Origin of the sequence: Bradyrhizobium sp. Ai1a-2, assembly GCF_000426245.1 — a bacterium.
GTDB lineage: Bacteria > Pseudomonadota > Alphaproteobacteria > Rhizobiales > Xanthobacteraceae > Bradyrhizobium.
In genome coordinates this window covers 57,672-143,638 of sequence record NZ_AUEZ01000011.1, presented here as the reverse complement: position 1 = coordinate 143,638, position 85,967 = coordinate 57,672, and the positions used below count along the sequence as shown (strand labels likewise).

At 63.4% G+C, this 85,967-nt stretch carries 76 protein-coding genes and 2 pseudogenes (1 of these 78 only partly in view); 29 read left to right on the top strand and 49 right to left on the bottom strand.

The window, feature by feature from the left end; genetic code table 11:
- The 3 genes from K288_RS54675 to K288_RS0110755 form a co-directional block, all read left to right on the top strand.
- On the top strand, nt 1-277 hold a 277-nt coding region (locus K288_RS54675), incomplete at its 5' end, for a transposase (RefSeq protein WP_027579559.1).
- 117 nt (nt 278-394) lie between these two features.
- Nucleotides 395-655 carry a hypothetical protein gene (locus tag K288_RS0110760; RefSeq protein ID WP_027579558.1) on the top strand — a complete coding sequence of 87 codons (261 nt, stop codon included), beginning with the start codon at nt 395-397 and terminating at the stop codon, nt 653-655.
- Between the two features lie 165 nt (nt 656-820).
- Nucleotides 821-1,006 carry a hypothetical protein gene (locus K288_RS0110755; RefSeq protein WP_027579557.1) on the top strand — a complete coding sequence of 62 codons (186 nt, stop codon included), beginning with the start codon at nt 821-823 and terminating at the stop codon, nt 1,004-1,006.
- Between the two features lie 129 nt (nt 1,007-1,135).
- Here K288_RS0110755 and K288_RS0110750 read toward each other — a convergent pair whose 3' ends face one another.
- From K288_RS0110750 to K288_RS0110740, 3 genes are all read right to left on the bottom strand, one after another.
- Complete coding sequence (locus K288_RS0110750) at nt 1,136-1,339, bottom strand: hypothetical protein (RefSeq protein ID WP_027579556.1); 204 nt, start codon at nt 1,337-1,339, stop codon at nt 1,136-1,138.
- Nucleotides 1,340-1,456: 117 nt separating this feature from the next.
- Nucleotides 1,457-2,584 carry an alpha-hydroxy acid oxidase gene (locus tag K288_RS0110745; RefSeq protein ID WP_027579555.1) on the bottom strand — a complete coding sequence of 376 codons (1,128 nt, stop codon included), beginning with the start codon at nt 2,582-2,584 and terminating at the stop codon, nt 1,457-1,459.
- Nucleotides 2,585-2,702: 118 nt separating this feature from the next.
- Nucleotides 2,703-3,722 (bottom strand): GlxA family transcriptional regulator, encoded by a 1,020-nt coding sequence (locus tag K288_RS0110740; RefSeq protein WP_027579554.1) that lies wholly within the window; start codon nt 3,720-3,722, stop codon nt 2,703-2,705.
- A gap of 62 nt (nt 3,723-3,784) precedes the next feature.
- Between K288_RS0110740 and K288_RS0110735 the strand changes: the two genes are divergently transcribed.
- From K288_RS0110735 to K288_RS0110715, 5 genes are all read left to right on the top strand, one after another.
- Nucleotides 3,785-4,498 (top strand): hypothetical protein, encoded by a 714-nt coding sequence (locus tag K288_RS0110735; protein ID WP_027579553.1) that lies wholly within the window; start codon nt 3,785-3,787, stop codon nt 4,496-4,498.
- A complete protein-coding gene (locus K288_RS0110730) occupies nt 4,498-5,790 on the top strand; it encodes an MFS transporter (protein WP_027579552.1) in 1,293 nt (430 codons plus the stop codon). The genes K288_RS0110735 and K288_RS0110730 overlap by 1 nt, the downstream gene beginning before the upstream one ends.
- A 73-nt stretch (nt 5,791-5,863) precedes the next feature.
- Entirely contained in the window at nt 5,864-6,571 is a 708-nt protein-coding gene (locus K288_RS0110725; protein WP_244443119.1) for a YqcI/YcgG family protein, read from the top strand.
- Complete coding sequence (locus K288_RS45205; RefSeq protein WP_027579550.1) at nt 6,568-6,888, top strand: cupin domain-containing protein; 321 nt, start codon at nt 6,568-6,570, stop codon at nt 6,886-6,888. The genes K288_RS0110725 and K288_RS45205 overlap by 4 nt, the downstream gene beginning before the upstream one ends.
- Before the next feature lie 87 nt (nt 6,889-6,975).
- Nucleotides 6,976-7,161, top strand: a complete 186-nt coding sequence (locus K288_RS0110715; RefSeq protein WP_027579549.1) for a hypothetical protein — start codon at nt 6,976-6,978, stop codon at nt 7,159-7,161.
- A gap of 193 nt (nt 7,162-7,354) precedes the next feature.
- Here the strand turns inward: K288_RS0110715 and K288_RS0110710 are convergent, their stop codons facing one another.
- Both K288_RS0110710 and K288_RS0110705 read right to left on the bottom strand, forming a co-directional pair.
- Nucleotides 7,355-8,617 carry a CoA transferase gene (locus K288_RS0110710; protein WP_027579548.1) on the bottom strand — a complete coding sequence of 421 codons (1,263 nt, stop codon included), beginning with the start codon at nt 8,615-8,617 and terminating at the stop codon, nt 7,355-7,357.
- A gap of 187 nt (nt 8,618-8,804) precedes the next feature.
- A complete protein-coding gene (locus tag K288_RS0110705) occupies nt 8,805-9,857 on the bottom strand; it encodes a hypothetical protein (RefSeq protein WP_027579547.1) in 1,053 nt (350 codons plus the stop codon).
- A 227-nt stretch (nt 9,858-10,084) separates the two neighbouring features.
- Between K288_RS0110705 and bamA the strand changes: the two genes are divergently transcribed.
- The gene (gene bamA / locus K288_RS0110700) at nt 10,085-12,445 is read left to right on the top strand and encodes an outer membrane protein assembly factor BamA (RefSeq protein WP_343207778.1); all 2,361 of its coding nucleotides are present in this window, start codon (nt 10,085-10,087) and stop codon (nt 12,443-12,445) included.
- On the opposite strand, the gene K288_RS0110695 is transcribed toward bamA, so the two are convergent.
- Both K288_RS0110695 and K288_RS0110690 read right to left on the bottom strand, forming a co-directional pair.
- Nucleotides 12,426-13,001: a DUF6456 domain-containing protein gene (locus K288_RS0110695; RefSeq protein ID WP_027579545.1), complete on the bottom strand. Its 576-nt coding sequence runs from the start codon at nt 12,999-13,001 to the stop codon at nt 12,426-12,428. The two genes, bamA and K288_RS0110695, sit on opposite strands and share 20 nt — an antisense overlap.
- Nucleotides 13,002-13,098: 97 nt before the next feature.
- Nucleotides 13,099-13,632, bottom strand: a complete 534-nt coding sequence (locus tag K288_RS0110690; RefSeq protein ID WP_027579544.1) for a GcrA family cell cycle regulator — start codon at nt 13,630-13,632, stop codon at nt 13,099-13,101.
- 127 nt (nt 13,633-13,759) lie between these two features.
- Here K288_RS0110690 and K288_RS0110685 point away from each other — a divergent pair, with 127 nt between their 5' ends.
- The 3 genes from K288_RS0110685 (at nt 13,760) to K288_RS0110675 (ending at nt 16,110) form a co-directional block, all read left to right on the top strand.
- Complete coding sequence (locus tag K288_RS0110685) at nt 13,760-14,398, top strand: XRE family transcriptional regulator (protein ID WP_027579543.1); 639 nt, start codon at nt 13,760-13,762, stop codon at nt 14,396-14,398.
- 107 nt (nt 14,399-14,505) lie between these two features.
- Nucleotides 14,506-14,781, top strand: a complete 276-nt coding sequence (locus K288_RS0110680) for a hypothetical protein (RefSeq protein WP_027579542.1) — start codon at nt 14,506-14,508, stop codon at nt 14,779-14,781.
- A 174-nt stretch (nt 14,782-14,955) separates the two neighbouring features.
- Entirely contained in the window at nt 14,956-16,110 is a 1,155-nt protein-coding gene (locus K288_RS0110675) for an OpgC domain-containing protein (RefSeq protein ID WP_027579541.1), read from the top strand.
- Between the two features lie 23 nt (nt 16,111-16,133).
- Here K288_RS0110675 and cyoD read toward each other — a convergent pair whose 3' ends face one another.
- The 6 genes and pseudogenes from cyoD to K288_RS0110645 all read right to left on the bottom strand — a co-directional run bounded on the left by cyoD (nt 16,134) and on the right by K288_RS0110645 (nt 21,799).
- Entirely contained in the window at nt 16,134-16,523 is a 390-nt protein-coding gene (cyoD, locus tag K288_RS0110670) for a cytochrome o ubiquinol oxidase subunit IV (RefSeq protein ID WP_027579540.1), read from the bottom strand.
- Nucleotides 16,520-17,170 carry a cytochrome o ubiquinol oxidase subunit III gene (gene cyoC / locus K288_RS0110665; protein WP_027579539.1) on the bottom strand — a complete coding sequence of 217 codons (651 nt, stop codon included), beginning with the start codon at nt 17,168-17,170 and terminating at the stop codon, nt 16,520-16,522. Before cyoC ends, cyoD begins: the two co-directional genes overlap by 4 nt.
- Before the next feature lie 3 nt (nt 17,171-17,173).
- Nucleotides 17,174-19,171, bottom strand: coding sequence for a cytochrome o ubiquinol oxidase subunit I (gene cyoB / locus K288_RS0110660; protein ID WP_027579538.1), 1,998 nt, complete (start codon nt 19,169-19,171; stop codon nt 17,174-17,176).
- Nucleotides 19,161-19,994 (bottom strand): ubiquinol oxidase subunit II, encoded by an 834-nt coding sequence (locus tag K288_RS0110655; protein ID WP_027579537.1) that lies wholly within the window; start codon nt 19,992-19,994, stop codon nt 19,161-19,163. Before K288_RS0110655 ends, cyoB begins: the two co-directional genes overlap by 11 nt.
- 255 nt (nt 19,995-20,249) lie before the next feature.
- Nucleotides 20,250-20,483 (bottom strand): annotated as a pseudogene (locus K288_RS50480) (glycoside hydrolase family 3 protein); the annotation flags it as partial.
- 83 nt (nt 20,484-20,566) lie between these two features.
- The gene (locus K288_RS0110645) at nt 20,567-21,799 is read right to left on the bottom strand and encodes an acetyl-CoA C-acetyltransferase (RefSeq protein ID WP_027579536.1); all 1,233 of its coding nucleotides are present in this window, start codon (nt 21,797-21,799) and stop codon (nt 20,567-20,569) included.
- 186 nt (nt 21,800-21,985) lie between these two features.
- Here K288_RS0110645 and dctP (K288_RS0110640) point away from each other — a divergent pair, with 186 nt between their 5' ends.
- From dctP (K288_RS0110640) to K288_RS0110620, 5 genes are read left to right on the top strand one after another with little or no spacing between them, the layout of a single operon-like run.
- A complete protein-coding gene (gene dctP / locus K288_RS0110640) occupies nt 21,986-23,017 on the top strand; it encodes a TRAP transporter substrate-binding protein DctP (protein ID WP_043159597.1) in 1,032 nt (343 codons plus the stop codon).
- Nucleotides 23,018-23,034: 17 nt separating this feature from the next.
- Complete coding sequence (locus K288_RS0110635) at nt 23,035-23,583, top strand: TRAP transporter small permease (protein ID WP_027579534.1); 549 nt, start codon at nt 23,035-23,037, stop codon at nt 23,581-23,583.
- The gene (locus K288_RS0110630) at nt 23,580-24,869 is read left to right on the top strand and encodes a TRAP transporter large permease (RefSeq protein WP_027579533.1); all 1,290 of its coding nucleotides are present in this window, start codon (nt 23,580-23,582) and stop codon (nt 24,867-24,869) included. The genes K288_RS0110635 and K288_RS0110630 overlap by 4 nt, the downstream gene beginning before the upstream one ends.
- A gap of 26 nt (nt 24,870-24,895) precedes the next feature.
- The gene (gene dctP / locus K288_RS0110625; RefSeq protein ID WP_043159596.1) at nt 24,896-25,933 is read left to right on the top strand and encodes a TRAP transporter substrate-binding protein DctP; all 1,038 of its coding nucleotides are present in this window, start codon (nt 24,896-24,898) and stop codon (nt 25,931-25,933) included.
- Complete coding sequence (locus tag K288_RS0110620) at nt 25,930-27,165, top strand: CoA transferase (protein WP_084799545.1); 1,236 nt, start codon at nt 25,930-25,932, stop codon at nt 27,163-27,165. The genes dctP (K288_RS0110625) and K288_RS0110620 overlap by 4 nt, the downstream gene beginning before the upstream one ends.
- A gap of 83 nt (nt 27,166-27,248) precedes the next feature.
- Here the strand turns inward: K288_RS0110620 and K288_RS0110615 are convergent, their stop codons facing one another.
- From K288_RS0110615 to K288_RS0110575, 9 genes are all read right to left on the bottom strand, one after another.
- The gene (locus tag K288_RS0110615; RefSeq protein WP_027579530.1) at nt 27,249-28,103 is read right to left on the bottom strand and encodes a CoA ester lyase; all 855 of its coding nucleotides are present in this window, start codon (nt 28,101-28,103) and stop codon (nt 27,249-27,251) included.
- 4 nt (nt 28,104-28,107) lie between these two features.
- A complete protein-coding gene (locus K288_RS0110610) occupies nt 28,108-28,563 on the bottom strand; it encodes a MaoC family dehydratase (RefSeq protein ID WP_027579529.1) in 456 nt (151 codons plus the stop codon).
- Nucleotides 28,563-29,339: an enoyl-CoA hydratase/isomerase family protein gene (locus K288_RS0110605; protein ID WP_027579528.1), complete on the bottom strand. Its 777-nt coding sequence runs from the start codon at nt 29,337-29,339 to the stop codon at nt 28,563-28,565. Before K288_RS0110605 ends, K288_RS0110610 begins: the two co-directional genes overlap by 1 nt.
- A complete protein-coding gene (locus tag K288_RS45200) occupies nt 29,336-30,559 on the bottom strand; it encodes a CoA transferase (RefSeq protein WP_043159593.1) in 1,224 nt (407 codons plus the stop codon). The genes K288_RS0110605 and K288_RS45200 overlap by 4 nt, the downstream gene beginning before the upstream one ends.
- Before the next feature lie 24 nt (nt 30,560-30,583).
- Nucleotides 30,584-31,300 carry an ABC transporter ATP-binding protein gene (locus K288_RS0110595; protein ID WP_027579527.1) on the bottom strand — a complete coding sequence of 239 codons (717 nt, stop codon included), beginning with the start codon at nt 31,298-31,300 and terminating at the stop codon, nt 30,584-30,586.
- Entirely contained in the window at nt 31,297-32,055 is a 759-nt protein-coding gene (locus K288_RS0110590) for an ABC transporter ATP-binding protein (protein WP_027579526.1), read from the bottom strand. Before K288_RS0110590 ends, K288_RS0110595 begins: the two co-directional genes overlap by 4 nt.
- Before the next feature lie 2 nt (nt 32,056-32,057).
- Nucleotides 32,058-33,089, bottom strand: coding sequence for a branched-chain amino acid ABC transporter permease (locus K288_RS0110585; RefSeq protein ID WP_027579525.1), 1,032 nt, complete (start codon nt 33,087-33,089; stop codon nt 32,058-32,060).
- On the bottom strand, nt 33,086-33,988 hold the full coding sequence (locus tag K288_RS0110580) for a branched-chain amino acid ABC transporter permease (protein ID WP_027579524.1): 903 nt from the start codon (nt 33,986-33,988) through the stop codon (nt 33,086-33,088). The genes K288_RS0110585 and K288_RS0110580 overlap by 4 nt, the downstream gene beginning before the upstream one ends.
- Nucleotides 33,989-34,081: 93 nt before the next feature.
- On the bottom strand, nt 34,082-35,341 hold the full coding sequence (locus K288_RS0110575) for an ABC transporter substrate-binding protein (RefSeq protein WP_027579523.1): 1,260 nt from the start codon (nt 35,339-35,341) through the stop codon (nt 34,082-34,084).
- Nucleotides 35,342-35,510: 169 nt separating this feature from the next.
- Between K288_RS0110575 and K288_RS0110570 the strand changes: the two genes are divergently transcribed.
- The 6 genes from K288_RS0110570 (at nt 35,511) to K288_RS0110545 (ending at nt 41,802) form a co-directional block, all read left to right on the top strand.
- Nucleotides 35,511-37,007 carry an AMP-binding protein gene (locus K288_RS0110570; RefSeq protein ID WP_027579522.1) on the top strand — a complete coding sequence of 499 codons (1,497 nt, stop codon included), beginning with the start codon at nt 35,511-35,513 and terminating at the stop codon, nt 37,005-37,007.
- The gene (locus K288_RS0110565; RefSeq protein ID WP_027579521.1) at nt 37,004-37,663 is read left to right on the top strand and encodes a TetR/AcrR family transcriptional regulator; all 660 of its coding nucleotides are present in this window, start codon (nt 37,004-37,006) and stop codon (nt 37,661-37,663) included. Before K288_RS0110570 ends, K288_RS0110565 begins: the two co-directional genes overlap by 4 nt.
- Nucleotides 37,653-38,426, top strand: coding sequence for an SDR family oxidoreductase (locus K288_RS0110560; protein WP_027579520.1), 774 nt, complete (start codon nt 37,653-37,655; stop codon nt 38,424-38,426). Before K288_RS0110565 ends, K288_RS0110560 begins: the two co-directional genes overlap by 11 nt.
- Nucleotides 38,427-38,436: 10 nt before the next feature.
- Nucleotides 38,437-40,356, top strand: a complete 1,920-nt coding sequence (locus tag K288_RS0110555) for an NAD(P)/FAD-dependent oxidoreductase (protein ID WP_027579519.1) — start codon at nt 38,437-38,439, stop codon at nt 40,354-40,356.
- A gap of 27 nt (nt 40,357-40,383) precedes the next feature.
- Complete coding sequence (locus tag K288_RS0110550) at nt 40,384-41,013, top strand: DsbA family protein (protein ID WP_027579518.1); 630 nt, start codon at nt 40,384-40,386, stop codon at nt 41,011-41,013.
- Nucleotides 41,014-41,547: 534 nt separating this feature from the next.
- Entirely contained in the window at nt 41,548-41,802 is a 255-nt protein-coding gene (locus K288_RS0110545) for a hypothetical protein (protein WP_027579517.1), read from the top strand.
- Nucleotides 41,803-41,831: 29 nt separating this feature from the next.
- Here K288_RS0110545 and K288_RS0110540 read toward each other — a convergent pair whose 3' ends face one another.
- From K288_RS0110540 to K288_RS0110510, 7 genes and pseudogenes are all read right to left on the bottom strand, one after another.
- Nucleotides 41,832-42,842, bottom strand: coding sequence for a glutathione S-transferase N-terminal domain-containing protein (locus K288_RS0110540; protein WP_027579516.1), 1,011 nt, complete (start codon nt 42,840-42,842; stop codon nt 41,832-41,834).
- Nucleotides 42,839-43,999, bottom strand: a complete 1,161-nt coding sequence (locus K288_RS0110535; protein ID WP_043159590.1) for an epoxide hydrolase family protein — start codon at nt 43,997-43,999, stop codon at nt 42,839-42,841. Before K288_RS0110535 ends, K288_RS0110540 begins: the two co-directional genes overlap by 4 nt.
- A gap of 46 nt (nt 44,000-44,045) precedes the next feature.
- Nucleotides 44,046-45,488, bottom strand: a complete 1,443-nt coding sequence (locus K288_RS45195; protein ID WP_343207777.1) for an ATP-binding protein — start codon at nt 45,486-45,488, stop codon at nt 44,046-44,048.
- Between the two features lie 22 nt (nt 45,489-45,510).
- Nucleotides 45,511-46,188 (bottom strand): response regulator transcription factor, encoded by a 678-nt coding sequence (locus tag K288_RS0110525; protein WP_051334468.1) that lies wholly within the window; start codon nt 46,186-46,188, stop codon nt 45,511-45,513.
- 249 nt (nt 46,189-46,437) lie between these two features.
- Nucleotides 46,438-47,700 carry an efflux RND transporter periplasmic adaptor subunit gene (locus K288_RS0110520; RefSeq protein ID WP_027579513.1) on the bottom strand — a complete coding sequence of 421 codons (1,263 nt, stop codon included), beginning with the start codon at nt 47,698-47,700 and terminating at the stop codon, nt 46,438-46,440.
- Nucleotides 47,697-50,885 (bottom strand): efflux RND transporter permease subunit, encoded by a 3,189-nt coding sequence (locus K288_RS0110515; protein ID WP_027579512.1) that lies wholly within the window; start codon nt 50,883-50,885, stop codon nt 47,697-47,699. Before K288_RS0110515 ends, K288_RS0110520 begins: the two co-directional genes overlap by 4 nt.
- A 198-nt stretch (nt 50,886-51,083) precedes the next feature.
- Nucleotides 51,084-51,452, bottom strand: a pseudogene (locus K288_RS0110510) (DUF305 domain-containing protein); the annotation flags it as partial.
- 1,477 nt (nt 51,453-52,929) lie between these two features.
- On the opposite strand from K288_RS0110510, the gene K288_RS0110500 reads away from it, so the two are divergent.
- The gene (locus K288_RS0110500) at nt 52,930-54,126 is read left to right on the top strand and encodes an amidohydrolase family protein (RefSeq protein ID WP_027579509.1); all 1,197 of its coding nucleotides are present in this window, start codon (nt 52,930-52,932) and stop codon (nt 54,124-54,126) included.
- 224 nt (nt 54,127-54,350) lie between these two features.
- On the opposite strand, the gene K288_RS45190 is transcribed toward K288_RS0110500, so the two are convergent.
- The 9 genes from K288_RS45190 to K288_RS0110455 form a co-directional block, all read right to left on the bottom strand.
- Nucleotides 54,351-55,001: a DUF1236 domain-containing protein gene (locus tag K288_RS45190; RefSeq protein WP_027579508.1), complete on the bottom strand. Its 651-nt coding sequence runs from the start codon at nt 54,999-55,001 to the stop codon at nt 54,351-54,353.
- 84 nt (nt 55,002-55,085) lie between these two features.
- Nucleotides 55,086-55,541 (bottom strand): MarR family winged helix-turn-helix transcriptional regulator, encoded by a 456-nt coding sequence (locus tag K288_RS0110490; RefSeq protein WP_027579507.1) that lies wholly within the window; start codon nt 55,539-55,541, stop codon nt 55,086-55,088.
- Between the two features lie 22 nt (nt 55,542-55,563).
- Nucleotides 55,564-56,268, bottom strand: a complete 705-nt coding sequence (locus K288_RS0110485; RefSeq protein ID WP_027579506.1) for an ABC transporter ATP-binding protein — start codon at nt 56,266-56,268, stop codon at nt 55,564-55,566.
- On the bottom strand, nt 56,265-57,056 hold the full coding sequence (locus K288_RS0110480) for an ABC transporter ATP-binding protein (protein ID WP_027579505.1): 792 nt from the start codon (nt 57,054-57,056) through the stop codon (nt 56,265-56,267). The genes K288_RS0110485 and K288_RS0110480 overlap by 4 nt, the downstream gene beginning before the upstream one ends.
- Nucleotides 57,053-58,942 carry an ABC transporter permease gene (locus tag K288_RS0110475; RefSeq protein WP_027579504.1) on the bottom strand — a complete coding sequence of 630 codons (1,890 nt, stop codon included), beginning with the start codon at nt 58,940-58,942 and terminating at the stop codon, nt 57,053-57,055. Before K288_RS0110475 ends, K288_RS0110480 begins: the two co-directional genes overlap by 4 nt.
- A 283-nt stretch (nt 58,943-59,225) precedes the next feature.
- On the bottom strand, nt 59,226-60,425 hold the full coding sequence (locus K288_RS0110470; protein ID WP_027579503.1) for an ABC transporter substrate-binding protein: 1,200 nt from the start codon (nt 60,423-60,425) through the stop codon (nt 59,226-59,228).
- 25 nt (nt 60,426-60,450) lie between these two features.
- On the bottom strand, nt 60,451-61,035 hold the full coding sequence (locus K288_RS0110465; RefSeq protein WP_027579502.1) for an amino acid synthesis family protein: 585 nt from the start codon (nt 61,033-61,035) through the stop codon (nt 60,451-60,453).
- 36 nt (nt 61,036-61,071) lie between these two features.
- Nucleotides 61,072-61,977 carry a UPF0280 family protein gene (locus K288_RS45185; RefSeq protein WP_043159589.1) on the bottom strand — a complete coding sequence of 302 codons (906 nt, stop codon included), beginning with the start codon at nt 61,975-61,977 and terminating at the stop codon, nt 61,072-61,074.
- Nucleotides 61,974-63,413, bottom strand: coding sequence for a 6-hydroxynicotinate reductase (locus K288_RS0110455; RefSeq protein WP_027579501.1), 1,440 nt, complete (start codon nt 63,411-63,413; stop codon nt 61,974-61,976). Before K288_RS0110455 ends, K288_RS45185 begins: the two co-directional genes overlap by 4 nt.
- A gap of 326 nt (nt 63,414-63,739) precedes the next feature.
- Between K288_RS0110455 and K288_RS0110450 the strand changes: the two genes are divergently transcribed.
- The 5 genes from K288_RS0110450 (at nt 63,740) to K288_RS0110430 (ending at nt 71,380) form a co-directional block, all read left to right on the top strand.
- A complete protein-coding gene (locus tag K288_RS0110450) occupies nt 63,740-64,207 on the top strand; it encodes a (2Fe-2S)-binding protein (protein WP_027579500.1) in 468 nt (155 codons plus the stop codon).
- Nucleotides 64,207-67,740, top strand: coding sequence for a molybdopterin cofactor-binding domain-containing protein (locus K288_RS0110445; protein ID WP_027579499.1), 3,534 nt, complete (start codon nt 64,207-64,209; stop codon nt 67,738-67,740). Before K288_RS0110450 ends, K288_RS0110445 begins: the two co-directional genes overlap by 1 nt.
- Nucleotides 67,741-67,899: 159 nt before the next feature.
- Nucleotides 67,900-69,204: a nicotinate phosphoribosyltransferase gene (gene pncB / locus K288_RS0110440; RefSeq protein WP_027579498.1), complete on the top strand. Its 1,305-nt coding sequence runs from the start codon at nt 67,900-67,902 to the stop codon at nt 69,202-69,204.
- A gap of 94 nt (nt 69,205-69,298) precedes the next feature.
- Nucleotides 69,299-70,594, top strand: a complete 1,296-nt coding sequence (locus K288_RS0110435) for an O-acetylhomoserine aminocarboxypropyltransferase (protein ID WP_027579497.1) — start codon at nt 69,299-69,301, stop codon at nt 70,592-70,594.
- Between the two features lie 3 nt (nt 70,595-70,597).
- A complete protein-coding gene (locus K288_RS0110430; RefSeq protein WP_027579496.1) occupies nt 70,598-71,380 on the top strand; it encodes an alpha/beta hydrolase in 783 nt (260 codons plus the stop codon).
- A 180-nt stretch (nt 71,381-71,560) separates the two neighbouring features.
- On the opposite strand, the gene K288_RS0110425 is transcribed toward K288_RS0110430, so the two are convergent.
- The 11 genes from K288_RS0110425 to K288_RS0110375 all read right to left on the bottom strand — a co-directional run.
- Nucleotides 71,561-72,580, bottom strand: coding sequence for a trypsin-like peptidase domain-containing protein (locus K288_RS0110425; RefSeq protein WP_027579495.1), 1,020 nt, complete (start codon nt 72,578-72,580; stop codon nt 71,561-71,563).
- Nucleotides 72,581-72,851: 271 nt separating this feature from the next.
- Nucleotides 72,852-73,295, bottom strand: a complete 444-nt coding sequence (locus K288_RS0110420) for a hypothetical protein (protein WP_027579494.1) — start codon at nt 73,293-73,295, stop codon at nt 72,852-72,854.
- Between the two features lie 7 nt (nt 73,296-73,302).
- Entirely contained in the window at nt 73,303-74,901 is a 1,599-nt protein-coding gene (locus tag K288_RS0110415; protein WP_027579493.1) for a GMC family oxidoreductase, read from the bottom strand.
- A gap of 166 nt (nt 74,902-75,067) precedes the next feature.
- The gene (locus K288_RS45180; RefSeq protein ID WP_152535471.1) at nt 75,068-75,385 is read right to left on the bottom strand and encodes a hypothetical protein; all 318 of its coding nucleotides are present in this window, start codon (nt 75,383-75,385) and stop codon (nt 75,068-75,070) included.
- 191 nt (nt 75,386-75,576) lie between these two features.
- Nucleotides 75,577-78,885 (bottom strand): carboxyl transferase domain-containing protein, encoded by a 3,309-nt coding sequence (locus K288_RS0110405; protein ID WP_027579492.1) that lies wholly within the window; start codon nt 78,883-78,885, stop codon nt 75,577-75,579.
- A 212-nt stretch (nt 78,886-79,097) separates the two neighbouring features.
- A complete protein-coding gene (locus K288_RS0110400; protein ID WP_027579491.1) occupies nt 79,098-79,982 on the bottom strand; it encodes an ABC transporter permease in 885 nt (294 codons plus the stop codon).
- Nucleotides 79,979-80,935 carry an ABC transporter permease gene (locus tag K288_RS0110395; protein WP_027579490.1) on the bottom strand — a complete coding sequence of 319 codons (957 nt, stop codon included), beginning with the start codon at nt 80,933-80,935 and terminating at the stop codon, nt 79,979-79,981. Before K288_RS0110395 ends, K288_RS0110400 begins: the two co-directional genes overlap by 4 nt.
- Before the next feature lie 210 nt (nt 80,936-81,145).
- On the bottom strand, nt 81,146-82,693 hold the full coding sequence (locus K288_RS0110390; protein ID WP_027579489.1) for an ABC transporter substrate-binding protein: 1,548 nt from the start codon (nt 82,691-82,693) through the stop codon (nt 81,146-81,148).
- A gap of 24 nt (nt 82,694-82,717) precedes the next feature.
- On the bottom strand, nt 82,718-83,719 hold the full coding sequence (locus K288_RS0110385; protein WP_152535469.1) for an ABC transporter ATP-binding protein: 1,002 nt from the start codon (nt 83,717-83,719) through the stop codon (nt 82,718-82,720).
- Nucleotides 83,719-84,798: an ABC transporter ATP-binding protein gene (locus tag K288_RS45175; RefSeq protein ID WP_043159587.1), complete on the bottom strand. Its 1,080-nt coding sequence runs from the start codon at nt 84,796-84,798 to the stop codon at nt 83,719-83,721. The genes K288_RS0110385 and K288_RS45175 overlap by 1 nt, the downstream gene beginning before the upstream one ends.
- Nucleotides 84,798-85,967 carry the 3' portion of a CoA transferase gene (locus tag K288_RS0110375; RefSeq protein ID WP_027579487.1) on the bottom strand. 1,257 nt of this gene lie beyond the right edge of the window, so only the last 1,170 of its 2,427 coding nucleotides appear in the window; its start codon lies off the right edge, out of view; it ends in the stop codon at nt 84,798-84,800. Before K288_RS0110375 ends, K288_RS45175 begins: the two co-directional genes overlap by 1 nt.

Below are 85,967 nucleotides of genomic sequence, written 5' to 3'. Positions count from 1 at the left end.
CATCGCCACCGGACGCGCCAAGCGCCCCACCGCCGACAACGGCAAGGTCGGCGGACCGCTGACACAGGCGATGAGAAAAAAGATTGCCGATGGCGGCTTCGACACCCCCTACCGGCTAAGAAAGCAGATCGTGGAGGCGGTGTTCGGACAGATCAAGCAGGCGCGCGGCTTCCGCCAGTTCCTGTTGCGGGGCCTGGCAAACGTGCGTGCCGAATGGGCGATAATCTGCACCGCCCACAACCTCGTGAAGCTCGCTAACCTCGCAAGGCCCCCATGAGCGGGATTTCGTGTCGAAATGCGCCAACCAGAAAGCTATCTGGACGGGCTCCTAGCCGCCCAAGATGATCTTCGGCGCAGCGTGCGCTGTCAGACCAGATTTCGTGAGGTTCGAGCCGTGAACTTCGAAACACCCGAATCCCCGCTGCAGCCCAGCCTCGGCGAACGCGCAATCGACACCGCAACCGATGTATCGCGCACGATCACGGAAGTTTCCGATGGACTTCGGGCCGCAATCGACCGGCTCAGCGACGCGATCAAGACCTCGCGTCAACCGGGCGGCACACTATCCACGATCAGCGCAATCACCCGCGAAGCGCCGCTAGCGAGCCTGTTCGTCGCATTCCTGTTCGGCGTCGCGGTAGCACGGCGACGTTGAGTGCGCCGGTCAGGCACGACCTGTCGGCACTTTCCTCGATAAACATTTTCTCACGGCATCCACCGGCCCGGATTCCAATGGTGGCGGGAATATGGCACAGTGATTCGGCGGGCTCCTTGCCCACAGGTCAGTGGCTTTGCGTCTCTAGGGGACATGGGGGATCCAATGCTGCGTACGTTTCGGCCGACGCCGACCTGCACGCGTTTCAAGACCAGCATCGAAATGCCATGCATCAAATGCGGCGCCGAGATGAGCCTCGCTTTGATCGAGCCGCGCGATCGGGTTTACGATGTGCTGACCTATCGCTGTACGCCCTGCGACTCCGGCGAGAGCTTCTTGCGGGCTCGCTAGAGCGTTTTCGAGCGAAGTGGACACCGGTTCGCGTGCAGAAAACGCGTCAAACAAAAATCTAGGGCTTCGGTTCTGATCTAATCAGAACTGAAGCCCTGGACGGGGGCAGCTTTCCGGCGAAAGCTTGCGTCAGCCGTTCAGCACCGCCATGCCGGCGTGGGTGAGAACGGGACGCTCGTCCTGCAACTCGACCAGACCGAGTTCGCTCAGGACATGCAAGTCCTCGTGGCTGACAGGCGACATCTTCAGACGGCCCGCCTGGATGTCGCGCAACGTCCAGCGGAGCGCAATGGCTCTTTCGAGAGAGAAATCTGCGAACGGGTTATCTGCCATTCGCCTCGACTATTCCGGCATTCTCGTGTCCCGCTTCGCGGATGCGGCGGCGACAGCGACAACGCGACAGCCGCCGTTGCGTTCCCTCGCCCCTTCGTCGATGGGAAGCCGCGGCCGCTAATAGCGATACGGCTCAATGTCCAACAGCGGAAACGCGCTGAACACGCCCGGCGGGTTGGTCGCCGTCGCCGGATGCAGGTACGACTTGTCGAGTTCCGCGAAGCTGGTCACGCCGAGCAGGCCGAGGCAGCGGATCACCTCGTCTTCGAGCAATTCCAGCATGCGGGTGACGCCCCTCTCGCCATCGGCGGCGAGCGCCCAGCATTGCAGGCGACCGATGCCGACAAGATCGGCGCCCGAGGCAATCGCCTTCACGATATCAGCGCCCCTGCAGAACGAGCCGTCCACCATGATCTTGGCGCGGCCCCTCACCGCCTCGACAATTTCCGGCAGGACGTGCATGGCACCACGGCCGTGATCAAGTTGACGGCCTCCATGGTTGGACACGTAGATCCAGTCGACGCCGTGATCGAACGCGATGATTGCGTCCTCGGCGGTGGCGATCCCCTTGATGACCAGCGGTATCCTGAACTTGTCCTTGATCAACTTCACCGTCCGCCATTCCAGCCCCTTCTGGAAGTCGCCGCCCGTGGCGCGAATACGGCTCTCCCGCACGTAGCGCTTGGCAATGTCGCGCTCGCGGCGGCTGTAATGGGCGGTGTCGACAGTCAGACAGAACGCGGAATAGCCGTTGGCAACACTGCGGTTGACGACGTCCTCGACAAAGGCATCATCCCCGCGGACATAGAGCTGGAAAATGCGCAGCGCGTCGGGCGCTGCCTTTGCGGTATTCTCAAGCCCTGGCTCGGACACCGAACTCAGCATATGCGCCGCGCCAAATGTGCCGGCGCCGCGGGCGACTGCCGCTCCCGCCCCAGGGTCGAAGATCTCGAGCGCGCCGACCGGTGCGAGCATGACCGGCAATCGCAACTTGCGCCCGAACACTTCCGTGGAAGGATCGACGTGAGCGACGTTGCGCAGCACGCGCGGCCGGAACGCGATCTCATCCAGCGCCATCCGGTTGCGCCGCAGCGTGGTCTCGGTCTCGGCGGCGCCGACGATGTAGTCCCAGGCGTTCTGGTTCAGCCTTGCCCGGGCCTTGCGGACAAATTCGTGCAGGTTCTGGTATTCTTCCCCGCTGGCCCCGAGTTCGACATTGCGCCGGATGGACGTCCCGTCATTCATGGTGGTTTCTCTCCCGTTTTGACCGGCACATTAGCCGCAGATAAGCGGCAAAAGCGACCGCCGTGAAGGGGGAAATCCCGGGCACGAACGAAAGGCTGCCATTCGCTTACGACGGCGCTCAACCGCCCGAAAAGCGGTTTCTGTATTCGGTCGGCGATACGCCGAGATGCCTCAGGAAGGCCCGCCGCATCCGCTCGTCGTCGCCGAATCCGGCACGTTTAGCGACCTCCACGACGCCGCGTATCTGCTGGCTCTCAAGCAGCAGCCGAGCGGTTTCGACCCGGAGGGCCTCGACGCCGCTTGCCGGCGTCATGCCGGTGCGGTTGGCATAGGTGCGGGCGAAGGTGCGCGGCGTCATCCCGGCCTTTGCGGCCAACGTCTCCACCCGCAGATCGCTGGCGATGTTTTCGATAATCCAGGCGTGCAGCGCACTGAAGCGACCTTCGACGTCGGAAGCCTGCGCCGCAAGCACGGTCGAGAACTGGCTCTGACCACCCGGCCGTTTCAGGAACACCACCAGTCGCCGGGCGACATCGAGCGCAATCGTATGGCCGAAATCCTCTTCGATCATGGCAAGCGCCAGGTCGATGCCCGCGCTGACGCCGGCCGATGACCACACATGCCCATCCTTGACGAAGATGGCATTGGGCTCGACGCGGACATTTGGAAAGCTGTCCTGCAACCGCGGGCAATAGCGCCAGTGCGTCGCAGCGCGCTTGCCGTCCAGCACACCGGTCCAGGCAAGCGCGAACGCCCCGAGACAGACCGAGGCGATCCGGCGTGCCTGCGGCAGCGTCTGCGAAATCCATTTCATCAAGCGAGCGTCTTTGGGAATCTCCCAAATGCCGGGGCCACCCGGGATCACCAGCGTGTCGATCTGGTGCGGTCGCATACTGCTGATCGGAGCCGTGTCGATCATCATCCCCACATCCGTCGAAACCAGTCCGCCCGAGGTGGACAGATAGGAAAGCGAATAGCCGGGCCCCGGCAATTCGATCGCTTCCAATTCGGCAAACACCTGCGCCGGGCCGGAGATGTCGAGCAGCGTCACGCCGGGGAAAGCGACAATCGCAATCCGACGCGGCGCAGCCTGCTGGCGCGGAGGGGGCCGTCGGGGTTTGGCAGATTTCGAGGGCATATTGTCCTTTAAGCCATTCGAGCCGCGCCTGTATAGCTCTCTATGGAAAGTGGAGTTCTGCCATGGTGCGAAAGCTGGGCAGCCAATACCAGGCGATCAACTCGCCCTGGGCCGGTTACGCAGTCTACAGTTTTCCTGATGCGTCCAGCGTCGCGGCTTCCGACCGCCAGCCGCTGATGGATGCCATGAATGGCATTATCGCCGTAAACTGGAAGGCGACCGAGCCGCACTGGACGGCAAGCTCCTCCCCGTTCGACGGCAAGTACAGCCTCATCCTTGTGTTCGACAGCCTGGGACTGGCGGCCTTTTCCGTCTATCGCCTCCTGCAGATGTCGTGCGGGCCTGCGGTCTATCGCAGCGGCACCGAGGTGCTTCCCGACCATCAGGGGCGCGGTCTGTACGGCTTCTTCACCCAGGAAGTGCTGAAGCGCGCGAGCTCCGCAGCAAGGGGAATTGGCGGCCTGTTCTACGGGTGGCGGACACGCAATCCGATCGTATGGGCTGCCAATGCCAAGATCTGCGAAAAAGTGACACCTTCGCTGCTCGACGAAATCAGCGATTCCGCCCTGCAGGCAGCCTGCGTCGAGATGTGCGCAACGCTCTATCCCGGCAAACCGCTCGAGGTGCCGGAAATGATCATGCGTGGCGCCTACGGCCACATTAAGCACCATCGCCAAGCCTACCGTGGCACTGCTTCACTGGTCGATGCGGCGATGTCCCGCATGATTCCAGATTCAGCGGACGCCTTATTCTCGGTTGGATATGCGAGGGTGTGATGTCGATGCTGGGTCAGCAAACAGCGTACGCCCCGACGGCCTCGCGGCTCGGTGACCGCGCCTATTGGGCCTGGGCGACGGTAGCTGTCGCCTATGCCATCGCCTTCCTGCAGCGCGTGTCGCCGCAATCGGTCAATCTGAGCCTGATGCACGATTTCGGCACCGACGCCGCCGGCATCGCGATGCTCGCCTCCGGCTACTTCTGGGGCTACACGCTGATGCAGATTCCGGCCGGCCTTCTGGTCGACCGTTACGGCGTCAAGCGCGTGGTGCTGGCCAGCATGGTCGCTTCGTCGCTGGGCAGTGCAGCATTTGCACTGGCGCCGAACCTGCTTGATGTCTTCGCCGCGCGCCTGATCGTCGCCTGCGGCGATGCGCTGGTGTTCACCGCGCTCTTGAAGCTGGTCGCGCAGAACTTCTCGGACGAGCGGTTCGGTATCATGTCGGGCATCTCACAGGTGTCGGGCTATGTCGGAGGCGTGATCGCCACGACGCCGCTTGCGGCCGCCGTGACGGGCTTCGGGTGGCGCGCCTGCTTTCTGTTTATCGCTGCTATCGGCCTCGCCAACCTCGTTGCCGCCAAGTTTGCACTGAAGCCAACTCCGGCGTCATCCAGCAACAAGACGCTGAAGAGCGTCATCGGCGCCGCGCGGCAATCGTTGTCGCATGTGGCCAATTGGGGCTGCGCCATGACCTTTGCGTCCCACTTCGCGGTGGTGACGACGCTGTCGGGCGTGTGGGGCATTCCGATGGTGGAGCACTTTTTCAACATCTCGCCGACCGCCGCCGGAACGCCGCTGCTTGCCTTCATGATCGGCAACGCCATCGGCTCCGTCTTCCTCGGTCACGCGGCTGACCGCGTGGCGGCACTCGACACAGCACTGATCCGGATTTGCGTGCTGCGGATGATCCTCATCGCGTTGTTGCTGCCGCCGATCGCCAAGGCATTCGGCCTTGTTTACGTTGCCGTGGTCTTCACCACGCTCGGCCTGGTCGCTGGCGGGACCGTCCCGCTCGTGCTCAAATGCACCAAGCGGCTCTACACCGCCGATCTCATCGGCGTCGGCGCATCCGTGAACACGACGGCAGCCGGGATCTTCGCCGGCATCGCGCAACCTATCATCGGGTTTTCCATGCTTGTCGCGAGCCAGTTCGCCGGCACCGATATCGCACATGGCGCAGCCGCGATCGGTGACGCCGGCTACGGCACCCTGATCGCAATTCTGCTGCTCATGTCACTGCCCGGGATTGCGGGCCCGCTGTTGATGAAAAGCAAACTGATAGTTCAATAGTCGCGTTAACCTATAGAGGGGCGTTATGGAGCGTTTGTTCTTGAGAAGAGGAGAGGTCGCGTCGAAATTTACGGTGAGCAGCTGGCAAAGCGTGATGTTCGCCGAGTTCGAAGCGCAAATGAGCAGCGAAGCGAGACCGTTCCCGTGCGTATTCGGCGTAGCCGGTTATCGCCAGGATCAACTCCGCTACCTGTTCCTCGATCCCTACGACGTCGACGTGCTCGGAGAACAGCTTGGGCATTATGTCTCGCAGGCCCGCTCGTTCGGCCCGAATACTTCCTTGATCTTGTTTACGCGGCCTCGCCCGGTACAAACGCTTGACGCCTATTATCGCAAGATGTGGTCGACGCTCGACCAGCTTGCGCGGCTGGACAAATCTCCCTGGCCAGCCGACATCCCCGAACAGTTGGACGACCCGATGTGGGAGTTCTCGTTCGCCGGCGAACCGATCTTCGTGGTGTGCACCACGCCCGCGCATGTGATGCGCCAAAGCCGCCGCTCCAGCGCGTTCATGCTGACCTTCCAGCCGCGATGGGTGTTCGAGAAGATCCTGGGAACGGAAAAGGCGGCCAATGCGGCGTTTGCGGAAGTGCGCAAGCGGCTCATCCCCTTCGACAGCACCAGTCCCTCGCCGCTGCTCGGACGCTATGGGGCGACCGACGGGCGCGAGTACCAGCAATACTTCCTGCACGACGACAACCAGTCCGTGGCGCGCTGCCCCTTCGCCAAGCTCGCACAGAACCAGTCGGCTCACACCAGCAACACGGAGCAAGCGGCATGACCAGGATTGTTACAGGTCAGAAGACCGAATTCGCGCTCGATCCGGCGATCCTCAACCTGCTTCCGGAGCAGGGCTCGATCGAATTGCAGCATGATGCTGCGGGCAAGGTGCACAGCTTCCACACCCACCCGGTCGACGAGATCCTGATGATCATCAGCGGCAGGCTGAATTTCACCTGGGATGGCGGCCAGCGCATCGTCAGCGCCGGCGACACCATCTTCCTGCCGGCCGGCACAGTCCACCAATCGGAAGCGCTGGAAGGCGGTGCGGTCTATGCAATCGCGACCCAGCCGCCAGCCAACCTGGCAAGGAACTGATCGTTCGCTCGATGGAGCTCCGGGCCATCTACTGCAGCTCCGCAACCCAACTTGGATCGTTGATCCACCTATCAAGAGGGAAGAATTATGGCGTATCCAGGCAAACGCGACGGCTTGGCGAAGAAGGTTGAAACCGCAGCCCAGGAGGCTGAACGCCTCGGCCTGACCACGGCTACATTGATACTCCGCATGGCACGCCTCGAGATCGATCGGGCCGAGCACAAGGAAGCGGAGGAGATTGCAAACAGCAATCTCCGCAGCAAGCCGAACTGAAGATCTGGCGCGGCTGGTTTGCGAAGCAAGATCAGCCCGGGAATAGAAATCGCTAGAGCATGATCCGAAAAAGTGGAGACCGCTTTTTCGAAAAAGATCATGCTCAAACAAAGAGCTAGAGCGGGATGACGAAAGAAAAGTCATCGCGCTCCAGCGGACCGTGCCGAGGCCGATCCGCCAGACGATGGACCGCTCAGTCCGTATTCTCCGCCTTTCCGAACGCGCCAGCCTTCGCGAGTGCCGCGATGCGGCCGTCGTCGTAGCCGAGCGTATCGCGCAGCACGTCCCTGGTGTGCTGGCCAAGCAGCGGCGCGGCAACTGGATCGACGGTCGGCGTAACGCTCATTCCAATCGGCGTCTCGATATTGGGAACGAATCCTGCGGTCGGGTGCGGTATCTTGCTGAGACGATCACGGTCGCGCACTTCCGACGCGTTGAACCCCTGTTCGACCGTGCGCAGATAGCCGACGGGAATATTGGCCTTCTTCATCTTCGCCATCCAGTTTTCGAGCCGGTCGGTGGCAAAGATACCGGCAATGATCGCGCGCAGCTTCTCTTTGTTTGCGGTCCGGTTCTTGCGGTGCGCAAAATCCGGATGGGTGATGAGATCCGGCCGGTCGAACACTTCGGTGACGAGACGGCGGTACAGCCTATCGTTGGCGCAGGCCATGTAGAGCGGACCATCGGCGGCCTGGTAGAGACCAACCGTCGGCGAGCCGTTCGGCGAATTGCCGAAGCGTCCGGGATTCTGGCCGCTGATCAGATAGGCCATGCCGTAAAATCCGGTCATGGCAACCGCCATGTCGATCAGTGCGACTTCGACATGCTGGCCGCGCCCGACCCGGTCGCGTGCCAGCAACGCAAGCAGGATCGCATTGCAGGCCGACATGCCGGTTGCCATGTCGACAATCGGCGGCCCGGTCCTTACCGGCTCGCCGTCGGGAAAACCGTTCAGCGACATGAAGCCGCTTTCAGCCTGCGTGATCGGATCGAAGCCCGGCCGCAAGGCAAATTCGCCTTTGCGGCCATAGGCCGAGATCGAGCAATAGATCAGCCGCGGATTGCTCGGCGCCACCGAGGCATAGTCGAGGCCGAACTTCTTCATCACGCCGCCGGAGAAATTCTCCACCACGACGTCCGCTTTCGCGATGAGTTCGCGTACCACATCGAGGGCGGCGGAATTGGTGAAGTCGAGCGCGATCCCTCGCTTGTTGCGGTTGAGACTGAGATAGGCTGCGCTCTCGCCGCCGATTTCCGCATGTTCATAGGCGCGCGTGTCGTCGCCGCCATCAGGATTTTCGATCTTGATGACCTCGGCGCCGAAATCGGCAAGCGTCTGCGTGCAGGCCGGACCGGCGACCACCCGGGTGAAATCAATAACCAGCAGACCATCGAGAGCGGTCGGTTCACCCTTCGCGCGCGCCGCACGCTCGGGCAGTTGTGGTCCAGCGGTCATGTTGGTCGCTTCCTCTTATCGTCAGTTAATGGGCAAACGCCCACCGTTGCCAAGGCGACGGCAACACTTTCTAGCGGAAGCACCAAGGTGAGGCCAAACCCGGATTTTGCAGGGCGGGATATCAGGCTGACATGGCTACCGGCTCAGATATTCCGCAGCAAGAAAGAGCACGACGCCCAATCGAGCCTCACTGCTGCTTTTCCCAGAACTGCAACAGTCCCTGCGAGGCCGAGCCGCCGATCACGCAGGGGATGCCGACCGCGACCTGCCCGAGCGCTGCGGCCGAGACGCATCCGAGTGAAAGCGCACCAACGCCAACCTGGCCCCAGAAGTCCAGATCGCGCCGGCTATCGGAACCTTTGGCCTTGAGCTCATCGACGGCGGCAACGGCATCCTTGCGCAGCGCCGCGATCTCTACCGTATCGGCGGCATCGACGACCTCCGAGAGCGGCGCCTTGATCGGCGGCTTCTGCCGCGCCAGTTCGCTACGGAGGAATTCACGTAGGCTGGCGTCACGGATCGCATAACTCGCCAGCGTATAGCGCGCCATGCTGCCGACGCTGAGCTTGTCGACGGTATCGCGACTCCGGCTCCATGGCAGCATCTCGATGATGCGCTGAATCGGAACATGGGAGCCGGTCGCGAAATAATATCCCCACAGCGTGTCCAGGAGATCCTGATTGGTGGCAAAGGTAAGCTTCGTGTTCAGCTTCTTCTCCTCCTTTGCGAACGGATTGCGCGTGAACGCGACGCGCAGCTTGTCCATCATCCCGGGCGTCGCCTCCTCGAGCGGAATATCGTTGAGTGTCGGCAGCCTGCCGGAAAGGTAGCTGTCGATCATCACCCTGCGCCCGGGCATTCGCGGCGCGAGCCTGCGCAGAATGTTGCGCCAGTCAGCCAGCCCGGAATAGGCGACCGCGCGCACGATCACCCATTCATCCTCCGGCGCGACGGGGAAGAAGCTCGCAATCAGCTGGTCGGCCTTTTCCGGATTGGAGCCGATCGCTCCGGCAATGAAGCCGAGATAGATGCCGGCATTTTCCGGCTCCTTGAAGCTTTGCGAATGGAAGAGAATGCGCACCGCCGCCGGCACATGGGCGTAATCCGGCTTGGCGCGATAATTGTAGATCCACTGCTGGACCACGGCCAGCGAGGCGCGCGGGTCGATGTCCGGCGTCTTCTCCGCATGCGCCGATTGCATCAGCAGCAGGGAGCTTACGACGAGAACTGCGTAACGCATCCAGCACTCCTGGCGAGCGTTGATGCATCACCGCACCAACATCTCGGACGTTTTGCTGCAAAGCATGATGCGGCCATTGCGACAATTCTGAGAACGCGCAGGTTAAATAAGCGCGCTCAAATTATGGCGCTCGGCCGACTCCGGCCTGCAACTCACCCCAGATGCGACATCGTTTTGCCCGGCGCCGGCAATTCGATATCGCCGGTCAATGGGAGACCGTAAGGGACGTGAAGCTCGAGCGCATCACGCTGCATCGGCGGCCGTCGAGGCCGCGCCTGATCGGCCCGTTACTTGTCGCCGCCGCAGCCCTGTTGAACGCGGCCGCACCGCTTGCCGCCGAAAGCGTACCGCCGCCACCTGCGACGATTAGCATCGTCGGCAATCGCAGGGTTGAGGCCGATACCGTGCGCTCCTACTTCCATCCGGGGCCGGACGGCCGGCTTGATGAAGCCGCACGCGATGAAGCCCTGAAGGCGCTGGTCGCAACGGGTCTGTTCGAAAAGGTCTCGATCGAGCGCACCGGCGATCGCCTGACCGTACATGTGACGGAAGCGCCAATCCTCGACCGTGTCGCCTTCGAAGGTAACAGGAAGATAAAAGACGCCGATCTGGCCGCCGCGATTGGATCCAAGTCGCGCGGGAGCCTGCAGCGTTCAATGGTACAGGCGGACGTCGGCCGTATCATCGAGGCCTACCGCCATGTCGGACGCGACGACGTTCGCGTGGTGCCCGACATCATCGACCGCGGCGATGGCCGCGTCGATCTCGTTTACGTGATCACGGAGGGCGCGAAAACGCCCGTACGCCAGATCAATTTTGTCGGCAATCGGGCCTTCGGCGCACGCCAGCTCAACGCCGTGATCAAGACGTCGGCAACCAATATGCTGAGTTTCCTGACCGGTAGCGACGTCTACGATCCCGACCGGATCGCGCAGGATCAGGAGCAGTTGCGTCTCTACTATCGCAGCAAGGGCTATGCCGACGCCACCGTTCGCTCGGCAACGGCCGAATACGATCCAGCAACCAAGGGATTCGCAGTCACTTTCATGATTGATGAAGGCCCACTCTATCACTTCGGAGATATCAGCGTCGCCTGCAATATTCCCAGGCTCGATCCGCAAAAGCTGCGCGGCGTCGCACTCGCCCACGCCGGCGCGGTGTTTGATGGCAATGCGCTTGACAAGAGCACCGAACTCCTCGCGGTCGAAATGGCCAAGCTCGGTTATCCCTTTGCGCAGGCTGAGCCGCGCATCGCCCGCGATGCCGCGGCACAGCGCATCGACGTCGCATTCTTGATCGACCAAGGCCCGCGCACCTATGTCGAACGCATCGAGATCCATGGCAACACCCACACCCGCGACTACGTGATCCGGCGCGAGTTCGACATCGCCGAGGGCGATCCCTACAACAAGACGCTGATCGATCGCGCGGAGCGGCGGCTGAAGAACTTGAACTACTTCAAGACCGTCAAGATCACCAATCGGCCCGGCGCGACGCCCGATCGCGTCGTGCTCGATGTCGAGACCGTGGACCAGGCGACCGGCGAGTTCAACATCTCCGGCGGCTACTCGAGCACTGACGGCGCGCTGGTCGAGGTCAAGGTCGGCGACCGCAATTTCTATGGGACCGGAAAGAACGTTCAGGCCTCCGTGAGTTATGGCCAATATGCCCGCGGCATCGACCTCGCGGCGTCGGAGCCCTATTTCCTTGGTACCAAAGTATCAGCGGGAATCGAGCTGTTCGGCCGGCAGAGCGAGGTGAACAGCTACCAGTCCTACAACAGCACGACCTACGGCTCGACGCTGCAATTGGGCACGCCGATCACCGAGCAGCTCGGTGTGCAATGGCGCTACTCGATCTACAACCAGGACATCTCGCTGGGCCCGACCAACTCCGGCTTGCCCCCTTCCCTTGCAGTCCAGCAGGCTGCTGCTAACGGACCGGCCTGGGTCTCCGCCGTTGGCTCCACCTCGACCTACAGCACGCTCGACAACAGCAAAAGCCCCACCAGCGGATTGAGGTCGCAGCTGAGCCAGGATCTGGCCGGCCTCGGCGGTGACGTGAAGTTCCTGCGCACCAGCGAAGACGCGCGCTACTATCAATCACTCACGGGCGACCTCGTCGGCATGGTGCGCGCTCAGGGCGGCTACGTCACCGGCTGGGGCGGTCAGCAGGTGCCGCTGATGAACAGCTTTTTCGGCGGCCCGACCATGGTCCGGGGGTTTGCCACCAACGGCTTCGGCCCGCGCGATCTGACGCCCGGCACCACCATGGACAATGTCGGCGGCAGCGCCTATTGGGCGACGACGGCGGAACTGCAGAGCGGAATTCCCGGCGTTCCGGACGAGTACGGTCTCAAGGCATCGGCCTTCGTCGATGCCGGAAGTGTGTTCCGTTATACTGGTCCGACCAGCGTGGGCGGCACCGCGCTGCAGGTGGCTAACAAAAACGTCGTGCGCTCATCGGTCGGCATGGGCCTCACTTGGGCCTCCCCGTTCGGCGCCCTCACCATCGACTATGCCGTGCCGTTGACCAAAGCCGCCTACGACGTGGTGCAGCCGCTCAACTTCAGCGCTGGAGGCTTTTGACCGGTACCGGATGCGGCGTCGCAAAGCCGTAAATCAGCGCCAGCCGGTCGAGACATTCCTTCAGGCGCCGCGCAAAGTAATCGTTCCAGCGCTGGGTCCGCAGTCCCCGTCGCTCGCCGACCTGTTCCATGGTCATGCCGAGGATCAGTACCTCGTGCACCAGTGCCGAACCGTCGGCGCCGAGCTCGCGCTCGACCCGGTTGAGCCGCGATACCGCGCTGCGCTGGGCCTCCGTGATCGGCTCGCGCCGCGCGCCGCCATCGACATATTCCCTTGTGGTGTCGACCGCGCGCGGCCCGCGCTCGGCCTTCTCCCAATCACTCTGGAACGCGCGGCCGCCCTGAAGCTGGGCGTCATCGATCTGACGATGCGAATGCAGCCGCCCGAGGGGATCGTTGCGGATCGAGCGTAGCGTAACGACTTTGTCGCCAGGCTCGAGCGCAAGGGGATCGTCGACCTCAACGGTGGCGACTTCGGCGTTGTACGGCAGATCCTGCGCGCGGCGGTCATGCGCTCTGGCGGGATGATATGGTTTCTTGCGTTTGGCGCGCGGCATGGCTTGGCTCCTTCAGGGCAGAATTCGACCGGGGACCATCTCGCCGGCGGCAAGATGCGTCGTTTGCAAGTGGATGCGGTGGGAGGCGCGTATGTGGCTATGCCGGCTCGCCCAGCCCCAGCGGTGCGATGCTCGGTGACGGCTCCGTCTCGAGCTCTGGATTGCGGCTCAAGTCGAAATGGGGCGTGCAGTAGCTTGAGCCAGGCCGCCTCCGATGACCGCAGAAGGTAATCGGTTCGCCATCGCTGTCGCCGCCATAGGGATACCGGCAATCTCCATATTCAAGCTCCACCAGCGAAAGGTGGCGCGGCTCGATCTCGACACAGCGGAGCTGTACCTGCGGCGCCTTCTCGAACACGGGCATCGGCCGATTGAATTCGATCGATCTTGGCTCGCGCGGCTCGCTTGACCGGTTCAACTGCGGTACTGGCGTCAGCCGCAGTGGTGCCGGCGGGGAGCTATCTGACATCATCAGACCGAGCCGCCTGGCACGGCCGATCGCAGCGCTTCTCGTATAATCAGTGTTGAATCTGACGTTGATCGCCTTGGCGATCTTCGCAAAGCTCATGCCTTGGGCAAAATATTCCCGCAGCGCGTCCGAATGTTCGGGCGCCCAGCCTATCACTTCCATCGTTTATTCTTGTCCCCCTTGGCCCGCCGCCTCACCATCAATTTCTGATATTCCGAAATGAAAGTCAAGCTTGATTTCTGATTATCAGAATTGATATACTGCCTCCAGATTCGAAGAGGGATGCGCCATGCTGGACGCCAGACTGATCGAGCGGGCCCTGCAGAAGCCAGGCAAGACCAAGGGTGGGCTAGCGGAGGCGATGGGCGTGCGCCCCGGCGCCGTTTCCGAAATCCTGTCCGGGATACGCCAGATCAAGGCATCCGAGATCGCACCAATCATGGAATATCTCGAGCTCAACTCGGTGCCGATCATGGGCCGGGTCGGCGCCGGCGCCTCGATCGAGCCGGAATACGAGCAGGTGCCGCCGGAAGGGCTCGGCGAGGTCGAGCTACCCTTCCCGATCGCGGAGGAAACCATCGCATTCGAGGTATCCGGCGATTCGATGCTGCCGAAATACGAGAATGGCGACATCATCGTCGTCTATCGGGAGCAGCGACATCCCCTCACGAGCTTCTATGGCGAGGAGGCGGCCGTTCGCTTGAAGACGGGCGAGCGCTATCTGAAGACGATCGAGCGCGGAAAGTCGCCGACGCTGGTCAACCTCACGAGCTTCAACGCCAAGCCGATCAACGGAGTGAAGCTCGAATGGATCGGCGAGATCTGCGTGACCTTGCCGCGGGGCCAGATCGAGCGCCTGCGCAGCAAGGCAGCCGCACGGTCCCGCAAAGCCGCCAAGGCGCAGGGTCCTCGGCCGTCAGAGAAATAGGCAAAGCGCACTTCTGATTTTCCGAAATCACACTTGACTAATTTCCGATTTTCGGAAATTATGCGACTGTCTCAGTCCTGTCGAGAGAGGTGGCCAGTTTGGCCGGAATGCAGTACTTCGTCGTGATGATCGATTACGGCCGGCGCGGCCGCGAGGCCGTCGTTGATCCCGAAATCACAAGGCGCGGGGTCATCGCGCGGGTTGCATCGGGTGAATACAGGAACATCAGCTTCATCCACGAAGTCTCTGATTCCGCCGTCGAGGATGTGACGGCCGACATTCTCGCCGAGGCCGCCCTCCCCGACATCGGCGCGGCGGAAGTCGACCTGCAGGCGAGCGCCTTCGACCATCGCCGCGATCTGCGCAAGCACGAACAAGCCTGATCGGCTCTTCATGAATCGCGGTGCATCACGTTCCAATTTCGAAAACGTGATCGCTCGCGGCTTTAATTCATCAGCTACGGATTAAATATTCTACAGGCAACGTCTATTCGGAGTGGCGGCGGGGCGCGATGGATTCGCGATTCCCTGCTCCGAACTAGTGAAGTCTTGCTCTCAATGAATCCATGTGTGAAGGCTGAGATCGCAGCACGCGACGGCGATCTACGCATCTTCCTTCTGCTCGGTATCGCGAACTGGTCCCTGTTCCTGGATCATATCCCGCACAACGCCGTCAGCGCGTTGACCTTGCGGAACTTTGGATTCAGCGGGGCGACCGAGCTGTTTGTATTTGTGATCGGCTACGCCGCCGCGATCATGTACGGGAAGATCGTTGTGGAGCGCGGCTTCGTCGTGGGAGCGACCCGTGTGTTCAAGCGGGTATGGCAGCTCTACGCAGCCTATGTTGTGCTGTTTGTCGTCTATGTCGACCTGATCGGATATGTCGCGGCCCAATCCGCTGCGCCCGATCTTTTCGCGGAATTCAATATCACCGACTTCATCGAGCATCCGATTCGCGTAATCGTCCGGGGCCTGCTGCTGCAGGCCAAGCCGCTCAACCTGGACGTATTGCAACTGTTCATCGTCCTCTTGGCGTTCCTTCCCGCCGTCTTGTTCGGAATGATGCGCTGGCCACGCCTGACGATGATTGGATCCATTGCGCTCTATCTGTTGGCGCGGCACTTCGACTGGAACCTGACCGCCTTTCCGGAGGGGGGTTGGTATCTCAATCCGTTCTGCTGGCAATTGCTGTTCGTACTGGGCGCCTGGTTCGCGGTCGGCGGCGCAGGTGACGCGCATGTGATCCGCGCAATGCAGAAGGTTCCCGCCTTGCGCGTCACCGCGTTGATCTACCTGCTCGCCGCCCTGACGGTCATGTCGGCTGGGAAATCGCCCGCTCTCGCCGAAATGATACCCAATTCGGTGCTCGATGTCTTTCTGCCCAATGGCAAGGAGAACCTCGCTCCCTATCGGGTGCTGCACCTGCTCGCGATGGCGTTCTTTTTCACCATGCTGGTACCGCGCGACTGGTACGGACTTCAATTGCAGGCGCTGCAGCCCCTCATCAAATGCGGCGAGCAATGGTTGGCGGTATTTTGCTCCGGCATTTTCCTGTCATTTGCCGGGCACCTGGTTCTGATCACGGGCCCCAAGTCACTGGCGATGCAGGTGCTGGTCAGCGCCGCCGGCATCCTCGGCATGACCTGTGTCGCCTATTACGTGTCCTGGTCCAAGCGACAGGACCATAAATCCGCGGTCGGCGCGCGATCCTGACCCGTTCATGAAGGCGTGCAGCGCTAGCGCTGCATCTGCATGATCTGGTCCATCGGCATCATGTTCTGATTGAGGTTCGCCATGATCCATAACGAGCCGCCGATCACCAGAAAAACGATGAGCACGCCGAAGGCAAGCGCCATCACGTTGTTGGTGTTGTCGGGCCCCGTCGTGAGGTGAAGGAAGAAGACCAGATGCACGCCCATCTGGGCGATGGCCAACACGATGATGGCGACGGGAATGCTCGGCTGCCAGACCAGGTCGGTGCCGGCAATAAAGAATGAGGTCGCCGTCAGCAGGAGCGCAAGGCCGAGGCCAATGACATAACCGAGCACGCGCAGGCCGACGCCGCCCTCGCCTTCGTCACCCGGAGCCAAATCGATGCGGTGCTGTTCCGTAGTCTGATCGGTCATGGCTTGCTCCCGAGCAGATAGACCACCGAAAATACCGCGACCCAGATGATATCGAGCGCGTGCCAGAACAGCGCAAAGCACATGATGCGCCGCTCAATGTCCGCCCGAAAACCCTTCGCGACCACCTGCGCCATCATCGTCAGCAGCCAGAGGATGCCGGCGGAGACATGCAGGCCATGGCAACCGACCAGGCTGAAGAAAGCAGACAGAAACGCGCTGCGCGTCGGCCCCGCACCGCGTGCGACCAAGTCCGCAAACTCGGTCAGCTCAAGGTACAGGAAGGCGAGGCCGAGAACGCAGGTCGCCGCCATTCCCAGTTGGAACCAGAGCTTGTTTCGAACGTCGGCCGCGATGTTGGCGAGCCCGCAGGTGAAGCTCGACAGCAACAGGCAGACGGTCTCGATCGCGACCCTTCTGAGATCGAACAGTTCGGCCCCCTTCGGCCCTCCATCGGTCTGGTCAACCAGGACCGCATAGGTCGCGAAGAAGCACGAGAACATGACGATGTCGCTGAGCAGGAATATCCAGAAACCGAAGCCTGTGACGATTCGCTTCGGCGCCGGTCCCTCATGCGCGACCGCGGCATGCGCAATGCCGCGCAAACGGTGCGGATCCGGTTGAGCGTATGCCAGCGTCGTATCGGCCATGGCTCAAGCCCCCGCGAGGCTGATCATGGCGCGCCGCTCTTCGATATTGGCGCGGTCGATGCGCGCCACCTCCTTCGCCGGGATGACGTATTCGTCATGGTCACGCCATGCGAATGCAACGAAGGTCGTGAAAGCGCCGATCGCACCGGCTGCGACCATCCACCAGATGTGCCAGATCAGCGCAAAGCCCATGATCGTGGCGAAGAAAGCGCACACGAAGCCGGTCGGAGAATTGCGCGGCATCTCGATATCCTTGTAGTCCGGCTCGCGCTTTTCGAGGTCCTGCTGCTTGGCACGCGCTTTCAATGACCAGTAGGCATCTTCCCCGCTTACGTCAGGTGGAATCGCGAAATTGAACACCGGCGGCGGCGAGGCCGTCGCCCATTCCAGCGAGCGTCCGTCCCATGGATCGCCGGTGCGGTCGCGCAACTCCTCGCGACGCCGAATGCTGACGGTGAGTTGCATGATCTGGAAGATGATCCCGGCCAGGATAATGAGGGCGCCGACCCCTGCGATCAGGAGCCACGGGCGCCATTCCGGAACATCGTAGTGCTGCATTCGCCGCGTCATGCCGAGGAAGCCGACAGCATAGAGCGGCATGAACGCGACGTAGAACCCGATCAGCCAGCACCAAAACGCCGCCTTGCCGAACCCCTCATGCAGACGGAAGCCGAACGCCTTCGGAAACCAGTAGGTATAGCCCGCGAACGCGCCGAACAGTACGCCGCCAATGATCACGTTGTGAAAGTGAGCGACCAGGAACAGGCTGTTGTGAAGCAGGAAGTCCGCCGGTGGCACGGCGACCAGCACGCCAGTGAGGCCACCGAGGATGAACGTCACCATGAAGCCGAGCGCCCACAGCATCGGCGTGTCGAAGCGCACCCGCCCACCATACATCGTGAACAGCCAGTTGTAGATCTTCACGCCGGTCGGCACCGCGATGATCATGCTAGCGATCCCGAAGATCGCATTGACGGTCGGACCAGCGCCCATGGTGAAGAAATGATGCAGCCACACCATGAAGGAGATGATGCAGATCGCCATGGTGGCGAGCACCATAGACCGATAGCCGAACAACGGCTTGCCTGAAAACGTCGAAACCACCTCGGAGAAGATTCCGAACGCGGGCAACACGAGGATGTAGACCTCGGGGTGGCCCCATGCCCAGATCAGGTTCATGAACATCATGACGTTGCCGCCGGCCTCATTGGTGAAGAAATGGAAGCCGAAATAGCGGTCGAGGATCAGCATCGCCAGCGTTGCCGTCAGGATCGGAAACGCCGCCACGATCAACAGATTCGAGGCGAGCGTGGTCCAGCAGAACATTGGCATGCGCAAATATGTCATGCCTCTGGTGCGCAGCTTCAGGACGGTGGTGACGAGATTGATCCCGGCAACCAGCGTGCCGACGCCGGAGATCTGTAGCGCCCAGAGATAATAGTCGACGCCGACACCCGGCGAATAAGTAAGTTCCGACAGCGGCGGATAAGGCAGCCATCCGGTGCGCGCGAATTCACCGACCACGAGCGAGATGTTGACCAGCAGTGCGCCTGTTGCCGTGAGCCAGAAGCCGACGGAATTCAAGGTCGGAAACGCCACGTCGCGCACGCCGAGCTGCAGCGGCACCACCAGATTCATCAGCCCGATCACGAACGGCATCGCCACGAAGAAGATCATGATGGTGCCGTGCGCGGAGAATATCTGGTTGTAGTGCTCCGGCGGCAGATAGCCTTGCGACTGGAGGGCGATCGCCTGCTGCGATCGCATCATGAGCGCGTCAACGAAACCACGCAGCAGCATGACCGTGGCAAGCAGAGTATACATGACGCCAATCCGCTTGTGATCGACGCTGGTGATCCACTCGCGCCAGAGATATGGCAGGTGGCCTGCAAGGACGACCCAGGCGAGAACGCCCAGGATGACGAGCGCGACCAGGCCCGAGGCGATCATCGGAATCGGCTGATCGATCGGAATGGCGGACCAGTTCAGCTTACCGAACATCATGACCTCCGATATACGACTGCGCGCTTTCCGACGTCAGCTTCGGTCCCGGTCCCGGGGGTATCTGCTGGGTCACGATGGCGTGGAACAGCCGCGGGTCCTCGAGCCGATAGGTCGATGTCCCCGTCTCGACTGATTGCTGGGCGAGCTTTCCATAGCTCTCGGCGTTCAGGATGCGATCGGTCTGGGCTGTGCGCGCAACCCAGTCAGGAAACTCGAGCTGTGGCACGACCTGAACATCGAACATCATATCGGGAAAACCATCGCCGCTGAAATGGGACGACAGACCCCGAAGGGTGCCCTGATTGTCGGCACGCAGCTTCAACCGCGTCACCATGCCGTTCATCGTGTAGATCATGCTGCCAAGCTGCGGGATGAAGAATGCGTTCATCACGCTGCCGGAGGTCAGTTCAAGGTCAAGGGGAGAACCGACGGGTACCGTCAGCGTGTTGACGGTCGCGATCCCCTGGTCCGGATAGATGAAGAGCCATTTCCAATCGAGCGACACGACCTGGATGCGGATCGGAGCGCCGGTCCCGTCAATGGGCCGGGCCGGATCCAGTTGATGCGATCCGATCCATGCGACCCCGCCGAGCAGGATGATCGTCAGCGTCGGGATCGACCACACCACGAGCTCGATGCGACCGGAATACGCCCAGTGAGGTTGATAGGTCGCCCGCGGATTGGACTCTCGAAACCAGTATGCAAAGGCAAAGATTGCCGCGATCGTCGGCAGAACGATCGCCAGCATGATCCCGATCGAGTCGATCAGAATTGTCTTCTGGGCAGCGGCAATCGGACCTTGCGGATCGAAGATATTCATCGCGAAGCCGTGACGGTGTTGTTGCTACAGCGGGGTGTTGGAACGACACTTCGGCGGACAAGATCGGCTTGGTCGGAAGCCAGGCAACGGTGCCGCGGTCCCGACAGGAAGACTCGCGTTGTCACTTTAGAGGTTCGTCTCGGGATTGTCCGATCAAATTTTGCTCGCGCCGCACCGATACGCGGGCTCGATCGTTCATTTTTGAAAAAAAGGCGACGTAGTTCTGCTATCGCGGCCCTCGCCCGACGAGCGTCCTCAATCTCCCGGAAATGCGCGTCTCAAGCGCGCTTCGCTTTCGCGCAGCATAGCTTGATCCAGCTTTCCTTGCCGGGACGCGTCCAGGGCGCAGGCAAAGATGCGATAGAACTACGCGCCGTCGAGTGCGACCAGGAGCATGTCGACGCCGGCATTCAGTGCCTCGACGACGGCATCGCAGACATTGCGCCAGTAGATCGCTCCCATCACGAGGTCATCCGTCATCACGATGCCTGATGGGCGGCTCGATCCGACTCTTGCCGACCAGTGAAGGCGCGACCTTCGAGCTTAGGTTTCCCGCCGCTTGAACCCTGCCGTTACACCCGCTCGATGATGATCGCGGGCGCCATGCCGCCAGCGGCGCACATGGTCACCAGACCACGCTTGAGGTCACGCCGCTCCAACTCGTCCAGCACCGTGCCGATCAGGATCGAGCCGGTCGCACCGATGGGATGACCGAGCGCGATCGCGCCGCCATTGACGTTGACCTTGTCGCGATCGAGCTTGAGGTCACGGATGAATTTCTCCGCGACCACGGCAAAGGCTTCGTTGATCTCGAACAGGTCGATGTCGTCAAGCGTCAGCCCGGCCTTGGCCAGCACCTTACGTGCCGCCGGCACCGGCGCGTTCAGCATCAGGGTCGGTGAGTCCCCCATATTGGCCATGGCGACCACGCGCGCCCGCGGCTTCAGGCCGTGCTTCCTGGCGTAGTCGGGCGACGCCAGCAGGATCGCCGCGGAGCCATCGACCACACCGGACGAATTTCCCGCGTGATGGACAAAGTCGATGTCGAGATCAGGATATTTTTCCAGGATCAGCTTGCGATAGGTCGTGCCCTTGTCGTCGAGCGCGTAGTCGGCAATCGCGGGGAAGGCCGGCTTCAGTGCCGCGAGCCCTTCGAGCGTGGTCTGCGGCCGTGGATATTCCTCCTTGTCGAGCGCGAGCGTGCCATCCTCGCGATAGACCGAAACCAGGCTCTTGTCGAAATGGCCGCCCTTGATCGCGGCCGCCGCGCGCTTCTGGCTCTCCAACCCGAGCGCATCGACATCATGCCGAGTGATGCCCTCGAGCGTCGCCACCGCGTCAGCACAGACGCCCTGGTGCGATTGCGGATGCCTTGCGCGCAGGCGGAGATTGCCGGCGTCCATCATGAACGGCCCCTCGCCGCGCCGACCTTCCATCGACATCACCTCGGTGCCACCGGCGATCACGAGATCTTCGGAGCCGGACATGATCGAAGCGGCGGCCATGTTGACGCTGGTGATGCCGGAACCGCAGAAGCGGTCGAGCGTGACACCGCTCGCCTTCACGTCATAGCCGGCATCGAGCGCCGACATGCGGCCGAGATCGCCGCTCTGCGGGCCACGTTGCGAACTGGTGCCCCAGATGATGTCGTCGACATCTGCGGTGTCGATTCCAGTGCGATCGGCCAGTGCGCGCAGCACGGTGGCGCCGAGCTGCTGCGGATGAATGCCTGACAGCGCGCCCTTGCCCGCCTTGCCAATGCCTCGCGGCGTCCTGCACGCATCGATGATCAGCGCGTCAACCATGGTGTGTTCCTCATGATGTTGGTTGAGTGCATTTGCAGCCGATCCCTCCGCAAAGTCAATTCGCGACCGCACAAGCCGCGCTTTCCGGTTGTGGCGCGGCACGGCCTCGGCCTGCGCGCCGTTCTTGACGATCAATTTCGTTTATGCGCAGCTACTTCCAACAACAATACGTCCCAGGGAGGATCTATGGTCGCGATCGGGCGGACCCTTGTCGGCTGCGCTTTTTTGGCTGCATCGACAGTTCTGGCGCAGGCCGCCGAACCGCTTCACCTGCGGGTGGCGGACTCCTTTCCGAAGGGCCACTATCTCGTCAAGCTCGTCCTCGAGCCCTGGATGGAGGAGGTCAAGAAGCGCACCAACAACGCGGTGACCTTCGAGCACTATCCAGCGCAGCAGCTCGGCAAGGCCGCCGACATGCTGAAGCTGACCCAGACTGGTGTTGCCGATATCGGCTATGTCGCGCCGGCCTATGTCTCCGACAAGATGCCCGTGTCCGAAGTCGCCATGCTGCCCGGCGCCTTCGAGCAGTCCTGCCAAGGGACGCTGGCCTACTGGAAGCTCGCGCGGAACGGCGTCATTGCGCAGCAGGATTATACCGCCAACAATATCCGCCTGCTGCTCGCGGTCAGCCTGCCGCAATATCGCATCTTCACCGTCAAGCAGCCGGTCAAGGATGTCGGCGATGTCACCGGCCTGAAGCTGCGTTCCACCGGCGGTGCGCAGGATCTTACGCTGCGTGCGATTGGCGCCGTGCCGGTGCGCATGGCAGCGCCCGACGCCTATGAATCGCTGTCGCGCGGCACCATGGACGGGCTCTTGTTCCCGCTCGAAAGCGTGGTTGCCTATGGCGCCGACAAGCTCGTGAAATACTCGACCGATGGAATAGGCTTTGCCAGTTTCATCGTCGCCTATTCGATCAGCGAAACCGCCTGGAAGAAACTTTCGCCCGAGGTGCAGAAGGCGATGATCGATGTCGCCGAGGAGATCATTCCCTCTGCTTGCCAGCAGGTCCAGAAATCGGACGACGAAACCAAGAAATCGATGGAAGCGACAGGGGTCAAGTTCGAGACGCTCTCGCCTGATGCCAGTGCGAAATTCAAGAACCTGATGAAGGGCGTCGCCAAGACCTGGTCGGAAGGCCTCGACGCCCGCGGCAAGCGCGGCAGCGACGCGCTGAAGGAGTTTGACGCGGCGGTTGCGGCCATTCCGGCCAAGTGAACTGGGGGGAGCTAATTTTGCTTGACGGAATATTGAAGGCGCTGGCGGCGATCGAGAAGATCGCCTCCACCGTGGCAGCGGTGTTGATGTTCGCCATCATGATCATCGTGTTCGGCGATGTCATCATGCGCTACGCGTTCAACAAGCCATTCTCCTGGGCCTATGACCTGATCTCGCTTTATCTGATGGTGGGCATCTTCTTCCTGGTGCTGTCGGAAGCCTATGCCAGCCACGCCCATGTCAGCGTCGATATCCTGCAGCAGAAGTTCTCGCCGGCGATGATCCGGGTCTCCGAGATCGTCACCTGTATCGTCGGCATCGTCGTGTTTTCCCTGATCGCCTATCTCGGCTTCCAACGGGCCGTCGACAGCTTCCAGTCTGCCGACGTCATGGCGGGCGCCATTCCGTGGCCGATGTGGCCATCGATCGCGCTCGTTCCCTTCGGAGCCGGACTGATCACGTTGCGCCTTGCGCTGCACCTGATCGGTCACCTCCTCTCGCTGGCCACCGGCCGCGCCCTGATCGCGCTGCCATCGTCGCACGCCACGGGGGAGACCTTCGAATGATCTTGACCCTTGCGATGGTCGTGCTGTTCGTGCTGCTCGCGATCGGCACGCCGGTTGGCTTTGCCATGGCCGGCTCGGGGGTGCTCGGCCTCTATCTGATCGGCGGCATGCCGATGCTATCAGGCATCCTGCAGACCGCGCCGCTGTCGGCGGTGACGTCCTACGAGCTCATCACCATCCCGATGTTCCTGCTGATGGCGGAATTCGTGCTGCTCAGCGGCATCGCCGACGACCTGTTCAAGGCGACCGCCGCCTGGGTCGGACGCATCCCAGGCGGGCTCGGCATGGCAACCGCGCTTGCAGGCGCCGGCTTCGGCGCGATTTGCGGCACCAGCACTGCGTCCGCCGCGACGCTGTCGGCCACCAGCCTGCCGGCGATGCTGAAGCAGGGATACGAACCGAAGATGGCCGCCGGCGTGGTGGCGATTTCGGGCACGCTGGCGATGCTGATCCCGCCGTCTGTGGCGCTGGTGATCTACGGCCTGCTCGCCGAAGTGAACATCGGCGCGCTCCTGATCGGCGGCGTCATTCCGGGCATCCTCGTGACCTTCACCATCATGGCGACGGTGTGGTTCCTGGCCTGGCAGGATCCGTCGCGCGCGCCGTCAGCACCATCGGTCTCGCTCGCGGAAAAATTCCGCATGCTGCGGGTAGTCGGACCGATGCTGCTGCTGTTCGGCATGGTGACCGGCGTGATCTATACCGGCGTCGCCACGCCGACCGAAGCCTCCGCGCTCGGCGCCTTCGGCGCTTTCGTTCTCGCGCTCTGGAAAGGCAAGATCACCTGGAAGAGCCTGCGGGCCGCACTGCTGCGCTCGGCGCATGGCACCTGCATGATCGCGATGATCCTGTTTGGCGCCTCGATCTTCGGCTACTTCTTCACGCTGACGCAGCTGACGCAGAACCTGGTCGCCTGGGTGGGTGGCCTGCAGGTGCCACCCTGGCTGATCCTCACCATCATCCTGTTCGGCTATATCGTGCTCGGCTCCTTCATGGACCAGATCGCGATCCTGGTGCTGACGGTGCCGATCGTGCTGCCGCTGATCAAGTCGCTCGGCTACGATCCGCTCTGGTTCGGCGTCATCAAGATCGTCACCGCCGAAGTCGGCATGATCACGCCGCCGGTCGGGCTGAACTGCTTCGTCGTGGCCCGCTATTCAGGGCGCCCGGTCGCCGAGGTGTTTCACGGCGTCTTGCCGCATTTCATCGCCCATCTGATCGCGATCGCGATCCTGGTGATCTGGCCGATGATCATCCTGTGGCTGCCGATGAAGATGGGCTACTGAAACAACAAAAAAGGAGAGGAAACAAAATGAAGGTTCGTCTGCAGAGACGCTTCGTCCTTGCTGCGCTCATGGTCGCCGCCGCGACGTCTCCAAGCCTCGCTCAAGAGAAGATCACGTTGCGCCTGGCCGACAGCCTTCCCAACGGCCACGTTATCCATGAGCTGGTCGGCAAGCCATTCTCCGAGCTCGTGACCAAGATGACCAACGGCCAGGTCACCTTCCAGCACTTCCCCGCCGAGCAACTCGGCAAGGCCAAGGACATGGCGCAACTCACTGTCGCCGGCGTCGCCGACGTTTCCTATGTGGTGCCTTCCTATTCATCCGACAAATATCCGCTGACCGCGGTTGCCGAACTGCCGGGCATCTTCGAGACGGAATGCCAAGGGTCGATTGCGTTCTACAAGGTCTCCCACAATGGCGGCATCCTCGAGGCCAAGGAATTCGCTCCGAACCAGCTCCGCCCGCTGGTGACGATCGCATTGCCCGCTTATCAGATGCAGCTCGCCAACAGCCGCGAGGTCAAGACTGCAAAGGACCTGGAAGGCCTGAAGATCCGCACCACCGGTGGCGCAATGGACCTGATGACGCGCTCGATCGGCGCGGTGCCAGTGCGGATGGCGGCGCCCGAAATCTATGAGTCGCTCACCCGTGGCACACTCGACGGATTGATCTTCTCCTACCAGAGCTCGGTGTCCTACGATTTCGGCAAGATCCTGAAATCCGGTACCGAAGGGCTCAATTTCGGCACCGCGATCTTCACCTATTCGATGGGCGAAGCCAAGTTCCGCTCGTTGCCCGAGAACGTGCGCAAGGCGCTGGTCGAAGCCGGCGAGCAGACGACGCGCGAAGGCTGTAAGCGGTTCGAGGATGGCGAGAAGGCCGCAACGGAGAAGATCAAGTCGCAGGGCATGAAGGTCATCAACTTCAGCGCTGACGACAAGAAACAGTTCCATACCGCCTTCAAGTCCGTCGCCGAGGACTGGGTAAAGGACATCAATAAGCGCGGCAAGCCGGGCACCGAAGTGTTCAAGGCGTTCACCGAAGCTTTGGCTGCAGGCCGTTGACCGGCCGCGCTCAAGACGGCGCGACGAAGCCGGCGGGTCCCCTCGCCGGCTTCAAGGTGATCGATCTCACCAGCGTCATGATGGGGCCCTACGCGACCATGATCCTTGGCGACTATGGCGCCGACGTCATCAAGGTCGAAAGTCCCGATGGCGACGTCATGCGCCATGCCGCGCCGATGCGCCATCCGGGAATGGGCGCGATGTACCTGCAGGGCAACCGCAACAAGCGTTCCATCGTACTCGATCTCAAGAAGCCGAGCGGGCGTGAGGCATTGTTGCGGCTCGCGTCCTCGGCCGATGTGTTCGTTCACAACGTCCGGCCGGCCGCAATGGCGCGGCTCAAGCTCGGCGCGGATGATCTGCTCGCGGTCAATCCGCGGCTGGTCTATGCGAGCCTGCACGGCTTCGGCGAGACCGGCCCCTATGCCGGGCGGCCGGCCTATGACGATCTGATCCAGGGATTGACCGCGCTGCCAGCGCTCACGGGCAAGATCACCGGCGAGCCGCGCTACTCGCCGGCCACGATGGCGGACCGCATCGTCGGCCTGAACGCCACCCATGCGATCCTCGCCGCCTTGATCCATCGCGACCGCACCGGCGAAGGCCAGGCAATCGAAATCCCGATGTTCGAGACCATGGCGCAGTTCGTGCTCGGCGACCACATGGCCGGCCGGAGTTTCGAGCCGCCCATCGGCCCGCCCGGTTATTCGCGATTACTGTCGCCGGACCGCCGTCCCTACCAGACCAGCGACGGCTATATCTGCGCGCTGGTATATTCCGATAAGCAGTGGAACGCCTTCTTTCGCAAGATCGGCCTGGAGAACGAAGCTGATCGCGATCCCCGGCTGAACAGCATTTCAGCGCGCACGCGGAACTATGATTTCGTCTACGACTGGTTTTCAAAGGTGATGAAGACCCGCAGCACCGCCGAATGGATGAAACTGCTCGAAGAGGCCGATATTCCGCACGCTCCGCTGCATGATCTCGACAGCCTGATCGACGATCCGCATCTCGCCGCGGTCGGACTCATCCAGTCCATCGAGCATCCGACCGAAGGAGCACTCCGCCTCGCCGGCCCCGCCGCGACGTGGAGCAAGACCCCGCCCCGGATCCGCCACCATCCACCGCGGCTCGGCGAGCACGGCGAGGACATCCTGCGCGAAGCGGGATTTACGGAGGACGAGATTGCCCGGCTTGCCGCTGAGGAAGCGTTGATCAACCCAGCTTCGTAGGGTGAGCAAAGCGAAGCGTGCCCACCATTCACGGTTGGTGCCGGAATAGGTGGGCACGCTTCGCTTTGCCCACCCCACGCACCTCACCCCCGCCGCGACGCCAGAATCTTCTCCGCGGCGCGCAGATGCGGCTTGTCCAGCATCTTGCCATCCATCTTCACGACACCGGATGGATTGCCCGCGAACGCGGCGACGACGCGCTCCGACCACGCGATCTCCTCATCGGTCGGCATGAAAGCGGCATTGACGACGTCGACATGCTTTGGATGGATCACCGCCTTTGCCAGGAAACCATCCTGCCGCGCCGTGATGCATTCCTCTCGCAGCGCCTCGATATCATTGATGTCTGTCGCAATCGTATCGATGGCGACGACGCCGGCGGCGGCCGCGCTGATCAGGCAGAGATCGCGCGCCAGCCAGAACGGGCTGTGAAAACGGTTACCCGTGCGGTTGCGTGACGCTCCAAGAGACGCGGCGAGGTCTTCGGCACCCCACATCATGCCCCACAGCCGCGGGCTCATATTCTCGAAGTCGAGCAGTTTCAGCACCGCCCGCGCCGTCTCGGTCGCAACCGTCACGATGCGCGTCGTGCCTTGCGCGATGCCGGATGCCGCCTCGAACGCATCGAGATAAAGCGCGAGCTTGTTGACGTCGGCGGCACCGGCACATTTCGGCAGAACGATGCCGTCGGGCTTTCCCGGCATGACGGCTGCGAGATCGCCCAGCGTCATGTCGGTATCAAGCGCGTTGACGCGGACATACATCTTCTGATCCGGATTGCGCGAATTGAGCATCTCGCGCGTAATGCCGCGCGCCGCCATCTTTTGCTCCGGCGCAATGGAGTCTTCGAGATCGAGGATCAGGGCATCCGCGGCCGTCTTCTTGGCGCTTTCGAATTTCCGGACACTGTCGCCGGGAACGAACAGGAACGAGCGCATCGCCTCACGCCTTCGGTTTGCAGAGCATCAAGCCGGTTCGGCGGCAGCTCGCCACCACCTCGCCGCGCTGGTTGGTCATGGTATGCTCGAATTCCACGAGCCCCTGGGTCGGCCGCGACTTGCTCGGGCGTTTCGAGACGATCCTGGTGTGCGCCCGCAGCGTATCGCCGTGAAACACCGGCTTCGGAAACTTCACATCCGTCATGCCCAGATTGCCGACGGTGGTGCCGAGCGTCGTATCATAGACGCTCATGCCGATCATGATGGCGAGCGTATAGAGGCTGTTGAACAGCCGCTGGCCATATTCTGTCTTCTCGGCGAGATGAGCATCGAGATGCAGCGGTTGCGGATTCATGGTCAAGAGACTGAACATCGTATTGTCCATCTCGGTCACGGTGCGGCTGAATTCATGATGGAATTCCCGCCCGACCTCGAACTCCTCGAAATATAGCCCTGCCATCAGCGTCCCCGATAGTTTGGCGTCCGCTTCTCGACGAACGCGTTCAATCCTTCCTGACAATCCTCCGTCGTCGCGACGAGCGCAAAGCTCTCGGCCGCATTCTCGATCGCGCGGCGGTAATCCGCATCCACCGCACGCATGAAGGCGTCGCGGCCGATCTTCATCACGATCGGCGACTTGGCGGCGAGTTTTCGGGCGACCTCGCGGGCGCGATCGAGCGCGGTTCCCTTCGGCACGACTTCGCTCAAGAGGCCCATGCGGAACGCTGTCGCGGCATCGAACGGCTCGCCGAGAAACAATGGCCCGAACGCCTGGTGCTTTCCGACCAGCCGCGGTAAATGCACGAAGTGCAGCGCTGGTATCAGCCCGACATCGATCTCCGGATAGCCGAAGGTCGAGGCGTCGCCGGCAATGATCATGTCACAGGATATGGCAATGGTCATGCCGCCGGCCCGCGCGGCACCGTCGATTGCGGCAATCGTCGGCTTGCCCATCCGGTACTGGACGTCGTTGAGGGCGAAGTAGAGGCGTTCGAGAAAGCCCTTGGTCTCGATCGCCGGCTTGCCGCGCACGATATCGAGATCGAGCCCGGCACAAAACACCTTGTGAGCGCTGCCGATGATCACGGCGCGCACGGCGGCATCGTCCTTAGCCGTCTGCAATGCGGCCAACAGCGCGTCGATCAAGGACAGGCTCAGCGCGTTGACCGGCGCGCGATCCAGCATGATCTCGGCAATACCGTCGGCAACCGAGTAGCGGACGAGTTTGTTGCTCATGATGCGTCACCTCCATTTGGCCGCGACTGACGCACCGCACCGCTCGCGATCAACTCATCGATGACCGCGCTGTCGATACCAGCCTCTGTCAGGACCTCGAAGCTGTCCTGTCCAATATCCGGCGCCGGACATAAATCGTCCTCTGAACGACTTGCGATCCCGGGCGTCCGAGGCGTGTAGACCGGGCCGACGCCGGGCGTGTCCTGGCAGACCGCAGCCCTGGTTGCCTCGACGTGCGCATTCCTCAGCCATTCGCCGGGATTGAGGATGCGCTCCGCGATGATATCGGCCGCATGCAGGCGTGTCAGCCAGGCGTCGGCTGTTTGGGTGAGAAACACCTCCCGCAGCTGCGAGATCAGCGCGTCGGCCGAATCCGCACGCCGGGCGAAATCGGCAAAGCGCGGATCGGTGGCGAGGTCGTCGCGTCCGATCGCGGTGCAGAGCCGCTTGTACTGCGCTTCGTTCACCAGCGTGACCATCATCCAGCCGTCCTTGGCCTGGTAGGTGCCGGCTGGAACGTTGAGTGCGCGCGGTGCGCCGCCCTCGAGAATGAACTCCGCAACCTTGTGGCCCAGCAGCGCCGCCGTCGACTGGCAGAGATTGACGTCGATCCAGCGGCCCGTGCCCACGGTCGCCCGCGCGAACAGCGTGGTGGCGATGGCCTGGAAGGCGTAGACGCCGGTGACGATGTCGGAGATCGTGGTGCCGACCCGGTGCGGCACCCCATCCGTGCCGGCATTGATCGAGACCAGACCCGAAAAGGCCTGCGCCACGGAATCCGATCCGGGACGCTTGGCATAGGGCCCGCTTTGCCCGAAGCCGCTGACCGAGAGATAGATCAGGCCGGGATTGTCGCGTGCTAGCGCTTCATAACCAAGTCCAAGCCGCGCGGCCACGCCCGGCCGGAAACCTTCGATCAGGACGTCGGCTTCCTTTGCCAGCTTCTGGGCAATTGCGATCCCATCCTTGTGCTTCAGGTCGAGGCACAGGCTGCGCTTGCCGCGGTTGTAGACCGCCGACAGCGTGGTGTGGTTGCCATAGGTCGTACCGAGATAGCGTGACCAGTCACCCTCGGGCGGCTCGACCTTGATGACGTCGGCGCCGTAAACGCCAAGCAGCATCGCGCAATACGGCGACGCAATGCCCTGTCCGAAATCGAGCACGCGAAGGCCGCGATAGGGCGCCTCGTGCGTCGGCGCCAGCCTGCTTTCAACCGCCATTCATCCTCCCCATGGGGCTGAAGGCTACAGCGCCAGATAGCGCTGCCGAATGTTGTCGTTGGCCTTCAGCTCTTCGATGGGAGATGTGTAGACGATTTGGCCCTTGTCGATAACCGTCGCGTGGCTCGCAAGGCCAAGGCAAAAATGCATGTTTTGCTCGGCGATCAACACCGTGGCGCCGGTCGCGCGAAGCTGCCGCAAGAGCTCGCCGATCCGTTGTACGATGATGGGCGCCAGCCCCTCGCTCGGCTCGTCCAGGAGCAGCAGCGCCGGATTGCCCATCAGCGTCCGCGCGATCGCCAGCATCTGCTGTTCGCCGCCGGACAGCCGACCCGCGATCCGGTAGCGCAACGGCTCGAGCAGCGGGAACACGTCATAGATGCGCCGGATCGACCATTCATCCTCGCCGTTCGGCCCCTTCTTCTGGCCGATGACGAGATTGTCTTCGACCGTATGCTCCGGAAAAATCTGGCGGTCCTCGGGGACAAAGCCGAGCCCGGCACGGGCGATGCGATGCGGCCTCATCCCGGAGACAGTCCTGCCGTTCAGCGTCACCCTGCCGCGACGGGCCGGCGCGAGCCCCATGATCGCCTTCATGGTGGTGGACTTGCCGGCGCCGTTGCGGCCAAGCAGCGCCATCGTCTCGCCCTGCCGCACCGACAGGCCGACGCCGAACAGGATCTGGCTGGTGCCATAGTAGACGTCGAGATCTTCGACCTGCACGACTGGCAAGGCGCTCATGTCACGGCCTCGGCATGTTCCTCGGTGCCAAGATAGGCCTCGATCACCGCTTCGTTGCGCCTGATGGCGTCTGGCGTGCCGGTCGCAAGGATGCGGCCGTAGCAGAGCACGACGATCCTGGGCGCGATCTTGAACACGATGTCCATGTCGTGCTCGATGAACACGACCGTGATCTTCTGCGCCTCCCAGAGTTCGCGGACCTTGTCGATCATCCGCCAACGCTCTTCGGTGCCCATGCCGGCCGTCGGCTCGTCCAACAGCAGCACTTTTGGGTCGAGCACCAGCGCCAGCGCGATATCCAGAAGCTTCTGGTCGCCATGCGAGAGTGTCGCGGCGGTGCGGTGGCGCTTGTTGGCAAGGCCAAGCAACTCCATCGCGTGCTCAGCACGATCCCGCGTCTCGGCGAGGGGAAAACGCCGATGCAGCACGGTTGAGCGGCGCTGATCCGCGCAGACGGCGGCGAGCATGGTTTCCTGCACGGTAAGGGACGGAAAGATGCTGGCGACCTGGAACGCCCGCCCAATGCCATAGCGCACGATGTCGGATGGCGACTTGCCGGCGAGATCTACGCCTTCGAGCAGGACCTGGCCGGAGTCCGGCCTGAGCGCACCCGTGATCAGGTTGAAGAACGTGCTCTTGCCGGCACCGTTTGGACCGATCACGGCCGTCAGCGAGCCGTCGGCGAAGTCAAGCGAAACGTCATCAGTCGCTTTCACGCCGCCGAACGACTTTGAGAGCCCGCGAATATCCAACATGGCTAGCCGCGCTCCCCTCGCCCGTCGCGCCGCTGCGCGTACCACTCGAGCAGATAGTCCATCAGGCCCTTGCGCAGGCCGATGGCGAAGAACAGGATCACGAGGCCGAGCACGATGCCATGATATTCCGTGAAGCGGGTGACGGTGTCGTTGAGGATCAGGAGCAGCACCGTGCCGACCATCGGTCCCAGGAACGTGGTGACGCCGCCGAGCATGTTGATGAAGATGCCCTCGCCCGAAATCGTCCAGTAGGCGAATTCGGGATAGGCGCCGGAGACGAACAGCGCCATGACCATGCCGCCGGTGGACGCAAACAGCGCCGCCAGCACGAAGATCGTCAGCTTGGCGCGCCAGACATCGATGCCGATGAAACTCGCGCGCCGGGCATTGTCGCGGATCATGCGCAGCGTATAGCCGAACGGCGATTGCGCGATCTGGCGCATCAAGAGCAACCCGAGCACCAGCAGCGCGCAGCTCGTGATGTAGAGATGCACATGGTTGGCAAGATCGATGCCGAGGAACACCGGCCGCGGGATGCCGCCGCGCAGTCCCTGATCGCCACCGGTCAGCGACGCCCAGGTCAGAATCGTCGAGTGGATCAGCATCTGGAATGCCAGCGTGACGAACGCGAAATAGATCTCCTTCAGCCGGACGCAAATCGCGCCGATGATCGCGGCGAAAACGGCAGTAATCGCGAGCGTCGCCACAAAAGCCACCGGTATCGGCACGCCGGTGCGCTGCATCAGCAGGCCGAAGCCATAGGCACCGAGCCCGAAGAACATGCCGTGGCCGAACGAAATCATGCCGGTGTAGCCGACGAGCAAATTGAGCGAGGTCGCGAACAGGCCGAACGCCGAACAGCGGATCACGAAATCGAGCAGCGCCTTGCTGCCGAAGAAGAACGGCAGCGCCGCCAGCACCGCAAAGGCGACCAGCGCGACCAGAATGTCGCGATAACGCGAGCGGAACGAGCGCGTTTCGATACGCGGCGCACTCAAGGTCTCCGACGCGCGACCAGCCTGCAGCTCGGTCATGCGACCTCCTTGCCGAACAGGCCGGTCGGCCGCGACACCAGGACGATCACCATGAACAGGTACATCAGGCCTTCGGTAAAAAGGGGAAAGCCCAGCGAGCCGAACGAGCGGATCAGGCCGATGAGCAGCGCTCCGATCAGCGCGCCCAGGATCGAGCCCATGCCTCCAATGACGGTGACGATGAAGGATTCGATCAGCACCGAAAATCCCATTCCTGGCGTCAGCGAACGCACCGGCGCCGCGAGCGCCCCGGCAAGCCCGGCGAGCATGCCGCCGAGCGCGAACACACCGCCATAGAGCAGGCCGGTATTGATGCCGAGCGCCGACACCATCCCCGGATTGTGGGCTGCCGCGCGGATCACCTTGCCGATCCGGGTGCGAGCAAGCCCGAGGCCGAGCACCATGGCGGCTGCCAGCGCAACGCCGATCAGCAGCAGATAATACGGCGGCACGACGCCGCCGGCGATGAACAGCGGCGGCACCTGGAACGCCGACGGCATGCCCATCGACTTGAATTCGGGTCCCCACACCATCCGTACGACATCGTCGAAGATCAGCACGAAGGCGTAGCAGACCAGCAATTGCATCAGCACGTCGGCGCCATAGACGCGGCTCATGAACACGCGCTCGAAGATCAGGCCCAGGATCGCCGTGCCCGCCGCGCCGCAAAGCATCGCCAGCGTAAAGCTGTCCGTGAGCTGGTAGGCCGTCATCGCGAAATAGGCGCCGAACATGTAGAAGGCGCCGTGGCTGAAATTGACGACCTTGAGCACGCCGAAGATCAGCGTCAGCCCGACGGCGACGAGAAACAGCAGCATACCGATGATGAGGCCGCTGGTGGTTTGCGTCACCAGACAGGCCGGACTGGCGAGGCAGCCAGCGAGCGCGTCTATATCCAATGCAGCATTTCCATCTGAGCGCGCCGAGACCGCCGGCGCGCAAACTCAGCGAGGCGTGAGTGGAAACGATCGGCGCTTCCACTCACAGATCGGTCAGGTGTAGCCCTTGCTCTTCTTCCACTCGGCTTCGAGTTCGAAGATGGTCTTCCAATCGCCGGCTTTCACTTCCGGCACATAGGGTTCCTGCGGGATCGTGGTGCCCCAACCGATGGCGTAGCCAACCAGCGTATTGTCCTCGCCGCGCATCGTCACGGTGCCGTCGGCGCCGAACGGGCATTTGATCGTCAGCCCGCGCAGCGCTTCCGCGACCTTCTTGCCGTCAGTGGAGTTGGCTTTTTTCACGGCTTCCGTGAGCAGCATCACCGCAGTCGCATTCTGCCACGACCAGTTGGTCGGATACTCGTTGTACTTCGCGCGGTAGGCGTCGCCCCATGCGGCGTTCTCCGGTGTCTTCGGGAACGTCTTGATGTAGCGGTTGCCGGAGTGAATGCCTTTGGGCAGGTTCTTCACCACCGTGAGCGCGGTGTAATCAGCCATGTTGACGGCGAAGACCTCCATCTGCGTGAACAGCGCATAGATGTTGGCCTGGTCGATATATGACGTCAGATCGCCGCCCCACAGGCACGTATATAGCGCCTGCGGCTTCGCCTGCAGGATCTTCGTCACCACCTCGGTGTAGTCAGGCTGGAACAGCTTCGGCCAGGACTCGCTGATGATCTCGACGTCGGGCGCAAAGCGCTTGAGATAGAGCGAAAATTCCCCGGTGGTATCGCGGCCATAGGCATAATCCGGCGAGCAGGTCGCCCATTTCTTCAGGCCCTTGGTTTTCGCGATCGCAGCCGCATAGCTGCCGCCGACGATGGAATCATGGATGCCCTGCCGGACGCAGCGGAACGCGTTCGGAATATGTTGCTTTGGATCGGCGGTCAGCGAGGAGGCTTCCGAGCAGGTGTGGATGCAGAGCACGCCGAGGTCGCGCGCCACTTCGTGAACGGCGAACGATCCGGACGAGGCCTCGCCGTCAAACAGCATCTCGCAGCCGTCGGTGTTGACGAGTTCGCGCGCGATACGGGCTGCTTCCTGCGGCTGGCCCTTGGAGTCGCGGATCACCATCTCGATCTGCCGACCGGCCAGGCCGCCCGCGGCGTTGACCTTCTCGACCTCCAGCAGCACGGCGTTGCGCGAGGATGTGCCGAGTTGCGCAACGCGGCCCGACAGAATCGTCGGCATGCCGATCTTGATGGTCTTGGCCTGCGCGCGCGCCACCCATGGCGCAGCAATCGTCACCGCACCGGCGCCCATCAGCGCCAGAGTCGCACGGCGGCTGATGCCCGGTTGACGGGTTCTCTTCATTCTCCCCTCCCAGTCGGGTTGTCGTTCCCTATTCCCTTGCCGGAGATCATCTCGTCTCCGTGCACACGAGGATTTCAGAGCGAGGGGGGTGACGTCAAGCCAAAGATGAATTACGAGTCATAGTTCATCGGGGAAGCAAACGAGGCCGAAACGGCCCTTTGAGCGGCAGATGATCAACCTTTCGAGCTTCATCGCCTTTCATGCCAAGCGGACGCCTGATCGGTGTGCGCTGAAATATCGCGGCGAGGACATTTCCTACGGCAGCTTCGACGAGCGCATCCGCCGGGTGGCCGGCTGGCTCGCCGCTCGCGGGATCGGTCCGGGCGACGTCGTCGCGGTACTGATGAAGAACAGCGCCGCCTTTCTCGAACTGGTCTTTGCGACCAGCCATATCGGCGCGGTGTTCCTGCCGATCAACTATCGCCTCTCCGCCGATGAGGTCGGCTACATCGTCGGCAATTCCGGCGCGCGCATCCTGATAGCGGACGAAGAGCTCGCCGCGATCACTGCAGGTAGCGCGCCAATCGTGCCGCTCGATGAGGCCGCGCAATCGACTGCCACGCGACTCGCACCCGACATCGCGCCGGCGCCGATGCATGTCCGTCTGCCGCAGGACCTGATGCGGCTGATGTACACGTCAGGCACCACCGATCGTCCCAAAGGCGTGATGCTCAGCTACGAGAACATATACTGGAAGTCGGCCGACCAGACGCTGGTGCTCGGCCTCAATGCGGATACGCGCCTTCTCGTCGTCGGCCCGCTCTATCACGTCGGCGCGCTCGATCTTCCCGGAATTGCGGTGCTGTGGCATGGCGGCATGCTCTCGGTCCATCGCGAGTTCAAGCCCGAACAGGCGCTCGCCGCGATCGAAGCGGAGAAGCTGAACGCGGCATGGTTCGCCCCTGTGATGACCACCGCGATCCTCACCTGCCCTACGCGCGACCGCTACGATGTTTCGAGTCTCGCATGGGCGATCGGCGGCGGTGAGAAAACCCCGGAGCTGCGCATCCGCGCCTTCTCCGACTATTTCAGGAATGCCCGCTACATTGACGCCTATGGTCTGACCGAGAGCGTCGGCGGCGACACCTTCATGGAGCCAGGCCGCGAGATCGAGAAGATCGGCTCAACCGGCCGCGCCATCGCCCATGTCGAGGTCGAGATCCGTGACGATCGAGGCAACCGGCTTCCACCCGGCGAGAACGGCGAGATCTGCCTGCGCGGTCCAAAGATCACGAAAGGATACTGGCGCGATCCGGAGAAGACCGCCGCCGCTTTCTTCGGAGATTGGTTCCGCACCGGCGACGTCGGCTATCTCGACGAGGACGGCTTCCTTTATCTCACCGACCGCAAGAAGGACATGATCATCTCCGGCGGCGAGAACATCGCCTCCTCCGAGGTCGAGCGCGTCATCTATGAAATGCCCGAGGTTTGTGAGGTCGCCGTCATCGGCCTGCGCGATGAGCGCTGGGGCGAGAAGCCGGTCGCGATCGTCGTGCTGGCGGAAGACGCCACGCTGGATCTTCCCGCGCTGAGGGACTACTGCCGCGCGCGACTCGCCGGCTTCAAGGTGCCGAAACAACTGATCATCCGTGACAGCCTGCCGCGCAACCCTTCCGGCAAGGTGCTCAAGCGCGTGCTGCGCGCTGAACTGGAGACCGCTGCATGACCCAAGCACCGCACGCCGCGCCCCTCAAGGTCACCAAGCTGAACCGGGTCGAGCGCAACGCCTGGACCAAGCAAAAGATCTTCGACGCCGCGACCAAGGTGGTCGGCAAATATGGCTACGCCGAAGCCTCCGTCGCCCGCATCACCGAAGAAGCCGGCGTCGCCCAAGGCACCTTCTATAATCATTTCGAGAATCGCCAGGAACTGCTCGAGCAACTCCTGCCGAAGATTGGACTGGATATGGTGCGCTTCATCCACGCGCGCACCGGCACCGCGCACACGGCGCGGCAGGAAATCGAGCGCTTCAGCGCCTTCTTTGATTTCATCCTCGAAGTGCCGGAGTTCCTGCGCATCCTCAACGAAGCCGAATTCTTTGCGCCGATCGGCTATCAGAAGCATTTCGACAATATCTCGACCGCCTATGTGCGCATCCTCCGCCGTGCGCGGCAGGCCGGCGAGATCATCGATTTCAGCGACGAGGAGTTCGAGGCGATCGTGCAGATGCTGATGGGCGCGCGCGGCTATCTCAGCCGCCGCTATTCCTACACGGGCGGCAAGGTCACCGCCCCGCCCGATCACGTGATCTCCGCCTACCGGAAGCTCGTGACCCGCGGGCTGTTCAACGCAACCAGTGAGGATAACGGTCATGAGCACTGACGGCCTCGTTCTCGTCACCGGCGGCAGTCGCGGCATCGGCGCCGCCACCGCCACGCTGCTTGCCGACCAGGGCCAGCGCGTCGTGATCGTCGACATCGCGCCCGAGCCGCTGGTCGGGACCGATGCCATCCTGTGGCCTGCCCCGTTCGATGTCGCGAGCGAAGCAACCGTCACGGCCGGCATTGCCGATATCGAGGCCGCGCACGGCCCGATCACCGGCCTCGTCAATGCCGCCGGCGTGTTCGGCAAGATGCACCGGATCGAGCGCGTGCGGATGGAGCAATGGGACCGCGAGGTCAATATCGACCTGCGCGGCACCTTCATGGTCGCGCGCGGCGTCGGCGTGCGGATGGCCGCGCGACGAAGCGGCGCCATCGTCAATGTCGCCTCCGTCGCCGGCATGACCTCCGGCCCGATCCACGCCTATACCGCCGCGAAGGCCGGCATCATCCAGATCACGCAGACGCTTGCCGCCGAATGGGGCCGGGTCGGCGTGCGCGTCAACGCGGTATCGCCGGGCTTTACCCGCACGGCGATGCTGGAAGCCGGCATCGCCTCGGGTGCGCTCGACAAGGAACTGCTGTCGCGGCCATCAGCCATGAACCGGCTGGTCGAGCCGTTTGAAGTGGCGCAGGCGATCGTCTGGCTGCTTTCGCCAAAGAGCAGCGGCGTCACCGGCATCAACCTGCCTGTCGATGCCGGCTTTATCGCGGGCTCTACATGGGCCGCCTATGGCGGACTGCCGGAAGCACCGGAAGCGTGAGGACAAGAGCATGAACATCGAAATGCCGCGCAAGAAACTCGACCTGGCTTCCGCTATCGCTGAAGGCGACATTCGCGTGCTGCTGATGGTGCTGGTGCACATGACCGGCGATGAGCGCTGGCTCGAACCACCGTACAAGCCCAAGCGCGACGTGCGCCTGATCCCCGATCCGGACGCCGGCGTACCGAAGGAGATCCAGGACGAAATCCGCGCCGCGGTCCTGAAGCTCTATGAGCACGGCGAGCCCAAGCCTGTCATCACCGATCCCGGCAACGAATTGATGCTGAAGATGATGAGCGCGACGCTCGGCGAGAACGTCGCGCCGGAATACGCGCCGCTGATGCGCGAGGAAATGGGCTTCATCCCGCGCGATGCGCGCTGGAACAAACGTCCATCGGACGAGAAGCTGGCGGAGCAGCACGTCCTGATCGTCGGTGCCGGCGTATGCGCGATTGCACTGGGCGTCGCGCTGGACCGGCTCGGCATCCCCTATACCATCGTCGAGAAAGAGGACGAGATCGGCGGCACCTGGTACGTCAACCGCTATCCCGGCTGCGGCGTCGATACGCCGAACCACTCCTACTCCTTCTCTTTCGGCGAACGGAACCAATGGACGCGTTATTTCGCGCCGCGCCAGGAGTTGCTCGACTATCTCTTGAAGGTGGTGCGCGAACACGGCATCCGGCGCCATGTCCGTCTCAACACCGAGTTGGTCGCGTCACGCTGGGACGAGAACAAGCGGCGCTGGATTTCGACTCTCAGGACCGGCAACGGCGAAGAAACCTTCGAATCGACCGCTCTGGTCAGCGCCATCGGCCAGCTCAACGACCCGGCTCCGGCCCGTTTCAAGGGCGAGGAAGATTTCCAGGGCCTTGCCGTGCATTCGGCGCTGTGGTCCGACGATATCAATCTCGACGGCAAGCGCGTCGCCGTGATCGGTACCGGCGCCACCGCGATGCAGCTCGTGCCCGCCATCGCCGATCGCGTATCGTCGATCACGGTCTATCAGCGCACGGCGCAATGGGCGCGGCCGGTCAAGGGCTACTCCGACCCGATCACCGAAGGCGCGCAATGGCTGCTCGCACACCTGCCCTTCTATGTGCAGTGGTACCGCTTCAACATGTTCTGGCGCTATGGCGACGGCCTGCTGCCGTTCCTGCGCAAGGATCCGAACTGGCCGCATCCGGCGCGCGCCGTCAACAAGGGCAACGACCGGCACCGGCAGGAGCTGACGGATTTCATCCTGTCCGAGCTCAGGGATCGCCCCGACCTGATCGAAAAATGCGTGCCGACCTATCCGCCCTATGGCAAGCGCATCCTGCTCGACAACAACTGGTTCAAGACGCTGACCAGGCCGAATGTCGAGCTGATCACCGATCTAATCGACCATTTTGCGCGCGATGGCATCGTCACGGCGGATGGCGAGCAACACGCGCACGACATCATCGTCATCTCCACAGGCTTCAAGGTTTCGGAGATGGCGGCGCGGCTCAACATCACCGGGCGCGGCGGCAACAATCTCAGGGACGTCTGGGCCAACGATAACCCGACGGCCTATCTCGGCTTGACCGTACCCAACTTCCCAAACCTCTTCCTGATGCTCGGACCGAACTCAGGACCGGCGCATGGCGGCAGCGTGATCTTCCAGTCGGAATGCCAGAGCCGGTACATCTCGGCCTGCCTTGCCGAGATGATCGAGAAGGGCATCGCCGCCATCGATGTCAGTCAAGAGGCGCATGATCAATATGTCCGCAAGGTCGATGCCGAGCATGAGCAGTTGATCTGGACCCATCCGGGCATGACGACCTATTACCGCAACAGCCGGGGCCGCGTGTTCTCGGCCATGCCCTGGCGTTTCGTCGACTATTGGGCGATGACTCACGATCCTGATCTGAGCCAGTATCGACAAACGAAACGTGCAGACGCCTGAGAGCCACCACGATCAGGGAGGTCAGGGATGGAAAGGCCGCGCGTACGCATCTACACCGACTACAAGAGCCCTTACGCCTTCGTCGCCAACAAGCGCCTGTTCGAACTCGAGGAGCAGCATGGCGTCGAGCTGGAGTGGCTGCCCTATACGCTGCGGATCCCGGAATTCATGGGGACCGTGGAAGAGCGCACCCCGCATTTCTGGCGCAAGGTGCGTTACGCCTATATGGACGCGCGGCGTTTCGCCAACGCGCAAGGGCTGACGATGAAGGGGCCGCGGCGGATTTACGATGCGTTCTATTCCAGCGCCGGCATGCTGTTCGCCCAACGCCATGGACTATTTCGGCCGTACCACGACACGGTTTTTCGCCGCTTTTGGAACCATGATCTGGAGATCGACGAACTATCTGATATCGCTGGCGTGATCGCCGCGAGCGGTGGTTCGCCGAAAGATTTCGAGGAATATGTTCATGGCCCTGCGCGAGCGGAACACGATCGGATCATCGAGGAAGCGGAGGCACTTGGCGTTTTCGGCGTCCCCACGATGGTGTTCAACGGCGAACTGTTCTGGGGCGGCGACCGTATCGACATGCTGATCGAGCGCATCAAGGATCCCGCGTCTATCGCGACAGCGCTTGGCAGCCGGCATAGGAAATGATCCCGCACTTCGTGGTTCCCTCACGTCGCTAGGGAACCGCGACTTCACTTGACAGTCTCCAATATCTGCCGCAGCATTTTGGTGATGCACCTGTCGGGGTGCTGGGGAGCTTGGCTCCCGACCTCGCAGGAATTGCTGACCGATCATGTCGTCGGACGGCACGCAGAGGATACGGACAGATGTCCGTCGGGCCACTCTTGGAGAGGAGCATGACGCCACCGGGCCAGTCCAGTGACCTTGCTCAACGGCAAGGTCTCGGCGCAATTGAGGTCAACAGCAGCTGCTAGCCACATTGCGCCGTCGACAATCTGAACATATCCATAGGATGGGAGCGCAAAGGCCACGCGCTTTTCGATCCAGAGTTATCCTGGTGTCTACCAGAATCCTTCGCTAAAACGAAGATACAGGGCCCCGCGATGCTCCAATGCACCGGGGCCCATCAATTTGCGGGGTGAGGCACCGAAGTCCACCATCCCGATCCGGAACCGAACTCCTCTTCGCGCGCTAACTTCTCTCGAACCGAGGGAGGTCATGATGAAACGCTATCTGCTTTGTCTCGGCTTGGTTGCGTCGCTTGCGACTGTCTGCCATGCCCCTGCCCTCGCCCAGAGCACGAGAACGGGCCCCGCGTTTTATGTCGTGCTGAATTCGCTGACCAAGAATTGCTCGGTCGTCGACAAGACGCCCAAGACGGATACGCCGAACATCACGGTCGCAAGCGATACGGTTTACAAGAGCCGGGCTGAGGCCGAGGAAGCCATCAAGACGCTGCCGTCCTGCTCGCGATAGGCGGCTTTGCTTGATGCAATGAAAGGCGATCAGTTTGCGGCCAGGTGCATCCAGCATCCCGTGCGCTCGAGCGGCGGCTGTAGAGCGTCGCGGTCTGCCGCATTCAGTGCTGCAAATTTCTCGCGTAGCTGCTGTAGGCACTTGACCTGGTATTTGAACGGCGCAAGCGCATAAGGCAGGCCCCAGACGGTGATCTCGAGCCGCTCCAGCCCCTTCGCCAAAGCCTTCTCGTTGGCAACCAGGAACGGCAGATAGAGTTCGCCGGCAATTTTCAGCAGCGCCTCGGCCCATCCGCTCAATGCCTGCTCGCGTGGGTACCACGCGCCATCGACACCCGAGGCATCGTCGAGCCGGCGCACCCAGTGATCGGTGAACGGCGCCGCGGCCCGCATGATCCGCATCGGCGTCGGATCAGTCGCCATTTCGCTGAGCTGGCCGAACCAGGCGAAATCCGCCAGCGACGGCCGGCTGCCGAACAGATATCTGGTCATCCCGACATGCGGCTCGAACGCGGCGAGGATACGCCGGTAGCTTTCTTCAAGCAGCGGCTTGTTTTCCGCGGTCGCGCCGAGGATCGCCATGCGCGAGATCTGCCGCTGCCGAAACTCCTCGATCTCCTGCGCGCTGCCGGTCTCGGCCTCCGACGTCGACCATTCCTCGCCGGCCCAGCGCGAGACATAGGCTTGATCTTCCACATCCCACCAGCGGTAGAGGAACAATGGCTTCACCGCCCACTCGTCGGCGAGATCCTCCAGGAGATCGCAAATGAATGCGACGGCCTTGTCCTCGGGGATCACCGACCGGCCGCGATGCCGCTTTTCGAGATCGTAGGCCAGCGTCGTGGTCTCGCCACGGTAACTACCGTCGGGATATTGCAGCACCGGAATCAGCATCGGCCGCAGGTGCGCTGTCGCCTCGCGCAGCGCCTTGGTCATGATCACCCAGTCATGAGGAATCCGGCGATAGCGCAGCAGCGCACGCAGCTTGAGCGCGTAGGGCGACGCGGTGGATCCGATCAGCCGATAGCGTCCTTCGGTCATGACTGGCTCGATTCCTCGCGCAACGGCCGGAAGAACTCGCGCACCTCGCGCACGAACAACTCAGGCTGCTCGAAGGCGGCAAAGTGACCGCCCTTCGGCATCTCGCTCCAATGGCGGATATTGGTGAAGCTCGCTTCCATCCACTTTCGAACCGGCGTGACGATCTCCTTGGGAAAGACCGCGACGCCGGTCGGCACGGTAACCTTGTGCACAGTTCGCCGTTTCGGTCCAAAGCTCTCCCAATAGAGCCGCGCCGAGGAGGCCGCGGTGGCAGGCACCCAATACAGCATCACATTGTCGAGCAGTTCGTCGCGGGACAGGATGTTCTCGGGATGGCCGTCGCAGTCGGTCCAGGCCCAGAACTTTTCGAGGATCCACGCGGCCTGGCCGCTTGGCGAATCCGTCAGCCCGTAGCCAAGCGTTTGCGGCCGGGTCGACTGCTGCTTGGAATAGCCGGAATCCCAGTCGGCGTAATATTTGATGCCGTTCAGCGCCCGCGTCTCTTCCGGCGTCGGCTGTCCCTCGACATTGGGCCGCGTCGCCATCGCCAGCGTGACGTGGATGCCGGCGCAATGCGCGGCGTCTTGCGCGCCCAGCGCGGTCGTGACGGCCGAGCCCCAGTCACCGCCTTGCGCGCCGTATCGCGCATAGCCAAGGCGTTCCATCAGCACGGCCCAGGCCGTCGCGATGCGATCGACGCCCCAGCCGGTTGTACGCGGCTTGGCAGAGAAACCGAAGCCCGGCAACGACGGACAGACCACGTGAAACGCGTCGGCGGCGCGACCACCATGGGCCGTCGGATCGGTGAGCGGTTCGATCACCTTGTGGAATTCGACCACCGATCCCGGCCAACCATGGGTGATGATCAGCGGCATCGCGTTCGCATGCGGCGAGCGGACGTGCAAGAAATGGATGCCGAGTCCGTCGATCTCGGTCGTGAACTGTGCAAAGCGATTGAGGCGCGCTTCGCGGCTGCGCCAGTCATATTCGTCGGCCCAGTAACGGCAAACGTCCTGGATCCACTGCAGCGGAGCGCCCTGGCTCCAGTCTTCGACCAGCTCGGCCTCGGGCCATCGCGTCCGGTGAAGCCTCGATTTGAGATCCTCGAGCACGTCGTCACTGACCGAGATCCGAAAGGGGTGTATCGCTGTGCCCATGGCCTGTTCCTCCAACCGACGTGCTCACTATCGGAGAAAAGGCAGGCTATACGCAAGTCACACGGACAGGCCGCGGCCCTCCCCTCGGCGATTGCGCTTCGGGATCCGGGCAGACGATCTCGACGCGGCATCCCGCGCCCGGATGGATCGCCAGCCGGAAGCCGTGCAATTTGACGATCGCAGCCACCAGATTGAGGCCGAGGCCGACGCCCGGCGTATTACGCATCTTGTCGGACCGATAGAACCGCCGCAGCACCGCGTCGCGCTCCTCTGCCGTGATCCCGCTGCCGGTATCGACAACGCGGATCACGGTTTCATTACCGTTACGCAGCAGTTCGATGTCGACCTTGCCGCCCTCCGGAGTGAACTTGATGGCGTTGTCGACGAGATTGGTGACCGCCTCGATCAACAGGTCCCGGTCGCCGCGTACGTTGAGCTGCTGCTCGGCGTGGACCGTCAGCGCGATATTCTTGTTCTCGGCGATCGGCTCATAGATGTCGCAGACCTCCCGCAACATCTCATGAAGCGGAACGACACCGAAGCCGGCCGACCGTCGGCTGTTCTCGATCTCGGCAAGCCGCAACAATGCGGTGATGATCGTCAGCGACTGGTCGATACCGGCGATCGCCTTGTCCGCGACTGTCTGAAGCTGTTCCAGCGACGTTGCATGGGTGCGGCCACGCTCGAGCGCGAGCCGTGCCCGCGTCAGCGGAGTCCTGAGGTCGTGGGCGATATCGTTGCCGACGCCAGCTAGCGCGTTTATCATCGTTTCCATCTCGTCGAGCATGCCGTTGACGATGACCGCGAGCTTGGAGAACGGCTCGCTGCCCTCGGTATATGGCAGCCGCTCACGCAGATCGCCCGCGATGATGCGCTGGACGCGCTGATTGACCTCCTCGACCTGCCGCTGCGCCCGCACGCTCAGCCAGGCGCCGGCCAGAAGACAGATTATGAATGCCGGCAGCAGTCCGAACGCCAATGCTTCGCCGACGACGTGAGAGATCTCCTTGGTCTCATCGACATTGCGCGCAATCACCAGCACGTCGCCGTTTGGCATGCGCCTGCCGATGGCGCGAACCGGGTGATCGTGATCCCGCAGATCCGCTCTGGCCGCGGTGACGCTCTGCGCCGGCGCGTCGATCTTGAGACCGGCCGGAAGACGCTCGATGTTGCCCGCCAGCCTCCGACCGTCCGGGCCAAACAGCGCAGCAAATTGAACACCCCGCGAATCCTGCCGCAAATGATCTTCGATCGCATTGAGCTGGCGCTCTATCGGCAGCGTCGCCATGAAAACGATCTGGCGGCCGAGCATCCGGTCGGTCCTGTCGATCAGATAGCCGTCGATCTTCAAGTAGATGAAACCGAACAGCGCGATCATGAAAACGGCAAGGACGCCGGCTACCGCAAGTGCCCAGCGAAAACTGTTCGAGCGAATGAATTGCCACTGGCCCATCGAATTCGGATGTCTCTGCATAACGTAAGCGGCCACCGATCGGAGCCGGCGCAATATCTCAGGAAGCCGCACGAAGGATGAAACCGGCACCGCGGACATTTTGAATCATCGGAGCTTCGCTCGGCCCGTCCACCTTGTGGCGCAAGCGGCCCATATGCACGTCGACAAGGTTTGTCGCCGGGACGAATTTGTAGTTCCAGACCTCTTCAAGCAGCATCGCGCGCGTCAGCAACTGGTCGCTGCGCCGCATCATGTATTCAAGCAGGCGAAATTCGCGCGGCAGCAGATCGATCACCCGATCGCCGCGCTTGGCAGTGCGCTCGATCAGGTCGAGTTCGAGCTGCCCTACCCGGAGCAACGTCTCACGCGATTCCACCGGCCGGCGCAGCAGCGCTTCTATCCGGGCGATCAGCTCCACGACGGCGAAAGGCTTGGTGAGATAGTCATCGCCGCCCATGCGCAGGCCCCGCACACGGTCATCCACCGCGCCGAGCGCACTGAGCACCAGCACCGGTGTGCGAACCTGTTCCTTCCGCAAGGTCTCGATCACGCTGAGCCCGTCCATTCCGGGCAACAGGCGGTCGACGATCATGGCGTCAGGCTTCAGGTTGCGCGCCTTGTCGAGGCCCTCTCGACCATTGGCCGACCATTCGACCTCGAAGCCGCGTTCGGCGAGTTCGGCCGTGATCTCTTCGGCGGTCTCGCCGTCATCTTCGATCAAGAGCACCTTTACCATCAATCCATTCTCGACAACCATGCCGGAGGCCCAACTGCCAGCCGGCCGCCAGGAACCGGGCGGCGCCGCTAGCCTGCGCTTCAGGTCAGGGGAGTGCGCCCGCCCAGCGACCGCCTGATCACCGCCTCGGAGGGCAAGCGCTGTCGGGCCGCTGTTCAACCAACATAGGCTTAGCGGCGGAACCACGCCATTAAATTGCATTTTATGAAGGGATTTTGCTGCCGATCCGGGCGAACCGACGAAGAGACATCAGGAAACGGCCTGGGTCCTGAGGGTCACGCGGCTGCCGTCGGCAAGGTCGACCGACGGATTGAGGATCACTCTGTCGCCCGCCTTGACACCGCTGTTGATCTCCACCTGCTTGCCGAGGTCACGCACGATGTTGATCTTGTGCAGATGCACCACCCCGTTCTCGACCACGGCGACCTGCAGGCCGGCTTGATTGAAGATGATCGCATCCGCAGACACCTTGAAGCTCGGCGTTTTGCGCGGGATGCGCAAGTCAATCGTGCAGTAGATGCCGGGCGTGAGCGCGCCGTCCGGATTCGGGATATCGATCTCGGTCAACAGCGTTCGGGAACCCGGCTGCAGCGCGTCGGCGATCCGCGTGACCTTGCCGGGGAAGGTGCGGTCAGGCAGTTCCGGAACATGCACGATGGCGTCGATCCCCGGGCGTACTCCGAACGCCGCGTCCTGCGGAACAAACACCTGAGTGCGGATGACATTGCTCTGCATGATCGTGAACATGAACGTGCCGCTGGTTGCATCCGCCTGCACCAGGCTGCCGACGTCGATATTGCGCTGGGTGATCACGCCGTCAAAGGGCGCAACGACGTGCTGATAGATCTTCTGCTGATGCAGCACTTGCACCTGCGCTTCCTCGGCGACCACATTGGCCTGCGCAACCGCGACCGCGGCCTCCTGCGCCTTCAACGTCTGGGAGTCGATCGTTCCCTGCTGCGCGGTGAGCCAGCCCTTCTCCACCAGCGGCTTGTCGCGATCCCAGGTCACCTTGGCCAGTTCCCTGTTGGCCTCCGCCTGCTGCAACGCCGACCTGAGCTGCCCGAGCGTTGCCTCGGCCTGAGCGATTTGATGGTCGAGCTCCGGCGCAACGATCTCCGCCAGCAATTGCCCTTCCTTCACATGGTCACCGATGTCCGCCTCACGCTTGGCGATATAGCCGCTGGCGCGCGCGAAGATGTTGGCGGCGGCAAAAGCCGAGGTGGTTGCCGGCAGGTTGACGACGTCGATCCCGCTGCCGGGCTCGACCGTTGCCACACGAACGTCCGGGACGAGATCGCGGCGCTGCTCGGCGGTGGCGATGGTCCGGCGGTACTGTGCGTAGTGGCTCCAGGCTCCGGACGCCAGCGCGGCCGTTCCGATCAGCCCCAGGGCCACGCCCGCAGTCCGCCCGATCCACCGCCTTGAACGGCCATGCCGCACCGGCCCCGGATCGCGCTCGCGATCCTTTTCGGGCGTCGGCTCAACCTTCAAAGGCCGATTGAAATTCATTCCAGCACCTCGTCGAATACGCCATGATGTTTCTCGCCGTCGTTGCCCTTGCGCAGCATGGCAAACAGATAGGGCACCACCAGCAACGTCGTCGGCGTCGCAAACAACAAGCCGCCGATCACCGCGCGCGCAAGCGCGGCATTCTGCTCTTCGCCAGCGGCTCCGATCGCCATCGGGATCATGCCCACGATCATCGCGGCCGCGGTCATCAGCACCGGCCGGATTCTGGTGTGACCTGCCTCGATCGCCGCCTCGAACGCGGTCTTGCCGGCGAGCTGCTGCTCGCGGGCGAAAGTCACCAGCAGGATCGAGTTGGCCGACGCGACGCCCACCGCCATGATCGCTCCCATCAGCGACGGCACGTTCAGCGTCGTGCCGGTCACGAACAGCATGGTCAGAATGCCGCAGAGCGTCGCAGGTAAGGCCAGGATGACGACGAACGGATCACCGAAGTTCTGATAGTTCACGACCATCAGCATGTAGACAAAGACCGCGGCAAACAGCAGGCCGATGCCGAGATTGATGAACGAGCTGTTCATGCTGTCGATCTGGCCGATCACCTGGATCGAGTTGCCAGGCTTGAGCTGCTTCTGCAGATCGGCGACGATATGGCTGATCTGGCTCGCGACGCCGCCGAGGTCACGCCCCTGCGTACTGGCATAGATCTCGTAGACCGGCTGAATATTTGCCTGGTTGGCATTGGTCGGGACGCTGCCGCGCCTGAAGGTGGCGACGTTGCTGAGCAGGCCGGGCACGGGTGTGTCGGTCATCGACGCCAGCGTCGTCGAAACCGGCGTGTTGCCGAGATCGCTCACGGACGAAATCCTGCTCTCGGGCGTCTGTACCGCGAAGTAGTACGGAATGCCGGAACTGGGATCGGTCCAGAAATTCGGCTGCACCTGTTCGGAAGAGCTCAGGCTGACATTGAGATTGGTGGCGATGGTGTTGGCATTCAGGCCGAGCTGGGCTGCGCGGGTGCGGTCGATATCGGCATAGAACGCAGGCGCGTTCACTTCCTGCTGCAGATGCGCATCCACCACGCCCGGAATGTCAGCGATGCGCTTCCTCAGCTCCTGTGCGACTCGCAGATTATTGTCCTTGTCGTAGCCGACCGTGCGGACGTCGATCTGTGCCGGCAGTCCGAAATTGAGGATCTGCGTCACGATATCAGCCGCCTGGAAGTAGAACGTATCTTCCGGGAAGGCCTTTGGCAGCTCCTCGCGCAGCTTGCGCACATAGTTGGCGGTAGGCGCATGGCCCTCCTTGAGCGCCACAAGGATCACGCCGTCATTGACGCCGATGGTTGAGCCGTCGCTGAAGGCCAGATTGTACGGCCGTGCCGGCAGTCCGATGTTGTCGACAATCAGCTTGCGCTGATCGTCCGGAATGATTTCGCGGATCTTGTTCTCGACCTGCTGAAAGACACGCTCCGTCGCCTCGATCCTGGTCCCGGCCGGCGCACGGACGTGCAGCTGGATCTGTCCGCCGTCGATCGCCGGGAAGAAGTCGCGGCCGACCATCGGCAACATCACGCCGCCCAGCAAAAGGACGAGCCCAATGGCTACGGGTATGATGAAGCGATGCTGCAGCAGCTCGGTGAGCCAGCGCGAATAAGCGTGGCGCATGGCCTCAAAGCCGCGTTCGAACGCTGCATGGAAGCGGGCGAACAAGCCGGCCGCGGCCGCCCCCGGCGCGCCATGATGTTCGCCCTTGAGCAGCAGACCGATGACGATCGGCGTCAGGGTTCGAGAAAGCCCGTAGGACGCCAGCATCGCGAACACGACGGCAAGCCCGAGCGGCGTGAACAGGTATTTTGCCGGCCCATCCAGGAACACCACCGAGGTGAAGACACAGCTGATCGCGAGCGTCGAGACCAGGGTCGGCACGGCGATGCCCGCGGCGCCATGCAGCGTCGCCTGCGGCAGCGGCATGCCCTCCTCGGTCAGCAACCGATGGGTATTCTCGATCGTGACCGTCGAGTCGTCGACGAGAATGCCGACCGCGAGCGCCATCCCGCCGAGCGTCATCGTGTTCAAGGTTTCGCCGAGGAAATAAAGCACGATCAGCGAGGTCAGGATCGAAAGCGGGATCGAGATCATGACCACCACGGTCGAGCGCCACGATCCGAGGAACAGCAGGATCATCAGCGCCGTCAGCGCCGCGGCGATCGCGCCCTCGCGCAGCACGCCCGTGACCGACTCCTTCACGAACACCGACTGATCGAACAGCTCATTGATCTGCATGCCCGCAGGTGCCGCGGCGCGCGCCGTCTGCAACGCCTGATGCACGGCATTGACCACGGAGAGAGTGGAGGCATTGCCGTTCTTGATGATGCTGAGCAGGACCGAACGCCGGCCGTTCTGCCGCACGACATTCTGCTGCACCAGCCAGCCGTCATGCACCTGTCCGACATCCTTGACGAACACGGTCGCGCCGTTCACCACCTTGATCGGAATGTTGTTGAGGTCCTCGATGCTGGGCGGCGTCGCATTGGTTCGGATGGCATATTGCGTCTTGCCGAACTTCGCAGTGCCTGCCGGCAATGTCAGGTTCTGGGTGTTGACCGCATTGACCACATCGAGCGGTGTCAATCCCTTGGCGAGCAGCTTTTCCGGATCGATATCGACCATGATCTGGCGGTACTTGCCGCCGGCCGGCGTCGGCAGCGTGATGCCGGGGATCGGCGCCAGTTGCTGGCGGATGCGATAGATGCCGTAATCGTAGAGCTGCTGTTCACTGAGCGTGTCGGAGCTCAGGCTGATCTGCAGCACCGGAACGCTCGACGCATTGAACTGCACCACCACTGGCGCCTGGATCCCCGGCGGCAGCAGCGCGCGGATCGAGTTGGTGGCAGAGACGATCTGGGCGATGGCGAGGTCGAGATTGACGTCGGGCTGGAAGTAGATCTTCTGTACCGACAGCCCCGCCATCGTCTGGGCTTCGATGTTCTTGATGCCGTTGACGTTGGAGCTGATCGAATACTGGCTGTAGGTGGTGACGCGCTGCTCCATCTCGGGCGTGCTCAGCCCGGTGTAGCTCCAGATCACGGTCACGACAGGGATGTTGATTTCCGGAAAGATGTCCGTCGGCATCTTGTAGCTGGCGACGGCACCCAGAAACAGAATCAGCGCAGCGACCACATAGAATGTATGTGGAAACCGCAGAGCGAAGCGAACGATACCCATAGTCAGTCCTTAACCGCGCGCCGCCCTGCTGGTCCTCACGCAACCGGCCGCGCGCTTATCTCAATTGCACCTGCACGACGTGACCGGGCTTGTCCGGAACGCCCCCTGTGATCACCAGATAGCGTCGCTGAATTCTGTCTTCGCCACGCCCCATCCGCTGGCGAGACGCGAGAGCCGACCCACTCATTGTTTCGCCCCCTAATGCATATGCATAGTGTGGTCAGACATCGCGTCCGGTGAGTGCATGGCAGGCATCGAATCCGGCTGTGGCGCAGTCGTAGCGCCTGGCTGTGTCGGCGCCGCAACCGACGGCGGCAACTGCTCTCCAACCGCAAGGCGCATCGCCGCGATCTCCTGCTGCTGGGTTACGACAATTTCCTGGGCAAGCCGGCGAAGCTGCTCGTTATGGCCATAGCGAAGGACGGCCTTCGCCATGTCGATCGCGCCTTGATGGTGCGGGACCATCATTGCGACGAAATCGCGGTCGACGTCGCCTGTCGGCTTGATCGTCATGTCCGCCATCATCTTGTTCATGGCGGCATCGTTTTCTGAAAGGAAGGGCTGCTCGTCGGCATAGTCGGGGCGATCGGCTACGTACTGAACCGACATGGCGCCAGGAAGGTGATAGGCCTTGGTGGGATTCTGGGCCAACACAAACGACGTCGCCGCGACCGAGGCTGTCGTCGCAATTGAGATCACGCGTTTGCGAACGAAAGAACGTGACAACAGTATCATCCATGTCTCCAAGCAAAACAGGCCGTTGCGTGGGGCGACCCACAGCCCAGCCTTTTGCGTTCCCCAATACTTAGCGGATAGTCCGCCCGAACAAGCCCTCGACAACAAAGACTTCACGTCGCCGACGCCGTCAAGGTGGCGGTCGAACATCCCGTTCTCAACTAAAAAACGATTTAGGTTCCGACAATGCCGATTGGATGTCGGATCGATGGGATAGACATCAACAAACTGGAAGGGTCGGCCAACATTCGGTGATGACGCAGATCGCGACGCTCAAGATCCGGTGAACTGGCGTTGCAGGATTCTTGTTCTGCAGCTGCAGCCCGATCGATGATCACATGCGGCGGTGCAGCTTGGGGCCTGCGGGGTCCCCGGAAGTCTGATTCAAATGTCAAACAGCGGTCCGTAGGATGGGTAGAGCGAAGCGAAACCCATCGCGATGGAGCAAGCGGCGTGAATGATGGGTTTCGCTTCGCTCTACCCATCCTACGTCTGATTCAAACAGCGGATACGGGTCCGCATTCTCGCGACGCGTTACGCCCGAGCTTTGGGTCTCGTTTCACCCTCTCATCAGACAGAGGGCGCAGGGAAAGCCGGGTGCTGGTTGCACCCGTGGGTCCCGTGCAACAAAAAGCACGGGGGTAGGACCACAGGTTCAACCGAAGCATTCCGGCTTTCCCTGCGCGATGGTGTTACGGCTTACTTCGTGCTCTCCCCGGTGACCGGGCTTTCTTGCCACCGTCACCTCAAGCGCGAACAAAGTTCGCGCGAAAGGCTTAGCGCCAGCGTCGGGGCGCCAGGACCACACGACTTCGCCGTCCGTGTTTTTTGTGCTCGTCAGTCGTATGCTTCGCGTCCACCGCATCTCACCGCAACGTTCGTGACGATCGCGAGCCGCCCCTCATCCGCCGTGAGACGCGCGGAGTTAAATCACTGATTTGCCCGACGGCGGAAGCGGAATGTTTTTCGCCGATGGGCTGGACAGACTTTTGGTGATTTGCCCGTCGAGTTGATTTGTCGCACCCAAAACAACCACTCCGTCATTGCGAGCGGAGCGAAGCAATCCATAGCGCCGCAAGCGGAAGCATGGATTGCTTCGCTCCGCTCGCAATGACGGGGAGTGAGGAGTCCCGCCCATCCGTCGAGGCGCCGTGCTTGCGCGGCTCCTCGGGATCAGAATCAGAGGAAGTGGTGCGCGAGGCCTTTTCAACCGACATCATTTGTATACTAATAAACATTCCGACTTGATCGGAGTGTCAGGCCGCAGGCACAATGCGCGGCAGAGGGATTGGAGCGAGAAGGACAAAGCATGGCCCATGATGCACCCCAGGCGACCGGACCGAGCAAGCTGGTGATCCGCAATATCGGGCTGTTGCTGTCGGGGGCGCTGGAGCGGCCGATCCTCGATGCCGACACCATCGTGGCGGAGAACGGCAAGATCACCGCGATCGGCCGTGCCAAGGACGTCGACACCGAAGGCGCGACCACCATCGTCGATGCCAATGGCACCACGGTGGCGCCCGGGCTGATCGACAGCCACGTCCACCCGGTGGCGGGCGACTGGACGCCGCGGCAGAACCAGATCAACTGGATCGACAGCTATCTGCACGGCGGCGTCACCACCATGATCTCCGCGGGCGAGGTCCACATGCCGGGCCGGCCACGCGATGTGGTTGGCCTGAAGGCGATGGCGATCTTCGCGCAGCGCGCATTCTGGACGCTCAGGCCCGGCGGCGTGAAGGTTCATGCCGGAGCGCCGGTGATCGAATGCGAGATGGTGGAAGAGGACTTCAGGGAAATGGCTGCCGCCGGCGTCAGGCTGCTCGGCGAGGTCGGCCTTGGCGGCGTGAAGGACGGCCCGACTGCGCGGAAGATGGTGGGATGGGCGCGCAAATACGGCATCCAGAGCACGATCCACACCGGCGGACCATCAATTCCCGGCTCCGGCCTGATCGACAAGGATGTCGTGCTGGAGGCCGACACCGACGTGGTCGGCCATATCAACGGCGGCCACACCGCGTTGCCCGACGACCAGATCCGCTGCATCTGCGAGGGCTGCAAGCGCGGACTCGAACTGGTTCACAACGGAAATGAGCGCTCGGCGCTCTACACGCTGCGCATCGCGCGCGAGATGGGCGATCTCCACCGCGTCATCCTCGGCACCGATGCGCCGGCCGGCTCGGGCGTGCAGCCGCTCGGGATCCTGCGCATGGTCTCGCTGCTGTCCTCGCTCGGCGAACTGCCGGCCGAGATCGCGTTCTGCCTCGCCACCGGCAACACAGCGCGGATGCGGGAACTGGACTGCGGACTGGTCGAAGTCGGCCGCTCGGCCGATTTCGTCATCATGGACAAAGCGCAGCATTCGCCGGGCAAGAACATCCTGGAGAGCGTGCAACTCGGCGATCTGCCGGGCGTCGGCATGACCATCATCGACGGCATCGTCCGCACACAGCGCAGCCGGAACACGCCGCCGGCGGGGAAAGTGCCGGAGATCGTCGGGCGGTAAGCTCTCCCGGCGTCATTGCGAGGAGCGAAGCGACGAAGCATTCCATTCTTTCCGCGCGCGCGGAGAGATGGATTGCTTCGCTTCGCTCGCAATGACGGCGCAGTGCCGTAGGGTGGGCTAAGCGCAGCGTGCCCACCATCAACACTGTGCTCGGAATGGTGGGCACGCTGCGCTTTGCCCACCCTACGCACTCCCCGTAAGAACGGGGAGAGGGAGAAAGGCCATCACTCGATCACCTGCACCACTTTCTGCTGTTGCGGATCGACCAGCACAATCTGGTTGCCGACGGCGACATAGCGGTAGTTCCTGAGTTCGGCATTGTCACGGACCATCTCCTGCGGCACGGGCTGCAGCGACAGGCAGTTCAACGCTGACGTTCCACCCGAAGGGGTCGTGCCGACCGTGGTCGAAGAAGCCCGCGCCAACTCCCTGAACCTTGTGCGCATCTCGTCGCTGATGGCGATGCGGCCGAAGGTTGCGGCGCCCGGCCCGTCGTCAAGGATGTCGACCACCTCCCGCCGCCGCGGATCGACGAGGACGACCCTGTTGTCAACGAGCGTGTAGTCGTAATCACGATATTGCGGAACGATCCGCACGATGTCGGCCGGCACCCGGTGCGGCTGGATACCCGACGGCAGCCGCTGGCCGATATTGACCTTCACATTGGAGGTCCGGGTCGCGGTTCGTTCGCTGCGCAGCTGATTCACGATCTGCTTGCGCTGGTCGTCATTGATCCCAGCGGCTGGCGGCTGCCCGGCGTCCTGCGCACGCGGACTCTCCTCGCGCTTCTGCGATTGATCCGGCGCCTGCGCGACGGCCGTGCCGGCACTGATCGCCAAGGCGATTGCCGTCGTGCAAAGCCAGTTGGTCCTCATTGGGGGAACTCCTGCTGATTCCCCTGCCCACCTCATGGATTTGAGGCTTTGTTGCACCGACCGTCAAGCGCGCCTCGGGGCGGCTCAGCGCAGCTTGCTGAGCAGCGCGATCAACATCTCGCGCTCCTTGCCATCGAGCGGCGCCAGCGTTTCCCTGGTGATCGCCAACGCGCTCGGCGCAACTTTCTCGACCGTCTGCTGGCCGGCGCGGGTCAGGCTGACCAGGAGGCGACGGCCGTCCTCCGGATCGGAACTGGTCTCGGTCAGGCCGCGTGCGGTGAGGCGGTCGATGACGCCCTTGATGGTGGCGACATCCATCGCCGTCAGCCGGCCCAGCTGGTTCTGCGAGCATGGGCCGGTCTCGGCGAGCTTCGACAGCGCCGCCCATTGCGGCGAGGTCAGGTCGACGCCGATCTCGCGGGCGAAGATGGTACCGTGGCGCTGCCAGACCTGGCGCAACAGGAAGCCGATCTGATCGTCCAGAATGTAGCTGGTCTTCTGCGGCTTCGGACTGCGTTTCACTGCCCCGTTTCTAGCCATTGCACTCCCTCCCTGCCGCTGGTCACAGCGACAGATGCGCGTCGCGGATATCGGGCCGCGCGTCGAGCTCGGCCATCGTGCCGCCGAAGCAGATGCGGCCGCGCTCGATGATATAGGCGCGATCCGAGATCAGGCGCGCGAAATGCAGGTTCTGCTCGGAGACGACGATGCTGACGCCCTCCTTCTTCATGGCAAGGATCGCATCGACCATCTGCTCGACGATCTTCGGCGACAGGCCTTCGGAGGGCTCATCGAGCAGCACCAGCGACGGATTGCCCATCAGCGTGCGGGCGATTGTCAGCATCTGCTGCTCGCCGCCGCTCATGCGGCCACCCGCACGCCCCCGCATCTCGCCAAGATTCGGAAACAGCGTAAACAGCTTTTCGCGCGTCCAGTATGGTGCGTTCTCGCGTTTTGGCTGACGACCGACTTCGAGATTCTCCTCCACCGTCAGGTCGGTGAAGATCCGCCGCTCCTCCGGCACATAGCCGAGCCCGCCGCGCACGATCGCGTGCGTCGGCTCGCGCGAAACGTCCCTGCCCTCGAACACGATCCGCCCCGAGCGGTTCTCGACCAGGCCGACGATGGAACGAAAGGTCGTCGACTTGCCGGCGCCGTTGCGGCCGAGCAGCGCGACCACCTCGCCCTCACCGACATCGAGCGCGATATCGAACAGGATATGCGCCGGGCCATAGAAGCTGTTGAGATCCTTGACCTCGAGTTTCATGCGTGCGCTCCATCGCGGTGGCGCGCATCATAGACAAGCCCTTCGCCGAGATAGATGGCGCGGACCTGCGCGTTGCCGCGCACTTCCTCGGGCGATCCCTCGGCGATCAGGCTGCCGCGGTTGAGCACCAGGATGCGGTCGGCATGCTCGAACACGACGTCCATGTCGTGCTCGGTGAAGAGCACGCCGATCGACTGCTCGCGCGCGATGGTGGCGGTGAGCCGCATCAAGTCGATGCGCTCGCGCGGCGCCATGCCGGCGGTCGGCTCGTCCATCAAGAGGAGCTTCGGCTGGTTGGCGAGCGCGATCGCAAGCTCGAGCCGCTTGAGGTCGCCATAGGCGAGCTCGCCGCAGGGACGCTCGGCGTAGGCGCCCATGCCGACGAGATCGAGCAGCCGGCCGGCTTCTTCGCGCGCAAAATGCGGCGTCGAGCTCCAGAGATTGAAGAGCTGGTGCCGGTGCGAGACCAGCGCGACCTGCACGTTCTCGCGCACCGTCATGGTGGGAAAGGTCGCGGTGATCTGGAAGGTGCGCCCCACGCCCAGCCGCCAGATCGCGCGCGGCTTCTTGCCGACGGTTTCCTCGCCCAGGATCGTGATGCGGCCGGAGTCCGGAATGTTCTGGCCATTGAGCATGTCGAAGCAGGTGCTCTTGCCGGCGCCGTTCGGGCCGATCAGCGCCAGGATCTCGCCGGCGCGCAGCTCGAACGAGACGCCGCGCACGGCGTGCACGCCGCCATACGACTTGGTCAGGCCTTCGACCGACAGCAATGTGGGGACCATGCTCATTCGGCGGTCTCGATGCGCGAGGTGAGAAGCGGCTGATGCGACGATGACGATTTGCGACGGCGGCTGATGATCGATTCCAGTGTGCCGACGATGCCCTTCGGGAACGCGACCACGATCAGCACGATGAAGGCGCCGAGCACCAGTTTCGACAACTCGGTCTGGCTGACCAACCAGATGTTCAACGCCTTGTAGACGATGGCGCCGACGACGCCGCCGAACACCGTCTCGACGCCGCCGAGCAGCACCATGACCAGCGCATCGACCGAGAGCGAGATGCCCATGTTGTCAGGGAAGACGCTGCCCTTGAGATAGGCGAACAGCGCGCCGGCGAGGCCGGCCACGGTGCCCGCGATCACGAACGCGGTCCACTGGATGCGCTTGCCGTTGATGCCGACAGCCTCGCTGCGCAACGGCGAATCCCGCGTCGCCCGCAACGCGAAGCCGAACGGCGAGAACACGATGATGCGGAGGATCATGACCGCGAGCGCGGCGATGCCGAGCGAGAGCCAGTAGAAATGCGACGGGCTGGCCGCCCATTTCTCGGGCCAGACGCCGAGGATGCCGTTGTCGCCGCCGGTGACCGCCACCCATTGGAACGCGATCGACCACACGATCTGGGCGAAGGCGAGAGTCAGCATCGCGAAATAGACCCCGGAGAGCTGCACGGCGAAGAAGCCGAACACGGCGGCGCCGGCGAGCCCGAGCAGCGGGCCAAGCAGCAGGCAGGCGATCATCGGGAGCCCTGCGAACTTGGCGAGGAAAGCGACGCCATAGGCGCCAAGGCCGAAATAGGCGGCGTGGCCGAATGAGGCGAGCCCGCCGACCGACATCAGGAAATGCAGGCTGACGGCAAAGATCACGAAGATCGCGATCTCCGAGGCGACGGTGAGCGCGTAATTGCCGCCGAACAACGGCAATGCTGCCGCCACGATCAGCGCGCCGACTGCGGCCAATCGCTCGTTCGAGGTCCAGGGACGCCAGGGATTGACGGTGAGGCCCGGCGTGCGCCGCGCCGGCGCCTCGGGCTTGCCGAACAGGCCCCATGGCCGGACGATCAGCACCACCGCCATCACCAGGAAAACCAGGATGATGGAGATCTTCGGGAAGATCAGAATGCCGAAGGCGTTGAGCTCGGAGACCAGCACGGCGGCGACGAAGGCGCCGATGATGCTGCCGAGACCGCCGATCACGACCACGACGAAGACCTCGACGATGATGCGCAGATCCATCGCATGATGCACGGCATCGCGCGGGATCTGCAGCGCCCCGCCGAGCGCGGCGAGGAAGACGCCGACCGCAAACACGCTGGTGAACAGCCATTTCTGGTTGACGCCAAGCGCTGCGACCATGTCGCGGTCCTGCGTCGCCGCGCGCACCAGGACGCCCCAGCGCGTGCGCTGGAACAGCAGCCAGAGGATGCCGAGCACGACCGGGCCGAGCACGATCAGGAACAGGTCATAGCTCGGGATGTTCTGGCCGAAGAAATCGACCGCGCCCTTGAAGCCGGGCGCGCGGCGGCCGAGCAGATCGTCCGGCCCCCAGATCAGCACGACGATATCCTGGACCATCAGCGTGAGGCCGAAGGTCGCGAGCAACTGGAACAGTTCGGGTGAATGGTAGATGCGCCGCAGTAGCACCATCTCGACCAGCACGCCGACGACGGCGACGACAAGCGCTGCGACAACGATGCCACCCCAGAAGCCGAGCGCGCCTTCAAGGCGCTCCGTGAGCGTGAAGGCGATATAGGCGCCGAGCATGTAGAAGGCGCCATGCGCGAAATTCACGATCCGCGTCACGCCAAAGATGATCGACAGCCCCGAGGCGACCAGGAACAGCGAGGCGGCGCTGGCAAGTCCGGTCAGGAACTGAACGAAATAAAAGGCCATCGGCGGTCCGGGTTGGAGTGGTTAGCTACGTGACTTCGTTCTGAGTGCATGGCCATCCTTCGAGACGGCCGCCGCGCGGCCTCCTCAGGATGAGGTCTGAATTCAAGGAGGTCTCAGAGCCGCTCGGCGAGGTCTGAGACCCTCATGGTGAGGAGGCGCGAAGCGCCGTCTCGAACCATGAGGCCCCGGTTGTCCTTCGTAGGGCGCGTTAGCGTAAGCGTAACCCGCCATCCGCCGCGGTGGGTTACGCCTTCGGCTAACCCACCCTACGCAAAGCGGAAGATCAATCCTTCGGCCGGAGCTTTTCGACTTCGGCATCGCTCGGGAGATAGTCGGAGCCCTTCTTGTAGGAGGACTCCACCATCACGCCCTTGCCGTCCTTCAGCGCGGTCTTGCCGACGTAAGCTCCCAAGGTCGACTGGTGATCGATCTTGCGGAACGTGATCTCGCCGAACGGCGACGGCACCGACAGGTCTTCGGTCGCCGCAATCAGCTTCTCCGGATCGGTCGAGTTCGCCTTGGCCAGGATCGCCGCTGCCGACTTGATGGTCTGGTAGCCGACGATCGAGCCGAGCCGCGGATAGTCCTTGAACTTGGCCTGGTAGGCCTTCAGGAACGCCTCATGCTCCGGCGTCTTGATCGCGTACCAGGGATAGCCGGTGACGATCCATCCCTCCGGCGTCTCGTCCTTCAGCGGATCGAGATATTCCGGCTCGCCGGTGAGGAAGCTCACCACCGCGCGGTCCTTGAACAGGCCGCGGGTGTTGCCCTCGCGCACGAGCTTCACCAGATCGGCGCCGAAGGTGACGTTGAGGATCGCCTCCGGATTGGCGGCCGCGACCGCCTGCACCACCGGGCCGGCGTCGATCTTGCCCTGCGGCGGCCACTGCTCGTCGACCCATACGATGTCCGGGCGCTTCTCCGACATCAGCTTCTTGAAGACCGCAACGGCCGACTGGCCGTATTCATAATTCGGCGCGATGGTGGCCCAGCGCTTGGCCGGCAGTTTCGCCGCGGCCTCCACCAGCATTGCGGCCTGCATGTAATTGGAGGGGCGCAGGCGGAAGGTGTAGCGGTTGCCCTTCGACCAGGTGATGGCATCGGTCAAAGGCTCGGCGGCGAGGAAGAACACTTTCTTCTGGTTGGCGAAGTCAGAGACGGCGAGACCGATGTTGGAGAGGAACGTGCCGGCCAGCATCGCGACGTTCTCGCTCGAGACCAGTTCGTTCGCCGCGGTCTGCGCATCCGCCGGCTTGCCGTTGTCATCCTTGGAGATGACGACGAGCTTCTTGCCGTTGATGCCGCCGGCGGCGTTGATCTCTTCCACCGCGAGCTGCCAGCCCTTGCGATAGGGCTCGGTGAAGGCGGGCAACAGCGAATAGCTGTTGATCTCGCCGATCTTGATTTCGCTCTGGGCCATGGCGGCGTCAGCCATGCCCGCAACCAGCACCGCGAGCCCTGCCCCGATCAAATAATTCCGCATCCCTTACCTCCGATATCCAACAAAATTATCTCAAACCGTCTTCGCCCTTGATCGCCGCGACCGTCAGCCCGCCGACGCGCGGCAGCGGCCGGCCGGAATCTGTGACGGCGACCGCGACCATGATCTCGTTGGCCCGCGGCGCGTCGTTGATCTGCACCTCCATGCCATCGAAATGGCTGCGCACGAAGGCCGCATCCTTGTGCCCCAGCGGAATATCCAGCGTCGTTCCCGGACCAGAACGCTTTTTCGACGACGGAATCAATGCGGCTCCTTTACCCAGGACCTTGCGGACGGGCGCTCCCATCTTGGGATGCAAGATCGCGGCCGCATGCTCGAGCTCGCCGTTTTCGCCGACGGCGGCGGCCTTTCCATAGGAATGCGCCTTGGCGCCCTCGATGCCGAGCGCCGCCACCGCCCGTTTCGACAGCAAGTCGCCGAGTTCCTCGCCAATCGCGATCAGGGGCGAGAGGTCCTCGACATAGCGGCCGGCAAAGGGGTTCTCGATCACCGCGATCGCTGCCGCGCGCCGGGTCGGCGGGGCGATGGTCTTGCCCATCTCGATGTGGGTCTCCTCGACCACCGTGACGATCTTGCGAATGATGGCACTCATCGGTTTCCGCCCTGTTGTTTTCGGCCCGGTTTCTGATCAGGTCCGCGCATTCTCTATCGCGCATTCATGAACGAGTTGCGATTCCGGCATCCCGAGCGCACGCGCCCTCACGATGTCAGTCTCGCCGAAGAGGCGCAGCGCCGCGCCCTCGATCAATCCTGCCGCGAGGCATTCTCGCGCGCAAACCGCACCCGCTTCAAGGGCATCAGTGATCTCGCGCGCCAACAATGTGCCGACCTCCCGCGTCACCAAACGCGGGCCGAGGTCGCTGTCAGGCTGCAATTCGTTGGCCGGGCGGCGGAGGATCGCGGGATGTCCGGGCAGGTCGACCGCGTTGGCGATGACGGTCGCGGCGGCATCGGCTTCCGAGGCGGTCCGCGCCAGCACGGTGACGGCATCGGCGATACCGAAGGAGAAGCTGCGGCCGAGACGGCCGCTGGTGGCGATGCCGCGGATGGGATCGTCGGCATGGATCACCATGGTCTGCAGCAGGCCGCGACTATCGGGACGGTCAATCAGGCCGACGGTGAACTGTTGGTCGCCCGCAAGATGCAGGGCGATATCGCCGCCATTATTGACATAGGCGCGATCGAGCGATGCAGCCTCCAGCATCGCACCGAGGATTTCATCCGCCACGCTGCCGGCGACCGCAGCCATCGGCGTGATGAAGCGATCGGCGGCGAACGGCGCCACCGCCGCATGCATGCGGCGCGCAACCTCGCCATGGAGCACGCAGTGCATCGGATGGGCCGCCTTGCGCAATTCGCCGAGCTCCATGCAGAGCCCGTCCAGCAGGCCGGTGAAGCGGCACACAGCGGCGTCATAGGCCGCGCGCACGGCCGTCTCGCTTCCCGTCGCCTCAACGATCAGATCGATCGGTCCGTCCTGCAAATGCAGCCGCTTGCCATCAGGGAGAAGCGCGATTTGCGGACGTCTCGTCATGTTCGCCTCCCCGATGTGAAGAGCATCGGCCGGATCTCGGCGCTGTCGTGGAGCGAGGACAGCGGCCGCACATAATCCATGTGGCCGCCGAGCGCCGCATAGTCGGAAAGTCTTAGCGTGAACTCGATCGGCGCGACCAGCGCCGGCGTCGGCACATATCCAAATGCCCCGATCGGCATCTGCGTGACGTCGACCATGAAGGTGATGCCGCCGCCCGGCCAGACATAAACCGGCGCGCCGCCGCTGGTGACGCGGGTCAGTGCATCCTTCACCGAACGCGTCAGCCGCACCGGGTTGTCGGTGACGCCGGCGCGCAGCGAGCCACCGGCACCGGCCATGAACAGCACGGTGCACAGCGCCGGCTCGCAATTTTCCTGGATGCGCTCGACCGAGAATCTCAGCTCAGCCGGCATCTCCTGCTCGATCGGCCGCAGCGCTTCGTCGAGCACGTAATAGGCCGCGTGCTCGCCGGTGGTCGAGACCATCAGCATGGTGAGCCCCGGCCGCGCTTCCTTGGGATTGAACGGGCCGAGCACGGAAAGCGGATCGGAGATCCTGGTGCCGCCCCAGCCCGTGCCGGGCTCGGCGACCTGGAAATAGCGGCCGGGCGTCGAGCGACGCCCTTTCATCTTGATGCCGGTGTCGGGAATATCGAGCAGCTTGCCGGCCTGGTGCTCCGAGAGCACGCCGGTGATGTGGTCATCGACCACAACGACTTCGTCGACCTTGCCGTGCCACTGCTTGGCGAACATGCCGATGGTGGCCGAGCCGCAGCCGACGCGCATGCGCTCTTCCCGCACGCCGTTGACAACAGGCGCCTGGCCCGCCTGCACCACGACCGTGGCGCCGCCGTCGATGATGAGTTCCACCGGCTTGCAGTTGGAAAGATCCATCAGCGTGTCGCAGGTGACGCGGCCCTCCTTCTTGGAGCCGCCGGTCAGATGATGCACGCCGCCGAGCGACAGCATCTGCGAGCCGTATTCGCTGGTGGTGACGTGCCCGACCACCTCGCCCTGCGCGCGCACCGCCGCAGTCTCCGGGCCAAGATAGCGGTCGGTATCGATCTTCACCTTGACGCCGCAATAGGAGAAGATGCCTTCGGTCACCACGGTGACCATATCGACGCCGTCGATTTCCGACGACACGATGAACGGGGCCGGCTTGTAGTCGGGATAGGTGGTGCCGGCGCCGATCGCGGTGACGAAGATGTCGCCCTGGTGGACGATCTTGCCGTCCCAGTCGCCGCTCGCCTGGAACGGCACCACGCGCCCGCCATGCTCGAGCGCACGCGACAGCACGATATGCGGATCGACGCGCACCAGCCTGCCGTCGTGATTGGCATAGCGATCGCAGGCGCCCGCCGCGCCAGGCTTGATGTAGCACATCACCGGGCAGGCATCGCAGCGGATCTTGTCAGAAGCGGCAACGTCAGCCATCGCGAACAAGCCTGGTGTTGGGAGGCGGCGTCATCTGGTCCCCGGATATCAATCATCGGGGATCGTTCGTATACGAATGATCCTGCGCGCAGGTTGTAGACCTGTCAAGCGGGTGCAACAGCGAAAAACCGCGGCTGCCGAATAAAACCTCATTTGCCTCCCCGCATTGTCCAGAAAGCGGGCAGCGCAGTGCAGCAAGACGCTGATGGCTTGCACGTTTGTACACAAACGTTATCCTCCGATGCGATCGATCGTGATTGTGCGATCGCCGATTTTGCACCGCAATCAGCGCAACTCTTATCGAAGCCTTTGGGGACCACGAGCCGATGCGCCTGACCGTCAACGGCAGGATTTTCGATGTCGACGCCGCTCCGGACACCGCACTGCTTTACGTGCTGCGCAACGATCTCGAACTGAACGGACCGAAATATGGTTGCGGGCTCGGCGAATGCGGCGCCTGCGCAGTGCTGATCGACGGCGTCGCGGCGCGATCCTGCGTGATCCCGATTGACGGCTGCATCGGGCGCGACATTGTGACGCTCGAAGGGCTCGGCACGCGCGAACGCCCCGATCCTGTGCAAGAAGCTTTCATCGCCGAGCAGGCCGCGCAATGCGGCTATTGCCTCAACGGCATGATCATCACGACCAAGGCGCTGCTCACGCGCAATCCGCGTCCGACCGAGACCGAGGTGCTGGAGGCGCTGCGCTACAATCTCTGCCGCTGCGGCGCGCATATCGAGATCATCCGCGCCGCCATGCGCGCGGCCGGCCACGAACTCGAGGCGCGCGATTGATGGCGTCGCAGGAGAATCCCGCGCGCCCGCAGGGGTCGCTCTCCGTTATCAGGCGATCGGATGCGGACGGCGCGTTCGAAACCTTCATCAGGATCACGGCGGATGGCTTCGTCACCGCCTATAACGGCCATGTCGACCTTGGCACCGGCATCCGCACCGCCCTCGGGCAGGTCGTTGCCGAGGAACTGGACGTGTCGTTTGCGCGCGTGGTCGTGGTGCTCGGCGACACCTCGCAAACGCCCAACCAGGGTCCGACGATCGCCAGCGAGACCATGCAGATATCGGCGGTGCCGCTCCGCAAGGCGGCGGCGCAGGCGCGCCACTTTTTGGTCGCGCGCGCGGTCGAACGGCTCGAACTATCAAGCGACGAACTCGCGATCGAGGACGGGCTGATCCGCGGCAAGGACAACCGCAGTGTCACCTATGGCGAGTTGATCGCGGACGACACGATCCGCCTCGAACTCGCCGACGACGTGCCGGTGAAGACCGTCGATGCCTATTCCGTCGTCGGCAAATCGATGCCGCGCGTCGATCTCCCCGCCAAGGCAACCGGCGAACTGGTCTATGTCCACGACGTTCGCGTGCCCGGCATGCTGCACGGCCGCGTGGTGCGCCCGCCCTATGCGGGCGTCGATGCCGGGCCGTTCGTCGGCACCAGCCTGATCGCAGTCGACGAAGGTTCGGTACGGAATATTCCGGGCCTCGTCGCCGTGGTCCGCATCGGCGACTTCGTCGGCGTCGTCGCCGAGCGCGAGGAGAACGCGATCAGCGCTGCCGCACAACTGAAGGTCACCTGGAAGCCGGGACCGGCCCCGACCGATCTTGAGAATATCGAGCAGGCGCTACGCGCCAATCCGTCGACGCCGCGCACGTTGCTCGACAAGGGCGATGTCGATGCTGCGATCAAGGCCGCGGCGAAGCCGATGCAGCGGACTTACCTGTGGCCTTACCAGATGCACGGCTCGATCGGCCCGTCCTGCGCAGTGGCGGACTATCGCGACGGCGGAATCCGCGTCTGGTCGGGCACGCAGAACCCGCACATCCTGCGCGGCGATCTCGCGCTCCTGATCGAGCGGCCGGAGGCCGAGATCGAGGTGATCAGGATGGAGGCGGCCGGTTGCTATGGCCGCAACTGCGCCGACGATGTCACGGCGGATGCGCTCTTGCTTTCGCGCGCGGTCGGCCGTCCGGTGCGCGTGCAATTGACGCGCGAGCAGGAGCATGCGTGGGAGCCGAAGGGCACCGCCCAACTGATGGATGTCAATGGCGGCTTGAACGCGGACGGCAGCGTGGCGGCCTACGATTTCGCCACGCGCTATCCCTCGAACGGCGCGCCGACGCTGGCGCTCTTGCTCACCGGGCGGATCGCGCCGACACCTGCCGTGTTCGAGATGGGCGACCGCACGGCGATCCCGCCATACGACTACGAGCACATGCGCGTGGTCGCCAACGACATGCCGCCGATCGTGCGCGCTTCCTGGTTGCGCGGCGTCTCGGCACTGCCGAACACCTTTGCGCATGAATCCTATATCGACGAGCTCGCGAGCGAAGCCGGCGTCGATCCGATCGAATACCGGCTGCGCTATCTCAAGGACCAGCGCGCCATTGATCTCGTCAATGCCGTCGCCGAACGCGCCGGCTGGAAACCGCGGCCGGTGCGCGAGGAGAAGGTCGCGGAAGGCGACATCGCGCGCGGGCGCGGCTTTGCCTATGCGCTCTACGTCCACAGCAAGTTTCCAGGCTATGGCGCGGCATGGTCGGCGTGGATCGCCGATGTCGCGGTCAACAAGGCGACCGGCGACGTCAGCGTGACGCGCGTGGTGGCCGGCCAGGATTCCGGTTTGATGATCAACCCGGACGGCGTGCGCCATCAGATCGAAGGCAACATCATCCAGTCGACCAGCCGCGCGCTGATGGAAGAAGTCACCTTCGAGCGCGGCGCGGTGACGGCGCGGGAATGGGGCGCCTACCCCATCATCAAATTTCCCGAGCTTCCCAAGATCGACGTGCTGATGCTGCCGCGGCAGGATCAGCCACCGCTCGGCGTCGGCGAATCCGCTTCAGTGCCAAGCGCGGCCGCGATCGCGAACGCGATCTATGATGCCACCGGCGTGCGCTTCCGCGAATTGCCGTTCACGCCGGAACGTATCCTGAAGGGATTGCACGGCGAGCAACCGACTGCTCCGCCCGCGCTGGCGCCACTGCCTATCGCATCGGACGCATGGCAAAAGCCGTTTGCGAAACGCACCGGCGCGCTCGCCGGCATCGCCGCGCTATGCGCAGCAATCGTCGGCATCGGCGCAGCCGTGCTGCCGTGGCGGGCGATCGCGCCGATCGCGCGTCCCGACACGTCGGTCTATTCGGCCGCGACCATTGCCCGCGGCAAGGAACTGGCGGCACTCGGCGCCTGCGGCGTGTGTCATACCGCATCAGGCGGAGCGTTCAACGCCGGCGGGCGGCCACTGGAAACGCCGTTCGGCGTCATCTACGCGACCAACATCACACCGGATGTCGAGACCGGCATCGGCGCGTGGTCCTATCCGGCCTTCGAGCGGGCGATGCGCGAAGGCATCCATCGCGACGGCCGGCATCTCTATCCGGCCTTCCCCTATACCCATTTTGCCAAGGCTGATGATGCCGACCTGCAGGCGCTCTATGCCTTCCTGATGGCGCAGGCACCGGCGCATGCGACGACACCGGAACATGAACTGAAGTTTCCATTCAACCTGCGCCCGCTGCTCGCCGGATGGAACGCGCTGTTCCATGATACAAAAACATTCCAGCCCGATCCAACCAGGTCGGAAATCTGGAATCGCGGCGCCTATCTGGTCGAAGGTCTCGGTCACTGCAGCGCCTGCCATTCGCCGCGCAACGCGCTCGGCGCCGAACTCAAGAATGCCTATCTCGCCGGCGGCTTCGCCGAGGGCTGGGAGGCGCCGGCGCTGACGTCCCTATCGAAAGCGCCGATCCCCTGGAGCGAGGACGAACTCTACGCCTATCTGCGGACCGGTGAGTCCCGCTTCCACGGCGTGGCGGCCGGGCCGATGGCGCCGGTGGTGAAGGAATTGGCCGCCCTGCCCGACCACGACATCCGCGCCATGGCGGTCTATCTCAGCGCGTTCAGCGCCACGGCCATCGACACGCCGGCGCAGGAAGCGATCGCTGTGAAGCTCGAACATGCGACCGCCACGAGCACTGTTATGCCCGCCTCTTTCGGCGCCCGCCTCTATCAGGGCGCCTGCGCGGTCTGTCACGAGGTGGGCGGGCCACCTTTGTTCGGCAGCCGGCCATCGCTGTCCCTCAACAGCAATCTACACAGCGCGGTGCCGGACAATTTGATCCAGGTGATCCTGCACGGCATCCGCGAACCCGCGACCGGCAATCTCGGTTATATGCCTGCCTTCAAGGACAGCATGACCGATGGCCAGATTGCCGAGCTCGTTTCCTATCTCCGACGGCAGTTTGCCCCGGACAAGGCGGCCTGGACCGGGCTCGAAGCTGCCGTCGGCAGGATCAGACAGGGAACACGCTGAGCTGCTCTGCTCAAGCGCGAGGACGTCCCTTCGGACATCCTCCCGCTTTATCTTTTTGTTTGAGCATGATCTTTTCGGAAAACCGGCACCCACTTTTCCGGATCATGCTCCTGGCAAATCCCACTGGTTGGGCAGCTTTTGGCAGGCTAAGGTTCCGTCATGACGTTTACGGATATTGCAACCCGGACCTACAACCATGGCTGGCGGCTCGACCCGATCGTGCGCAGCCTGCTCGACACCGATTTCTACAAGCTGTTGATGATGCAGATGATCCGGGAATTCTACCCGGACACGCGCACGACCTTTTCGGTGATCAACCGCACCGGCCGCGTCCGGCTTGCCGAGGTGATCGACGAGGGCGAATTGCGCGCCCAGCTCGACCACGCCCGCACCATCCGCTTCAGCAAGAAGGAGCTGATCTGGCTCGCCGGTAACACCTTCTACGGCAAGACCCAGATGTTCTCGCCGGATTTCATCAACTGGCTTTCGAGTTTCCGCCTGCCCGAATATGACCTGCACAAGGTCGACGGGCAGTATGAACTGCATTTCCACGGGCCGTGGACCCACACCACGATGTGGGAGATCCCCGCGCTGGCGATCCTGAACGAGTTGCGCTCGCGCGCGGCGATGAAGGGTCAGGGCCGCTTCGCGCTCGACGTGCTCTATGCCCGCGCCAAGGCCAAGCTGTGGGCCAAGGTCGAGCGCCTGCGCAAGCTCGACGGCTTGCGGCTTTCGGACTTCGGCACCCGCCGCCGCCACGGCTTTCTCTGGCAGCGCTGGTGCGTCGAGGCGGTGAAGGAGGGGCTGGGGCCGTCCTTCACCGGCACCTCCAACGTGCTGCTGGCGATGGACAACGACCTCGAGGCGATCGGCACCAATGCCCATGAGCTGCCGATGGTGGCCGCGGCGCTTGCCAATTCGGACGAAGAGCTGCGCTGGGCGCCCTACGCTATCCTCGACCAGTGGCGCCATACCTATGGCGGCAACCTGCTGGTCGCGCTGCCCGATGCTTTCGGCACCAGAGTGTTCCTGCGCGACGCGCCGGATTGGGTCGCGGACTGGACCGGCTTTCGCCCGGACAGCGCGCCGCCGATCGCGGCCGGCGAAGAGATCATCAGATGGTGGAAACAGAAGGGCCGCGATCCCAAGGAAAAGCTGCTGGTGTTCTCCGACGCGATGGATGTCGATTCAATCGAGGAAACCTACAGGCATTTCTCCGGCCGCGTCCGCATCAGCTTCGGCTGGGGCACCAACCTCACCAATGACTTCGTCGGCTGCACGCCCAATGGTTCCGCCGATCTCGACCCGATCTCGATCGTCTGCAAGGTGACCTCGGTCGACGGCAGGCCGGCGGTGAAACTCTCAGACAATCCCGAGAAGGCGACCGGCATCCCCTCCGAGGTCGAGCGTTACCTGCGCGTATTCGGCAATGCCGGCCGCGTACGCGCCGCCGTGCACGTCTAGTTTTGGGCATGATCTTTTCGGAAAATCGGCTTCCATCTGTCCGGATCACGCCGTAAGCGCACCAATCCCCGATCCCATCTTCGCGAGTTTCAGCATGCCCGCACCCAAGCCGCCTGCGTTCGAAACCCTAAGCCTGCATGCCGGGCAGCGCCCCGATCCCGTGACGGGATCGCGCGCGGTGCCGATCTACCAGACGACGTCTTACGTGTTCCAGGACGCCGACCACGCCGCCGCGCTGTTCAATCTGGAGCGCGCCGGCCACATCTATACGCGGATATCCAATCCGACGACGGCGGTGCTGGAAGAGCGGATCGCGGCGCTCGAAGGCGGCGTCGGCGCGATCTGCACCGCGAGCGGCATGGCCGCGATGCATCTGGCGATCGCGACCCTGCTCAATGCCGGCGATCATATCGTCGCCTCCGCTTCGCTCTATGGCGGCACCATCAACCTGCTGGCGCATACGTTGCCGCGCTTTGGCATCACGACGACTTTCGTGAAGCCGCGCGCGCTGGACGAATTCCGCGCCGCGATCAAGCCGAATACGCGGCTGGTGATCGCCGAGACCATCGGCAATCCCGGGCTCGAAGTGCTCGATATCCCAGCGGTGGCCGACATCGCGCATGACGCGAAGATCCCGCTGTTGATCGACAACACCTTTGCGACGCCCTATCTCAGCCGGCCGATCGAATTGGGCGCCGACATCGTCATGAACTCGGCGACGAAATGGCTCGGCGGACACGGCATTGCGATCGGCGGTGTCATCGTCGATGGCGGCGGGTTCGACTGGCATGCGTCGGGCAAATTCCCGCAGCTCACCGAGCCCTATGCCGGCTATCACGGCATCGTCTTCGACGAGCAGTTCGGCAAGGCGGCTTTCATCATGCGCGCACGCACCGAAGGCTTGCGCGATTTCGGCGCCTGCATATCGCCGACCAACGCGTTCCAGCTCCTGCAAGGCATCGAGACGCTCGGTGTGCGCATGGATCGCCACATGAGCAATACTTTGGCGGTGCTGGAATTCCTGACGGCGAACAAGGCGGTCGACTGGGTGCTGCATCCGGCGCTGGAAAATCACCCGGATCACGAGCTTGCGAAGAAGCTGCTGCCGCGGGGCGCCGGCTCGATCGTCAGCTTCGGCATCAAGGGCGGACGCGCTGCGGGCAAGAAGTTCATCGAGTCGTTGAAGCTGATCAGCCACCTCGCCAATGTCGGCGATGCCAAGACGCTGGTGATCCATCCCGCCTCGACCACCCATCAGCAGATGGACGCCGACCAGCTCAAGGCTGCCGGCATCGGCGAAGAGCTGGTGCGGCTGTCGGTCGGCATCGAGACCGCGCAAGACATCATCGACGATCTCGGCCAGGCGCTTCGCGCGTCGCAGAGGGTTTGAGCCATGCAGCTTTCGGTGAACGGGATTGAGACCTTCGTGGCGACTGGCGGAAAGCCGTTCGATCCATCGTTGCCCACGGTCGTGATGATCCACGGTGCGGGCTTCGACAGCTCCACCTGGGCCTTGCACAGCCGGTGGTTCGCGCATCACGGCTATTCGGTATTGGTGCCGGATCTGCCAGGCCATGGCCGTTCGTCCGGCAAGCCGCTGCCGACGATTGCGGCGATGGCGGACTGGATCGCGGCGCTGTTGCAGGCAGCCGGCGCCTCGAAGGCGAAGCTGATCGGCCATTCCATGGGCTCGCTGATCGCGCTGGAGACCGCGGCACGGCACCCGGAGAAGGTATCGGCGCTCAGCCTGATCGGAACGGCGGCAACGATGACCGTGGGGCCCGATCTGTTGAAGGCAGCGGAGGCCAACGACCCCGCCGCGATCGACATGGTCTCGATCTGGGGCCTCGGCTTCAAGGCGGAACTCGGCGGCTCGCTCGCGCCGGGACTGTGGATGCACCACGGCGCGCAGCGCGTGCTGCAGCGTGCGCGACCGGGCGTGCTCTACAATGATCTGAACGCCTGCAATTCATACCAGAACGCGCTGGCCGCGGCGGCGCAGATCAAGGTGCCCGCGACCTTCATCCTCGGCGAGCGTGACATGATGACGCCTGCCAGAGCCGGCAAGACGCTGGCAGCCGCAACGCCGAACGCACGCACCACGGTGCTGGCCGGTGCCGGCCACATGATGATGGTCGAGCAGCCCGACGAACTGCTGGCGGCGCTGCGGGATTGAGATCGGCGCGCTTCTTCCCTTCTCCCCTTGTGGGAGAAGGTGGCGCGAAGCGCCGGATGAGGGGTTCTCTCCACACGCTCCTGTGCTGGTGGAGAGACCCCCTCACCCAAGTGAGTTCGCCGCTAATAGCCGAGCCGCCCTCTCCCGCAAGGGGCGAGGGCACATCAACTGGCAGCATCACTACTTCGCAGGCTTGCGCTCGATCGGGTGGATGTCGATCGCGCGCAGGCGGCCCAGGCGCAGGACGTCCATCGCCAGCGTGCGGTCGATGCGGTCGCGATCGAGCGCGCGGATCAGGTCATCGACACCGTTGATGTCGATGCCGTCGAGCTTGATCACGACGTCGCCGGGCAGAAGCCCCGCTCTCGCCGCCGGGCTGTCCGGCTCGATCTGCGCGAGCAGCGCGCCCATCTTGTTGTCGACGCCGGCGAGCACCGCATGGCGCCGCGGGATCGGCGCGGTCTGGCCGGCGACGCCGATGAAGGCGCGGCGGACATAGCCGTGGCGGATGATCTCCGACAGCACGAACTGCGCGGTGTTGCTCGCGACCGCAAAGCAGATGCCCTGCGCGCCGTTGATGATCGCGGTGTTGATGCCGATCACCTGCGAATTCGATGACACCAGCGGGCCGCCGGAATTGCCGGGGTTCAGCGCCGCATCGGTCTGGATCACGTCCTCGATGGTGCGCCCGCTGACCGAGCGGATCGAACGGCCCAGCGCCGACACCACGCCGGCAGTGACGGTCGATTCAAAGCCGAGCGGATTGCCGATCGCGACCACGAGCTGGCCGCGCCGGAGTTGCTTGGAATCGCCGAGCGAAGCGTAAGGCAAATCGCGCGCGCCATCGGCCCGCAGCAATGCAAGGTCGGTGTCGGGATCGACGCCGAGCACATGGGCGTCGGTCACGAATCCCTCGGTGTCGCGCAGGCGGATCTCTTTCGACGAGCCGACCACGTGGCTGTTGGTCAGCACGAGGCCATCGGGCGAGATAATGATGCCGGAGCCGAGCCCGGCGCGTTCGCGCGGGGTTTTGACCTTCGGGCCGGTCTCGACGCGCACCACCGCGGGGCCGACGCGTTCGGTCACGTCGATCACGGCGTTGGAATAGGCATCGAGCAGCGTCCGGTCATTGCCCGGCGTAGCTTCAGTCGTTCGCGGTGACAGCGCGTCACCGGCGTTATTTGCGGCAAAATCCAACATGGTGAGGTTCCTTCGGAGAACTCACACATGGGGGCCGGGTTCCTGCTGCGCAAGGTGCTCGTGCCGGCGCGCAGACCTGCCCGAATGGCTAGGGCGTCCGCCGCTTCACCTCTCCCGCTTGCGGGAGAGGTCGCTGCGCCCTCGGCGCAGCGGGTGAGGGCTCTCTCCCCACGGATGATCCCATCGTGGAGACACCCTCACCCCAGCCCTCTCCCGCAAGCGGGAGAGGGAGCGCAGTGCCGCTCGCGGAGACGGCTCGATCCATCTAAGGCTAGGCGCGGCGCAACCTCCCTCCGCGCGCTTTCACCGGATCGAGCAACGACCAGTCGCCCTGCTCCAGCGCGTGCCCCTTCGGGAAGGGCGCGCGCAGCTCGAGGCCGAGCGAGCGCAGCACGCGGTCGTCGCGGTAGTAGCATTGCAGGACGACGCGGACGAGCGTCGCGGCCGCGGCCCCGCCGGTCGCGCGGAATTCCTTTGCGACCTGATCGCGCTGCGCCGTGTCGAGTTCGGCAAGTGGCTTGCCGGCCAACCGTGCGAGATGGTCGAGCGCGGCGCGCACTGGCCCGGTATCGCGGCCGAGCGTGGCCAGGATATCGGCCTGGATGGCCCGGTCATCGGCACCCGGCACCTTGTACTCGGCACTCTCGGGAATGATCATCGCAGCGATGGTTTTCAGGTCGTCGCGCTGAGTTGCAGTGAGAGTTTCGACGGTCATCGCTTCCTCAATCAAACAAATTGGCAAGACGCTGTTTCATCTGGTCGGCGATGTAGAGCGCAATCGCCTGGATGGTCGAGGTCGGGTTGACGCCGCCTGAGGTGACGAAGACGCTGCCATCGACGATGAACAGGTTCTTCACATCATGCGACCGGCCCCACTCGTTGACCACGGAGCGCGCAGGGTCCGTGCCCATCCGTGCGGTGCCGAGCAGGTGCCAGCCGCCCCAGGGGATCGGATTGTTGATGCAGATATCGGTCGCGCCGGCGGCTTCGAGAATCTCGCGGCCACGCGCCAGCGCATGATCCATCATCGTCCGACTGTTCTCGCTGATCGTGTAGTCGATCTTCGGGGCGGGAATGCCGTGGCTATCCTTCAATACGGGATCGAGCGTGACGCGGTTGTGCTCCTCGGGGAGATCCTCGCAGATCGCAGAGACCGCGAGGCGGTGGCCGTTGAGCCTGCGGAAGACGCGATGATGATCCGCGCCCCACGGCAGAACGCCCTTCTGCTCGCTCGCGACGGCCTCGAACACCGGCCCTGCGCCGCGGCCGAACTGGATGCCGTAGCCGCGCACGAAGCCGCGCGAGAGGTCGGTGTCGTAGAACTCCTTGCTCCACAGGCAGGTCGGCGGCGCGCGGTTGCTGTCGGTCGGCTCCTTCACGAAGCCGTAGATCTGCGCATAGGGATGGAACATCAGGTTCTTGCCGACCAGGCCGGATGAATTGGCGAGGCCGTTCGGAAAGCGGCTGGAGACCGAGTTCAGCAATAGCCGCGGCGTGCCGACGCCGTTGCAGGCGATGATGACGACCTCGGCCGGCTGAAACTGCTCGACGCCGTCCTTGTCATAATAGACGACACCGGAGGCCATGCCATGCTCGTTGGTCAGGATCTCGCGCACGCGACAATGCGTCTTGATCTCGACGCCGGCACGGATCGCATGCGGCCAATAGGTGATGTCGGTCGAGGCTTTCGCGCCTTGCGCGCAGGCCGGCGTGCAATGGCCGAGATTGATGCAGCGCGCCCTGCCCTCGTAGTCCATTGTCGCGACCGTAGTGTCCGAGGGCCACCAGTGCCAGCCGAGCTTGTTCATGGCCTTGCCGATCAGCGGGCCGGAGAGTCCGAGCGGCTGCGGCGGCATCGGCGGGTGGGTCAGTGGCGAAAGCGGATCGCCCGACAGGCCCGACACGCCCATCATCCGGTCGTTCTCCTCGAAGAACGGGGTGAGTGCATCGTAGTCGATCGGCCAGTCATCAGCGACACCGTCGAGCGTCTTCACCTTGAAATCGGACGGATGCAGCCGCGGCCAATGCGCCGTGTACATCACGGTCGAACCGCCGACGGCGTTGAAGTTGACGACCTTGATCGGCGAGTTGTCGTCGTTAACAGGATAGTCCTCGGGACGGCCGCGGACGTTCGGACTGGTCGACCAGTCGCCATAGAACTTGGCCTCCCAGTCCCGCCCGGTGCTCGGATATTCCGCCGGATTCATCCAGCCGCCCTGCTCCAGGCAGAGGATGTGCATTTTCGTCTCGGCCAGCGACCATGCCACCGCAGCGCCGGACGCGCCGGCGCCGATGATCAGGACGTCAACGGGATCGTTCATTGGGGTTTCCCCTGGGATTATTTATCTGTCATTGCGAGCGAAGCGAAGCAATCCACGCCTCAGTCGGCGGAGAGATGGATTGCTTCGCTACGCTCGCAATGACGGCGCGTTGTTGGCTAGACGATAGGGGAAAACCGGATGCGGAGTAAAGCCGCAGCAGCGGAGGTCATGACCTGCGCGGCACGATGATCACCTCGAGCTTGAGGATCTCGTCCGGCGTTGCGCGGCGGGTCATCGCGCCCGGCGCTTCCACCAGCAATTGCAGCCGCAGCCGCCTGTTGACCACGTTCCTCGACTGAACGGGAAAGGTCTCGGAATGGGTGTCGTTCGGATTCGGCATACCATAAGACATGATCGAGCCGATCACATCGCCCCCCTCGGTCTTCACGACAAGGCGAGCGCCGAACGGCAATGGACCGGTTACGACCCTGAGTCGGACCGCCTCATTCGGGCCGGGATCGCGCGACACCAGCAGATCGGTCAACTTCCGCTCTTGTGCAGAGACCAGGCCCGCGCTGGCGAGGCTTACGAGGAGGGCAATGGAAAGGGCATGTCGCATATCGAGGCCTCGGCAGGATGACGGTGGTTCGGATTGTCATCCGCTTTTGGGCGCGATCATGGTCGAGCGGAACATTCGTAGGGTGGGTTAGCGAAGCGTAACCCACCCTACGAATGCTACCACGCATCGACGCATGGGCGCTTGCGGTGGGTGCGCGGCGCGGGTTTCGGCACCGAGCGCAGGCCTGACATGATCCAGTGGCGGGTTTGCGCGGGATCGATCACCTCGTCGATCTCGAGCACCGAGGCGATCGAGACCGCCTTGCCGTTGGCATAGAGCTCGGCGACCTTGGCCTGGTAATACTTCTCACGTTCGGCCGGATCCTCGATCGCTTCCATCTCCTTGCGGAAGCCGAGCCGGACATAGCCTTCCAGGCCCATGCCGCCGAACTCGCCGGTCGGCCATGCCACCGTGAAGAAGGAAGCATGGAAGCCGCCGCCGATCATGGATTGCGCCCCTAAGCCATAGCCCTTGCGCAGGACGATGCCGAACAGCGGCACGGTGAGGCTCGCGCCGGTGACGAACATGCGCGAGACGTGGCGCACGATCGCGGTCTTCTCGGCTTCCGGCCCGACCATGAATCCTGGCGTGTCGCAGAGCGAAATGATCGGGATGTCGAAGGCGTCGCAGAGCTGCATGAAGCGCGCGGCCTTGTCGCCGGCGGGCGCATCGATCGCCCCGCCGAGATGTTTTGGGTTGTTGGCGATCAGGCCGAACGCCCTGCCCTCGATGCGGATGAAGGCGGTGATCATGCCGACGCCGAAATCCCTACGGATTTCGAGCACCGAGCCCTCGTCGGCGAGAAGATTGATCACCTTGCGGATGTCGTAAACGCGCAAGCGGTTCTCGGGGATCGCGCGGCGGAGCAGCCGCTGGTCCGGCGCCTTCCAGTCGCTGACGGCGCCCTGGAAGTAGGAGAGATATTTTTGCGCGACGGCGGTCGCTTCCGCTTCGTCCTCCACAAGGATGTCGATGACGCCGTTGGGCGCCTGGAACGACACCGGGCCGACTTCGGCCGGATGATAGACACCGAGCCCGCCGCCTTCGATCATCGCCGGGCCGCCCATGCCGATCGAGGCATTTTTCGTCGCAATGATGACATCGCAGCAGCCAAGCAACGCGGCGTTGCCGGCAAAGCAATAGCCGGAGACCACGCCGATGACGGGAACAAGGCCGGAGAGCCGCGCGAACTGCACGAAGGATGGGCCGTCGAGCCCGGTCATGCCGAGCCGGTCGGTATCACCCGGGCGCCCGCCGCCGCCCTCGGCGTAGAAGACCAGCGGCAACCGCCACTGCTCGGTCAACGTGAGCATGCGGTCGATCTTCTTGTGGTTCATATGGCCCTGCGTGCCCGCGAGCACGGTGTAGTCATAGGCGATCACCATGCAGCGCGCACCCTCCGCGCCGAATTTGTCGGCGTTCACGGTGGCGACGCCGGTGATCAGGCCGTCGGCCGGCGTATTGTGGATGAGATCGTCGACCTTGCGCCGGCGGCGTTGGGCCGCGATCGCCAGCGAGCCATATTCGACGAAGGAGCCTGCATCGACGAGATCGGCGACGTTCTCGCGCGCAGTGCGCTGGTTGGTCTTGCGGCGGCGTTCGACCGAAGCCGGCCGGTTCTCGTCGAGCGTGATCGCATGGCGCGCGATCACCTCGGCGAGATCAGGACGGATATAGTCGAGATCGATCTCGGCCTCCTCCGCGACATGGTGACCTTCAACCTCGGCGGGCTCGATGAACAGGATCGCCTCGCCAAGCATCAGCGTGACGCCGACGCCGCCCGCGACCTTCGTCACCTTGCCGCCATGCGGCGCGGTGACGAGATGCTCCATCTTCATGGATTCGAGCACCGCGATCTGCTGACCCGGACGGACGAGATCGCCCTCGGCCACATCGATCGCGACGATGGTGCCCTGCAGCGGCGCGGGGATGGCGACGGAGCCTTCCGGAGCCGCCTCGCCTGGCGATGAGTCAATGACTGTCGCACCGCTGTTCACTTCGACCACCACCGGTTCATCGGCCTCCTTCGCCGCGGCGACCAGCGAGCCGGCATGCGCATCGATGAAATTGGTGCTGACCCGGTTGGCGGCAAAATCCGGATGCGCGAGGATCGCACCGAGGAACGGGATATTTGTGGCGACGCCGCCGATGCGGAATTCGCGTAAAGCGCGCACGGCCTTCTGCACCACATCGGCCCAGTTCGCGCCTGGCGAATGCACGATGACTTTCGCGAGCAGGGAATCGAAGGCGGCGCTGGTCTTGTAACCGGTATAGCCAAAGGTATCGACCCGCACGCCCGGGCCCGACGGGAGGTCGAACACTGACAGCGTTCCGCCGGTCGGCCTGGTCTCGCCCTTCTCGTTCATCACCTCCATGTTGACGCGGAGCTGCATCGCGTAGCCGCGCGGCGACGGAACCGTGGCCTGCGCCAGACCAAGCGAGGCCAGCGTCGCGCCCGCAGCGACGGCGAGCTGCGCCTTGACGAGATCGATGCCAAGCATCTCCTCGGTGACGGTGTGCTCGACCTGCAATCGCGGATTGGCTTCGATGAAGGCGAAGGCGCCCTCGCCCTCACGGGCGTCGTCGTCGACCAGGAACTCGAAGGTGCCGAGATTGTCGTAGCGCGCGGCAGCCGCGAGCTTCTTTGCGGCTTCGATGATGCGCGAGCGCAAGCCTTTGCTTAGCGACGGGCTTGGCGCCACCTCGATCAGTTTCTGGTTGCGCCGCTGGATCGTGCATTCGCGCTCCCACAAATGGCTGATCTGGCCGGTGCGGTCGCCGATGATCTGCACCTCGATATGTCGCGCTTTTCGGATCAGCCGCTCGACATAGACGCCGTCATTGCCGAAGGCGGCCTTGGCTTCGGACTGGCAGCGCGCATAGGCCTGTTCCAGCTTGGTAGCGTCGTCAACGATGCGCATGCCGCGCCCACCGCCGCCGGCGATCGCCTTGACCATGACGGCGGCACCTAGGCCGAGCGAGGCGAAGAATGCTTTGGCCTCTCCCAGGCCGGTCGGGCCGCTGGTGCCGGAAATGATCGGCACGCCGTAGGTTTTCGCCAGTGCCTTGGCTTTCGCCTTGTCGCCGAACAGCTCCAGCGCTTCCGGCGACGGGCCGACAAAGGTGACCCTCTCCTCAGCGCAGCGCCGCGCCAGCGCCGCGTTCTCGCTGAGAAAGCCATAGCCGGGATGCAGCGCGTCGCATTTCGCAGCCTTCGCGGCGCCGATCACCGCTTCGATATCGAGGTAGGCGCGCGCGCCGCGGCCCGGAATCTCGTGCGCCTCGTCCGCAGCACGAACATGCCGCGACGTCGCGTCATCGGCCGGATAGATCGCCACAGTGGCAAGCCCGCTTTCGCCCGCGGCACGGGCGATACGGATGGCGATCTCGCCCCGATTGGCGATCAGCAATTTCTCGAAAGGCATGAACGTTTCCGTGACAACTCTGGATCAGGCCGCGAGCTTCCACCTCTCCCCGACGGGGAGAGGTCGGCGCGCAGCGCCAGGTGAGGGGCATCAGGTCCCACGAGAAAGCGTCCCCCCTCACCCGGATCGCATCTTGCGATGCGATCCGACCTCTCCCCGCTGGGGAGAGGTGGGGCACCTTCGGCGCGGCGCCAACGCGATCCAACCATGTTCTAGCGATCCTTCATGGTCGGATCGAGCACGATGCGCAAGGACTCTCCGAGCGCGTTGAAGGCCAGGGAGACGACCAGAATGGCGAGGCCGGGCGCGTACATCTGCTCCGGCGCGATCTCCATATATTGGTAGGCGCGCGCCAGCATCGCGCCCCAGCTCGGGTTAGGCGGCTGGATGCCGAGACCGAGGAAGCTCAGGCTTGCTTCCGCCAGCAGCGCCGCGGCCAGCAATAGCGTCACCTGGACGATGACAGGCTGCAGCGTGTTCGGCAGCACGTGCCGCCACAGGATATGCCAGGCCGGCGCGCCGAAGCATCTGCTCGCATCCACATACAGCTCCTGTCGCACCACCAGCGTCCGCGCCCGGACGATACGGGCGAGCGCCGGAAACATCACGATGCCGACCGCGATCATGCCGTTGGTGAGCCCGATGCCGAGCGCGCCGGTCACCGCAATCGCCAGCACGATTGCCGGGAACGACAGGAAGGTGTCGATGATCCGGCTGATGATGTCGTCGGTCCAGCCGCCGAAGAAGCCGGCCACGAGCCCGACCGGCAGGCCAATCGCAACTGCGACACACACGGCCAGCACGCTGGCATAGACGGTCGCCGGCGCGCCGTAGATCAGGCGGCTGAAGATGTCGCGGCCGAGATCGTCGGTTCCGAGCAGATGCGCAGGGCCCGGCGCCGCCAGCATGTTGTTGACGTCCTGCGCGGTCGGTGAATAGGGCGCGATCCAGGGCGCGCCGATCGCGACGATGACCAGCGCCAGCAGCACGAGGATCGCGAGCGCGGCCCGAAGATCGCCGGCCAGCCAACGGAGAACGCGGCGCAGCCGGGTCGGCTTGGCCGGCAATCGCGGAGAGGCCAGCGCGAGGTCGGTCATTGCTCGATCCTCGGATCAATGGCGGCGCAGAGCAGATCGGTGATCAGGTTGACCAGGATCACCACGATCACCATCGTGAACACGACACCCTGCACGATCGGGAAATCGCGCTGGATCGCGCCGCGCACGATCAGGCTGCCGAGGCCGGGAATGGCGAACACCGCCTCGATCACGACAGTCGCGGCCAGCATCCGGTTCACCAGCAGGCTGATGATGGTGAAGAGGTTGACGCTGACATTCTTGAGCCCGTGCTGCCAGAGGATGCGGCTCATCGACAATCCCTTGGCGTGCAAGGTCCGCACATATTGCGACGACAGCACCTCCAGGAGCGAGCCGCGCAGCTGGCGCGCCACCTCGGCCATGCCGTAGGCCGCGATGGCAATGCCCGGCAACAGCGCGTGCCTGATGGCCTCGATCGGAGACGCGGTGAAGGATTTTGCGCCGGTCGCCGGCAGCCAGTTGAGCCTGAGCGAGATCTCGGCGACCAGGATCATCGCGAGCCAGAAGCCGGGAATCGCGACGCCGAGCGAGGCGATCATGCTGACGGCCTTGTCGACCCAGCCGTTTGGCTTGATCGCCGCGATCACGCCCATGGGAATGCCGGTCAAGAGCGCGAGGATCAGCGCAATCACCACGATCAGAAGCGTGTTCGGAAAGGCCCGCCCGATCGAGGTCGCGACCTGTTCGCCGGTCAGCAGCGATTGCGAGAGATCGCCCTGGACGACATTGCCGAGCCAGACGCCATATTGCACCAGGAACGGACGGTCGAGCCCATAGATGCTGCGGATCTCGGCAATGCGCGCATCCGAGGCGTTGTCGCCCGCGAGCGTCACCGCGATGTCGCCCGGCACGAGCTTCAAGAGCGCGAACACCATGAAGGTCGCGAGCACGATCACGGGCAGCGCCTGCAACAGGCGGCTGCCGACAACCTTGATCGGGCTGCGTCGCACCATGATTCTATGCCGTGATGGGATTCGGTTGAATCGGCTCGCGCGCGCGTTCACCTCTCCCGCTTGCGGGGGAGGTCGGCGCGTAGCACCGGGTGGGGGCTCTCTCCTCATGCTCGGACAGCGTGAATCGCGGAGACACCCCAGCCCTCCCCCGCGAGCGGGAGAGGGAGCAGAGCAGCGATCGCGGATACATTCGACCTGATCTCATCATGCTCAGCTCTCCAGCCAGACGTTGTCGTATTTCGGCTTGCCGAGAAGGTTCGGGCGATAGCCCTGCACCTTCTTGTTCATCGCGACCAGCTCGTACTGGAAGGCGAGCGGCGCGACGAAGGCGTTCTCCATCACCAGTCGCTGCACGGTGGCAAAGGCCTTGCGGCGCTGCTCGATATCTTCCGACGCCCGCGATGCCTTGATCGCGGCCTCAAGTTCCGGCGGCACCGGCGCGCGGCCGGCGTTGTAATAGGCGTCCTTGGTGAACATCAGCGAATAGGTCAGGCTCGGATCCGGCCGGCCGGTCCACGCCGCGAGCAGGCCGGAACCGCGCTTTTCGCTGGCGAAGAAGGCAGCGGAGGCTTCCGCGATCGGCGCGTTGGCAAAGCGGACATTCATGCCGGCTTTCCGGAGCTGCTCGATCAAAATTTCCTGGCGCTGCACCGAGTCCTGGTCGGGATAGCCGACGAGATCGATCGCAAGGCCGTCCTTGAAGCCGGCTTCCGCCAGCAGCTTGCGCGCCTTGTCGGGATCGTAGGAGTAGAGCCCGGCGACCGATTTGTCGTAGGCCCAATGCGCCTTCGGCAGGTTCATGTAGGCGGGCTCGGCGAGGCCGGCGAGCGCCGCCTTCACGAAGGCTTCGCGGTCGATCGCGAAGTTGAAGGCTTGGCGGACCTTCGGATTGTCGAAGGGCGGCTTGGCCCAGTTCAGGAAGATCTGGATGACATAGAGCGTCGGACCGTTGACGACCTTGACGCTACTGACGCGATCGAGGATCGCCTTCTGGCGTGGCGGCAATTGGTAGATCAGATCGTTCTGCCCGGCGGTCACCGAGCGCGCGCCGGTGGTCAGTTCAGGAATGATCGAAAACTCGATGCCGTCGGGAAGAGGACGGTTCGGCTTCCAGTATTTCTCGTTGCGCTTGACGACGATGCGCTCGCCATCCGCCCAGCTAATGAACGCATAGGCGCCCGCTCCGACCGGCTTGCGCGCGACGGTGCCGCCCTCGGCCGCCTTCAGCGCTGATGGCGAGACGATCATGCCGGCGCGGTCGGAGAGGATCAGCGGCAGCGCAGTGTCGGGCGTGCTCAGCTTCAGCGTGACCTGCGTGGGACTGGTGACCTCGACCGAAGCCACCGAAGCAAGATCGGCCTTGATGTTGGATTTCTGGTCGCTCTTGTTGCGTTCAAGATTGAATTTCACGGCTTCCGCGTCGAGTGGCGTACCATCATGGAAGGTGACGCCGGTACGGATGTTGAGCACCAAGGTGTTCGGGTCGGTGAACTTCCAGCTCTCGGCAAGGCCGGGCCTGGGCGCCAGCGTCTCGAAATCCCATTCGATCAGCGTGTCGTACATCGTGAACAGGAAGGCATGGTCGGAGCCGGCGCCGCCGGTGGCCGGATCGAGGCTCGACGGATTGGCCGGCGCCGAGATGCGCAACGTGCCACCCCGCTTCGGCGCGACATCCGCCCACGCGCGGCCACTGAGCGTCACGCCGGCAATCGCGGCCGATGTCAGCGCGATGGCCTCGCGTCGCGTCATCTCTGTCATGTGATCTCCTCCCGGCAATTCTTGTTAGTTGGGTGCAAAATCTCGATGTTCGGCGAAATGGCAGGCAACCCAATGGTCCGGTTGAAGCTCGCGCCAGTCCGGCGTCTTCTCGGCGCAGAGCGGCCGCGCGTAGGGACAGCGGGTGCGGAAGCGGCAGCCCGAGGGCGGATCGATCGGGCTCGGGATCTCGCCCTGCAGCATGATGCGGCTGTCTTCACGCAAGGATGACGGCAATGGCCGCGGCTCGGCCGACAGCAACGCCTGCGTATAAGGATGCAGCGGATGCTCGGACACGCGCTCGGTCGGCCCAAGCTCGACGAAGCGACCGAGATACATCACGGCGATGCGTTCGCTGATATGGGAGACCACGGCGAGGTCGTGGGTGATGAAGACATAGGTGAGGCCGAGTTCGCGCTGCAGGTCGGCGAAGAGGTTGAGCACGTCGCCACGAATGGACATATCCAGCGCGGCCACTACCTCGTCGCAGACGATCAGTTTCGGTTTCAGCGTCAGGGCGCGGGCGATCACCACGCGCTGCTTCTGGCCGCCGGAAAGCTGGTGCGGGTAGCGCTCGCCGACGTCCTGCGGCAGGCCGACACGGTCCAGCGCCTCCCTCGCCTGCCGCTCGCGCTCGGCGCCGGTGCCGGCGCGCGCGAGTTCAAGCGGCTCCAGCACCGACGAGAGGATGGTCATGCGCGGATTGAGCGCAGCATTCGGATCCTGGAAGATGATCTGGTAGTCACGGCGGTGGCTTTGGAATCTCTTCCGCGGCAGTGCCAGCGGATCGATCCCCTCATGCCGGATGGCGCCGGCGCTCGGCTTCAGCAGGAACACCAGCGCGCGGCCGATCGTGGTCTTGCCCGATCCGGATTCGCCGATGATCCCAAAGGTCTCGCCGCGGCGGACGTCGAAATTGACGCCATCAACCGCCTTCACGGTGGCGCGGCGATCGCTGGTTTGAAAGCGCACTTCGAGGTCGCGCACCGAGACGATGGTGTCCTGCGTGATATCGGGGGCAAGCGGCATCATGGCGTCCCGGCCATCGCGGCGATCGGCGCCGATGCGTCGTGCTGCAATGCGCCCGGCAGGTCGAGCTCGCGGAAACGCCAGCAACGCACTTTGCGGCCGCCTCCCGCATCGAGCAGTTCCTGTTCTGCCTCGCAGCCCTGTGTTGCATGGGTGCAGCGCGCGCGAAAGCGGCAGCCGTTCGGCATGTCGACGATCGAAGGCACCCGGCCCGGGATCGACGGCAGCCGGCCGTGGCGCGGGCTCAAGTGCGGCAGCGAACGCAACAGACCCGAGGTGTAGGGATGCAGCGGGCGCACCAGCGCATCGTCGACCGGGGCATCCTCGATCACCTCGCCGGCATACATCGTGATCATCCGCGTGCAGGTCTCGGCGACCACGCCGAGATCGTGGGTGATTAGCATCAAGGCGGTGTTCGAGGTCTCGCTGAGTTCGCGCAACAGCTCGAGGATCTGCGCCTGCACGGTGACATCAAGCGCCGTGGTCGGCTCGTCCGCGATCAGAAGCTGCGGGCCGCAGATCAGGGCGGCTGCGATCATCACGCGCTGGCGCATGCCGCCGGAAAGCTGGTGCGGGTAGTCGTCGATCCGACGCTCAGGAGAGGCGATGCCGACCCGGCGCAGCATATCGAGCGTCTTCGCCCTCGCCTCCTCCTTGCCGACGCCAGTATGAACGCGCATCGTTTCGGCGATCTGGTGGCCGACGGTAAAGACCGGATCGAGCGCGCTCATCGGTTCCTGGAAAATCATCGCGATCCGGCGTCCGCGGATCGCGCGCATCGCCCGCGCGCTGCAGGAGACGAGATCCGTGCCATCGAACAGGATCGAGCCATCGAGGCCGGCGAGATTGACCGGCAGAAGCCGCAGGATCGAAAGGCCGGTGATGGTCTTGCCACAGCCGCTCTCGCCGACGATGCCGACGCGCTCGCCGGGCGCGATATCGAAATCGATCTTGCGCGTCGCCTGCCAGACGCCGAGCGAGGTCTTGAAGCGAATGCCGAGGCCGCGCACCGACATCAGCGGCGGCGCAGCGCCGGGTGCGGCTTCCGATCGGCACTTTCCTGGTGCAGCCGCCGGCATCAACCCGCCGCCTGCTTCTTCTTCACGAGCTCTTCTTCCATCAGCATCTCGGTTCCGATGATGCCGTCGCGCTCAAGCTGCTCGATCTCGGCGTCCGACAGGCCGAGCGTGCCGGAAAGGATCTCGTGGTTGTGCTCGCCGAGCGTCGGCGGTATCCGTCGGATCGGGAACGGGTGCGCGCTTTCGCGAAACGGCATCGACGGCTGCGGATGCTTTCCGATGAAAGCGCGATTGACCTCCTGGATGAAGCCGCGCGCCTGAAGCTGCGGATCGCGCAACAGGTCGATCGGCAGCCGCGCGACGCCGGCGGCAACGCCCGCTGCCTGCAGCAGGTTCATCGCCTCTTCCGCGTCACGTCCGGAAGTCCAGGCCGCGACGGCCGCTTCGATCTCGCTTTCGATCCGTCGCCGGCCGGCGGCGGTCCTCAGCGATTCGTCGCTAACCCAGTCGGCACGTCCGAGCAGATTTGCGAGCTTCGGCCACATCGCGTCGCTGGACGCGGTAATGACGATCCAGTTGTCCTCGCCCGCGCAGCGGAAGCAGCCATGCGGGACGAAGTCCGGATGGCGGTTGCCGAATTTGGTCGGCGGCTTGCCGTCGATCGAATGCGCGATGATCCAGGGCGCGGCGAACGGCATCATGCATTCGATCTGCGCGAGATCGATGAACTGGCCCTTGCCGGTCAACTTCGCATGGATCAACGCAGTGAGCACGGCGGCGCAACCGTTGAGGCCGCCGACAGCGTCGCCAAAGGCGGTGTGGCTCATGACCGGCGGTCCGCCGGCATCGCCGACCACGCTCGGCAGCCCCGAACCTTGCTCCAGGGTCGAGCCATAGGCGCGGCAATCGCGATGGACACTGCCCGTGCCGAAGGCTGACATCGACATCATCACGAGCTTGGGGTTGAGCTTGCTCAACACGTCATAGCCCAGGCCCAGCTTGGGCAGCACTTCCACGGAGTAATTGTCGACAGCAAGATCGGCGTCGGCGAGCAGCCGTTTTGCGAGACTGAGTCCCTGCGGGCGCGTCAGGTCGAGCGTGATGGCGCGCTTGTTGCGGTTCATGATGCAATAGCGCACCGACTTCTCGTACATCTTCTCCAGCACATAGGCCGGCCGCCGGTCGACGCCGCGCCACCAGTCCGGATACTGGATCGCTTCGATCTTGAT

Bases quoted from the DNA above. Each gene is read 5' to 3' on its own strand.
- K288_RS0110755 (WP_027579557.1), top strand. From the start codon at position 821: ATGCTGCGTACGTTTCGGCCGACGCCGACCTGCACGCGTTTCAAGACC.
- K288_RS0110750 (WP_027579556.1), bottom strand. From the start codon at position 1,339: ATGGCAGATAACCCGTTCGCAGATTTCTCTCTCGAAAGAGCCATTGCG.
- K288_RS0110745 (WP_027579555.1), bottom strand. From the start codon at position 2,584: ATGAATGACGGGACGTCCATCCGGCGCAATGTCGAACTCGGGGCCAGC.
- K288_RS0110740 (WP_027579554.1), bottom strand. From the start codon at position 3,722: ATGCCCTCGAAATCTGCCAAACCCCGACGGCCCCCTCCGCGCCAGCAG.
- K288_RS0110735 (WP_027579553.1), top strand. From the start codon at position 3,785: ATGGTGCGAAAGCTGGGCAGCCAATACCAGGCGATCAACTCGCCCTGG.
- K288_RS0110730 (WP_027579552.1), top strand. From the start codon at position 4,498: ATGTCGATGCTGGGTCAGCAAACAGCGTACGCCCCGACGGCCTCGCGG.
- K288_RS45205 (WP_027579550.1), top strand. From the start codon at position 6,568: ATGACCAGGATTGTTACAGGTCAGAAGACCGAATTCGCGCTCGATCCG.
- K288_RS0110715 (WP_027579549.1), top strand. From the start codon at position 6,976: ATGGCGTATCCAGGCAAACGCGACGGCTTGGCGAAGAAGGTTGAAACC.
- K288_RS0110710 (WP_027579548.1), bottom strand. From the start codon at position 8,617: ATGACCGCTGGACCACAACTGCCCGAGCGTGCGGCGCGCGCGAAGGGT.
- K288_RS0110705 (WP_027579547.1), bottom strand. From the start codon at position 9,857: ATGCGTTACGCAGTTCTCGTCGTAAGCTCCCTGCTGCTGATGCAATCG.
- K288_RS0110695 (WP_027579545.1), bottom strand. From the start codon at position 13,001: ATGCCGCGCGCCAAACGCAAGAAACCATATCATCCCGCCAGAGCGCAT.
- K288_RS0110690 (WP_027579544.1), bottom strand. From the start codon at position 13,632: ATGGAAGTGATAGGCTGGGCGCCCGAACATTCGGACGCGCTGCGGGAA.
- K288_RS0110685 (WP_027579543.1), top strand. From the start codon at position 13,760: ATGCTGGACGCCAGACTGATCGAGCGGGCCCTGCAGAAGCCAGGCAAG.
- K288_RS0110680 (WP_027579542.1), top strand. From the start codon at position 14,506: ATGCAGTACTTCGTCGTGATGATCGATTACGGCCGGCGCGGCCGCGAG.
- K288_RS0110675 (WP_027579541.1), top strand. From the start codon at position 14,956: ATGAATCCATGTGTGAAGGCTGAGATCGCAGCACGCGACGGCGATCTA.
- cyoD (WP_027579540.1), bottom strand. From the start codon at position 16,523: ATGACCGATCAGACTACGGAACAGCACCGCATCGATTTGGCTCCGGGT.
- cyoC (WP_027579539.1), bottom strand. From the start codon at position 17,170: ATGGCCGATACGACGCTGGCATACGCTCAACCGGATCCGCACCGTTTG.
- cyoB (WP_027579538.1), bottom strand. From the start codon at position 19,171: ATGTTCGGTAAGCTGAACTGGTCCGCCATTCCGATCGATCAGCCGATT.
- K288_RS0110655 (WP_027579537.1), bottom strand. From the start codon at position 19,994: ATGAATATCTTCGATCCGCAAGGTCCGATTGCCGCTGCCCAGAAGACA.
- K288_RS0110645 (WP_027579536.1), bottom strand. From the start codon at position 21,799: ATGGTTGACGCGCTGATCATCGATGCGTGCAGGACGCCGCGAGGCATT.
- dctP (WP_043159597.1), top strand. From the start codon at position 21,986: ATGGTCGCGATCGGGCGGACCCTTGTCGGCTGCGCTTTTTTGGCTGCA.
- K288_RS0110630 (WP_027579533.1), top strand. From the start codon at position 23,580: ATGATCTTGACCCTTGCGATGGTCGTGCTGTTCGTGCTGCTCGCGATC.
- dctP (WP_043159596.1), top strand. From the start codon at position 24,896: ATGAAGGTTCGTCTGCAGAGACGCTTCGTCCTTGCTGCGCTCATGGTC.
- K288_RS0110615 (WP_027579530.1), bottom strand. From the start codon at position 28,103: ATGCGCTCGTTCCTGTTCGTTCCCGGCGACAGTGTCCGGAAATTCGAA.
- K288_RS0110610 (WP_027579529.1), bottom strand. From the start codon at position 28,563: ATGGCAGGGCTATATTTCGAGGAGTTCGAGGTCGGGCGGGAATTCCAT.
- K288_RS0110605 (WP_027579528.1), bottom strand. From the start codon at position 29,339: ATGAGCAACAAACTCGTCCGCTACTCGGTTGCCGACGGTATTGCCGAG.
- K288_RS45200 (WP_043159593.1), bottom strand. From the start codon at position 30,559: ATGGCGGTTGAAAGCAGGCTGGCGCCGACGCACGAGGCGCCCTATCGC.
- K288_RS0110595 (WP_027579527.1), bottom strand. From the start codon at position 31,300: ATGAGCGCCTTGCCAGTCGTGCAGGTCGAAGATCTCGACGTCTACTAT.
- K288_RS0110590 (WP_027579526.1), bottom strand. From the start codon at position 32,055: ATGTTGGATATTCGCGGGCTCTCAAAGTCGTTCGGCGGCGTGAAAGCG.
- K288_RS0110585 (WP_027579525.1), bottom strand. From the start codon at position 33,089: ATGACCGAGCTGCAGGCTGGTCGCGCGTCGGAGACCTTGAGTGCGCCG.
- K288_RS0110575 (WP_027579523.1), bottom strand. From the start codon at position 35,341: ATGAAGAGAACCCGTCAACCGGGCATCAGCCGCCGTGCGACTCTGGCG.
- K288_RS0110570 (WP_027579522.1), top strand. From the start codon at position 35,511: ATGATCAACCTTTCGAGCTTCATCGCCTTTCATGCCAAGCGGACGCCT.
- K288_RS0110565 (WP_027579521.1), top strand. From the start codon at position 37,004: ATGACCCAAGCACCGCACGCCGCGCCCCTCAAGGTCACCAAGCTGAAC.
- K288_RS0110560 (WP_027579520.1), top strand. From the start codon at position 37,653: ATGAGCACTGACGGCCTCGTTCTCGTCACCGGCGGCAGTCGCGGCATC.
- K288_RS0110555 (WP_027579519.1), top strand. From the start codon at position 38,437: ATGAACATCGAAATGCCGCGCAAGAAACTCGACCTGGCTTCCGCTATC.
- K288_RS0110550 (WP_027579518.1), top strand. From the start codon at position 40,384: ATGGAAAGGCCGCGCGTACGCATCTACACCGACTACAAGAGCCCTTAC.
- K288_RS0110545 (WP_027579517.1), top strand. From the start codon at position 41,548: ATGAAACGCTATCTGCTTTGTCTCGGCTTGGTTGCGTCGCTTGCGACT.
- K288_RS0110540 (WP_027579516.1), bottom strand. From the start codon at position 42,842: ATGACCGAAGGACGCTATCGGCTGATCGGATCCACCGCGTCGCCCTAC.
- K288_RS0110535 (WP_043159590.1), bottom strand. From the start codon at position 43,999: ATGGGCACAGCGATACACCCCTTTCGGATCTCGGTCAGTGACGACGTG.
- K288_RS0110525 (WP_051334468.1), bottom strand. From the start codon at position 46,188: ATGGTAAAGGTGCTCTTGATCGAAGATGACGGCGAGACCGCCGAAGAG.
- K288_RS0110520 (WP_027579513.1), bottom strand. From the start codon at position 47,700: ATGAATTTCAATCGGCCTTTGAAGGTTGAGCCGACGCCCGAAAAGGAT.
- K288_RS0110515 (WP_027579512.1), bottom strand. From the start codon at position 50,885: ATGGGTATCGTTCGCTTCGCTCTGCGGTTTCCACATACATTCTATGTG.
- K288_RS0110500 (WP_027579509.1), top strand. From the start codon at position 52,930: ATGGCCCATGATGCACCCCAGGCGACCGGACCGAGCAAGCTGGTGATC.
- K288_RS45190 (WP_027579508.1), bottom strand. From the start codon at position 55,001: ATGAGGACCAACTGGCTTTGCACGACGGCAATCGCCTTGGCGATCAGT.
- K288_RS0110490 (WP_027579507.1), bottom strand. From the start codon at position 55,541: ATGGCTAGAAACGGGGCAGTGAAACGCAGTCCGAAGCCGCAGAAGACC.
- K288_RS0110485 (WP_027579506.1), bottom strand. From the start codon at position 56,268: ATGAAACTCGAGGTCAAGGATCTCAACAGCTTCTATGGCCCGGCGCAT.
- K288_RS0110480 (WP_027579505.1), bottom strand. From the start codon at position 57,056: ATGAGCATGGTCCCCACATTGCTGTCGGTCGAAGGCCTGACCAAGTCG.
- K288_RS0110475 (WP_027579504.1), bottom strand. From the start codon at position 58,942: ATGGCCTTTTATTTCGTTCAGTTCCTGACCGGACTTGCCAGCGCCGCC.
- K288_RS0110470 (WP_027579503.1), bottom strand. From the start codon at position 60,425: ATGCGGAATTATTTGATCGGGGCAGGGCTCGCGGTGCTGGTTGCGGGC.
- K288_RS0110465 (WP_027579502.1), bottom strand. From the start codon at position 61,035: ATGAGTGCCATCATTCGCAAGATCGTCACGGTGGTCGAGGAGACCCAC.
- K288_RS45185 (WP_043159589.1), bottom strand. From the start codon at position 61,977: ATGACGAGACGTCCGCAAATCGCGCTTCTCCCTGATGGCAAGCGGCTG.
- K288_RS0110455 (WP_027579501.1), bottom strand. From the start codon at position 63,413: ATGGCTGACGTTGCCGCTTCTGACAAGATCCGCTGCGATGCCTGCCCG.
- K288_RS0110450 (WP_027579500.1), top strand. From the start codon at position 63,740: ATGCGCCTGACCGTCAACGGCAGGATTTTCGATGTCGACGCCGCTCCG.
- K288_RS0110445 (WP_027579499.1), top strand. From the start codon at position 64,207: ATGGCGTCGCAGGAGAATCCCGCGCGCCCGCAGGGGTCGCTCTCCGTT.
- pncB (WP_027579498.1), top strand. From the start codon at position 67,900: ATGACGTTTACGGATATTGCAACCCGGACCTACAACCATGGCTGGCGG.
- K288_RS0110435 (WP_027579497.1), top strand. From the start codon at position 69,299: ATGCCCGCACCCAAGCCGCCTGCGTTCGAAACCCTAAGCCTGCATGCC.
- K288_RS0110430 (WP_027579496.1), top strand. From the start codon at position 70,598: ATGCAGCTTTCGGTGAACGGGATTGAGACCTTCGTGGCGACTGGCGGA.
- K288_RS0110425 (WP_027579495.1), bottom strand. From the start codon at position 72,580: ATGTTGGATTTTGCCGCAAATAACGCCGGTGACGCGCTGTCACCGCGA.
- K288_RS0110420 (WP_027579494.1), bottom strand. From the start codon at position 73,295: ATGACCGTCGAAACTCTCACTGCAACTCAGCGCGACGACCTGAAAACC.
- K288_RS0110415 (WP_027579493.1), bottom strand. From the start codon at position 74,901: ATGAACGATCCCGTTGACGTCCTGATCATCGGCGCCGGCGCGTCCGGC.
- K288_RS0110405 (WP_027579492.1), bottom strand. From the start codon at position 78,885: ATGCCTTTCGAGAAATTGCTGATCGCCAATCGGGGCGAGATCGCCATC.
- K288_RS0110400 (WP_027579491.1), bottom strand. From the start codon at position 79,982: ATGACCGACCTCGCGCTGGCCTCTCCGCGATTGCCGGCCAAGCCGACC.
- K288_RS0110395 (WP_027579490.1), bottom strand. From the start codon at position 80,935: ATGGTGCGACGCAGCCCGATCAAGGTTGTCGGCAGCCGCCTGTTGCAG.
- K288_RS0110390 (WP_027579489.1), bottom strand. From the start codon at position 82,693: ATGACAGAGATGACGCGACGCGAGGCCATCGCGCTGACATCGGCCGCG.
- K288_RS0110385 (WP_152535469.1), bottom strand. From the start codon at position 83,719: ATGCCGCTTGCCCCCGATATCACGCAGGACACCATCGTCTCGGTGCGC.
- K288_RS45175 (WP_043159587.1), bottom strand. From the start codon at position 84,798: ATGCCGGCGGCTGCACCAGGAAAGTGCCGATCGGAAGCCGCACCCGGC.